This is a genomic window from uncultured Sphingomonas sp. (assembly GCF_913776855.1).
Taxonomy (GTDB): domain Bacteria; phylum Pseudomonadota; class Alphaproteobacteria; order Sphingomonadales; family Sphingomonadaceae; genus Sphingomonas.
Genome location: NZ_CAJYQD010000039.1, coordinates 56,845 through 169,175 on the forward strand (window position 1 = coordinate 56,845; position 112,331 = coordinate 169,175).

Sequence of the window (112,331 nt, forward strand, 5' to 3'; positions counted from 1 at the left end):
CGGCCGCCGAAGATCAGGCGATTATCGGCGGTCAGGCGGAAATAATTGCCGATATTGCGCATGGTCGTGACGTTGCGCCGCCCCGGCATGACCCGTTGGACCATATCGGCGTCCATCGGCGCCGTCGCGACGATGAAGCTGCCGATCGGCACGATCCGCCGCCGCAGCCAGCCGAACGGGCCGTCCATCGATGCGCCGGTCGCCAGCAACACCTCGTCCGCCTCGATCGTGCCAAGCGGGGTCGTCACCCGCTTCCCCCCCGCCCGGCCCGGTGCGATCGCCGTCACCCGTGCCCCTTCGACGATCCGCGCCCCATGGCGTGCCGCCGCTTCGGCCAGCCCGACGACGAAGCGCCCGACATGGAGCGAGGCACTGCGCGGAAAAATCAGCCCGCCATAGGCATCGGGCGAGCGGATCTCGGCGGCCAGCGCGTCGCCCGTCACATGGGCGATATCGGGTTCGACGGTCTTGGCGAGATAGTCGGCCAGCGGCGCCAGCTTGGCGGCATGTTCGGGCTTGTCCGCCAGCTTCAGCTTCCCGTTGCGCACGAAGTCGCAATCGAACCCCTCTTCGCCGACGATCGCCTCCACCCGATCGACCCCTTCGTCGAACACGCGGTAGAGCGCGACGGCCGCGTCATGCCCGATCCGTTCGGACAGGGCGCGCAGGTCGCCGGCAAGGCCGTTGTTACACTGGCCACCGTTGCGGCCCGATGCCTCGCCCCCGATCCGCCCGCTCTCCAGCACGACGACATCGGCACCTTCCATCGCCAGCTTTCGCGCAGCGGCAAGGCCGGTCAGGCCGCCGCCGATCACCACGACCGATGCGCGCGTCGGGAACGGCGCGTCGCTTGCCCCGGAAAAACGCGGGCTGGTTTCCAGCCAATAGGATGCGAGTTTCATAATCCTGCCTTCGCGACCGCTGATTCCGCCCTGCCTAGCATGGGCCGAACGGCAGGATGTGGCGGAACGTCGCGAACGCAACATCGCGAACGCAAACGACCGAGGATCGCGCGGCAGGATATGCTGTCATTCAGGAAGAGCGCTGGGGCGGCATCGAATGATGCGCCATGGCGCGAGTGACGGGGCTCGAACCCGCGACCTCCGGCGTGACAGGCCGGCGCTCTAACCAACTGAGCTACACCCGCTCTCTAGCGAGGAGGCGGCCTTTACGAAGCCGCGCCGGGGCTGTCAACGCCGCTATTCGCATTTCCTGCATTTCGTTGCGCTGGCGGCACGTCCTGGACCAGCGTACCGTGTTCGAACAGGAAGCCGGCGATGTCCGGCTTGCCCGCACCCTTCAGCACCGTCTGGATGATGATGAGCAGCGGCACGGCCAGCAATGCCCCCGGCGTACCCCAGACCCAGCCCCAGAAGCTGAGCGTAATCAGGATCATCAGCGGGTTGATGGTCAGGCGGTGGCCTACCACCAGCGGCGTGATGACGTTCGCTTCCACCAGATGCGCGCCGATCATGATCGCGGCGGGCAGCAATGCCCACCAGATGTCGGTAAAGGTCATCAGCCCGCCCAGCGCCAGCAGCAGCGCGGCAAAGATCGGCCCCAGATACGGGACATAGTTGAGCAGCGCGACGATCCCGCCCCACATCAGCGGCGTCGGCATCCCGATATACCACAGCGCGCCTGCGACGATGACGCCCAGCATCAGGTTGATGAGGGTGATGGTGCCGAGATAGGCCGAGGTATCGTCGACGACGTTCTGGATCACCCGCGCGGTCGCCATCGCCCCGCCGAAGCTGCTCCGACCGGTGATCGCCGCGCGGCGCAGATTGGTCCAGCCGGCCAGGAAGAAATAGATGACGAGGATCGCGAAGAACATCTCCAGCAGCGCCGACGGCGCGGAGGTCGTCACCAGATCGAGCAGCGACTGCGGCGGCGCGACGCTGCTGGCGGTCTGCTTGGCCGGCGCGGTCGCGACATTGGCGATCAGGCCGTTCACGAACTTTTCGAGGCTGGCATAGAAATCGATCAGCGGCGCGACATTGTGCTGCACGCGGTCGATGCGGTCGGGCAGGATCTGTGCCCAGCCCCATGCCGGCACCACGATCGACGCCAACGCCCCATTGGCGACCAGCAGGAACAGCAGGACACAGAAGAATGCGGCGAGCGGCGCCGGAACGCGGTTACGCTCCTGCCATTCCAGCAACGGGACCAGCGCGATGGCAATGACGATCGCGGCGGTCAGCGGCAGGAAGAAGCGCGCGCCCGCCTGCAACGCGAACGGCAGCGCCAGCACCAGCCCGACACCCGCGATCAGCGTCAGCGCCGCCAGCAACCGGTCGCGGCGCAGTTCCTCGGTCGGGGCATCGACCACCGCCTCGACCGGATCGGATGGCGGCGTGGCGGCCGTACCGGTCGCCCCCGCGCGATCGACCGGCGGGTGGGAAGCGATCGAGTCGGGTGCGGAATCTGCCATAAACCTTGTCTAATCCCCTGTGGCGGTCCGCGCCATCGGCGGCGTAACGCACGGGCGGCGGGATTTGCGCCATCGCGGGCCGCCGGATATGGGCGTCGCCCGGCATGGCGCCGGTGGACTGGAGCGATGACGGACGACCAACGGGCGCCTGCCCCCCTGCCCCCTGCTCCCCTGCCCCCTGCCCTGACACCGATCATCGAAGACCTCGACCGGCTGTCGGGCATCGATCGGCGGCGGCGGCTGATCCCGATTGCCGGGCGCGACTTTTCCTCGAACGACTATCTGGGGCTGGCCGGGTCGCCGGACCTGCGGCACGCGGTCGAGGATGCCGTGGCGCGCGGCGTGCCCGTGGGATCGGGCGGGTCGCGGCTGTTGCGGGGCAATCATGCGGAACATGCGGCGCTGGAGGCGGAGGCCGCCGTGTTCTTCGGCAGCGAAAGTGCCCTGTGGTTCGGCAGCGGTTTTTCCGCCAATGCCGCGCTGCTGGCGACCCTGCCCCAGCGCGGCGACCTGCTCGTCCACGACACGCTGATCCCTGCCCGCGCGCCTGCCGGGAAGCGGATGGCGCGCGCGCCATCGGTCGCGGCAGGGCATAACGATCCGGATGCGATCGAGGACGCGATCCGCGACTGGCGGCGGCAGGGCGGCACGGGCAGCCCGTGGATCGCGGTCGAGAGCCTGTACAGCATGGACGGCGACCAAGCCCCGCTGTCGGCACTGGCAGCGGTCGCCACGCGCCACGACGCGATGCTGCTGATCGACGAGGCCCATGCGACCGGCGTGTTCGGTCCCGATGGCCGCGGCCTTGCCGCCGCGTTGGAGGGCCAGTCGAATGTCGTCACCCTGCGCACCTGCGGCAAGGCGCTGGGCAGCGAGGGGGCGTTGGTTTGCGGGCCGGCAGTGGTCACCGATTTCTTGGTGAACCGCGCGCGCGGGTTCATATTCTCGACCGCCCCATCCCCTGTGATGGCGGCGGCGGTACGCGCCGGGCTGCGTATCCTGCGCGATGAGCCGGAGCGGCGGGCACGACTGGTTGAGTTGGTCAGGCTGGCGGCCGAGCGGCTGGGACCGCTGGGCGCAAGGGTCAGCGGGTCGCAGATCCTGCCACTGATCGTCGGAGAGGACGGCCGGGCCATGGCGCTGGCATCGGCGCTCCAGGCGCGCGGGTTCGACGTGCGCGGCATCCGCCCGCCGACCGTCCCCGCCGGGACCGCGCGGCTGCGTATCTCACTGACGCTCAATATCGACGCGGGCGACATCGCCGCGCTGGGCGATGCCATGGAGGAACTGGCATGACCGTGATCGTCGTCACCGGCACCGACACCGATGTCGGCAAGACCGTGTTCGCCGCGGCGCTGACCGGTGCGCTCGGCGCATCCTATTGGAAGCCGGTGCAGGCTGGGACCGACGACGGCACCGACCGACAGCGGGTCGCGCGGCTGGCGGGGATCGCACCCGACCGCATCCTGCCCGAAGCCTATTCCCTCGCCACCCCCTGTTCCCCGCACCGGGCGGCGGCGATCGACGGGGTGACGATCGATCTCGACCGGCTCGTGTTGCCGCAGGTCACCGGACCGATCGTGGTCGAGGGCGCCGGCGGCGTGCTGGTGCCGATCGTCGGGACCACGACCTTTGCCGACCTGTTCACCCGCTGGGGCCAGCCGGTAGTGCTGGTCGCGCGGACCGCGCTCGGCACGATCAACCACAGCCTGTTGTCGATCGAGGCACTGCGCGCGCGCGGGGTGCCGATCCGGGGGGTGGCGTTCATCGGCGACGCGGTGCCCGACAGCGAGGATACGATCGTCCGGCTGGGTGGAGTCCGGCGGCTGGGGCGCCTGCCCTTCGTTCGGCACCTGACGCCCGATACGCTCGCCCGTGCCTTTGCCGACGGATTCGACGTGGAGGATTTTCGATGAGCGCGGTGTGGCATCCCTTTACCCAGCATGGCCTGCGCGAACCCATCCCCCGGATCGTCCGCGGCGATGGCGCGGCGCTGTGGAGCGACGACGGGCGGCGGATCATCGATGCGATATCGTCCTGGTGGGTCACGACGCACGGCCACAACCATCCGCGGATCGCCGCCGCGATCGCCGAACAGGCGCGGACGCTCGACCAGATCATCTTTGCGGGGCACACCCATGCCCCGGCCGAGACGCTGGCGGCGGAACTGTGCGCGATGCTGCCCGACGCGCTGACCCGCGTGTTCTTTTCCGACTCCGGATCGACCAGCGTCGAGGTCGCGCTGAAGATGGCGCTCGGCTATTGGCGCAATCGGGGTGCGGCGCGGCACCGCATCCTCGTGCTGGAGCATGGCTATCACGGCGACACGATCGGCGCGATGTCGGTCGGCGCACGCGGCGTGTTCAACCAGGCATACGCCCCGCTGCTGTTCGATGTGGGATCGATCCCGTTCCCCGATCCCGGCTGCGAACAGGCGAGCTATGACGCGCTGGAAGCGGCGTGTCGCACGGGCGCGGCGGCGTTCATCGTCGAACCGCTGGTACTGGGCGCAGGCGGGATGCGCATGTACCCGCCCGCCGTGCTGGCCGAGATGCAACGCATCTGTCGCGCGCACGATGTCCTGTTCATCGCCGACGAGGTGATGACCGCCTGGGGCCGCACCGGCACGCTGACCGCCTGCGAGCAGGCCGGGGTGGTGCCGGACATCATGTGCCTGTCGAAAGGGCTGACCGGTGGCGCCATCCCGCTGGCGGTGACGATGGCGAGCGAGGCCGTGTATCAGGCGCATTACGGGCCGGACCGGGCCACGATGTTCTTTCATTCGTCGAGTTACACCGCCAACCCGATCGCGTGTGCCGCCGCCAACGCCAATCTCGCGATCTGGCGCGAGGAACCCGTGGCAGGGCGGATCGCGTCGCTCGGCGAACGGCAGGGGCGCCGGCTGGCGGCGCTGGCGCAGCATCCGCGCGTGTCGGGCGCGCGCCGGCTGGGAACGATCGCGGCGTTCGAACTGGACGGCGACGAAGGGTACCTGTCCGACCGCGCCCCGCGCTTGATGGCCCGGTTCCGCGAAGCCGGGGTCCTGCTGCGGCCGCTGGGGACGACACTGTACGTCATGCCGCCCTATTGCATCGACGACGACGATCTGGACGCGATCTATGCAGCGATTGGCGAGGCGTGCGACGCGCGATGATCAGGACGCGGCGTTCCGGCGCCGCGTTTCCCAACCCTTGCGCGCGGCTGCCGACCGATCGGCGGCGGGGCGCTGCGCCGCCGCCTTGCCGCCGCGACGGGCCGAGGCGTGGGTATCCGGCTTGCCGCGTCCCGAGCCCGACTTGTTGCCGCCGCCCGAATCCTTGTTGACCGTCGCCCACGCGCGGGCCTCCGCCTCCTGCTCGGGCACGCCGCGTTCCTCATAGCTCTCGGCGATGTGCGCGGCCTTGCGCTTCTGCTTGTCGGTATAGCTGCTCTTGTCACCACGCGGCATATCAGTCCTCCATCAGTCTAACAATCAAAGGGTTAGACCAGTTTCATACCGACAGGATCGAAGTGTAGAGCGCGTGATAGCGCTCCGCCATCGCCTCCACCGAAAAGCGTTCGGCGACGATCCGCCGGCAATCCGCCCGATCGATTTCGCCTACCCTGTCGATCGCGGCGATGGCTTCGTCGAGCGTGTTTACGAGAAAGCCGTTAACGCCATCCTCGATCAGTTCGGGCATCGATCCGCGATCATAGGCGATGACCGGCGTCCCGCACGCCATCGCCTCCACCACCGAAAGGCCGAACGGTTCGTCGAACCCGATCAGGTGGAGCAACGCCCGCGCCCCGCCCAGCAAATCCGTCCTGGCCTTGCCGCCGACCGCGCCGTGATAGACGATGCGGTCGCCGTCGATATGTGGTTCGACGTCCTCGCGCCAATAGCGGTCGTCCTGCACGATGCCGGCCATGTGCAGGCGGCGGCCACTGGCGTCCGCGGCGGCGATTGCCTCCGCCGCGCCCTTGTCCGGGTGCATCCGGCCAAAGAACAGCAGGTCGTCGCTGCCCTCGGCATCGAACGGGAAATCGTCCAGCGGGATGCCGTGATGGATCGTCGCGGCATAGCGCAGCGACGGGTGCCGGTCGGCATCGCTGATCGCGACATACTGCACCCGGTCCTGATAGGGCGCATACATCGGCAGGATGCGGTCGGACGAAAAGCCATGGATCGTCGTCACCATCGGCGTGTCGACCAGGCCCGAAAAAGCATGGGCCGGGAAATCCGCCTGGTTATGGATCAGGTCGAACTCGCCCGCGCGTTCGAACACATGGGCGAGATGGGCGAACTCCCACACCTTCGCATCGATCGACGGGTCCTCGCTATAAGGCGCCGGCACCACTCCGGCGAGGGTCGCGGCGGTGATGCTGTCCTGCGTCGCGAACAGCGTGACATCGACCCCGCGCGCGACCAGTGCCTCGGTCAACAGGCTGGTGACCAGCTCCCACGGACCATAGTGGCGCGGCGGCGTGCGCCACGCGATCGGGGCAATCATCGCGATACGCATCAGGATACTTTCAGGATCAGCCCCTCGGCGGGGCGCAGATGGTGGGGATCGCCGGCATCGGCATGGGTCGACAGGATGACCTGTCCGGCCTCGACCATGATTACGGCGGGTCGGTCGCCAAGGTTCAGGACGATGCGATAGGCACCGCGGCGATAGGTCAGGACGTCGCCTTCCGCCCGTACGTCATCGATCGGCCCGGTTGACAGCGCCGACGTCGCGCGTCGGAATGCCAGCAGCCGGCGATAGAAGCCGAGCATCGATGCCGGATCCCCCGCCTGCGCCGCGACGTTCAGCGACAGGTGCGCCGGGTCGATCGGCAGCCACGCATCGCCGGTGGTGAAGCCGCCCTGCGCCGTCCATGGCAGCGGCGTACGCACCGGGTCGCGGCCCAGCCCCAGGCCGGGTTCGCGCAACTCGCGCGGGTCCTGTACCTTCTCCGACGGCACCTGCGCATCGGTCAGACCCAGTTCGTCGCCCTGATACAGCGTCGGCGTACCGCGCAGCGTCAGCAGCAGCATCGCCGCCACCCTTGCCTGCGCGTGGCCGACGCGGGTGGCGATGCGCGGGCGGTCATGGTTGCCCAGCACCCAGTTGGGCCAGCCACCCTCCGGCAACGCCGCCTCATATTCCACGATCCGCGCGGCCAGTTCGGCGGCGTCCCACTTCGCCTCGATCAGCTGGAAATTGAACGGCAGGTGGACGCCGGGTGCCTCTGCCGTACCGTAATAGGTCATGAGCTTCGGGATGGGCAGATAGATCTCACCGACCAGCACCGCGCCGAACTCGTCCGCCTGTCGCCGCATCGCGGTGCCGATGGCGTGGACCTCGGGCTGGTCGGTCGAGTTGAGCTGCAACACGCGGTGCATGTCGCCCATGTCTTCGCGGAAATCCGGATTGGGCGGATTGTCGGGAAAGTCGGCGTGTTTGACCATGTGCCATTGCACGTCGATACGGAACCCGTCGACGCCGCGATCGAACCAGAAGCGCATCGCCGCCAGCATCGCCGCCTGCACGTCCGGATTGCGCCAGTTCAGGTCGGGCTGTTCGGGCAGGAAGGCACGCGAATAATATTGGCCGGTCGCGGGATCGAACGTCCAGGCCGGCCCGCCGAAATCGCTGATCCAGTTGTTTGGCGGCCCGCCGTCCGGGGCAGGATCGCGCCAGATATACCAGTCGCGCTTGGGATTATCGCGCGACGAGCGGCTTTCGACAAACCACGGATGGCGATCCGAACTATGGTTCGGCACGAAATCGAGCAGAACGCGGATGCCGGCGGCATGGGCCTTTGCCAGCAGCGCATCGAAATCGGCCAGCGTGCCAAAGCGCGGATCGATGCCCGTATAGTCCGCCACGTCATAACCGAAATCGGCCATGGGTGACGGATAGATCGGCGAAATCCAGATGGCGTCGATCCCCAGATCGACCAGATAGTCGATGCGGTCGGCAATGCCGTTCAGGTCACCGATCCCGTCTCCGTCGCTGTCGGCGAAGGAGCGCGGATAGATTTGATAGATGGTGGCGGCCTGCCACCATGGTTGCGCGGATGAAACGATCGTCACGCACCGACAAGCCGCCAGCGGGCAAAGGGTTCCGCCTATTCGAACTCCATGATGACCGCATCGACCGCGAGGCTGTCGCCGGCGGCATGGGCGATGCGAGCAACGGTGCCGGGGCGTTCGGCGCGCAGGATGTTCTCCATCTTCATCGCCTCGACCACCGCCAGCGGTTGCCCGGCCTCGACCTTCTGCCCCTCGGCCACCTCGACGCGGGTCAGCAGGCCGGGCATCGGGCACAGCAGGAAGCGCGACAGGTCGGGCGGGACCTTTTCGATCATATGCTGCGTCAGCGCGGCGACATGCGGCGGCAGGACACGGACGCTATGGGTCGCGCCGCGTGCGGTCAGTTTCCACCCGCCGACAGTGCGCGCGACGCGAACGGCAAGTTCGTGGCCATCGATCCGTGCGACCACCACCCGCTGCGACGGACGCCAGTGCATCACGACATCGAGCGGCGCGTCGCCATCGATATTGACCAGCAGCCCGCCTTCATGGCCATCCACGCAAATCTCGAAGCGATGGTCGCCGATGGTGACGATCCGTTCGGTGGAGGGTGCCGGGCGCGTACCCAGTTGCCCGTCGATCGCGCGGACACGCCGCGACTGTTCGAGGTCGATCAGCACCGCGACCGCCGCCAGTTGCCGCAGCAGCACCGTGTCGGCCGCCGCGCCGTGGAAGCCGTCGGGATATTCCTCGGCAATGAAGCCGGTGGTCAGCGCCCCTTCGCGGAAGCGGGGGTGCTGCATGATCGCCGACAGGAAATCGATATTGTTGCCGACGCCCGCCAGTTCGAACCGGTCGAGCGCGGCGACCTGCGCATCGATCGCCGCCTCCCGCGTCGGTGACCAGGTGATGAGCTTGGCGATCATCGGGTCGTAGAACATGCTGACCTCGCCGCCCTCGACCACGCCGTCGTCGACGCGGGTGCGTGCCTCGGCCGTCACCCCAGCGAAGGCTGGGGTATCTCCGTTGGAGAGCGCATCCAATCCACCGGAAGACCCCAGCCTGCGCTGGGGTGACGGATCGGGCTGCCGGGGAGGATTGTACCGGGTCAGGCGCCCGGTGCTGGGCAGGAAGCCGCGATAGGGGTCTTCGGCATAGACCCGGTTCTCGATCGCCCAGCCGGTCAGCTTCACCTCGTCCTGCGTAAAGGCGAGCGGCTCGCCCGCCGCCACGCGCAGCATCTGTTCGACCAGATCGAGGCCCGTAATCTCCTCCGTCACCGGGTGTTCGACCTGCAGCCGGGTATTCATTTCGAGGAAGTAGAAGCTTTCCCCCGTCACGTCCGCGCCGGAGACGATCAGTTCGACCGTGCCGGCGCTGTAATAGCCGACCGCTCGGGCAAGGGCGACCGCCTGTTCGCCCATCGCCTTGCGCATTGCGGGCGTGACGAACGGCGATGGCGCTTCCTCGACCACCTTCTGGTGGCGGCGCTGGATCGAGCATTCGCGCTCGCCCAGATAGACGATGTTGCCATGCTGGTCGCCCAGCACCTGGATTTCGATATGGCGCGGGCTTTCGATGAATTTTTCGATGAACACGCGATCGTCGCCAAAGCTGGCCAGCCCCTCGCGCTTGGTCGCCTCGAAGCCCTCGCGGACGTCCTGTTCGCTCCACGCGAGGCGCATCCCCTTGCCGCCGCCGCCGGCCGATGCCTTCATCATCACCGGATACCCGATATCGGTCGCGATCCGCACCGCCTGCTCGGTATCGGCGATCTCGCCCAGGAAGCCGGGCACGACGTTGACCCCGGCTCCTCGCGCCAGCTTCTTCGATTCGATCTTGTCGCCCATCGCGGCGATGGCGGCGGGCGGCGGACCGACAAAGGCGATGCCCGCATCGGCACAGGCCCGCGCGAAGCTCTCCCGCTCCGACAGGAAGCCGTAGCCGGGATGGATGCAGTCGGCCCCGGTCGCCTTCGCGGCGGCGAGGATCAGTTCGGGGACGAGATAGCTTTGCGCAGCGGGAGCCGGCCCCAGCCGGACGCTTTCGTCGGCCATCATCACATGCGGCGCACGCGCGTCGGCATCGGAATAGACCGCGACGGTAGCGATCCCCATCCGCTTGGCGGTGCGCATCACCCGGCAGGCAATCTCGCCGCGATTGGCGACCAGAATCTTCTTGAACACGTCACTCTCCCGTCCGCCCCGTGTGTTCGGAGTCAGCATCAATTCCGGTGCAGTTCGGCCAACAGCCGCGTCCGTTCGTTCGTCATCCGCTCCATGCAGGAAAAGCGGGCCAGTGGCTGCGCGCTGCCGCCGCCATAGACCCCGCCCTCCCAAACGCATTGCGTATCGCGCAGTTTCAGCCATGCCCGCTGGCTTGCCAGCGCGGCGGCGGCAAAGCCGAAACCGCCCCCGCGTGACGTGTCGTTGGCATCGCGTGCCTTCATCGCGGCATAGGTCGCGCGCCATTCGCGCGTCATCGCGGCGTCCGACACCTGCCAGCTACGTTCGGCGCAGGCATTGGCCAGCGCCTGTGTCGGCGCCTTGCCGCAATTGCCGCCGACGGCATCGGCAAGGACCAGCAGGCTCAGCAGCACCCGCCCTTCCGCATCGGTTCCTCGGCAACCATCGGCGTCATGCCCAGCTTCGCCAGCAGCGCGGCATCTGCATCGTCGCCGGCATTGCCGGTCGTCAGCAGCCGGTCGCCGGTGAAGATGGAATTGGCACCGGCCATGAAGCACATCGCCTGCGTCGCATCCGACATGCTTTCACGACCGGCCGACAGGCGGACCATGCTCAGCGGCATGGTGATGCGCGCGACGGCAACGGTCCGGACGAATTCGATATCGTCGATCTTGGCCAGCGGGGTATCGGCCAACATGTTGCCCAACACCGTGCCCTCGACCGGCACCAACGCATTGACCGGCACACTTTCGGGATGGCGCGGCAGGGTGGCGAGCGCGTGGACGAAGCCGACGCGATCGGCGCGCGTCTCCCCCAGCCCGACGATGCCACCGCTACACACGTTGATCCCGGCTGCGCGGACATGCGCCAGCGTATCGATCCGATCCTCGAACGAGCGGGTCGAGATGATGTTGGCGTAGTTTTCGGGCGAGGTGTCGATGTTATGGTTATAGTAATCCAGCCCTGCCGCCGCCAGACGCTGTGCCTGATCGGGCGTCAGCATCCCCAGCGTCATGCAGGTTTCCATGCCCATCGCACGAACGCCTTCGACCATGGCGATGACCGCGTCCATGTCGCGGTCCTTGGGGTTGCGCCATGCCGCGCCCATGCAGAAACGCTGCGACCCGGCCGCCTTCGCCTCGGCGGCGGAAGCCAGCACCGCCTGCACCTCCATCAGCTTTTCGGCCTTCAGCGGCGTATCGGCGCTGGCCGACTGCGAGCAATAGCCGCAATCCTCCGGGCAGCCGCCGGTCTTGATCGACAGCAAGGTGCAGAGCTGCACCTGCCCCACAGCATGATGCGCGCGGTGGACGGTCTGGGCACGGTACATAAGTTCGTCGAACGGCAGGTCGAACAGGTCGGCGATTTCCGCGCGGCTCCAATCGGTGCGCACCACCCCCGTTTCCAGCGCCGGGGCAGCTTCGACAGACGCAATCACATTCATTCCACAGTCTCTCCAACCGGCGGCAGGTTGTGGCCGAGCAGTTTCAGCACCTCTGCCGCCGCATGGACTAGGTTGGTGCCCGGTCCGAAAATAGCCGCCACCCCGGCATCGCGGAGCAGCGCATAATCCTGTGGCGGGATCACCCCGCCGGCAATGACGCGAATATCGCTACGACCGGCATCCGCCAAGCACCCGATGAGTTCGGGGATCAGCGTATTGTGCCCGGCGGCAAGGCTGGAGGCGCCGACGACATCGACACCCTCGGCAATCGCCAGCTGCGCGGTTTCCTGCGGCGTCTGGAACAGCGGGCCGGACACGATGTCGAACCCCAGATCGGCAAAGGCGCTGGCGACGACGTTCGCGCCGCGATCATGGCCGTCCTGCCCCATCTTGGCGACCAGCATCCGGGGCTTGCGCCCCATGCGGCGTTCGACCGCCGCGACGCCCTCGCCCGCGCGCAGCCAGCCGTCATCATCGGCATGGGCCGGGCCATAGATGCCCTTGACCGGGGTCACCGACACCGCGTGGCGGCCGAAGGCAACCTCCATCGCCGCCGACATTTCGCCCAGCGTTGCCCGCGCACGGGCGGCGGCGACGCATAGCGCCAGCAGGTTGCCATCGCCCCGCGCGCCGTCCTGCAACGCAGTCAGCGCAGCCTGGGTCGCGGCTTCGTCCCGTTCCGCCTTCACCTGGTCGATACGGCGGATCTGGTCGGCGCGGACCTTGGCATTGTCGATCGAGAGGATGTCGATCGGATCCTCTTCCGCCAGCCGGTATTTGTTGACGCCGACGATGACGTCCTCGGCCCGGTCGACGCGCGCCTGCCGGGCGGCGGCGGCACGTTCGATATGCTCCTTGGGCAAGCCCGAATTCACGGCGTCGATCATGCCGCCCGCCGCCTCGACCTCCTCGATCAGCGCCCATGCCTTGTCGGCCAGTTCCTTCGTCAGCGCCTCGACATAATAGCTGCCACCCAAAGGATCGACGACATGGGTCATGCCCGTTTCTTCCTGAAGGATCAGCTGCGTATTGCGCGCGATCCGGGCGGAGAAATCGGTCGGCAGCGCGACGGCTTCGTCGAGCGAGTTGGTGTGGAGCGACTGGGTGCCGCCGAAAGTCGCCGCCATCGCTTCGACCGTCGTGCGGATGACGTTGTTGTACGGGTCCTGTTCGGTCAGCGAGACGCCGCTGGTCTGGCAGTGCGTGCGGAGCGTCTGGCTGCGCGGTGAACCGCCGAAATCGGCAATGATCCGGCTCCACAGCGTGCGCGCGGCGCGCAGCTTCGCGATTTCCATGAAGAAGTTCATGCCGATGCCGAAGAAAAAGGACAGCCGCCCGGCAAAGGCATCGATGTCCAGCCCACGCGCCATCGCCGCACGGACATAGGCCATGCCGTCGGCTAGCGTGAACGCCAGTTCCTGCACCGCCGTCGCCCCGGCTTCATGCATGTGATAGCCGCTGATCGAGATGCTGTTGAAGCGCGGCATATGCTCGGCGGTATAGGCGATGATGTCCGATACGATCCGCATCGATGGCTCGGGCGGATAGATATAGGTGTTGCGGACCATGAACTCCTTGAGGATGTCGTTCTGGATCGTGCCCGACAGCTTGTCCGGGCCGACGCCCTGTTCCTCCGCCGCGACGATGTAGAAGGCGAGGCAGGGCAGCACCGCGCCATTCATCGTCATGCTGACCGACATGGTGTCGAGCGGGATGCCGTCGAACAGGATCTTCATGTCGTCGATCGTATCGATCGCCACCCCGGCCTTGCCTACATCCCCCGCGACCCGCGGATGGTCGCTGTCGTAACCGCGATGGGTGGCGAGATCGAAGGCGACCGACAGCCCCTTCTGCCCCGCCGCCAGGTTGCGCCGGTAGAAGGCGTTCGATTCCTCGGCGGTCGAGAAGCCGGCATATTGGCGGATGGTCCATGGCCGCCCGGCATACATCGACGCCTTCACCCCGCGTGTAAACGGCGCGAAGCCCGGCAGCCCCGGATCGGGCGCGTCGGCGGCGGTGTAGAGCGGCTTTACCACGATCCCTTCCGGCGTGGTCCAGTTCAGGTCGGCGTCCTTCACTTCGCGCGCGGCGAGGTTCTGCCAATCGTCGAGGGTCGGGCCGGTCATCGCAAGGTCCCTATCGCCGGACGGGGGCGCAAGTCGAGGCAGGTCATGTCAGGCTCCGGTAAAACGGGGAGTACGCTTGGTGAGGAAGGCGGTGCCACCTTCGACGGCATCGCTGGTCGCGCGGGCGGTGCGCTGGGCCTCCGCCTCGCGCGCCATCGCAGCGGGATAGTCATGGTCGAGGGCGTAGGCGAGATTGGCGCGCATCAGGCCCAGCGCTACGGTCGGCCCGGCCGCCAGCCGCCGGGCGAGCGCCAGCGCTTCGTCATCGAGGCGCTCACCATCGATCACGGCATGGACCATGCCCCAGTCGAGCGCGGTGGCGGCGGGCACTCGTTCGCCGAGCATCATCATCCGCGCGGCACGGGCACGACCGATCAGGCGGGGCAGCATCCAGCTGGCCCCGCCATCGGGGACGAGGCCAATATTGACGAACGCCTGCAGGAAATAGGCGTCCTCCGCCGCTACGCAGAAATCGGCGGCGAGCGCGAGGCTGCACCCGATTCCTGCCGCCGCGCCGCGCACCGCACTGACGACCGGTACGGGCAGGTCGGCGATCGCCTGTAGCGTCGGGTTATAGTGGTTGGTGAGCGCGGTATGGGTCATGGCCGGCGCGTCGTCGCCGCTCAGCGCCGCCATGACGTCGGCGCCCGAGCAGAAGGCGCGCCCTACCCCGGTCAGTAAAACTGCGCGCGCACCGTCGAGGTTCGCCAACGCATCGCGGATCGCATCGAACATCGCGGGCGGCGCAGCGTTCAGCCGGTCGGGCCGGTCGAGCGTGATGCGCAGCACGTCGCCGTCGCGCGTCACCTGAATATCGCCTGCCATCGAATCGCTCTCCCGTATCTTTTGATACGGTTTGCGGAAAGGACGCGGCGATTGCCAGCCCAAACGCCAGCCGACAAAACGCGCGGCGGAGTTGCCCCCGCCGCGCCCGCCTTTGCCGTAGCGACAGGCTTACCAGAAAATATCGTACTCGACGTCCACGACCTGGCCCGAACGGACGTCCACCAGCAGCGCGTCGTTGTAATAGCGGACCCAGCGATACGGCCCCCACACTTCGGGCAGGCGATAGGAATAGGGATCGTTGATCCAGTAGTTCGACCCGAACAGGAACGAATTGAGCCTCACGCCCACACCGAACCGGCGATAACCGTAGTTCCAGCCCGACGGCGCATAATAGCGCGGCAGACGGTACAGGCCGCGGTTCTGCTGGCGATAGCGGTTCCAGTCGTAACGGTCGTCGCGTCGCCAGCCGCGATCCCACTGGCCGCCGCGTTCCCACCGGTTGCCCCGATCCCAGTCGCGGTCGCCTCGGTTCCAGTCGTTCCGGTCCCATCCGCGATCGCGGGTATCGCGATCCCAGCCGCCATTCTGCTGTTCGCGGCGCCATTGTTCGCGACGCCACTGATCCCGGCGATCGCGCTCCAGCTGGCCACGGCCATCGGTGCGCGGCCAGTCGCGGCGCAGCGCCTCGCGGTCGATCTGCCCCTGCGCGTCGCGCGGCGGGGTGCGGAAATCGCGGTCGGGGCGTGGTGCCGGCGAAGGCTCCGGCCGCCAGCCGCGATCCCCGCCGCGATTGCCCTGCTGCCAGTCGCGGCGCAGCGCCTCGCGGTCGACCTGCCCATCGGCGTCACGCGGCGGGCGCGGCCGGTCGAAGCCACCGCGGTCGCCCCGATCGCCGCGATCCTGCCAGCGGGGGCCATCGCCGCCGCGCTGCGGTTCGTTGCGCTGCTGCTCGATGCGCGGGCGTTCGGGGCGTGGCTGCGGCGCCTCGACGCGGACGTCGTTGCGGAATTCGGCGCGGGCGCCCGGCGTCTCGCCACCGGGCGAGCGTTCGATCCGCTCGCGCCCGCCGCGCGGTCCGCGAAACTCCGGTTCGGCCTGGGCCATGGCCGCCGTCGGGACCAGCGCCGACACGCTCAAAAGGGCCAACAGGAAACGGCTCTTCATTGTCTGCCTCCACCGCCGGATGTCGCCGGCTACGATGGATGCGGTTTATTACGGTTGCGATCAACCGTCGCTGAATGGCGGTGACAGCGAATTGAAAGAATACGGATCACTTGTCCGGCGGGGTCAGTGCCGGCGTTTCGCGCGCGGCCTCCGCCCGGTCGATGCCGGGGCGCGGCGGCGGCGCCAACGTCGCATCGCCGCGCGCAGCGGCCGCCGCCTGTCGCACCGCGTCGATCAGTCGCGGATAAATGCCGCAGCGGCACAGATGGTTGAGCGCGGCGGCGATCTCCGCCTCGCCGGGGTTCCGATTCTGCCGCAGCAGCGCAACCGTCGCCATGACGAAGCCGGGGATGCAGAAGCCGCATTGGACGACCTGCGCCGCGAGGAACGCAGCCTGCACCGGATGGCTGCGATCGCGCGCCAGCCCCTCGATCGTGGTGACGAAGGTGCCCTCCAGGCTGCCGATCGTCACTTGGCACGACTTTACCGCGCGCCCGTCGATATCGACGGTACAGGCGCCGCAATGGCCGGTGCCGCAACCATATTTGGTGCCGGTCAGGTTGGACACATCGCGCAACGCCCACAGCAGCGGCGTTTCCGGGTCGAGCCGATATTCCTGCGGCAGGTTGTTGACGGTGAAGCGGCTCATGCGGGCGACCTTGTAGGGGCTTGGCCCCCGCGACGCCAAGTCGAAACGCGTCGTTTCCGTCGACGGCCTTGAGTCCGGCGGATCGGCGCGCGACCTTTGGCACATGACCCTACCCACCCTGTTCGTGCCGCATGGCGGCGGCCCCTGCTTCTTCCTGAACCCCGGCGCAGCGCCTGACCCGATGTGGCGGCCGATGCAGGCCTATCTGGCCGGGCTGATCGATGCGCTGCCCGAACGGCCGCGCGCGATCCTGATGATTTCCGGCCATTGGGAGGCGGATCGGCCGACTGTCCATGTCGGCGGGCGTCCGTCGCTATTGTTCGATTATTACGGCTTTCCCGAGCACACCTATCAGTTGCGCTGGGATGCCGCCGGCGCGCCGGATGTGGCGCGGCGGGCGGCAGCGTTGCTCGAAGGCGCAGGATTCGCGACGGCGGAGGAAGCCGAGCGCGGCTGGGACCACGGCGTGTTCATCCCGATGATGGTCGCGGTACCGGGCGCCGACATCCCGCTGGTCCAGCTGTCGCTCGACCGCTCGCTCGATCCCGTCGCGCATATCGCGATGGGCCGGGCGTTGGCACCGCTGCGCGACGAAGAGGTGCTGATCGTCGGGTCGGGCATGAGCTTCCATAATCTCCGCGCCCGCGGGCCGTCGGTGACGCCGATCGCGGACGATTGGGATGTCGCACTGACCGCCGCCGTCACCGATCCGGACCCAGCGAAGCGGGCCGAACGCGTAGCTGCATGGGAGCGGCTCCCGCACGCCCGCTTCGCGCATCCGGAGGCCGAGCATCTGCTGCCGCTGATGGTCGCCCTTGGCGCGGGAGGCGACGATATTGCCGTCCGCGACTATCGCGACGTGGTCATGGGTTGGGTCGTATCGGGCTATCGCTTCGGGTGACGCAAGAATATTGCGCTCCTCCCCTTCCTGCTGGCACAAGGGCGGAAACGCCCGACCAACGGGCCAAGGAGAGACGATGCTCGAAGCACTCGAAGCGCTGGAGAAGCGTCGCGCGGCGGCCCGCGCGGGCGGCGGCGAAAAGCGCGTCGCGGCACAACATGCCAAGGGCAAGCTGACCGCGCGTGAACGGTTGGACGTGTTCCTCGACGAAGGTTCGTTCGAGGAACTCGACATGTATGTCGAACATAACTGCGTCGATTTCGGGATGCCGGAGCAGGTCGTTCCGGGTGACGGCGTGGTGACGGGATCGGGCACCGTCAACGGGCGTCTGGTCTATGTGTTCAGCCAAGACTTTACCGTGTTCGGTGGTTCGCTGTCGGAACGCCATGCGCAGAAGATCTGCAAGATCATGGACATGGCGATGAAGGTCGGCGCGCCGGTCATCGGGCTGAACGATTCGGGCGGCGCGCGCATCCAGGAGGGCGTCGCGTCGCTCGGCGGCTATGCCGAGGTGTTCCAGCGGAACGTGCTGGCATCGGGCGTCGTGCCGCAGTTGTCGCTCATCATGGGGCCGTGCGCGGGTGGCGCGGTCTATTCGCCGGCCATGACCGACTTCATCTTCATGGTGAAGGATTCGAGCTACATGTTCGTGACCGGCCCCGACGTGGTGAAGACGGTGACCAACGAGGTCGTGACCCAGGAGGAACTGGGCGGCGCGATCACCCATACCACCAAGTCGTCGGTCGCCGATTGCGCGTTCGAGAACGACATCGAGGCGCTGCTGGCGGCGCGCGATTTCGTCGACTTCCTGCCCGCCAACAATCGGACGGGCGTGCCGGCGCGACCGAGCGACGATCCGTGGGACCGGATCGAACCCAGCCTCGACACGCTGATCCCGCCCAGCGCCAACCAGCCATACGACATGCACGAGCTGATCGTGCGAACACTGGACGATGGCGACTTCTTCGAACTGCAGCCGGCCCATGCGGGCAACATCATCATCGGCTTCGGCCGGATCGAGGGACGCACGGTCGGCGTCGTCGCCAACCAGCCAATGGTGCTGGCCGGGTGTCTCGACATCAATTCGTCGAAGAAAGCGGCGCGGTTCGTGCGCTTCTGCGATGCGTTCGAGATTCCGATCGTGACGTTCGTCGACGTGCCGGGCTTCCTGCCGGGCGTGGGGCAAGAGCATTCGGGCATCATCAAGCATGGCGCGAAACTGCTGTTCGCCTATGCCGAGGCGACCGTGCCCAAGATCACGGTCATCACGCGGAAAGCCTATGGCGGCGCCTATGACGTGATGGCGTCGAAGCATCTGCGCGGCGACCTCAACTACGCCTGGCCGACCGCCGAGATCGCGGTGATGGGTGCCAAGGGCGCCGTTGAGATCATCTTCCGGTCGAAGGACCCGGCCGAAGTCGCGGCGCGCACGGCCGAATATGAAGCGCGCTTCGCCAACCCGTTCGTGGCGGCGAGCAAGGGGTTCATCGACGAGGTGATCCTGCCCCATTCCACCCGGCGGCGGGTGGCGCTGGGCCTCAGGAAACTCAGGAACAAGAAGCTCGAGAACCCGTGGAAGAAGCACGACAATATTCCGTTGTGAGCATGAAGGCCTGATCAATGCGTAAGCTGCTGGTCGCACTCGCGTTCGTCGTGCTGGGCGTGGTTGCGGTGCTAGGCTGGATGCGACCGCGCGATGCGCCGGCCCCGCCTCCGGTCGCGGCAACGCCGACGCCCTCCCCCACCCCTGTCCTGTCGGCGCAGGCACGGCTGGCGGCGGCGGTGGCGGTTGCGTTCAAGGATGGGCGGGCGCGGACCGACGAGGGTAGGCAGCGCTATACGTTCGATGCCGACAAGCTGGTCGATACGCCGTTCGGACCGGTGCTGATCAGCGAAGGGTCGGTGGTCGACCCCGGCCATGTCAGCGCGGGGCGGATCGACATCGCCTATCTGCGCCCGGAGGGGACTGGCTTCGCCTTGGTCCGCAATTACCCGGCGGCGGCGATCGCCGGCAGTTTCGGGCGGTTGAGCAGCTGGCAGGTCGATGAGCGGTTCGCCGATATGCCGACGCTGCGCACCGAAGGCGGGTTTACCGGACAGGGCATCACCTGTTCGGCGGTCGTGCTGACAGAACTGCGCCCCACCGGCCCGGTCGAAATGGCGCAAGTGCCGATCGGCGTCGACAATACCGGTTCCGGCCTGCCCGGTGCCGATGATTCGGTCGAGGGCAGTTTCACCGACATTCGCCGCAACCAGGGCTTTGCCGTCCGCTATTCGGGCAGCAAGGCATTCACCGACCGCTGGGAGCGCAGGGGCGACCGCTATGTCCTGACCGGTCCCAGCCAAGTACCGGAGTGCTGATCGCATGACCCTTGGCCGATTGAACCATGTCGGCGTCGCGACGCCCTCCATCGAAACGTCGATCGCGATGTATCGTGACCTGCTGGGCGCGGAGGCGATCGGTGTGCCGTTCGACCTGCCCACGCAAGGGGTGAAGGTCTGCTTCATCGATGCGCCCAACACGCAGGTCGAGCTTATCGAGCCATATGACGATGCCTCGCCGATCGCCGGGTTCCTGGCGAAGAACCCGGCGGGAGGGCAGCATCATCTGTGCTTCGAGGTGGCGGACATCGATGCCGCCGTCGCCGAGCTGACGGCGAAAGGCGCGCGGGTGCTGGGGCAGCCACGGATCGGGGCCCATGGTACGCCGATCGTGTTCGTCCATCCCCATGACATGGGCGGGGTGCTGATCGAACTGATGGAGACGCCGGAGCATTGACCCGCCACCGTCCGGGCGCGGGCCGGAATGGCGTACCGGACGCTGCGTCCCCTCGACACCTCCGCCCCTATCTGATTGAACGCAGTCCATGAATGCACCTGTCCGTAAAGCACCCGGTGGCCCCTCCCCCGTCCGGGCCGAATGGGGTCGGTCGGTGGAAGCGACGCTTTCCGCCGTTCCCGGTATCCGCCGCGCCAAGACCGATGGGGCGGTGCTGTTCGCGCTGACCGATTTCCTGTCGGAGGACGAGTGCGACATGCTGATGGCGACGATAGATGCCGGTCGCCGCAAATCGACGCTGCTGACCGCGACCAACGATCCCAATTTCCGCACCAGCGACAGTTGCGACCTCGACCGGTGGCACCCGCTGTTGCAACCGATCGACGAGAAGATCGCCCACCTGCTGGGCATTCCGCCCGAACATGGCGAGACGATGCAGGGGCAGCGCTATGCACCGGGGCAACAATTCCGCGCGCATAACGACTATTTCAACGAGAACGAACCCTATTGGGCGTCGATGGCGGTACAGGGCGGGCAGCGGACCTGGACGGCGATGGTCTATCTGAACGAGGTCGAGCAGGGCGGCGCGACATGGTTTCCGCAGGCTGGCGTCCGGTTCAATCCGCGGCCGGGGATGCTGGTCGCGTGGAACAACATGCTGGCCGATGGCAGCCCCAACCAGGCGACCCTGCACGAGGGGATGGCCGTGGTCGAGGGGACCAAATACATCATCACCAAATGGTTTCGCGAACGGCCATGGACCCCGACGATCGAGCCGTGATGGCGGCCAAAGTTCACGAAGTTCACACTTGCCGCGGTTTCGCGACGGCGGCGGTTCGGCAGCGAACGGTGCCTCACTGTGCCAAGCATCACGACGTCACCCCTGCGGAGGCTGGGGTGACGTTTGTCCTCCGGCTATCGCGGTTCACCGTCAGTCGACGCGGATGCGCGTGCCCGTATCGAACCCGTCGGCCATCAGTTTCACGATCGCATCGGCGACGCGCTCGGGCGGCTTCACCGATTGCGGGTCTTCGCCGGGATAGGCCCGCTCGCGCATCTTCGTGCGGGTCGCCCCCGGATCGACGATCGCGGTGCGGACCGGCGAGATATTCGCCATCTCCAGCCCGTAGCTCGCGATGATATTGTCGAACGCCGCCTTCGACGCGCCGTACATGCCCCAATAGGCACGCGGCGCCGCCCCGACCGAGGAGGTGACGCCGACCACCCGGCCCGTCCGCGCGAGGCGCAGCATCGGCGAGAAGGCGGCGATCAGCGCGGCGTTGGCGGTGACGTTGAGCGCCATCACCTTCTCGAATTCCTTGAAATCGAACGCTGGCACCGGTCCCAGCGTGCCGAGCGCCCCGGCGTTGAGCACCAGCATGTCCAGCGCGCGCCAGCGCTCGGCAATCGCCGAGACCAGCTGCGGGATGGCGCTGCGGTCATACAGGTCGATCGGCGCGATGGTGGCCGAACCGCCCGCCGCGTAGATCGCATCCTCGACCTCCTCCAGACCGCCGGGCGTGCGTGCGGTCAGGATGATGTGCGCGCCCTCCGCCGCCAGCGCGACGGCGGTGGCGGCACCGATCCCCCGGCTGGCGCCCGTGACGAGCGCCAGCTGCCCCTTCAGCGCCGAGCTCATCCGACCCGTTCGGCCAGGACCGCGAACTGATCGACCGAGGTCGTCTCATCCTGATCGGTGAGCGGCGTCGGATAGTCGCCGGTGAAGCAGGCGTCGCAATATTTCGGGCGGACGGCGGTGCGGTTCGCTTCGCCGAGCGCGCGGTACAGCCCGTCGATCGAGATGAAGGCGAGGCTGTCGGCCTGGATATAATCCGTCATGCCGCCCAGGTCGTACTTGGCGGCCAGCAGCTTGGCGCGCTCAGGCGTGTCGACACCGTAGAAGCACGAGTGGCGCGTCGGGGGCGATGCGATACGCATATGCACCTCTGCCGCGCCGGCATCGCGCATCATCTGCACGATCTTCAGCGAGGTCGTACCGCGCACGATCGAATCGTCGACCAGCACGATGCGCTTCCCCTCGATCAGCTTGCGGTTGGCGTTGTGCTTCAGCTTCACGCCCAGATGGCGAACCTTGTCGCCCGGCTGGATGAAGGTGCGCCCGACATAGTGCGAGCGGATGATGCCCAGCTCGAACGGAATGCCCGATGCCTGGGCATAACCGATCGCCGCCGGCACGCCCGAATCGGGCACGGGGATGACCAGATCGGCCTCGACCGCATTTTCCTGCGCCAGTTCGGCGCCGATCGCCTTGCGCACCGAATAGACCGAACGGTCCTCGCTGATCGAGTCGGGGCGCGAGAAATAGACCCATTCGAAGATGCACGGGCGCGGGGAGAGCGGCGCGAACGGGCGGATCGAACGCAGCTCGCCATTCTTGACGATGACCAGCTCGCCGGGTTCGACCTCGCGGACGAACTCCGCACCCACCACGTCGAGCGCGACGGTTTCCGAGGCGAAGATATAGGCGCCGTCGCCAAGCTTGCCCATCACCAGCGGGCGGATGCCGAGCGGATCACGGCACGCGATCATGCCCTCGGGCGTCATGCAGATTAGCGAATAGGCGCCTTCGACCTGCTTCAGCGCATCAATAAACCGGTCGAGCAGCGTCCGATAGTTGGACGTCGCGACCAGATGGATGATGACTTCGGTGTCGCTGGTCGACTGGAAGATCGATCCGGTGCGGACCAGATCCTTGCGCAGTCGCATGGCGTTCGAAAGATTGCCGTTATGCGCCACCGCGAACCCGCCCGACGCCAGTTCGGCATAGAGCGGCTGGATGTTGCGGTTCGACGTCTCGCCGGTGGTCGAATAGCGGACATGGCCACAGGCGGTAGCGCCGGGGAGCGATTCGATCACCTCCGGCCGGTCGAAATTGCCCGCGACATGGCCCTGCGCCCGCTGGGTATGGAACATTGCCCCGTCCCAGCTGCAGATGCCGGCCGCTTCCTGGCCCCGATGCTGGAGCGCATGAAGGCCGAGCGCCACGAGCGCCGCAGCGCCGTCCGCGCCGGAAACACCGAAGATGCCGCATTCTTCACGCAGCTTGTCGTCGTCGAATGGATGGGTGGTGAACATAGGCCCTTCCGGGGATAAGCGTGTCACGCGGCTGCCATATAGGTAGCCTGAATCGATTTGTCGCCCTTTGATCGTCGATTGCGGCGGAACCATGATCGGCGATAGGGGTTGCGCATGACTTCGCGCGATACCGGCCTGACCCTGAATCCCAAATTCGACGCCGACGGGCTGCTGACCGCGGTGTGCGTCGATGCCGCTACGGCCGAACCGTTGATGGTCGCGCATATGAATGCCGATGCGTTCAAGCTGACGATCGAAACGGGCGAGGCGACCTTCTGGTCGCGCAGCCGGCAGGCGATCTGGAAGAAGGGCGAGACGTCGGGCAACGTGCTGCGCGTGGTCGAGGTGCGGATCGATTGCGATCAGGACGCGCTGTGGGTGCGCTGCGTGCCCGCTGGACCGGCGTGCCATACCGGGGCGCAGAGCTGTTTCTTTCGCCGGATCGAGGGCGATCGGCTGGTGCCGGTGGCATGAGGGGCTGGGCGGCGGCCCTGCTGTTGCTGGCAGGCTGTTCGCAAGGGACCGTGGCCCCCTCCGAGACTCGGGGCGCCGCGCTGGAACAGGCGGCGATCGCGCGGGGCGTGGTGCGCGATGCATCGACCGCAGAGCCGGTCGGGCTGTATGCGCGTGAGGGCGACAGGCTCTGCGTTGCGGGCCAGCGGATCGGGGCGTTCGTCGACTATGGTGAGGCGAACGGATGCAGCGCGCAGGGACGGTTCGTGCGCGAGGGCGAGCGGTTGCGAGTGGATTTCGGCAGGGGCTGTACGTTCGATGCGGGATTCGATGGCGATGCGGTACGCTTTCCGGGGGCGTTGCCGGCCGGGTGCGAGGCGGCATGTCGCGGGCGGGCGTCGCTGTCGGGGCTGCGGTTCGACCGGTTGAGCGAGAGCGCTTCGGAGGCCGCGGCGTTGCGTGACCCGGCCGGGCGGGGGTTGTGCGGTTAGGTATCGGCTCCCCTCCCCACGCACGTCATCCCAGCGAAGGCTGGGATCTTCTGCTTGGCTGGCGATCCATACTGCAACAGGGAGGCCCCAGCCTTCGCTGGGGCGACAGCTGGTCAAATCCCCCGTGCCGCCGCCAACGCGCGTTCGCGTGCCTCGCGGTGGTCGATGATCTTGGCCGGATAGCCCTTCGGCCGGCACCCCGCCGCCTCCGGGTCGTGGATCGCCGCGTCCGACAGCTTCGCCAGTTCGGGCACCCAGCGGCGGATATAGTCGGCGGCGTCGAACTTTTCCGACTGGGTGAGCGGCGCCATGATCCGCCCGAACATGTTCGAATCGACGCCGGTGCCGGCCACCCATTGCCAGTTGACCGCATTATTGCCGAAATCGGCATCGACCAGACAGTCCCAATACCAGCGCTCGCCCTCACGCCAGTCGATCAGCAGATGCTTGATGAGGAAGGACGCGGCGATCATCCGCACGCGGTTGTGCATCCAGCCGACCTGCCACAACTGGCGCATCCCGGCATCGACGATCGGATAGCCGGTGCGGCCCTGCTGCCATGCCTTCAGGTCTCGCTTCGCGCCTGCGTCGCTGCGCCATTTCAGCTTGTCGTAGCGCGGGCGGCCATTGGCGTCGGCATAATCGGGCATCGACAGGATGACCCCGCTGGCGAAGTCGCGCCACGCCAACTCCTTGCGATAGGTGGTCAGGCTGTCGCCCTGCCCGTCCAGCGCCGCCCAGATCTGGCGCGGGGAGATTTCGCCGTGGTGGATGTGTGGCGACAGGTTGGAGCTGCCGTCGATCGAGGGCAGGTTGCGGGCCGTGTCATAATCGGCAAGCCGGTCCGCGAAGGATTTCAGCGCCTTGTGTGCGCCGTCCTCGCCCGGCTGCCACGCTTTGCCGAACGCGGTCGACCAGTCGGGCTTGGTCGGGAGCAGGTCCCAGTCGGCGAGCTTATCGGATTTCGGCCATTGGGACGGCGACGGGATCGCGCGCGGCAGGGGCGCCGGGTCCTCGGGCGGCAGCATCTGGTTCAGCGCCTTCCAGAAAGACGAATAGATTTTGAACATGCCGCCTGAACCGGTGCGGACATGCTCCGGCGGACGCAGGTGGTTGCCGTCGTGGAGGGTGAGCGTGTCGCCCAACGCCTCCTGTGCCTTTACCCACCATGGTTCGTAATGGCGCATGGCGTGGATACAGGTCGCGCCGGTTTCCTTCATCAGCCTGCGCAGTTCGGCAACCGCCTCACCCCGGCGCAGGATCAGGCGCGAGTCCTTTGCCCGTAGCGATTCGTCGAACGAGGCGAGGCTATGGTGCAGCCACCAGCGTTGCGCGCCACCGATCGCCCAGTCGCCGGGCGAGGTGTCGTCGAGGATATAGACCGGGATCACCGCGCCCTCTTCGATCGCGGCACGGAGGGCGGGCTGGTCGCGCAGGCGGAGGTCCTGTCGGAGCCAGAGAAGGACGGGATTACTCATCGCGTGACGTTACGCTTGCGCGACGATCCCGGTTCCCTCCGCAACCGCGACGATCGAGGCGACATGGCGGCGCGACACTTCGAGCAGGTCGCCATAGCCGCCGCCCAGCGCGCTGGCGATCGGGAGGCCGCGTGTCCGGGCCAGTTGCCCGATCCAGCGGTCGCGTGCGTTCAGCCCCGCCTGCGTCAACGATAGCCGGCCGAGCCGGTCGTCGGCGAATGGATCGACCCCGGCCTGATACAGCAGCAACGTCGGCGCGAAGCTGTCGATCAGCGGCACCAGGGTCGCCTCCAGCGTCGACAGATATTCGTCGTCCGCCACACCGTCGCTTAAGGGAACGTCGAGCGTCGACACCGCCTTTCGCGCCGGAAAATTCTTGTCGGCATGGATCGAATAGGTCGCGAGGTTCGTGCGCCCGGCAAGCAGCGAGGCAGTGCCGTCGCCCTGATGCACGTCGACATCGACCACGAGGACTCGTTCGCACGTTCCTTCATCGACCAGGCGGTTGGCGGCGATGGCGAGGTCGTTAAACACGCAATAGCCCGCCCCGGTATCGGCCAGTGCGTGGTGGCTGCCCCCGGCGGTATTGGCGGCATAGCCCCGCTCCATCGCGACACGCGCGGCTGCATAGGTGCCGCCGGGTACCGCCTGCGCGCGCAATGCCATTGGCGGGGTGATGGGAAAGCCGATGCGGCGTTCCTTGTGCGGCGGCACGCGGGCCTCGATCACCTCGGCGACATAAGTGTCGTCATGCACCGCCTCGATCCAGGCACGCGGCATGGGATCGCAACCGTGCCAGTCGATCGCCGGCCCCATGTCACGCAGCAGGTCGCGGACAAGGCCGTTCTTGCCCCAACGATAGCGGCTGCCCGGCGGGCTTTCGGCGACATAATCGGGATGGTGGACGACGGGGATCACTCGATCTAGATAAGATGCCGATGCGCCTCGCAAAAGCCATAGGCGCACGATAGGAAGCGGCGATGGACAAGACCACCCTCCCCTATCGCCCCTGTGCCGGCGTCATGCTGCTGAACCGCGACGGAAAGGTGTTCGTCGGCCAACGGCTCGATTCGACGCTGGAGGCGTGGCAGATGCCACAGGGCGGGATCGACGATGGCGAAGCGCCGATCGACGCCGCGATCCGCGAACTGCGCGAAGAGACGGGGGTACAGGCGGACAAGGTGCGGCTGATCGCGGAAAACTCGGCGGAGCTGCTCTACGACCTGCCCGACGACATGATCGGCAAAATCTGGAAGGGGAAATGGCGCGGGCAGCGGCAGCGCTGGTTCCTGTTCGCGTTCGAGGGGACCGACGACGATATTGACATCCGGACGCCCGAGCCGGAGTTCCGCGCATGGCGCTGGGCCGACCCCGCCGACCTGCCGTCGATGATCGTGCCGTTCAAGAAGGTGCTGTACCAACAGGTGCTGGCCGGATTTGCCGCGCATCTGCATCGGTGAAGCGCCTTTTCCGTGCGATGAGGCGTTCAGCCTGTATGCATTCGATCGGCTATAGCGGACGGTGATGCCGAACCCTGCGATCCTCCTGCCGCTTGGCCTGTATTTCGCGGAGCCGCCGCCCGAGCCGGACCTGCCGATCGAAATCCGCACGATGCTGGAAGAGGCGATGGCGTCGGGCAACGACAACGACGTCGCGACGATCGTCCGCTATGCGCGCAAGGCCGCCCCGAAACATTCGCAGAAGATCGCCGAGCTGGCGTCGCACTACACGTTCGAACGCACCGAAAAGACCGAGAAGCGGCTGCGCACCGCGTCGTTCGGCGCGCTGCTGAAGGGCCGCGCCGAGGTCGGCGGATGGGTCAATGGCGGCAATTCCGACAGCCTGGGCGTGACCGCCATCCTCGACCTGTCGCGCGAGGGCTATCGCTGGCGCCACAAGCTGAAGCTGCAGGCCGATTATCAGGAAACCAACAACATCCCGACGCGCGAACATTATCTTGCCGCGTTCGAACCGAACTACAAGGTCGACGACCGGCTCTATATCTACGGCGCCGCGCAGTATGAATCGGACAAGTTCTTCGGCTATTACGACCGTTATTCGGCATCGACCGGGGCGGGCTATACCGTCGTTGCCAAGGGGCCGGTGACGCTCGACCTCGAACTGGGTCCGGCGTTCCGCTATACGTCGTTCACGACGGATAATGTGGAGCGGAACCTGGCGGCGCGCGGGTCGCTCGATTTCGGGTGGCGGATGACGCCGGCGCTGACGCTGCGGCAGAATACCTCGGCCTATCTACAGGACGCTAACAGCACTGTCACCAGCCTGACCGCGGTGGATGCCAAGGTGCTGGGGCCGCTCTCTGCGCGGCTGTCGTACAATATCCAGTATGAAAGCCGGCCGCCGGTCGGGCGGGTCAATGCCGATACCACCGGCCGCGCGTCGCTGGTGTACGCCTTCTAACCCTGTCCGATCGACCGCAAACGGTTCCGTTTGATACCGCATCGCTCTACAACGGTGCGATGGACAGGATGAATGAGGACGAGCGCCGCTCGATCGAGGCGATCGATCAGGCGGCAATGCTCGCGCAGGTCGAACGATGGGTCGCGGTGAACAGCGGTACGCGCAACGTTGCGGGGCTGAATGCGGTGGCCGGGATGCTGGCCGACAGCTTTGCCGCGCTGCCGGGGGAAGTATCGCTGGTCGATCCCGATCCGGTGGAGATGGTCGAACCCGACGGCACGGTCCGCGCGATCGAGCATGGTCGGCACCTGCTGGTGCAGGTTCGGCCGGAGGCGCCGGTGCGGATGCTGTTCACCGGGCATATGGACACGGTGTACGGCGAAACCCACGCGTTCCAGGCGATGCGCTATACCGATGCGAACACGCTGAACGGCCCCGGCGCGGCCGATATGAAGGGCGGGCTGTCGGTCATGCTGGCGGCGCTGAAGGCGCTCGAGGCCGGCGGGATCGGCGATCGCTTCGGTTATGACGTGATGATCAATTCGGACGAGGAAACCGGCAGCTTTTCCTCCGCCCGGCTGATCGACCGGGTGGCGCGGGGCAAGGTCGCGGCGTTCACCTATGAACCCGCGCTCCCCGACGGCACGCTGGCGGGCGCACGCGGCGGGACCGGCAATTTCTCGATCGTCGTCACCGGGCGCAGCGCCCATGCCGGCCGCAATCCGGAGGAAGGCCGCAACGCCATCGTTGCCGCCGCCGACATCGCGCTCAGACTGAACGCGGTGCGTGGCCCGCGGCTGGCGGTCAATCCGGCGCGGATCGATGGCGGCGGGCCGAACAATGTCGTGCCCGACCATGCCGTGTTGCGCGTCAATTTCCGCCCCCACGGCCTGGACGAGATCGAACGCGCCCGGTCGCAGATCGACGCGGCGGTCGCGATGGTCGCCGCCCAGCATAACGTGAAGATCGCGGTGCATGGCAGCTTCAACCGCCCGCCCAAGCCGATCGACGCCGGTGCCGCCAAACTGTTTACGCTGGTGCAAGCGGCCGGCGCCGACCTGTCGATCCCAATCGCGTGGCGCGATACCGGCGGGGTGTGCGACGGCAACAATATCGCGGCGTGCGGCGTGCCGGTGATCGACACGATGGGCGTGCGCGGCGGCGCGATCCATTCGAGCGACGAATATATGATCGTCGACAGCCTGAGCGAACGCGCCCGGCTGTCGGCGCTAAGCATTGCCCGGATTGTGGCACAGGGGGGATTGTGACGTTTCGAATCCGTGCGGCGCGCGAAAGCGACCTGAAATATCTGTACGAAATGGCGAAGCTGACCGGTGGCGGCTTCACCAACCTGCCGCCCGATCGCAACGCGCTGATGACCCGTCTGGAGCGCAGCGCCATGGCGTTCAGCCATGAGGAGGACGCCCCGCGCGACGAGGTGTTCGTGCTGGTGCTGGAGAATATCGACACCGGCGAGGTGCGCGGCACGTGCCAGGTGTTCACCAAGGTCGGGCAGCGCTGGCCCTTCTATTCCTATCGCGTCGCGACGCTGACCAAGCATAGCGAGGCGCTGGGCCGGACCTTCCGCGCCGACATCCTGAACCTCGTCAACGACCTGGAGGGGTCGAGCGAGGTCGGCGGGCTGTTCCTGCATCCGGGCGAGCGCGCCGGCGGGCTGGGGCTGTTGCTCGCGCGGTCGCGCTATCTTTTCATCGCGCGGCATCGCGGGCGCTTTGCCGATCGGGTGCTGGCGGAGTTACGCGGGATCATCGACGAAGCGGGCGGATCACCCTTCTGGGACGGTGTCGCCGGGCGCTTCTTCGGCATGACGTTTCAGGATGCCGACCAGTTCAATGCGATCCATGGCAACCAGTTTATCGCCGACCTGATGCCGCGCCACCCGGTCTATATCGCGATGCTGCCCGAGGCAGCCCGCGGGGTCATCGGCCTGCCCCACCCGACCGGGCGCGCGGCAATGCGGATGCTGGAGAATGAGGGATTTGCCTATGAGAATTACGTCGACATCTTCGACGGCGGGCCGACGATGACCGCGCGCACCGACCAGATCGCGACGATCCGCGACCGGCGCGAATTGCCGGTGTTGGCGATTGGCGAAGGCGGCACGCCGTCCTTGCTGGCGACCGGGCGGCTGGCCGATTTCCGCGCGTGCATGGGCGATGTGACGCTGCGCGACGACGGGATCGTGATCGATGCTGAGGCTGCGCGCGCGCTGGACGTCGCGGTCGGCGATATGGTGTCGCAGGTGGCCCGATGAGCGTGCGCGAGATCAATTTCGACGGGATCATCGGTCCCAGCCATAATTACGCCGGGCTGAGCCATGGTAATCTGGCGGCGACGCGCAACGCGGGTGAGACGTCACGCCCGCGTGCGGCGGCGTTGCAGGGGATCGCCAAAATGCGTGCGAACCTCGCGCTGGGGCTGACCCAGGGCATCCTGCTACCGCATCCGCGCCCGGACCATGGCTGGCTGGAAAGCCTCGCCACCGACTACGCCGGTGCCGCACCGCATCTGCGGGCGCAGGCACTGTCTGCGTCGGCGATGTGGGCGGCCAATGCCGCGACCGTTTCCCCTGCCGCCGACTGTGGCGATGGGCGTTGCCACCTGACCGTCGCGAACCTCGTGACGATGCCGCATCGCAGCCATGAGTGGCCAGCGACGCTGAAGCAGCTGCGCACCGCCTTTGCCAGCGATGCGTTCATGGTGCATGGCCCGGTGCCGGCGCCGTTCGGCGACGAGGGCGCCGCGAACCATATGCGACTGTGCGAGACGCACGACGCAGCGGGTGTCGAGGTCTTCGTGTATGGCGTAAGCGGTGGCCCCTTCCCCGCGCGCCAGCATGTCGAGGCATCATCGGCAATCGCGCGGGCGCATGGGCTGAACCCGGCGGCCACGCTGATGGTGCGGCAGTCCGATGCGGCAATTGCCGCAGGTGCGTTCCACAACGACGTGGTGGCGGTCGCCAACGAACGCGTACTGTTCGCGCATGAACAGGCATTCGAGGACCGCGACGGTTTCTTCGCCGATTTGCGGCGCGCGATCCCCTCGGTCGAAATCGTCGAGGTACCAGCCAACCGGGTGAGCCTGTCCGATGCGATCACCTCCTATCTGTTCAATGCGCAGCTGGTGACACTTCCCAGCGGTGGCGGCATGGCGCTGATCCTGCCGGGCGAAGCGCGCGAGAATGATCGCGTCTGGGGCTGGTTGCAGGAAATGGTAGCCGGCAACGGTCCGATCCGCCAGCTGGAAGTGGTCGATGTGCGCGAATCGATGGCCAATGGTGGCGGCCCGGCCTGTCTGCGGCTGCGCGTCGTGGCCGATCCGGCGACGATCGATCCGCGGTTCCTGGTCGACGATGCCAAACTCGACCGGATCGCGGCGGTGGTCGAAGCGCATTGGCCGGAGCGGATCGCCCCCGCCGATATCGGCGATCCGGTACTGATCGAGCGGATCGAGGGTGCGCGGCGGACACTGCTGGAAACGCTCGACCTTGTCGGATTAATTGACAATTAACCACGAGCCGGGCGGCTGGATCGGCGGAAAACCGCCAATGGTACGTAATTTGCGTGTTTTGCATCCATGCTGACCCGGCTCAAGAACCTGTTCACGATCAAGTCGAAGTTTGAGGCGTTCCTCGTCATCTATGGCCTGGGCGTCGGTGCGGTCGAACGCGGTTTCCATTACATGGCGCAATATCCGGGGATCGGCGGCAAGCTGTTGTTCGCGGTCTGCCCGATCGCGGTGTTCATGGCGGGTACCCGCATTCTCGACTCCATCGACGCGGAGCGCGTAGGGCGCTAGGCGGGCATCATGCCACGCGAAATTACCGCCTATTCGAACCCGATGGTGAAGTCCGCCCGCAACCTGCGGGAAAAGCGCCACCGCCGCGACCAGCGCCGCTTCCTGGCCGAAGGCTTGCGTATCCTGACCGAAGCGCGCGAGGCCGGGTGGCTGCCCGCCGAACTGTATTTCGCAAGTGGTGAACAGCATCCGCTGCTGGAAACGCTGATCGAGGAAACCGAGGCGGCGGGCGGTATCGCCATTTCGACCACGGTAGACATCCTGTCGAAGCTGTCGGGCAAGGATAATCCGGGGTCGGTCGTCGGCGTCTATGACGAGTTTTCGACCGAACTGGCGCAGATCGACCGGCGCAATGCGTCGCTGTGGCTGGTTGCCGAACGCCTGCGCGATCCGGGTAATCTGGGCACGATCCTGCGCACCGCCGATGCGACCGGCGCGGGCGGGCTGATCCTGATCGACGAATGCGTCGACCCGTTCTCCGTGGAAGCGGTGCGGGCGAGCATGGGGGCGATCTTTACCGTCGCGGTCGCGCGAGCCGACTGGGTGACGTTCCGGGACTGGTTGCGTCAGGGGCCGGGAACGCTGGTCGGCCTGAGCCTCGATACCGAGCATGATTACCGCGCGCCGACCTATCCCGACCCGACCTTCCTGCTGACCGGGAACGAGGCGCAGGGGATGCCCGACCACATGGCCGCCGAATGCGACCTGCTGGTGAAGATCCCGATGCTGGGCAAGGCCGACAGCCTGAACGCGGCAGTGGCCACGGCGGTGATGGCGTACACCGTGCTGGGGCAGCACCGGCCCTGAACCTTTGGCCGGCCGGGGGATTGAGCGGGGATGACCCGCCCGACCTTCGCCGCCCTGCCCGCCGCCGACATCGATACGATCGAGCGTGCCAGCATCGTCCTGTTCGGCGCCAGCGAAGCCACGCCCTATGACGATGGCGCGCCGAGCCATTCGGCCGACGCGCCGGCTGCGATCCGTGCCGCATCGCTGGGGTTCGCGCGGCAATTGTCGCAGATCGATTTCGACTTGGGCTTCACACCCTTCCCCGATCCGCAGAATGCGCGCGGCGTGGTGGATGTCGGCGACGTCGATACGCGGCCGGAGGATGCGGCGGGCAATCGCCAGCGGATCGAAGCAACGACGCGCGCCGCGCTGAAGGCTGGAGCCGTGCCGATCCTTCTGGGCGGTGACGATTCGGTGCCGATCCCCTTCGCGGCATCCTTTGCCGACCACGGGCCGCTGACCGTCGTGCAGATCGATGCGCATGTCGATTGGGGCGACGATATTCGCGGGGAGCCGCTCGGCTATGGATCGCCGATGCGGCGGCTGGCGGAGATGCCGCAGGTCACGGGGATGGTGCAGGTCGGGGTGCGTGGCCTCGGCAGCGGGGGTGCCTGCCAGATCGAGGACGCGCGGGCATGGGGCAGCCGGATCGTCACCGCCTATGACCTGATCCGGGGCGGGATCGATGCCGCCATCGCGCAGGTGCCGGCAGGCGGGCGCTATCTGGTGTCGATCGATTGCGACGGGATCGATCCGGCAGCGTTCCCGGCAGTGGCGATGCCGACGCCGGGCGGGATGCGCTATGAGGAAGTCGTGCTGCTGCTGACCGCACTGGCGGAAAAGGGCGAGATCGCGGGGTTGGTGCTGGCCGAATATGTGCCGGCGCGCGATGATCCGCATCGGTTGTGCGCAGGGATCGCGGCGCGGATCGTGGCGGTGACGATGGGGCTGGTGCTGGGCGATAATGGGCAGGTGCCGGGGCAACCGGCCTGAGGCATGTTATCACCACGCCGTACCCCGGCGGAGGCCGAGGTCCAGTTGCGGCGTAGATTGCAATTGCAACGCGAACGATTCCCAACTGGGCCCCGGTCTTCGTCGGGGTACGTCCAGCGCTCGGGATAAGGGTCGACAGCCGCTTCGTCGGTACGCCCCTACTCAGCCGCCGCGCCTTCCGCCTCCTGCCGGTCCTCTACGGCATCCTCCGCCTGCGCGATGGCAACCGCCAGCTTGGTCAGCGGGCGTGGCGACTGTTCCACGACCGGCAACGGATCGATGCTCTTGCCACCGGTATCGATGTTGAGCGTTTCGAACCGCTTGGCCGAGGTCATCACCTGCGATTCGAGGCTGCCGACGAACGCGTTATAGGCGGTGTTCGCCCCCTCCAGGTTCTTGCCGAGCTTTGCGACATGCTCGCCCATCTTGGCGAGGCGGGCGTGGAGTTCGCGGCCAAGCTGGCCGATCTGGCGCGCCTCGCCGGCGAGCTTTTCCTGCCGCCACACCGCCGCGACGGTGCGGGCGATGGCGATCAGGTTGGTCGGCGTCGCGATCAGCACGCGGCGGTCGAACGCATAGTCCCACAGCGCCGGATCATGCTCCAGCGCGGCGGCAAGGAAATGTTCGCCCGGCACGAACATCACGACGTAATCGGGCGTATCCTCGAACTGCGACTGATAGCTCTTGGCCCCCAGTGCGTTGACGTGGTTCTTCATCGACGCGACGTGCGCGGTCATGAAGCCGGCGCGCTCCACCTCGTCCACCGCGCCATGCGCATCCTGATAGGCGTTGAGCGACACCTTGGCATCGATCACCAGGCTCTTGCCGCCGGGCACCTTGACGATGGCGTCGGGGCGCAGGCGGCCGTCGCCATGGTCGACCGACACCTCCATCTGGAAATCGGTATGTTCGGCAAGGCCGCAGGTTTCCAGCACATTGCGCAGCTGCTGTTCGCCCCAGCGACCGCGCGCCTTGGGCGCGGAGCGCAGCGCGTTGACCAGCTTCGCCGCCTCGCTCTTCACCGATTCCTGGCCGATGCGCATCGCATCCATCAGGCCCTTGAGCGTGCCATAGGCTTCCTGGCGCTCGCCCTCGACCTTGGTCATGCTGGCTTCGTAGCGCTTCAGCGTCGCCTCGACCGGGGCCAGCAGCGCCTTCAGCTTCATCTCGTTGGTGTCGCCGGCCTGCGCAAAGCGTTCGTTGGCACGTTGCAGGAACGCTTTTTGCGCGCCGTCGAGCATGATCTGCGCGGTTTCGCGGAACTGCCCCGCCATCGCCTCACGCGCGTCCTTGAATTCGGTCAGCCGCTCCTCGAACGCCGCCGCATTGGCCTTCAGCGCAGCATGGTCGAGCAGCAGCGCATCGCGATCGCCGCGAATTTCCGCCAGTTCCTCGCGTAGCGCGGGCACTTCCTTCGCACGTTCGGTGGCGAGGGCGAGGTCGGCGATCGCCTGCTTGAAATCGCTTTCTCTTCTGGCGAGTTCATCACGCAAAGTGTTCACATATCTCGCGCCGCCGAACCAACCCAGCGCGCATCCTACAAAGAGCACGACGAACAGAACGAGAATCAAATAATAGTCCATAACCCATGTAGGCAAATGGCCGCGCCCTCAACAGGCACGACCATCGTTACGCCTTCCCTATCCGCAGATGCTGGCAGTTCCAACGAGCCCATGCAAATCCTCCACAATAGCACCAAGGCTATCATAGAGCTTCACAGACATCGCAACGACATTGCCGCTCGAATCATAGATTCGATAGACCCACCCGAATTCGGTACAGCGACTTATCGTCACCGACATAATCATTCCCTTTTGCCAGCGCGCTGCTGACGACCAGTTTCCTGGGAACGATGGTTATGGAGCGCTGAAACTGCCCAGTTATAATTAGGCTATAGGGTCAGATTCTTGCTCAAGAACTCCACGCCCCCCCGTCTGAAGCCGCCTTGACGAGGCAAACATTTCGACAGCGCTATCCTCCTCCTCAACACCACCCGAGATACACCGTTTGTTCTTGTCGGACAATGGGAATATTGCACCTTACGCCGCCTTGCGCGCCTTGCTCAGCTTCTTGATGACCATGTCGCGCTTCAGCCGCGACAGGTGGTCGATGAACAGGACGCCGTTGAGATGGTCCATCTCATGCTGCAGGCAGGTCGCCATCAGGCCGTCGAGCCATTGGTCATGCGCGTCACCCTTCTCGTCCAGCCACGTCACGCGGCACCGCGCGGGGCGGACGACATCGGCATATTGTTCGGGGATCGACAGGCAGCCTTCCTGATAGGTCGACAGCTCTTTCGAAACCTCCTCGATCACCGGATTGACGAAGGCGTGCGGGGCCTTGACCGGCTTGCCTTCTTCATCTTCCTCGTCCTGCAGGTCGATGACCAGCACGCGCTTGGGCACGGCGACCTGGATCGCGGCGAGGCCGATACCCGGTGCGTCGTACATCGTGTCGAACATGTCGGCGATGAGGGTCTTTACCTCATCGGTCACGCCCTCGACGGGTTCGGAAACGAGACGAAGGCGGGGATCGGGGATTTCGATGATCGGAAGAATAGCCATAGCGGTCGGGTAAGTAGCATAGTTTCGCCGGTCAAGCGACGGGGCGTCTCGCTCGCAGCGCCTGGGCCAGCGTGCCTTCGTCCAGATAGTCGAGTTCGCCACCGACCGGCAGGCCGTGGGCGAGCTGGGTCAGGCGGACGGGAAATTTCTCGATCCGCTCGGCGATGTAATGCGCGGTGGTCTGCCCCTCCAGCGTGGCATTCATCGCGAGCACAACCTCATCGATTCCGCCGGCCGCGACGCGACTGACCAGCGAATCGATGGCGAGGTCATCGGGCCGAACTCCCTCCAGCGCCGACAGCCGCCCGCCCAGCACATGGAAGCGGCCGGGGAACAACCGCGCCCGGTCGAGCGCCCACAGGTCGGCGACCTCCTCCACCACGCACAGCGACCGGTCGTCGCGGCGCGGGTCGGTGCAGATGCCGCAAGGGTCGGTCGTGTCGACATTGCCGCAGGTCGAACAGGTCGACAGGTTGCGCGCCACCCGGTCGAGCGCGATCAGCAACGGGTCGAGCGCCGTCTCCCGCTTCTTGACCAGATGCAACACCGCGCGCCGCGCCGAACGGGGGCCAAGACCGGGAAGGCGGGAGAGCGCCTGGGTCAGCGCGTCGATTTCGGGAGAGGCCATCGCACCCAAGATAGGGGGTTGCGCGGGCGGACGCCACGGTGTCGTAGGGGGCCATGCGGATCATCTTCATGGGCACGCCCGAATTTGCGGTGCCAATCCTTCAGGCGCTGGTCGATGCGGGGCATCAGGTCGTCGCGGCATATAGCCAGCCGCCGCGTCGCGCCGGGCGCGGCAAGGCGCTGACCCCCTCCCCGGTTCACAGGCTGGCCGAGTCGCTGGGGATCGAGGTGCGGGTGCCTGAGAGCCTGCGCGATGCGGCGGTGCAGGCGGACTTTGTGGCGCTGAATGCCGATGTGGCGGTGGTTGCCGCGTACGGTTTGCTGTTGCCGCGAGCGGTGCTGGACGCGCCACGGCTGGGGTGCCTGAACGTCCATGGATCCCTGCTGCCGCGCTGGCGCGGGGCGGCGCCGATCCAGCGTGCGATCCTGGCCGGGGACGAGGAAACCGGCGTCGACATCATGCAGATGGCGGCGGGGATGGATACCGGGCCGGTACGGCTGGAAGGACGCACCCCGGTCGCGCGCAAGACGGCCGGCGAACTGACGGTCGAGTTGAGCGCGATGGGCGCGCGGCTGATGCTGGAGGTGCTGGCCGATCCGGACGCCTATCCGCCGGTCGTGCAGGCGAGCGAGGGCGTGACCCATGCCGCCAAGATCGACAAGGCCGAGGCTCGGTTGCGCTTCGAGGGCAGCGCGGCGGACGCGGAACGGCAGGTTCGCGCGTTCAATCCCGCGCCGGGCGCGTTTTTCGAAGTAAATGGCGAGCGGATCAAGGTGCTTTCGGCCTATGTCGATCCCGATGGCAGCGGCGCCGAACCCGGCACGGTCGTGGGCGGCGCGCTGGAAATCGCCTGCACCGATGGCGTGCTGATCCCGACCCATGTCCAGCGCGCCGGACGCGGCGTTACCTCCGCTGAAGAAATGCTGCGCGGCTTCGCAATACCCGCCGGCACGCGCATCGCATGACCCGCTTTGCCCTGACGGTGGAATATGACGGCCGCCCGTTCGTTGGCTGGCAGCGCCAGTCGGAGGGAGCCAGCGTACAGGGTTCGATCGAACGCGCGCTGTTCGAGGTGACGGGAGAGCAGGCCGCCGTCCATGCCGCCGGGCGCACCGATGCCGGGGTTCATGCGACGGGAATGCGCGCGCATGTCGATGTGGCGAAGGCGATCGATCCCTTCCGGCTGATGGAGGCGCTGAACGCCCGGCTGCGGCCCGATCCGGTCGCGATCCTCGATTGCGACATCGTGCCGGACGATTGGCACGCGCGCTTTTCGTGTCTGGGCCGGGCCTATGTCTATCGCATCGTGTGTCGCCGTGCGCCGCTGACGCACGAACGGGGGCTGGCGTGGCGCGTGCCGCAGCCGCTGGATGCCGATGCGATGGCGGCGGCGGCGGCGCGGCTGGTCGGGCGGCATGACTTCACGACCTTCCGCTCGGCGCATTGCCAGGCGGACAGCCCGATGCGGACGCTCGACCGGCTGGCAGTGGAGCGCGACGGTGACCGGATCAGCATCCACGCCGCCGCGCGGTCGTTCCTGCATCATCAGGTACGCTCGATGGTCGGCTGCCTCGCGATCGTCGGACAGGGCAGGCGGACACCCGACGATCTGGCCGACATCCTCGCCGCGCGCGATCGGGCCGCACTATGGCTGAACGCGCCGCCCGATGGGCTGTATTTCGTTCGGGCCGACTATCCCTCATCATGACGCACCCCCGCGCAGGCGGGGGTCCAGAGCCACTGGCGGCATCGTTCGCGACCCCGAATTCCCGCCTTAGGCGGAGATACGATCAGGCATTGTCCCGCACCAGCCGCGCGACCAGTTCGACGTGAGTCGACCAGCGGAACTGGCCGACCGGCTGCACCCAGTCGACCCGGTATCCCGCTTGTACCAGCATCTTGGCATCGCGTGCGAAGCTGCTGGGATTGCACGAAACATAGGCGATGACCGGCGCGTTGCTCTCCGCCAGCGCCGCCGCCTGTTCGCGGGCGCCGGCGCGTGGCGGGTCGAGGATCACCGCGTCGAACCGGTCGAGTTCGGCCGCCGTCAGCGGGCGGCGGAACAGATCGCGATGGTCGGCGACGACCGGCCGCCCGGCGCGGGCGGCGGCGAGCTTCAGCGCCATGATCGCCTCGCGCCCTGCCTCCCCCGCATAGGTCCGTGTCGCGCCTCCGCGCGACAGGGTGAAGGTGCCGAGGCCCGCGAACAGGTCGGCGACGATCGCCGCCCCCGCAACCGCCTCGTCGACTGCCGCGATCAGTGCCGCCTCGCCATCGCCGGTCGCTTGCAGGAAGCTGCCCGGCGGGAAGGGCACAGGCACGCCGCCCAGCGTCACGTTAACCGGCTCCGGTTCCCATCGCGCCTCGGCCCCCATGCCGTCGTCGATCGACAGCCGGGCGAGCCGCTGGTCCTGTGCAAAGGTCGTCAGCGCTTCGGCAGCGGCCAGTCCATCGGCAATCTTGCCGATGATGAGGACGTCGACCCCCTGATCAACCTGCGCCAGATGTACGTCGGCGCGCGACCGGTCCTTCAGCGCGGTTGCCAGCAGCCAGCGGAGCGGCGCGATGGCGGCGAACAATTCCGGCAGCAGGACATGGCATTCGCGTACGTCGACGATGCGATGGGTGCCGCTTTCGGTGAAGCCCAACGTCACCTGCTTGCCGCGCCGGTCGGCGTGGAGAGTCGCGCGGCGGCGGGTGTGGGTCGCGGACAGGATTGCCGGGCGGACCACGGCGTCGAGCGACTGCGACGCCAGCGCGCCGCGCACTCGGTCGGCGACGAAATCGGCCTCGCTGGGCAGGTCGAGATGCTGGAGCTGGCACCCGCCACAGGTGGGAAAATGACGGCACGGCGGCGCTGCGTGATGCGGGCCATGTTCCAGCGAGCCATCGGGCAGCAGCCGATCGCCGGGGGCGGCAAAGGGCACGTGACAGCCGTCGCCGGTCACGCCTTCCCCCCGTGCGGCGACACGGGCGATCACGTCGTCATCGGTCAGCGACATTCGGCGATCGCCTGTCCGAGGTGATCGATCAGCGAGTCCGCGACAAGGGCAGGACCGGCCATTTGTGCGGCACGGCCATGCAGCCATACCGCCTCTCGCGCCGCCTGCCCCGCGCCGGGACGCAGCCGCGCGGCGAGAATGCCGGCCAGCACATCGCCGGTGCCGGCGGTCGACAGCCAGGACGGCGCAGCAGGGGAGACGGTGACGGTGCCGTCGGGAGAAGCGATCACGGTGTCGGGGCCTTTATGGACGATGGTCGCGCGGGCCTGTAGCGCAGCTTGGGCCGTCCGGTCGATCTTGTTGCCGCCGCCTTCCCCGAACATCCGGTCGAACTCGCCACTGTGCGGCGTGAGGAAGGTCGGCGCGCTGCGGGCGGCGACGCGCGCGACGCCCGCCGCTCCGAGCAGGGAAAGGGCGTCGCCGTCGATCACCAGCGGCGCAGCGCAGGCCATCGCGGCGTCGAGCAGGCGGGTGGCGGCTTCGTCGCGACCCAGCCCCGGCCCGACCAGCACCGCCGCCAGTCGGTGATCGGCCAGCAGCCCCGGCGGATCGTCCAGCGGCCGGCGGACGAGAGCATCGGGACCGCCGTGCCCGGCATCGTCGCCGGCCAGCACGACATAGCCCGCCCCCGCCGACAGTGCCGCATGGGCGGCGAGCCGCGCCGCGCCGGGCATCGCGCCGGCGAGGACCGTGACCAGGCCACGACGATATTTATGGGCGTCGCGCGCTGGCGCGGCGATCACCGGGCGCGCGATCGTGCGGGGCGCGTCGGGCAGCGCGATATCGAGATCGGCGAGCAGGACATGCCCCATGCGGGCGACGTCCGGACCCACGACATGCGCAGCCTTCAGCGTGCCCAGCGCGACGGTCACATCGGCCCGAGCAGCACCAGGGAAATGCCGTTCCGCATCGGCGTCGACCCCGCTCGGCATGTCGATGGCAATGACGAAGGCGTCGTCGGTCAGCCGGGCCAGCGCATCGGCAATCTTGCCCTCCAGCGGTCGCGAGAGGCCGGTGCCGAACAGGCCGTCGACGATCACCGGACGTGGGGAGATGTCGGCGAGTTCGAAAACCGGGCCGGACCAGCCGGCACGCATCCGGGCAGCGGCGCCCTCCGCACGTCCGGGCAGTGCGGCAATGGCGACATCGCAACCCCATTCCCGTAAAAGTCGAGCGCAGAAAAAGGCATCGCCGCCATTGTTGCCGGGACCTGCGAGAACCAGAATGGCGCGTCCCAGCGCGAGGCGACGGACTTCCCGCGCGACGGCCCGCCCGGCGCGCTCCATCAGCGCATCCTGCGCCACGCCGGAAGCGAACGCCTCGCCCTCCGCGGCTCGCATCGCGGCGGCGCGCAGGATCGGCGCGTCGGCCGGATAGATCGTCATCGCGCGACGGGGCCGACCGTAGCCGGCAAGCGATAGCGTGCGCCACCGATCGCGACCTCAATCCGATTGTCGCCGACGACGGTGACCTTTGCCGCTTCCGACCCATCGGCCGCGATTACGCCGCGCCCGTCACGGGCGATGCGCAACCGGTGAAAGCCGCCATCGGGCTGGCGCAGGGTCAGCAACGCGCCCTCCGCATCGGCGGTCCGCTCGATCGTGCAGTCGGCGGCCAGCGGCGCAGCCGCATCGGCGGCACATTCGATACGCCCGGCGTCATCGGCGGCCGCACGTTGTTCGGCTTCGATATTGGCCAGGACGGCGGCATTGGGCTTGCGGTCGCAGGCGACCAGCAGCAGGACGGTGGCAAGGGCGAGGCGTCGATTCAATCCGCTCATGGCGGATCGATACCACACCTCGCCCGGAACAGTATCCCCGCACAGGCAGGGATACATCGCCGTCCTGAATATGCGCCGTCAGATGTCGGCGTAGACGTGCCGTTCCGCCTTGGCACCCGGATGAGTTACCGCCCCCTGATAGGCGGGGCCGACCGTCGTCGAATAGCGCCACAGCGCGCCCGACTGGTAATCATTGACCCGCGGCTGCCACTTCGCCCGGCGATCGGCCAGCACATCGGCGGGAACATCGAGGTCGATCGTGCCGGCATCGGCGTCGATGGTGATGATATCGCCATCCTCGACCAGCGCGATCGGGCCGCCTTCGGCCGCTTCGGGGCCGACATGACCGATGCAGAAGCCGCGCGTTGCACCCGAGAAGCGACCGTCGGTGATAAGCGCGACGCTTTCCCCCATGCCAAGGCCATAGAGTGCGGCGGTGGTCGAGAGCATCTCGCGCATTCCCGGACCGCCTTTCGGCCCTTCATAGCGGATCACGACGACCGAGCCTTCGGTGATGTTGCGTGCCTCGACGGCGGCGAAGGCGTCTTCCTCGCAATCGAACACGCGGGCGGTGCCGGTGAACTGCAGGCGCTTCATGCCGGCGACCTTCACGATCGCGCCTTCGGGCGCCAGGGTCCCGCGCAGGCCGACGACGCCGCCGGTCGCCGTGATCGGCGTCTTGACGTCGTAAATGACCTTCTGGTCAGAATTCCACGTCACTTCGTCGATATTCTCGCCCAGCGTCTTGCCGGTGACCGTCAGGCAGCTGCCATCGAGCAGATCATTGGCCAACATCGTCTTCATCAGCATGTAGACGCCGCCGGCTTCATACATGTCCTTTGCGACATACTTTCCGCCCGGCTTGAGGTCCGCGACGTAAGGCGTTGATTTGAATGCTTCCGCTACGTCGAACAGGTCGAAATCGATCCCGGCCTCCGATGCCATCGCCGGCAGGTGCAGCGCGGCGTTGGTCGAGCCGCCGGTCGCCGCGACGACCCGCGCGGCGTTGATGAAGGCGGCGCGCGTCGCGATGTCGCGCGGGCGCAGGTTGAGGCGAACGAGTTCCATCACCTGCTTGCCGGCAGCGATCGCGATCTCCTCCCGGCTGCGATAGGGTGCCGGCACCATGTTCGAATTGGGCAGCGACAGGCCGATGGCTTCGCCGACACATGCCATGGTGTTGGCGGTGAACTGGCCCCCACAGGCGCCATGGCCCGGACAGGCGACCTTTTCCAGCGCGGTCAGGTCGTGCAGCGGGCAGGTGCCGGCGGCATAGCGGCCGACCGCCTCGAACACGTCGACCACGGTCACGTCGCGATCCTCGAACCGGCCGGGCAGGATCGATCCGCCATAGACGAAGATCGACGGCACGTTCAGCCGCAGCATCGCCATCATCATGCCCGGCAGCGACTTGTCGCACCCGGCAAAGCCGACCAGCGCGTCATAGCAGTGCCCGCGCACCGACAGTTCGACCGAATCGGCGATAACCTCGCGGCTGACCAGCGAGGATTTCATCCCCTGATGCCCCATGGCGATCCCATCGGTCACGGTGATGGTGTTGAACCGGCGCGGCATCCCGCCACCCGCCACTACGCCTTCGCGCGCGGCGTCGGCCTGGAAATCCAGCGTCGTGTTGCACGGCGCGCTGTCGTTGCCGGCGGAGGCGAGCGCCACGAACGGCTTGGCGATGTCTTCCTCGGCGATACCCATCGCGTAATAATAGCTGCGATGCGGGGCGCGCTCGGGGCCGACGGAAACATGGCGGCTGGGCAGCCGCGACTTGTCGAAATTCTGGGTCATGGCGACAGCCTATTGCGCAGAGCGAAGCTTCAGCGCAAGTCCATTGCGCACTGCGGCGATCATTGCGATCAGGATACCGCACCACCGCGCGACGCCGGCGGCATCGGCGATCAGGTCGTTGCGGACCTCTACCGACAGCGACGGGATGCCCTGTCCTTCCGCGTGGCGATCGAGCGTGGCATTCAGGATGCGACCAGAATAGGGTTGCTGATCACCCGTCGAAATGCCCTGCGCCCGCAGAAAGTCTATCGCGATGCGGGCGGCGCGGTCGTCGCGGCCGTAGAGGATGCCAGCCTCCCACGGGCGCGGCTCGCCACCGGTTTCGAGGGCCGGCGTGAAGCTGTGGATCGCAACGATCAGGCGCGGGCGGTCGCGGCGGACCTGATCGCGGACCGCGCGATGATAGGGTGCGTGGAAGCGGGCGATGCGATCGGCGCGATCGGCGCCGGCATTGGCGGGAATGGTGTGGCCGTCGGATTGCGCGGGGATCAGGCCGGGGTGATCGCTTTGCCGATGCAGGTCGATCACCAGCCGCGATATGGTGCCAAGGATCGCCGGCGCGTCGAGTTCGGCCGACAGCGCGCGGGTCAGCGGCCCCGCGCCGATGTCGACGCCGACATGCAGGGACAACAGGTGCCGTGGGATGAGGATGTCGTCCGGCACCCACGCAGAGGCGTGGTCGCACAGTAGCAGAAGATCGGTGTCGGTTCCCGGCAGATGATCGGCAGGGTGCATTCAGAACTCCGGCAGTCGGCGGTCGCGAAAGGCGGCAAGCCCCTCTGCCAGTTCGGCGCCGCCGAATGCTGCGTCGAACCGCGCCTCGCCGCCGGGAATGGCGTCGATGGCGAGCTTCAGGCCGCGCACCGCACCGGGGGCGTTGGCGGCGATTCGTGCGGCAAGGGCATGGGCGTCGCCGCCGCGCCTGTGGACGAGTCCGATCGTGAAGGCTTCGTCCGCGTCGATCGCGTCGCCGGTGTAGAGCAACCGCGCCGCCTGCCCCCGCCCCACTGCCGCGACCAGCCGCGCGACGTCAGCCGGGGGATAAAGGATGCCGAGCCGCGCGGGCGGGATGGCGAACCGGGCGCCATCGCCCGCGACGATCAGGTCGCACGCCAGCGCCAGCGCAACCGCTGCGCCGAAGCATCCGCCGTTCACGGCTGCGATGACCGGCATCGGCAGGCGGGCCACCCCCTCGATCGCAGCAGACAGGCTTTCGCGGAACAGGGTGCGGCGGGCGGGATCGTGTTGCAGTTCGGCGAACTCGGCAATGTCGGCCCCCGCCGAAAAGACGCCCGGTTCGCGCGAGGCGATCACGACAGCACGGACGTCGGATGCGCCGAGGTCGACGATGCGATCCGCCAATTCCCGCCAGCCCGCGATCGGCAGGGCGTTGCGCGCGCCACCCCGCGCCAGCCACAACGTCGCGACCGCGCCGTCGCGGGTGCAGTCGATCATGGAGGAAAAGTGGGCGGCGTCCGGAGAGACCGCCCACGGACGATCCGCTCCCGGCGTTTGATCCGCAACGGTGTCTTCGCAAGCATCGCGCCAACCGGTCGCCCCAGCGGCGGCGGCATCCCGTTGGATCGAAGCGGGACGGTCGACTGTCACGCGAGTGCCGTTTCGAGACACCACCAGTCGGGCCGGGCTGCCCGGATCGCGGTGGCTGCAGTCTGACAGTCCTCCGTCCGATCGAACAGCGCGAAACAGGTCGCACCCGACCCCGACATGCGCGCCAGTCGAACACCGTCTGCCTTTTCCAGCATTGCCAGCACCGTATCGATTGCCGGGGCCAGCGCGCGTGCCGGCGGTTCGAGGTCGTTGCGCCCGTCCAGCGCGATGGCCAGCGCATCGCCATCCGGCAACGGCCCGCGATCGGTACGGTCCCATGCGGCAAAGACGGCGGCGGTCGACACGCCCACTCCGGGATTGACCAGCAGCACCGGCAGCGGCGGCACCTCGATCGGGCTCAGCTGCTCGCCCCGCCCGCGCCCGATCATCGTCCGCCCGGCCAGACAGGCAGGCACATCCGACCCAAGGTCCGCCGCGATCGCCATCAGCGCCGGATCGGCGGGCGATAGCCCAGCCAGCTGCGCCATGCCACGCAGCGTCGCCGCGGCATCGGCCGATCCGCCACCGATGCCCGATGCGACCGGCAGATGCTTGTCGAGGACGATCGACAAAGGGTCGCCCATGCCGAACGCGCAGCGAAACGCGTCGCGGGCGCGGGTGACGAGGTTGTCGCCTTCCCCGGTCAGCCCGTTCGCGAACGGACCGATGATGGCGAAACCGTCCCGCTCCGCCGGTGTCAGGCGGACGGTATCGCCATCGCGGACGAACACGAACAGCGTTTCCAGTTCGTGATAGCCGTCGTCGCGCCGGGCACGGACGTGCAGCGCGAGGTTCAGCTTGGCGGGCGCGGGTTCGACGATCATCGGGGTCAGCGATGCGACGAAGGCGGCCCGTTCGCAAGCCTTGAGGCCAGCCGCGCCGCATCGGGACCGCTGGCGGACACCGCCGCCGCATTCCAGGCATAGCGTGCCTCGACCCGGCGGCCCGCCGCCCAATAGAGATCGCCGAGATGTTCGTTGATCTCCACATCGTCGGGCGCTTGCCGCACCGCGCCCTCGATCAACGGCAGCGCGGCGACCAGGTTGCCGGCACGAAACCGTGCCCAGCCGAGCGAATCGGCGATGGCCGGGTCCTTGGGCGCAAGGGCATGGGCGCGCTCCAGCATCCGCGTCGCCTCCGCGACATTCTCACCGCGATCGACCTGGGCATAGCCGAGATAATTGAGCGCGGCCGGCTCCTGCGGCGCGAGTTCGACCGCGCGGCGCAGCATCGGCAGCGCACCGGCCCAGTCGCCCATCCGGTCCAATGCCGCGCCGCGTTGCAGGTAGAGCGTCCAGTCCGCCGTCGGACCGGCCTTCTCCAGTGCGCGTGCATAGACCTGTGCCGCTTCGGCGGGCTGGTCCGATTCGAGCAGCAGATCGGCATAGCGGCGCAGGCTGGCGGTCGGCGCATCGCGGCGCGTGGCCTGTTCGCGCGCCAGTGCGAGCGCACCGGGGAGATCGCCCGAACGTTGCAGGATGACGATGCCCAGCGCATTCGCACTGCCGGCAAAGGGATCGCCCGACGGAATCTGCGCGAGCGTCGCCCGCGCCTCTGCCACCGCATCGTCGCGGGCCAGCGCATCGGCAAGCGCGATCCGGGCGCGGGAATAGCCGGGGTCGAGCAGCAGCGCCGATCGGCTGAGCATGATCGCCAGCGCCTCCGTCCCCTCCGCCGACAGGTCGCCCGCCATCCGCGCGAACAGCCGCGACACTCCGAACCGGGCGTCGCCCTTGCTCCCGCGTCCCAGCGTTTCGGCAGCACGCGCCAGCACCGGATCGTCGCCGCTGAGCAGGGCGCGAGCGGTGTCGCGTTCGCCACCACGCGCGAGGAACTGTGCGGCGTTCAGACGGAAATCGGCATCGCCGCCGGTCGCGGACAGGAGCGCGCGGGTGGCGGCGACACCCTCCGCCATCCTGCCGGTCGCGAGCAGGCGCAGCGCGGCATTTTCGGCGGCATAGCGGCGCGGGATCGCCCCGCCGTCGCCCGCAACCTCCGGCGCGGGCAGGTCGACCCAGCCGGCAAGTAGGGGACTGAGGAAGCCGAGCGGCGATCCGGCCAGCCGGTCGAGCGCGGCACGCTGCGCCACCGCGTCACGGGCGATTACCGCATCGCTGAACACAAGCAAGTCGAGATCGGGCGGCGCGACGTCGGCTGCGCGCAATACCGCACCGGCGCGGCGGGCAAGCGGCAGGTCGCCCGCCGCCAACGCCTGTCGCAACGCCCGCACTGCGATCACCGGATCGGCGGGTTGCGCGGCCAGCGCCAGCGCATAGTCGCGCGCGGCGGCGGTGACCTGCCCGTCCGCATCGGCAGCACGCGCCTGGACGTATGCAGTCAGGGGGGCGGCGGTCAGCGGAGCGGCAGGCACGGTGGTTGCCGCCGACGCCGGTGCCGCCACCAGCGCCGCCACGACGATCCCCAGGCTACATGTTCGGATAATTCGGTCCTCCGCCGCCTTCCGGCACGACCCAGTTGATGTTCTGCGTCGGGTCCTTGATGTCGCATGTCTTGCAGTGGACGCAGTTCTGCGCGTTGATGACGAACTTCGGCGCGTCGGTTTCTGCCCCCACGATCTCATATACGCCCGCCGGGCAGTATCGTTGCGCAGGTTCGTCATAGAGCGGCAGGTCGTATGCGACCGGGACGTCGGGGTCCTTCAACGTCAGGTGGACCGGCTGATCCTCCTCATGGTTGGTATTCGACAGGAACACCGAGGACAGCCGGTCGAAGCTCAATACGCCATCGGGCTTGGGATAGGCGATCGGCTTCACCTGATCCTTGCGCCACAGGCTTTCGTGATCGGGATGGTGGCCGAGCGTGAAGGGCATCCGGATGCCCCAATGTTCCGCCCACATCGTCGCATTGGCGATGCCCGACCCGACGAAATCGCCATATTTCTTGACCAGCGGCACGACGTTGCGGACCGTGCGCAGTTCCTCATAGACCCAGCTTGCTTCATACGCAGCGGTATAGGCGGTGAGTTCATCGCCCGAACGGCCGTCGCGCACGGCGGCAAAAGCGGCCTCGGCGGCCATCATGCCGGACTTCATCGCGGTATGGATGCCCTTGATCCGCGGCACGTTCAGGAAGCCCGCCGAACAGCCGACCAGCACGCCGCCGGGGAAGGTCAGCTTCGGCACCGACTGCCACCCGCCGTCGTTGATCGCGCGCGCACCGTACGACACGCGCTTGCCGCCCTTCAGGATCGCGGCGATCGCCGGGTGCGTCTTCCAACGCTGCATTTCCTGGAACGGCGACAGATAGGGGTTGGAATAGTTCAGCCAGGTGACGAAGCCCAGTGCCACCTGTCCGTTCGCCTGATGATACAGGAACCCGCCGCCATTGCTTCCGCGCGTTTCGCTGAGCGGCCAGCCCTGGGTATGGATCACGCGGCCAGGAACGTGGTTTTCCGCCGGGATGTCCCAGAGTTCCTTGATGCCGAGGCCATAGACCTGCGGCTGGCTGTCCTTCGCCAGGTCGAAGGTGCGGATGATCTGTTTCGACAGATGCCCGCGCACCCCTTCGGCAAAGAAGGTGTATTTGGCGTGGAGTTCGAGGCCCGGCTGCCAGTCGGGCTTGCGCGTGCCGTCGCGGGCAATGCCCATGTCGCCGGTCGCGACGCCCTTCACCGAACCGTCCTCATGATAGAGGACTTCCGCCGCCGCGAAGCCGGGGAAAATCTCGACTCCCAGCCCCTCGGCCTGTTCGGCCAGCCAGCGGCACATATTGCCGAGCGAGCCGGTATAGGTGCCCTTGTTCTGCATGAACGGCGGCAGGATGCGGTGCGATACCTCGCTGCTGCCGGTTTCCGACAACAGCCAGTGATGATTCTCGGTCACCGGCACTTCCGCCATCGGGCAGCCCAGGTCACGCCATTCGGGCAGCAGCTCGTCCATCGCGCGCGGATCGAACACCGCGCCCGACAGGATGTGGGCGCCGACCTCCGACCCCTTTTCCAGCACGCAGACCGCCAGTTCCTCGCCGCTGTCGGCCGCCATCTGCTTCAGCCGGATCGCCGCGGACAGGCCGGCCGGCCCCGCGCCGACGATCACGACGTCATAGGGCATCGATTCCCGTTCGCTCATCATTTCTTCCTCTGCGGGCCAGCCGCCCCATGTCGTCGCGTGACGGCCACGCCCTGTCCTTGCCAACGATTTGGGCAGATTGACGGGGAGGTCAACCCAGTGCCTTAAGGGCGACATGGGGGCGGACCAACATATTCAGTGGCATGAAGCGGCGGCCAGCGCGCTGGAATGGTGGAGCGACGCCGGCGTCGACACGCTGGTCGAGGACGAACTGCGTGACTGGTTCGCGGCCCCCGCGCCTGCCCCCCGCCCGCTTGCCGTAACGTCTGCGCCCGCCGCCGACCTGCCGCCCGACACGCTCGACGCCTTTGTCGCATGGCGGATGGGCGCTGCAGCGCCGGAGGCCGGATGGAACGCCACGCGCGTGCCGGTGTCCCCACAAAAAAATCCGTCGCTGATGATCCTGACCGACCTGCCCGAGGCGGACGATTCGGTGGAGAATGGCTGGATGACCGGCCCGGTCGGCGTTCTGCTCGACCGGATGCTGGCGGCGATCGGGGAAGTGCGCGAAAGCGTCGTCATCGCCGGCATCGCCCATGCCCGAACATCGACCGGCCGGATACCTGCGGAGGCGCAGGCGACGCTGGACGACCTTGCCCGCCGCCTCGTCACGCTGGTCGCGCCGCAGCGGCTGCTGCTGTTCGGCGCAGAGCCGTGCCGCGCCATGCTCGGCGTTGACGGCCAGCGCGGCGGTTTACGCACCCTTAACCATGACGGCATAGCCTGTCCCACGATCGCCACGTTCCACCCGCGCTTCCTGTTGGAGCGGCCCCTGGCCAAGGCGGAGACATGGCGGCACCTGCAGTTGCTTATCAGGGAACCGACCGCGTGAAGCTCAACCCACTCGTGTTCGCGGCGCTGCTATTGCCCGCCCTTCCCACCACCGCCCATGCCGATGATTCGCCGACCCACGGCACGGCCATCTCCGTCGCCGAAGCGCGCGTCCCCCCGCAATTATCGCCCGAGGATCGCGACGCCTATACCCAGGTCTTCGCCGCGATCCGTGGGCAGCGCTGGGCCGATGCCCAGCTCAGGCTCGACGCGATGAAGCCGGGACCCCTCCATGCCGTCGCCCGCGCCGAACTCTATACCGCCAAGGGATCGCCCAAGGTCGAGCTGCCGCAGCTGATGGCGGTACTGGGCGAAGCGCCCGACCTGCCCCAGGCGCCGGACCTTGCCCGCATCGCAAAGCTGCGCGGGGCGACCGCCCTGCCCGAGTTGCCGACGCCGCAGCGGCTGGTGTGGTTCGATGCCGCCCCGGTGCGTGTCCGGGCGAAGGCCGCGCGCAGCGATGCCGCCGCCGCACAGCTGCTCGACGCGATGAAGCCCTATGTGAAGGCCGATGACGGCGTTGCCGCCGAAGCGTTGATCGCGACCCGCGCCGCCGACCTGACGCCCGAGGCGCTGACCGAGATGCGCGGGCGGGTCGCATGGATCTATTTCGTGGCCGGCGACGATGCCAATGCCCGCCGCCTCGCCGCCGTCGCGCAGCAGGGCGAAGGCGACTGGACCGCGCAGGCCGACTGGACGCAGGGGCTTGCCGCGTGGCGGCAGCAGGACTGCGCGGCGGCACAGGCTGCTTTCGCCAGCGTCGCGCAGCGCGCCGGCGATACCGAACTGCGCTCGGCCGGCCTCTATTGGGCGACGCGTGCCGATATCGCCTGCGGCCGCCCCGACCTGGTACAGGCGCGGCTGCAGACCGCCGCGCAATATGGTGAAACCTATTACGGGCTGCTTGCCCGGCAGGCGCTGGGCCTGGTCGAGGGGGCCGATGCCGGCGCCCGCGCTCCGGTAACCGACGACTGGCGTGCGCTGGAGCGACGGTCGAACGTCAAGGTCGCCGCCGCCCTGACCGAGATCGGCGAAGGCGCGCTGGCCGACAAGCTGCTGCGCCACCAGGCGCGGATCGGCGGCGCGGGGGATTATGCCGCGCTGACCCGGCTGTGCGGCAATCTGAACCTGCCCGCGACACAGCTGTGGCTGTCGCACAATGGGCCGCAGGGCGCGCGTCCGCTGGTCGAGGCACGCTATCCCGCGCCCGACTGGACGCCGGACGGTGGCTGGCGCGTCGACAAGGCGCTGGTGTTCGCCCACACGCTGCAGGAATCGCGCTTCGACGCCGGTGTGGTCAGTCCGGCGGGTGCGACCGGCCTGATGCAGATCCGCCCCGGCGCGCTGACCGATTATGCGCGCGCGCATGGCCTGAACCTCGAAAAATCAGCGCTGTCCAAGCCGCAGGTGAACATGGCGGTCGGCCAGAGCTATCTGGAGCAGTTGCGCGACCGGCCGTTCACCGGCGGCCTGCTGCCCAAGGTCATCGCCGCCTATAACGCCGGACCGACCCCGGTCGAAGCGTGGAACGTCCAGCTGAAGGACGGCGGCGACCCGCTGCTCTACATCGAATCGATCCCCTATTGGGAAACGCGCGGCTACGTGATGACCGTGCTGCGCAACTATTGGATGTATGAGAAGCAGGCGGGCAAGGCGTCGGCGAGCCGCGCCGCGCTGGCGCAGGGGATGTGGCCGAAATTCCCCGGCCTGCCCGGTGCCGCCGCCGTGCGCGTGAAGGGTGCGGGGCAGACGCGGGTGGCCGATGCCAATTGACGACAGCCGGCCGTTCGTGGCCGTTCGGATCGCAGTGCTGACGGTATCGGACACGCGCGGGCTGGCGGAGGATCGTTCGGGCGACACGCTGGTCGCCCGACTGGAGGATGCCGGCCATATCCTGGCCGACCGGGCGATCGTACGCGACGACATCGATGTCATCGTCGCGCGGCTGCACGGCTGGATCGACGATGACAGGATCGATTGCGTCATCACCACCGGGGGCACCGGCGTCACCGGGCGCGACGTGACCCCCGAAGCGATCGAGCGGGTCGCGACCAAGCTGATCCCCGGATTCGGCGAACTGTTCCGCTGGCAAAGCTATGCCAAGATCGGCACCTCCACCATCCAGTCGCGCGCCACCGCCTGCGTCGCGCGGGGCACCTATATCTTTGCCCTGCCCGGATCGACCGGCGCGGTGAAGGACGGGTGGGACGGCATCCTGCGGGAACAGCTCGACATCCGCCACCGCCCCTGCAACTTCGTCGAGCTGATGCCGCGCCTGCTGGAGCGGTAACGGCGGGCTGAAGCGGACAGTTGCCGCGAATGGATCGCCTGCCCTGCCCTGAGCCTATTTCCTTGCCGGTTTCGCCTTTGCCGCCTCACGCTTCGCGTCGAGAAACTTGGCGAAATCGCTGTCCATCTCGGCATACCAATCGACCAGGTCGGCGAACTGCGCCTGCGTCATGCCGCCGACAGCCGTGGCATCGAGGAACTCGCGCAGGTCGCCATCCGAATCGACGCCGACTTTCAGGAACCGCTTCGTAGCGTTCCATTCATTGGTCAGTGCGGCGGTATAGAGCGGGTCCTTCTTGTACCACGACGCGAACTGGAAGGAACCACAGTCCTTCAGCCCTTCGCAGCCATAGAATTCGATCGTGAAAGACCCGCCATTGACGCCACTCAGGATATACGGCTCGCCCGCCTTGTTGATCTTCAACTCGGCCTTGTAGCCCGCCGCCTGCAAGGCGGTGACGACGTTGCCGGGCTGCCGCAGGTCCAGCACGGGGCCCTCGGGCGCGGCCAGTGCCACAGCTGCCCAGATCAATGCTCCGATCATCGATAGCCCCCCTGATTACCCCGCCAGGAACCTATCGCCGCTCCGGGGCAGCCGACAAGGTCATTCCGCGACCATCGCTGCCAGCACATGTCCGTCAGGATCGCGGAAATGGAACCGCCGGCCGCCGGGAAAGGCGAAGATTGGCTGGACGACGGTACCCCCCGCCGCCTCGACCGCAGCCTGTGTCGCCTCCAGATCGTCGACCTCGATCACCGGCAGCAGCGTCGTGAGCGCGGTGTCGGCGTCCAGCCCCAGATCGGTATCGCCCGTCGTCGTCGCGGCATAGTCCGGACCATAGTCGGTGAACGCCCACCCCATCACCGACGCATAGAATGACTTTGCCGGTTCCGTCGCCGTGACCGGCAGTTCCAGATAGTTCAGCCGCGCCATATCGCCTCCCTGATGTTCTTGCTTCGTTCTGAACGATTCGATAGCGTAGGGCAATGCGAAATCTTCCTGCCAGAGGAGCGACGACCAACGTCACGAGCAACCGCTTCGCGCTGCCTGCGCAGGAGGCGGATGGCGACTGGCTCGACTGGCGAGAGACGGTCGATGGCGCGGAACCGGTGCTGCGTACCAGCGTGGCGATCGAACGGCCGCGCACGATCCTGTCGCGCAATGCCTCACCCGACATCCCGTTCGACCGCAGCATCAATCCGTATCGCGGCTGCGAGCATGGCTGCATCTATTGTTTCGCGCGGCCGACCCATGCCTTTCACGACCTGTCGCCGGGGCTGGATTTCGAGACGAAGCTGTTCGCTAAGCGCGATGCGGCGGTGCTCTTGCGCGCGGAGCTGGCGAAACCCGGTTATATCGCGAAGCCGGTCGCGATGGGGACCAACACCGATCCCTATCAGCCGATCGAGCGCGACTGGCGGATCACGCGCGATTGTATCGGCGTACTCGCGGAAACGAACCACCCGCTGACGATCACCACCAAGTCCGACCGGGTCGTGCGCGACATCGACCTGCTGGTGCCGATGGCGGCGAAGGGGCTGGTCAGCGTCACCCTGTCGGTGACGTCGCTCGATCCGATGATCGCCCGCACGCTGGAGCCGCGCGCGCCGCATCCGGAAAAGCGGCTCGCTGCGGTGGCGGCGCTGGCGGCGGCGGGGGTGCCGGTGTTCGTGTCGATCTCTCCGGTGATTCCGGCGATCACCGACCATGAGGTCGAACGGCTGATCGAACGAGCGGCCGAGGCCGGGGCGCGGGGCGCCTATTTCCTGCCGGTGCGCCTGCCGTATGAAGTCGCCCCGCTGTTTCGCGCATGGCTGGAAGCCTATTTCCCCGAGCGGGCGGGCAAGGTCATGGCGATCGTCCAGTCGCTGCGCGGCGGGCGCGACAACGATCCGGCGTTTCATTCGCGGATGCGGGGGCAAGGCGTGTGGGGACAATTGCTTGCCACCCGCTTCGCAATCGCGTGCCGCCGGCACGGCCTGAACGCTGGTCATCCCCGGCTGCGCTGCGACCTGTTCCGCCCGCCCGCCGGGGCGCAGGGAGAGTTGTTCAGCTGAGCGACGGAACCGTTGTCGTATCGCAACGTATTCCGACCGAGGACAAACGGGGACGAGATGATGACGACACGCCTTTGGACCGCCGCGCTGCTGACTGCCGCGACGATTACCGCTCCGGTCGGCGCCCAGACCCGCGCCATTTCGCAGAGCGATCGCAATCAGGGCGCACAGGCCAATCCGCAGCTGCTCGCGCAATATGGCGGCAAATATTCCGGGCCACAGTCCGCCTATGTCGAGCGGGTCGGCAAGAAGGTGGCGGTCCAGTCCGGCCTGTCGAACGCCAGCGGCGACTTCACCGTCGCGCTGCTCAATTCGCCGGTCGAGAACGCCTTCGCCATCCCCGGCGGCTATGTCTATATCACGCGGCAGCTTCTGGCGCTGATGAACAGCGAGGCGGAGTTGGCGGCGGTCATGGGGCATGAGGTCGGCCACGTCGCCGCGCGGCACAGCAACTCGCGCAACACCCGATCGAGCATCGGATCGATCGGCGCGGCGCTGCTGGGCGCGGTGACCGGCAGCGATCTGGTCGGGCGGATCGCCGGCGCCGGGTCACAGCTCTACACCCTGTCGTACAGCCGCAATCAGGAATATCAGGCCGATCAGTTCGGCGTGCGCTACGCCACCGCCGCCGGCTATGCACCGTCCGGCATGGCCGATGCGCTGATTCAGCTGAACGAGGCGCAGGCATTGGCCGCGCAGACCAGCGGGCGTGGCGGCAATGCCGTCCCGACATGGATGAGTACCCATCCCAACGGTGCCGACCGGGTAAAGCGCGCCCGCGCGCTCGCGCAGCAGGCGGGTGGTGCCACGACTCAGCCGGCGCAGGACACGACCTATCTGCGGATGCTCGACGGGCTGCGCTATGACGACGATCCCGCGCAGGGGGTGATCGACGGGTCAACCTTCAAGCATCCCGGCCTGCGCGTCCGCTTCACCGCGCCCACCGGCTATGCTCTGCAGAACGGCACGGACGCGGTGACGATCGCGGGCCAGGGCGGACAGGCCGAGTTCCGCATGGGGCCGGCAGGCGATCCCGCCAGCGTCGTGCGGCAGCGGCTGGCGGCACTGGGCGCGCAGAACGCGCCGGAGCCGCAGACGACGCGAATCAACGGCACCGACGCGGCGATCGCGACGGTCCGCGCCAATGCCAACAACCAGGCGGTCGACTTGACCATCGTCGCCTACCGCTACCCCTCGGCCACCTATTATTTCCAGATCGTCACTCCGGCCGGGCGTGGTGTGGGACCGTTCGAACCGCTGCTCGACAGCTTCGGCACGCTGACCCAGGCCGAGGCGAACGCGATCACCGGCAAGCGCATCCGCATCGTGACGGTAAAGGCCGGCGACACGATCGATTCACTCGCCCGCCAGATGGCCTATTCCGATTTCCAGCGGGACCGGTTCCTGACGTTGAACGGGATGGAAGACGGCGCGCGGCTGGTGCCGGGGCAGCTGGTGAAGCTGGTGGTGCGCGGCTGACCCCTTTCCGCCGCCCCTCTGCCATGCGAAGGGCGGCGGATGGCCAGTCATGACGTCATCATCCTCGGCGCGGGCGGTGCAGGGTTGTTCTGCGCCGGGATCGCCGCCCGGCGCGGCAGGCGCGTGGTCGTGGTCGACCATGCGCCGGAGCCGGGGCGCAAGATCGTCATCTCCGGCGGCGGACGCTGCAACTTCACCAATGTCGGGGCGACCTGGGACCGCTATGTCTCGGCCAATCCGCAATTCGCGCGCTCGGCGCTGGGCCGCTACACCGCGCAGGATTTCATCGCACTGGTCGATGCACACGGCATCGCGTGGCACGAGAAGACGCTCGGCCAGCTGTTCTGTGATGGATCGGCGCGACAGATCGTGGCGATGCTGCTGGACGAGGCGGCAGGTGCCGAGATCGCGCTGGGCCAGCCGATCCGCGATGTCACCCATGCCGATGCGACCTTCACCGTCGTCCATGGCGACCGCACGCTCACCGCGCCATCGCTGGTGATCGCGACCGGCGGGCCATCGATCCCGAAGCTCGGCGCGACCGGCTTCGCCTATGACCTTGCCAAGCGGTTCGGGCTGAAACTGGTCGAGCCGCGCCCGGCGCTGGTGCCGCTGACCCTGCCGCCCGAGGACGCGCTGTTCCGCGAATTGTCGGGCGTCGCGACCGAGGTCGTGGCCGGTGCGGGCAAGGCGACGTTTCGCGAGGCGGCGCTGTTCACCCATCGCGGCCTGTCGGGTCCGGCAATCCTGCAGGCATCGTCCTATTGGCGCCACCGCGAGCCGGTGACGATCGATTTCGTCCCCGACCGCGCCCCCGACTGGCTGACCGAGTTGAAGCGCAGTCGCCCGCGGATCGGGCTCCGCTCTGCGCTGGGTTCGGCGCTGCCCGACCGGCTGGCCGAGGCGCTGGCGGTGAAGTTCGACTGCCCCGGCGAACTTGGCAATCAGCGCGACGCGACGCTGGCCACGATCGAGCAGCGATTGCGCGGCTGGCAATTCCATCCCAACGGCACCGAAGGCTTCGCCAAGGCCGAAGTCACCGTCGGCGGGGTCGCGACCGATGGCCTCAACCAGAAGACGATGGCGGCCAAGCACCTGCCCGGCCTACACGTCATCGGCGAGGCGGTCGATGTGACCGGCTGGCTCGGCGGCTATAATTTCCAATGGGCGTGGTCGAGCGGCTGGGCAGCGGGCCAGGCGGTGTGAGCCGCAAGGCGTCCTTCCCGCCAGTTGTCGACCTGTCGACACGGGCGTTGATCCTCGGCAGCCTGCCGGGCGATGCATCGCTGGCGGCGGGGCGCTATTATGCGCATCCGCAGAACCAGTTCTGGCGGCTGCTGTCACCGGTGGTCGAGGTCGATCTGCCCGCGCTCGATTATTGCGAAAAGCTGGCGGCGCTGAAGGCGGCAGGGATCGGCCTGTGGGACGTGGTGCAGAGCGCGACCCGGCCCGGCAGCAGCGACGCAGCAATCCGCGACGCCACCGCGAATGACGTGGCGGCGCTGATCGCAACCCTGCCGGAACTCAAATTGGTGGCGTTCAATGGCCGCACGGCGGCGAAGGCAGGGCAAACGCTGGTGCATGGGATCGAGACGCTGGCCCTGCCGTCGAGCAGCCCGCTGCATACGGTTGGCGTGGCGGCAAAGCAGCCGGCGTGGAATGCGATTATGAAATACCTCAGGTATGAATGATCGAGCGCCCCAGTTCTGGGCGGACAAGCCGCCACGCGCAGAACTATGCTACTATAACCCTTTGAGCGCCTCCGAACCGCGAATGAGCGTTTCAGCGAAATCTTTCCGCCCAAAGGTGTTGCCTTGTGGTTCGAAGGCAAACCCATCGAAGCATACAACCAGCGCCGAGATGACATAAGCAGTAGCCCGCATCTCATTCGGCGTGCTGATCCGAATGCTCAGGAACGCATCCTTACCGGTAATCCGTTCTGAGGCGGAGACCTTCGATAGAGAATCATTCACGATCTTGACATCCTCCGGCATCAGCGAAGCCGGGGCCAGTTCTCCCTGCAAATACGCGTCGTTGCCATCGATCGCCACCAACATCCCGTCGTGCACGACGCCCGCGCTATCCAGTGCAGGAAACCGTTTGATCGCTACCGGAAAGCCACGATCCGTCATGCACTGCTGTACCACAGCTGCGGTCGGCCAATTGGCGGCGGGCATTGCAACGTAGAAATCGACACTCACACGGCACCTCCACGACAGCTATACTGTCGGCGCGATTGCTATGCCAGAACGTTACAATCAGGCAGGAAGCACCGTCGAGCATGATTATTCCAGCAGCTGCCGCGCCCATGGGTCGATCGCGCTCTTAATCCACAACAACCGGCTTACCCCGGTTGCAATCGCCCCGCCCCCTGCCCCATAGCATCGCCCATGTCCGACGAACGCGATGTTTCCACCCTGTCCTTCGAAGACGCGCTGCGCGAGCTCGAAACCATCGTCAGCCGGCTGGAAACGGGTCAGGAAGACCTGCAGACCGCGATCGACCTCTATGCCCGTGGCGACCTGCTCCGCGCGCAATGCGCCGCACGGCTCGATGCGGCGCAGGCCCGGATCGAGGCGATCCGCGTCGATGCCGAAGGACGCGCCACCACCCAGCCGTTCGACGCGCAATAATGGCGACCGTCGCGCCGCCGGTGTCGCTGAACGCCGCCCTTCGCGAAATCTCGGCCGAGATGGATCGCCAGTTCGACGCGCTGCTCCCCGTACCCGGCGATCCACGCGCGAACCTCTACCGCGCCATGCGCCATGCTGCGATCGGCGGGGGCAAAAGGTTGCGGCCGCTGCTGGTATTCGCCACCGCCCGACTGTTCAATGTCGAGCGTATCCGGGCCGCCCGTGCGTCGCTCGCGATCGAATGCATCCATGTCTACAGCCTGATCCATGACGACCTGCCCGCGATGGATGATGACGACATGCGCCGCGGCAAGCCAACGGTGCATAAGGCGTATGACGAGGCAACCGCGATCCTTGCAGGCGATTGCCTCCACGCACTGGCATTCGAAATCCTGTCGCACGAGGCGACCCATCCCGATCCGCATGTCCGCATCGAACTGATCGCCGACCTCGCCCACGCCTCCGGCCCGTCGGGCATGGCGGGTGGACAGGCGATGGACCTGGAGGCGGAGGACACCAGCTTCGACCTGAACACCGTCACCCGGTTGCAGGCGATGAAGACCGGCGCGCTGATCGCCTGCTCGGTCGAGGCGGGCGCGATCCTCGGCCGCATTCCCGCCGACCAGCGCACCTCGCTGCGCGGCTATGCCCGCGACATCGGCCTCGCCTTCCAGATCGCCGACGACATCCTCGATGTCGAGGGTGACGAGGCGGCGGTCGGCAAGGCGCTGCGCAAGGATGGCGAAGCGGGCAAGGAAACCTTTCTCTCGCTGCTCGGCCTCGATCGTGCGCGCGAACAGGCACGGTTGCTGGTCGACCAGTCGATCGAGCATCTGCGCGACTTTGGCCATGAAGCCGACCTGCTTCGCGCGATCGCCCGCTATGTGCTGGAGCGCGACCGGTGAGGATCGGCGTTTACCCCGGCACCTTCGATCCGATCACGCGCGGGCATATGGACATCATTCGCCGCGGCGCGAAACTGGTCGACCGGCTGGTGATCGGCGTCACGACCAACCCGTCGAAATCGCCGATGTTCACGCTCGGCGAACGCCTTGCCATGGTCGAGCGCGAGGTGGCGGAGGTCGGCGGCGATATTCAGGTCGTGGCGTTCGATGCGCTGCTGATGACCTTTGCTGAGCGGCAGGGCGCGAGCGTTATCGTGCGGGGCCTGCGCGCGGTCGCCGATTTCGAATATGAATATCAGATGGCGGGTATGAACCAGCAGCTGAACGACCGGATCGAAACGGTCTTCCTGATGGCGGATGTCTCGCTGCAGCCGATCGCATCGCGGCTGGTCAAGGAGATCGCGATGTATGGCGGGTCGATCGCGAAGTTCGTGTCGCCAGCGGTGTGCGAAGAGGTGATCGCACGGGTCGAGAAACTCGGTCGCAAGGGAGAATAGTTCCGCGGCCCTCCCCGGCACGGGGCGCATCTAAGTCCGTTGCCGCCACCACCAGGCCAGCCCGCCCAGCAGCAGGATCGCGACCCCGCCGCCGGCCAGCACCTGCCAAGACGGCAGCCATCGGCCGATCAGCGCGCTTAGCCCATGCCCGAACCAATAGCCGATCGACACGAACGTCGCCGCCCACACGAGCGCCGCCGCACCGTTCAGCACGACAAAGCGCGACAGTGGCAGTCGCGTCGTGCCGATCGCCACCGGGCTGACGGTTCGCAGGCCGTAGAGAAAACGGAAGGCGAAGACGAACAGCGTGGGATGCCGCTCGAACGTCGACAGCGCACGGGCAAAGGCCGGCTTCCCGCTCCAGCGGCAGACACGGGGATGGTCGCGGAACCGCCGGCCGGCCGCGAAGAATAGCTGATCGGCGATGAACGACCCGATCGCGGCGGCCAGGATCGCCCCGACATAGGGCAGCACGCCGCGCTGCACCATAATCCCGCCGAGGACCACGACCGTCTCCCCCTCGATCCCGGCGCCGAGCAACAGCGCGCCGAGGCCATAGCGGGCAATCAGCGCCTCGATCGTCATGGGTGAATATTCCGCATGGCGTCACCGTACAGGCACGCAACCGGCGGTAAAGCCATATGCCCCCCTTTCTTGCCTGTCGCCGCCGCGCTAGACACCGGCGATGCTCGCCCCCCCCCTCCCCTCGCGTGCCCGTCCGGGCGCTGTCGCCCGCTGGCTCTGGTGGGTCGCCGCGCTGGTCGTCGCGATGGTGGTGGTCGGCGGCATCACCCGGCTGACCGAATCGGGCCTGTCGATCACCGAATGGAAGCCGCTGTCGGGCACGTTGCCGCCGCTCAACGCCGCGCAGTGGGAGGCGGAGTTCGCCAATTACCGGAAAATTCCGGAATATCAGCTGCTGAACCAAGGCATGACGCTGGCCCAGTTCAAGGGCATTTTCTTCTGGGAATATTTCCACCGGCTGCTGGCCCGGCTGGTCGGCGTCGCCTTTGCCGTGCCGCTGGCGTGGTTCTGGATCCGCGGTGCGATTCCCACCGGCTACAAGGGGCGCCTGGTGGCAGTGCTGGCGCTGGGCGGATTGCAGGGGGCGATCGGCTGGTGGATGGTAGCCTCCGGCCTGTCGGTGCGGACCGATGTGTCGCATATCCGCCTGTCGGTGCATCTGCTCAATGCGCTGGTGATCCTGGCCGGTACGGTATGGACCGCGCTCGACCTGCGCGAGTTGGCGGCGGACCGCTATGCCCGTCCGGCGCGGATGACGGCGATCGCGGCGATCACCTTGCTGGTGTTGTTCGTCCAGCTGCTGTTCGGCGCATGGGTCGCCGGACTGAACGCCGGGCTGGTCACCAACCAATGGCCGCTGATGAACGGGCATTTCTTTCCGGCCGACGAGTGGGCGTTGCGCGCTCCGCTGGATGCGATCGTCAACGATCCCTATATCGTTCACTTCATCCATCGCTGGTGGGCATGGGTCGCGGTTGCCGCGCTGATAATCCTCGCACGCGCTGCCAAGCGCACCGGCCATCCCGAGGTCGCGCGGGCGATCCATATCGCGTTCGGCGTGCAGATCCTGCTGGGTGTCAGCACGGTGATGACCGGGGTGCGGATCGAGGTCGCTGCGCTGCACCAGCTGGGCGGCGCGCTACTGGTCGTCGCCACCACCTGGGGGGCGCACGCCGTCGGCCGGCGATGATCGCCCTGCCCCCGCCCGCGATCGAAGCCACGGCGGCCACCGGTTTCGCGCCGGTGCTGGACAACGAGTATCGCTATCATATCGAACAGCAGCGCGATGACGCTGGTGCCGTCCGCCGCTACACCACCGACCGCAGCGTCCGGTTCCGGCGCACGGCCGACGGGCTGGTCGCCGACATGGTGATCGAGACGGTCGACGGCAGCCTGTCGGGCGGTCCCGGCGCGATGTTCGAACGCGCGTTCGCGACCCTGCGCGGACGGCCGATCCGTTATCGCCTGTCCGACCGGGGTGAAGTGACCGACGTAATCGATCGGGCCGCCATCTGGTCCGCGTTGGTCGATGCCATTGCGGCGCAGGGGGGCAGCGACCCGGCGAAGTCGGCAATGCTCGCCCGCCTGACTGCACCGCTGCGCGCAATGCCCGAGCGACAGCAGGTGGCGATGCTGGGATCGATGCTGACCAACCTCCTCGCCCCCGATGTCCTGCGTCTGGGCGTGCAGCCCGAACGGCCGGTCCGCCGCCCAGGCGCGCCACCGTTCGGCGCCGGGTCGGAAGTGACCGGCACCGAACGCATCCATGCCGAAGGACGCGAGCTGATCGCCGAGGAACGGCTGACCGGCGACATCGCTGCGACCGGCGGCCGGCCGGGCGGTCGACGGACCAGCAGCATGGTCCGCGCCGTCGACGCGGCGACCGGCATGATCGTGCGGCAAACCTCCACGGTACGCATCGAAAGCGGCAACGCGATATCGATCGCCACGACCCGGATCACGCTGCGCCGTCCGTATGGTATTTAGATACCCGTCAGCAAAGCCGCACTTTACTTGACTTATTGCGTCGGTGCGGGCAATTGCCCGGCGTTCGCACCGTCCCGGTTCGGGGTGGACGCGTCATATATCCGAAAGGTCCAACGCCCATGAAGGCGCTCATGAAGACCACCAAGTCGGTTAAGCCGCACGAGGTGGAGAAGAAGTGGCATATCGTCGATGCCGACGGCCTGGTGGTCGGTCGCGCTGCGTCGATCATCGCCAACGTACTGCGCGGCAAGCACAAGACGTCGTTCACCCCGCACGTCGATTGCGGTGACAACGTGGTCGTCATCAACGCCGACAAGATTCGCTTCACCTCGAACAAGGCGAAGACGAAGACCTATTACAAGCACACCGGCTATGCCGGCGGCATCAAGGCGGTCACCGCCGAGAAGGTCCTCGAAGGCCGTTTCCCCGAGCGTGTCCTGGAAAAGGCCGTCGAGCGGATGATTCCGCGTGGCCCGCTGGGTCGTGAGCAGATGCGCAACCTGCGCATCTTCAAGGGTGCCGAGCATCCGCATGAAGCGCAGAACCCGCAGGTTCTCGACATCGCGAGCATGAATCGCAAGAACAAGGTGGGCGCATAATGTCCGACAACCGCCAGTCCCTTTCCGACCTCGCGAACCTGACCGGTCAGCAGGCGCCGGCCGCCGCCGCACCGCAGGCGTCGGCTCCGCAGACCGACGGCGCGGAAGCTCCCGCCGCTCCGGTCGAAGCACCCCGTCCGACGATGCCGCTGCGTGCGCAGGAAATCGACCAGTACGGTCGCGCCTATGCGACCGGCCGTCGCAAGGATGCCGTTGCGCGCGTCTGGCTGAAGCCGGGTTCGGGCAAGATCACGATCAACGGTCGTGACCAAGAAGTGTATTTCGCACGTCCGACCCTGCGCCTCGTCATCAACCAGCCGTTCGGTGTTGCCGACCGCAATGGTCAGTATGACGTGATCTGCACCGTCAAGGGCGGCGGCCTGTCGGGCCAGGCCGGCGCGGTCAAGCATGGCATCAGCCAGGCTCTGACCCGGTACGAGCCGGTCCTGCGTGCGCCGGTCAAGGCCGCCGGGTTCCTGACCCGCGACAGCCGCGCCGTCGAGCGTAAGAAGTACGGCAAGGCGAAGGCCCGCCGCAGCTTCCAGTTCTCGAAGCGCTAAGTCGCAAAGGCACGCGCGGGAGCCGAAAAGGTTCCGGTTTGCGGCCAAATGCGTACCGATTGGGGCGGTCCGGTATCGGGCCGCCCTTTTCGTTTGGATCGTAACCGTATAGCGAGAGTGCGTCCGCACGCTGGCGGAACCATCCAAGAGACGCCATGACATCGCGTGCCAAGACCTCGCTGCTGCCGCTTGCCGATGCGGACCTGTGGCCCGACGAGTTGCGCCGCAGCCTGTCCGACAAGCTGTTCACCATCGCGTTCGGTGCGATCCAGTGGCCGTGGCTGCTGCGCAGCCTGTCGGGCGGCAAGAAGGCCGACAAGGTGCGGTTGATGGCCGAGCTGGGCCTTGCCCCCGACGCCCTGCCGAACCTCGGCAGCTGGAAGGCGGATACCGGGTATCTGTCGCTGATCGTCGACCAGATCGCCGCCGCCCGCCCGCAGACCGTCGTGGAACTGGGTACCGGCGCATCGAGCCTCGTCACCGGCGCGGCACTGGCCAAGCATGGCGGCGGGCAGCTCATCAGCTTCGACCAGCACGCCGGATTCGTCGATGCGACGCGCGACTGGCTGGCCGAACATGGCATTGCCGCCGACCTGCGCGCCGCACCGCTGGTTGCCGCGCCCGGTGACTGGCCGGGCGTCTGGTATGACATCGACGCGTTGCCCGATAAGGTCGACCTGCTGCTGATCGACGGGCCGCCCTGGACGATCCATCCCTATGTGCGCGGTGCCGCCGAGACGCTGTTCGACCGGTTGCCGGTCGGGGGTGTCGTGATGCTCGACGATGGTGCGCGGCCGGGCGAGCGCGTCGTCGCGCAGCGCTGGCGCAAGCGGTGGCCGAATTTCCGGTTCGAACTGGTCAATCGCGGGACCAAGGGCACGTTGATCGGGCAGCGGCTGTCCTAAGGTCCCGCATCCGGGGTTGGCGCGGCTAACGGCCCGATTGGATCGCCGCCGTACGGTCCGTCGGACCAGGCCGGATCGACATTCAGCGCCAATCGTGGATTTCCATCATTCCCGCGCAGGCGAGAATCCATACCGCTGCCGCTTCAGCTGGATTCGCGACCTTAGCGCAGATGGACTTCCGCCCACGCGAGAGTGACGATGGGGGACATAGCGGTCGTCCAATGCGCTGAAGGTCGATCGGTCCCAGCACATAGCGCACCCCCGCGCAGGCCGGGGCCAGGGCGCTGATTGATGGGCCTTGCGTCAACATCCTGCATCTCCGCCTTCGCGGGGATGCAACATGGCTGAGGAAGCGCTCGCCGACCTATACCCCCACGGTCACGGGCGTATCCTCCGCCCCCATCTTTCGCGCGATCGTCTCGAACCGCTTTCCCTCGATCCGGATTTCGTTGAACGACGGTGGATCGTCGCGGGTGCGGGTCGACAGGGTGCCGGCACCGACCATGCGCAACTCCCCCCCAGAAGCCGCGTAGGGAATGTCGAAGGGGTCGTGGACATGGCCCGACAGCACCGCATGGGCGCCCGCCGCCACGACCGCATCCAGTGCCGCCGCGCCGCCACGTGTCTCTCCGCTCGACTTCGTACCGACATCGATCAGGGGGTGATGAGCGGCGATAAGGATCAGGTCGTCCTTCGGTACCCGTCGGATCAGGCGGAGCGTCCGCGCCAGAGCGCCATCGCTGACATACCCCTTCGACCAATCCCACCGGAACTGGAAGCGCGCCGTGGTCTTCAGCGGCACGATCGCGACGCCATCGATCTCCAACGGACGCTCGATCATCCGCTCCAGCCGCTTGTACCGGCGATAGGGACGTACGAACCGGGCGAAGAGATTGTAGAGCGGCAGGTCGTGGTTGCCGACCTCTACCGTCACCGGACGGCCGAGGCTCTCCAGCCATTCCGCCGCCGCCTCGAACTCGGCGGTGCGCGCGCGCATCGTCAGGTCGCCGGTCATGATGATCGCATCGGGCTGTTCCAGGCGAACCGCTTCGCCGAACCACGCGATCGCCGCCTTGTCCTCCGCGCCGAAATGAACGTCGCTGACATGGAACAGACGGATCATCAGGCACTCCCGGCGATGGACTTGACCCTCAGCAACGCACGAAGCCGGTCAGCGCTCCGAACGGATCGCCAGTGCCGTCCCACCGCCGATCGCCGCGACCAGCGCCAGCACGACGAATACCGCGCCCAGCCCCGCTCCCGCCGGTACCAGTGCGGCGAGCAGCGGCGGAACACAGGCCGGCAGCGTGTTGGTCAGGTTCAAGACTGCCAGGTCGCGCCCGCGCGTGGCAGGCGACGGCAGCATCTGCATCGCAAGCGCCGAATGCAGCGCCAGGAACACCGACAGGCCGGTCTGCGCAATGCCATAGCCGATGACCGCCCCGACAAAGGCCGGCGCCACCGCCATGCCGATCAGCCCGGCGATCACTAGCAATGTCGCGCCGCCCAGAAACGGCTTGCGCCCGCCCACGCCGTCCGACCAGCGGCCGGCAAGGATCGTGGCGACGACGACGACGCCGGTGACGATGGCCATCGCCTGGGCAACCGGGCCGGCGGCATCACCCGCCCCCCGCCAGCGATCGGCGAAATGGAAAAAGGCATAGGCGGTAAGCCCGTTGCCCGCGACCTGCATCGCCAGCCGCGCCACCCATGCCCGCACCAGATCGCCGCGCACGACGTCAGCCGGTACGGTCTCGATCGGCCGCGCATCGCCCCCGCCGCCCCGCTCGCGTGCGAACAGGAGAAATGGTCCGATCATCAATGCTGCGAGGACGACGTTTGCGGTAAAACGCAGTCCCTCGGTCGGGAACAGGGGCGCGGTGACGGCAGCGGCCGACATCATGCCGATCGGATGCGAAATGCCGAGCAGCCCGGACACCCGCCCCTTGGCCGCGTCGGGGACTTCATCGGCCATCACCGCCACCATCGGTGCGAACATCAGGTTCAGCGCGACCTGCCACAGCGCGATCGCGACCAGCAGCGACGTTCGGTCGCCGGCGCGGTGGATGGCGGCGAATGCCAGCGCCAGCAGGATCAGGCCGACCGCGATCGGCAGCCGCCGGCTGCGGCTGCGGCGCCAGTGCAGGTCGCTGAGCCAACCCGCGGCGATGTTCGCCGCGCTGGCGACGACCGCACCGCCCAGCACCGCCCATCCCAGCAACGCGACCCGGTTCGCCGGATCGATCGCTGCGACCTTTACCTGCAACAGGATCGACACGAACGGCATGAACGCGACGAACAGCCCGCAATAGGCCAGCGTGTAGAGCGGCACGAAACCGCGCGCGGGCACGGCCGGGTGCGGTATCAACGCCCCGCGACCCGGCGCAGCGCGACGACCAACTGGCCGATGGTATAGGGCTTGTTCAGCAACTCGAACCCCATGGTACCGTGGCGGACGATCACGTCGCTATAGCCGCTGGTCAGCAGCACCGGCAGGCCGGGATGGCGATCGCGGACCCGCGCGGCCAGTTCGACGCCATCGATCCCCGGCATCATCACGTCGGAAAAGACGATATCGAACCCGTCGGACTGCCCGGCCAGCAGCGCCAGCGCCGCCTGTCCATCGACGACATGCACCGGCACGAACCCCTGCGCCTCCAGCGCCTGCGTCGTGGTCGTGCCGACCGCGACGTTATCCTCCACCACCAGCACGCGCAGCCCGTCGCCCGCCAGCGGTTCCGGCACCTCGCGGACCGGCGCGGTGGCTGGGTCGGGACCCGTCACCTGCGGCAGGTACAGGGCGAATTCGGTATTGCCCGGCTCGCTGCGCGCGCGGACCTCCCCGCCCGATTGCTTCGCGAAGCCGAACACCTGGCTGAGACCGAGACCGGTACCCTTGCCCAGTTCCTTAGTCGTGAAGAACGGTTCGAAGATGCGGGTCAGCGTTTCGTCGTCGATGCCGCTGCCGGTGTCGGCCACGGTGATGACGACGAACCGGCCCGGCTGTGCGGCGGCACCGGGCGCGGCGGGGATGCCGTCGACGCGATCAACCGACAGGACCAGCCCCCCCTCCCCCTGCATCGCGTCGCGGGCATTGGCGGCGAAATTGACAATGGCCGTATCGAACTGGTTGGGATCGGCATCGACGAACACCGGCGCGTCGCAGCGACGGATGGTCACCGCGATCCGCGATCCGGCGAGCGTCCGCACGATGTCGCCCAGTGCCGCGACCGCTTCGTTTACGTCGAACACCTGCGGCTGCAACGCGGACCGACGGGCGAACGCCAGCAGCTGCCCGGTCAGTTTCGCGGCGCGATCGACCGTATCGCTGATCGCAGAGAGATACCGCTCGCGCCGTTCGTCGCTCAACGTCGGTTGGCGCAACAGGTCGACCGACGATCGGACGATGGTCAGCAGGTTGTTGAAATCATGCGCGACGCCGCCGGTCAGCTGGCCGATCGCCTCCATCTTCTGGCTCTGGCGCAACGCGTCCTGTGCGGTCACCAGCGCCTTCGTACGGTCGACGACCTGTTCCTCCAGCGATTCGGCCAGTGCCGCCAGTTCGCGCTCGGCCCGACGGCGTTCGGTCGCGGCGCGGGTCCGTTCGGCGACCTCGCGGACGAACGCGATCTCGTCGTCGCGCCACACCCTGGGTTCGCTGTGATTGGTGTAGATCAGCGCGACGACCCCGCCCAGTTCGGTCAGCGGCATGTTGATGAACGCGCGGGCGTTGATCGCCTCCAGTTGCTGCGCGGTGCCGGCGGTGCGCGGATCGGCACGCGCATCCTCGACGATCGCCGTCTCGCCGCGCTTCAGGTCGTCGATATAGCTGCCATAGTCGCGGAAGTTCAGCACGCCAGCGATGCTGGTCACCCCCGGCGCATTCCAGTCGCGTTCGATCGTGATGGTCTCCGCCGCGCGATCGACCACGCCGTACCCCACCCGGTCGACACCCAGCGCCTCACCGATGATCCGCGCCGCCGCGACCCCCATGTCGACCGGATCGTCGAGCAGGCGCAGCGCATCGTTCAGCTCGGCCATCGCCGCGCGCATCCGCTCCAGCCGCTTGTAGATCGTGACGTCGATCGACACGCCGGTCAGGCGGACGACATCGCCATCATTGTCCAGCGTCGGTTGCCCCCGGCTGGCGATCCAGCGGATGTCGCCGTCCGCCTGGCGAATGCGCACCTCGATCTCCAGCGGCGCGCCGGCGAAGCTGGCCTCGATCGCCGCCAGAACCGCCGGCCGATCGTCGGGATGCACGATGGCCGAGATTTCGGCGGTCGATGGCGGGTAATCGGCATCGAAGCCGAAATTCGTCCGGCAGATCGCCGACATGGTCAGCTGGCGCGTGGCACGGTCGAACGACCAGGTGCCGAACCGTCCCGCCTCCAGCGCGAACAGCATCTCGCGTTCGCGCTCTTCCTGTTCACGAAACCGGCCGGCCAGTTCGGCCAGCAGCGCGGCATTGCTGGATTCCAGCCCCTCCAGCCGCGCGCGTTCCAGCGTGACGTCGACCTGGCTCGCAAAGAAATAGACGAGCTTGCCATCGGCGTCATGCACCGGAGCCAGCAGCAGCCGGTTCCAGAACGACGTACCGTCGGCATGGTAGTTCAGGACATCGATTTCGATCGACTGCACCGCCGCCACGGCATCGCGGATCCGCGCAACCGCCGCCGGATCGGTATCCGGCCCTTGCAGGAACCGGCAATTGCGACCGATGATCGCATCGCGGCGATAGCCGGTCATCCGGCAAAAGGCATCGTTGGCGAACACCACCGGATTGTCGGGCAGGCGCGGATTGGTGATGAGCATCGGCATCCGCGTCGCGCGGACGGCGGCGACGAACGGATCGGTACCGCCATCCACGCCGGCGATCTCCAGCGCGATGCGGCGGTCGTCGCTGGCCGCCCGTCCGCTCGTTTCGCCGCCCTGTTCCACGTCGCCTCGCATCCATGACGGAACGTGGCGCCCCCGCGGCCGTTCCCCCGCCCCGCTATGCTAGGATCAGCGGCGAACGTCCAGCCCGCCGGACAGGAATGCGTCGATATCCGATTGACGAAACAGGCTGAAATCGCCGGGCAGCGAATGTTTGAGCGCTGCCACGGCCAGCCCCCATTGGGCCGCCGTCGCTTCGTCCCGGCCGGACATCAGCGCGTGCAGCACACCACTGGCAAAGGCATCGCCCCCGCCGATCCGGTCGACGATGCCGGCGATCGCCACTTCGTCGGTCTGCACCGACCCGGCCGGCGTATCGATCCGCGCCGACAGGCGGTGGCGATCGGCATCGTCGACGTGACGCGCGGTGGAGGCAATGTGCCGCAGGTTTGGAAAGGCCGCGAACGCCGCTTCGGCCGCCTCGCGCCGGCGATCTTCACCATCGCCCGAAAACTGTCGGCCCAGCAGCAGCGAGACGTCGCGGTGGTTGCCGAACAACAGGTCGGCCATCCCGACCAGCCGGGTCAGCACGGCGCGCGGGTCGCTGTCCCACGCTTCCCACAGGCGGGCACGGTAATTGCCGTCGAACGAGATGGTCAGCCCGCGCGCACGTGCAGCCTCGGCCGCGGCGATCGCCGCCTTGGCGGTTTCGTCACCCAAGGCAGGCGTGATGCCCGACAGGTGCAGCCGGGTGACGCCCGCCAGCAGCGCATCCCAGTCCCAGCTATCGGCCGGCGCGGTCGCAAAGCTCGACCCCGCACGGTCGTACACGATGTCGGACGCGCGCAATCCGGCACCGGGGCTGAGGAAGTACAGCCCCATCCGCCCGTCGCGCACCGCCACGCGCGAACAGTGGACGCCCTGCGCGCGGATCGCGGCGACCGCGCCGCGCCCCAGCGGATTGTCGGGCACCGCGCTGACCATCGCGCTGGTATGGCCGAGATTGGCGAGGCCCACGGCGACATTCGCCTCCGCCCCGCCGACATGGACGTCGAACCGCCCGGTCTGCATCAGCAGCTCGCGACCCGGCGCGGTCAGGCGCAGCAGCAATTCGCCGAAGCACAGGATCATCGCGCCAGCCACCCGCCATCGACGGCGAGGATATGCCCCTGCACATAGGCGGCGGCATCGGAGGCGAGGAAGACGGCCGCACCGCCCAGATCGGCGGCATCGCCCCAGCGCCCGGCCGGAATGCGATCGACGATCGCGCTGTTGCGCACCGGATCGGCCTGCAATGCGGCGGTATTGTTGGTGGCGATATAGCCGGGCGCAATCGCGTTGACCGTCACGCCGTGCCTTGCCCATTCGTTCGCCAGCAGCTTCGTCAGCCCGCCGATGCCCGATTTCGACGCGGTGTAGCTCGGCACGCGCACCCCGCCCTGAAAGGTCAGCATCGAGGCGATGTTAATGATCCGTCCCTTGCCGGTCGTGATCATGTGCCGCCCGGCGGCCTGCGAGAGGAAGAAGACCGATTTGAGGTTGGTGTCGACCACCGCGTCCCAGTCTTCCTCGGTAAAGTCCACCGCATCGGCGCGGCGGATGATCCCGGCATTGTTGACCAGAATGTCGAGACGACCAAGCTTGTCGAGCGTCTCCGCCACGACCCGCGCGACGGGTTCGATGGTCGACAGGTCGGCGGACACGATTTCCGCCCGGCGGCCCAGCGCCCGCACCTGCTGCGCGGTATTGGTGGCCGGGGTCCGCCCGATCAGCGCGACATCCGCCCCGGCTGTCGCCAGCGCGACCGCGATCGCCTGACCGATGCCGGTATTGGGCCCGGTGACGGCCGCGACCCGGCCCGACAGATCGAAGGGGTTCACCATCGCGTTCACGCCAGCTGACAGATGTCGAGGACCTGCATGTCGGTATAGTCCTGATTCTCGCCCGCCATCGCCCAGATAAAGGCATAGGCGCGGGTGCCCGATCCCATATGGACCGACCAGGGCGGCGAGATCACCGCTTCCTCATTGCCCATGACGATGTGGCGCATCGCCTCACCCTCACCCATGTAGTGAAATACCTTGTCGTTGTCGGTCGGCAGTTCGAAGTAGAAATAGATTTCGCTGCGGCGCTCATGGATGTGCGGCGGCATGGTGTTCCACACGCTGCCGGGCTTCAGCACGGTCAGGCCCATGACCAGCTGCGCCGAATCGCACACGCCGGGAATGACCAGCTGATAGATCGTCCGCTCGTTCGATTCCTCCAGACTGCCACGCTCCAGCGCATTGGCGTCGGCAATGCCGAGCTTGCGGGTCTGAAAGCCCTTATGCGCCGGGCAGGACGCGATGTAGAAGCGCGCACCCGTACCGCCGAACACCACGTCGCTGGCGCCCATCGTGACGTATACGCAGTCCTTGTTACCGAGGGTGAACACTTCGCCATCGACGGTCACGGTGCCGTCGACCCCGCCCACGTTGACCACCGCCATCTCGCGCCGCTCGAGGAAGGGATGTCCTTCCGCCGACTTCGGCTCGGTCTGCGCAGGGAGCTTCACCGGGGCATCGCCCACCGCCACGCCGCCGATCACGAACCGGTCGGCATGGGTGTAGTTCAACACGCATTCGCCCTCGCGGAACAGCCCGTCGATCAGGTACCGATCGCGCAACTCCTCGTTCGACACGCATTCCATCATGTCCGGGTGCGTGGCATAATAGGTCCGTTCGAACATCGTTCTCTCCTGATGGTAACCGGTATCAGCGATATTGGGGCGCCGTACCGATGACTTCCGTCTTGCTGCCCTCTTGGTAAAGCGCTCGACTAGCGCAGTCGAGCCTGTTTTTGACACCGGTTTCTACCGTTGATGACGGTGAGGCTTTGCGGGGGTGCGTAATCCGGCCTAAGTCGCGTTTTATGCAACCGCTCGACCATCAGCAACAATCCGCCCGCACCTGGTTCGAATCGCTGCGCGACCGCATCTGTGCCGCGTTCGAGGCGATTGAGCGCGAGGCCGGATCGGACGCCGCCTTTGCCTATACCCCGTGGGACCGGACCGATCCGTCGGGCGCGCCCGGCGGCGGCGGGGTGCGCGGGGTGATGAAGGGGCGCGTGTTCGAAAAGGTCGGCGTCAACGTCTCTACGGTCGGCGGCACCTTCGAGGGCGAGTTCGCCAAGTCGATCCACGGTGCGGCCGAGGACCCGCGCTTTTTTGCGACGGGCATCAGCCTGGTCGCGCACATGGCCAATCCGCATGTGCCGGCAGTACATATGAATACCCGCTTCCTCGTGACGACGAAGCGCTGGTTCGGCGGCGGCGCCGACCTCAATCCGCCCATCCCCTATGCGCAGGATACCGCCGACTTCCACGATGCGATGCGCGCGGCGTGCGACGCACATGACCCGGCGCATTATCCGAAGTTCAAACAATGGGCCGATGATTATTTTTACATCCCGCACCGCGGCGTGCATCGCGGCGTCGGCGGCATCTTCTACGACCATCTCGGCACCGACTGGGACGTCGACTTCACCTTTACCCGCGCTGTCGGTGAAGCGTTCCTGTCGATCTATCCGCAGCTGGTGCGCCGGCGCATGGACATGCCGTTCGACGATGCCGATCGCGCGCGACAGCTGGAATGGCGCGGGCGCTATGCCGAATTCAACCTCGTCTATGATCGTGGCACGCTGTTCGGCCTGAAGACCGGCGGCAATATCGATGCGATCCTGATGAGCCTGCCGCCGCTCGCGACGTGGAGCTGACGCCATGGGGCTGATCCCGGTCAAGCCGGGCGAGGTCGCGACGATCGTCACCTCGCTGGAGATGCTGGAGCGGCCGCGTCCTGCGCCGCTACCCGCCTCGCCGCTCCGACTGGTGCGGTGGGAGCGGCCGGGGATTGAGCGTTATCGTGCGCTGTTCCGGCGCGTCGGCGGTCCGTGGCTGTGGTTCTCGCGCCTGGTCATGGACGACGATCGGCTGGCAGCGATCCTCCACGCCGAAGGCGTCCGCGTGTGGGCGGTGGTAGATCGGGCGGGAATCGAGGTCGGGATGCTCGAACTCGATTTCCGTGCAAGCGGCGAATGCGAGCTGTCCTATGTCGGACTGATCCCCGAACTCGCCGGCAAGGGCCATGGTCGCTGGCTGATGGCGCACGCCTTGTCGATGGCATGGGCAAAGGATGTACGGCGGGTGTGGGTGCATACCTGCACGCTCGACCACCCCGGCGCGCTGGGCTTCTATCGCCGGTCGGGCTTCGTGCCGTACCAGCGAACGATCGAAACCTTTGCCGATCCGCGCGTCGCCGGGGTCCTGCCCGACGACTGCGCACCGCATTATCCGTTGCTGGCAAGCCGGCGATAGATCGTCGCGCGGACCAGCGTATAGGCGATGGTGGTTGCCATCGATACCGCGGCGGTGGAAACCGCCAGCATCCCCATCGTGACGGGATTGCCGCCCCCCGACGACGCTACGCCGGCCAGGCCCTGCAACAGCCTCTGGACAAAATAGGCGCCGACGAAAATCAGCGCCTGCAGCGACAGGAGCTGGATCACCCGTCCCTGCGTCAGGTCCAGCGCCCGGCCCACCGCATCGCCGAAGCGTCGCTCCGGCTCGCCGAGCAGGACCGGCAGCACCAGCGCGGCGCGACCGATGACGTACAGGCCCGGCACGAGGAACAGCAACATGCCACCGGCGATCGCGATATTCAGCAGCACCGTCGCGGCGAGCAGCACCGGCAGCCGTCGCGCGACGATCCGCAGCGCTTCACCCACCGTCGGGCGGGCCGGGTCGAGCAGCAGCGCCAGCAGCACCGCGACCCCGACCAGTTCCGCGATCATCTGGAACCCCAGCAGCGGGGCGTTATCGACCAGATAGGACTGCATCGTCGCCAGCAGCGCCTGATCGTCCTGCGCGCCCGCACGGGCTGCGACGCTGTCCATACGCATGAACAGCGCCAGCGCCAGATTGGGCAGGAAGAAGAAAACACCTGCGACCGCGGCGATCACGTCGCGTTCGCGCTTCCACAGTTCCAGTGCTTCTTGGCAGGCGGCAGCGACGTTCAGCCTCATGCGAAGACGGCCGCGTCATCCTGCCGGCCGACGATATCGCGGTACAGCTTGCCGACGAAAGCGCTCTGGTACAGCGCCAGCGCCGCGCTGACCGCCGCGACGGCGATCGACGTGGCAATGATGGTCGGCGACAGGGCGCCGCTGCTGCTGGTCAACAGGCCGACGATGCCACCGACCACGAACTGCGCCGCCGATACCGCGACCCCGGCGACGATGGCGTAGAGGATCAGCACGCCGATCAGCTTCCACGTCATGCCGCGCGTCAGGTCGAACGCCCGTCGGATCGCGCCGACGCCGCGGCGCTCCAGTGCGACGACCGCGTTGATCGGCAGCAGCCGCGCTGACACCCACAGCACAACCAGCGCCAGCGCGAGGAAATACAGCAGCGCCATGCCCAGCCGGGCGATCTCCGCCGGCTGCGGCGGAACACCGTTCATGACCGAGGTAAAGTCGAACCCGCTGGCCACCGCCAGCACGACGCCCGGTATCGCCAGAACGGCGAGGATCGCCATCAGGACGATACTGACGCCGATCATCGGCAGGAACCGGCGCTTTGCCAGCGACAGCGCGACGCGGTGCTGTTCCTGCCCATCCGGCTGTGCGGCAAAGGCGATCAGGTAGAGCGCACCCCAGAGCGAGATCAGCGCGGCCACAACCGACACCAGCCCCAGCGCCGCCGCCGTGCCTCCGGTCGCTTCGGTGCGAAGGCCGTTCATGCTGCCGCTGATCGCCGGCACCGCGAACTGCGTCGCCAGCAGCACCGGCATCGCCTGTCCACCATGGTCGCGGACGAAATCCACTGCCCGGTCCCAGACCGTCCCGATCTTTGCCATCGTTGCACTTGCTCCCCTTTTATCCGATGGACGCTGTACCCATCCTGATCCTGAATGAAAATGGCTCCTGATCCCCTCGCCCCCTCCATCGCGACCGCCCAGCAGATCGAATGGCGCACCGAAAGCGGACAGATCGACTATCCGACGGCACTGGCGACGATGGAGGCGCGCGCGACCGCCATCGCCGATGGCCGCGCGGGCGAGATGATCTGGCTGTTGGAGCACCCGCCGCTCTACACGGCAGGAACCAGTGCTGACCCGGCCGAGCTGCTCGACCCGCGCTTTCCGGTCCATGCCGCCGGACGTGGCGGGCGCTATACCTATCATGGTCCCGGACAGCGGATCGGCTATCTGATGCTCGACCTGACCCGGCGGGGACGCGACGTCCGCCGGTTCGTCCACGCGGTCGAAGCGTGGGTCATCGGTGCGCTCGGTACCTTCGACATCCATGCCTATGCCGTGCCCGATCGGATCGGCATCTGGACGGCCGATTGCGGCAGCGAGGCGAAGATCGGCGCGATCGGTGTCCGGGTACGGCGCTGGGCGACGTTGCACGGATTTTCGGTCAATCTGGCCCCAGATTTGTCACATTTCGGGGGCATCGTGCCATGTGGGATCGCCGAATTTCCGGTGACCAGCGCCGCGGCGCTGGGGAAAACCATCGATCCCGCGATGTTCGATGCAGCGCTCGCCGCCGGTTTGCCGGCCTTTCTGGACGGGCTGTACCCCCCTGCGAAAGAGGCTTGAGGGCAGGCATCCCTTCGACTAATGTCCAGCGCGGATTGGGTATTAACGGCAAAGAAACGCCGCCTATCCATAGCTTAGGGAGCTTACCATGCGTGCATTCTCGAAGATCCTGACCGGTTCGATCATCGCCGGCGCGGCGCTGGCGCTGTCGGCTTGCGGTGGCAAGACCGAAACCACTGCCGACAACGCGACCATCACCGACCTGAACTCGACCGACATGATGGACGGCACGATGTCGGACAACATGACCGCCGTCGACGGCGCCATGGGCAACGACACCATGATGATGTCGAACGACAGCATGATGTCGAACGACACGATGATGTCGAACGAAGCCGGCATGACCAACGCCATGTAATCAGCCGTCTTCGGCTATTCTGGCGAAGGGCCGTCCGGGCAGCCGGGCGGCCCTTTTCGTTACGGCCCGCTGCCCGTGCGAATTGTTACGCCCCCATGCGGCGAAACGTGGACGACGGATGCAAGTTGGGGCTTGGGTCCCCGTCAAAAACGCCTTAACCATCGCTGCCTGCCCAGGCGCCCTGTCGCGCCGTGAAAGGAAGAGATGAGCGTAGTGCGTACCCTGGTCCTGGCCGCTGCCGCCGCCCTGACCGTCGCGGCATCCCCCGCGTCGGCCCAATTTTTCTTCAAGCCCTATGACATGGATGGCCCTCGCGTCACGGGTGAGGAACCCGGCATCACGTCGCAAGCGCTTCCGGGTGCGACCCCGGCGGAACTGCGCGCCGCCGTGCTGTGGAACCTGCGCTCGGCACTCAACGTCGCCGCGCTGCAGTGCCAGTTCGAACCGACCATGCTGACGCTCAGCAACTACAACGCCCTGCTGTTCAACCATGCCGATGAGTTGAAGGCCAGCTATGCCGCGCTCGACAAATATTTCGACCGGACTACGGGTTCGCTGAAGGCCGGCCAGACCGCGCTCGACCAGTTCGGCACGCGCGTCTATTCCGGCTTTTCGACCGTATCGGCGCAGCTCGGCTTCTGCCAGGCGGCGAACGAGATCGGGCAGGAGGCGCTGTTCGTGCCGCGCGGCTATCTGGGCGAATTTGCCGAATTGCGGATGCGCAAGCTGCGCAACTCACTGGTGGCATATGGCGAGCAGCAGTTCACCCGGCAGATTCCGTATATGCGCCCTATCCGGTTGTATCAGTTCGAAAACCCGAAATGCTGGCGCAAGGGCGTGTGGCAGACCAAGCGCTGCGGTGCATTTCCGAGCTGATCGTTTTTTCCAAGAAAAATGCGAGGAACGCCGGGAACCAAGGATAGCGATTGCCGTTATCACCCTCGGATAGCGATCTTTTGCCCCCCCGCTCTCGCTATCCGCTAAAAGGACCCGGTAGGCGTAGACCCTCCCCCCCCGGTAGCGCCACCGGGTCCATATACTGGTTTCACCTAAGCGACCCGTCAGCCGAACGCTGGCGGGTCGCTTTTTTGGTGGGCTATTCGTTGTGGTGCTGGAACGAATGGCATCTTCGGACATTCCCCTTCCCGAAGCGGGCGAGTCCCGCATCATGTCGGAGAAGAACATGCGTAAGATCCTGAGCCTCGCCGTCGTCGCCGGTGCCCTTGCCATCAGCGCCTGCAACACCGTCGAAGGTGTCGGCAAGGACGTGTCGTCGGCGGGCAGCGCAGTTGCCGGCGCGGCGCGCGACACCAAGTAAGCAGCGGACTACGGTTCACAACAAAAAGGGCGGCCTGGATCATCCGGACCGCCCTTTTTCTGTTGGAGGCCTGCCACCTTCGCGACGGTGCGGTCAGGCCGCTTCCTCCTCCGCTGCCTCCGGGTCGCGCTTGGCGCGGCGCTTCTCGGTAAACCAGATGGCGACCAGCGCCAGTTCGTAAAGCAGGATCAGCGGCACGGCGAGCAGGAACTGCGACCCGATATCAGGCGGCGTCGCCACCGCCGCAATCGCAAAGGCGCCGACGATCGCATAGCGCCGCGCGCCGACCAGCTGCTTTCGCGTGACGATGCCTGCCAGTTCCAGCAGCATCAGCAGCACCGGCAACAGGAAGGCCAGCCCGAACGCGAACAGGAACTGCATCACGAACGACAGATAGGCCTCGACCGACGGCAGCGCCTCCTGCTGTACCCCGCCCAGATTGCCCTGGTAGCCGAGCAGGAAATGCAGCGCGACCGGGATGGTGACGTAATAGGCCAACGCCGCACCGGCGATGAACAGCACCGGCGTTGCCAGCAGGAACGGGAACAGCGCTCGCTTTTCGTTGCGGTACAGCCCCGGTGCGACGAACTGCCACAACTGGTTGGCGATCACCGGAAAGGACAGCATCATCGCCGCGAAGAACGCGACCTTGATCTGAACGAAGAACGCTTCGAATATCTGGGTGAAGATCAGCTTCGTCTGTCCCGCGGCCAGCAATGGCTTGACCAGGAAGGTCAGGATCTGGTGCGAGAAATAGAAGCAAACCCCGAAGCAGACGGCTACCGCCAGCACGGAGTAGAGCAGGCGGCGGCGCAGTTCGATCAGGTGATCGAGCAGCGGAGCCTGGCTGTCGTCGATATCGTTCATGACGGGGCCTTGCCATCGGCGGCGGGCGGCTGATCGCCGGGTGCCTCACGCAGTTCCGGACGCTCGACCATCACCGGCGCAGGCGTATCGTCGTGCGGGGCGGGCACCGGCGGGTCCTGCACCGGCGGCGGCGGCGATGGCGCATCGACCGGATGCACCGCCGGAGAAGCTTCCGTTGGATGCTCGCGCATGATCCGCGCGTTCTCCTCGGCCCATTTCTTTTCCATTTCCGCCAGTTCGGCTTCACGCACCATCGTGTCGAAGCCGGAGCGGAACTGACGGGCCACGCCGCGCGCCTTGCCGACCCACAGGCCGACGATGCGCATGGCTTTGGGCAAATCCTTGGGACCGATGACGACCAGCGCGACCAGCGCGACGACCATCAATTCGGTGGGAGCGATATCGAACATCGGCGCTCGGAGTCAGGCGGGCATGACGCCCGCCGGGAATGAAAAGATCAGCGGTCGCCGTGCGGGCGGTCGTCGCGAACGGGATCGCGATGCACCGGATCGCGCGGCGGCAGATCATGGTCATAGGCGCTGTCGAGCGGACGCTGTTCCAGTCGTTCGCGCGGACGGGCCGGCGGCGGGGGAACCTCGTCATCCTCCGCCATGCCCTTCTTGAAGCTCTTCAGCCCCTTGGCCACGTCGCCCATCATGTCGGAAAAACGACCCTTGCCGAACAACAGCAAGATGGCGACGCCGACGATAAGCCAGTGCCAAATGCTAAGACCACCCATCGTCCACACTCCAAGCGAAACATATCGTTGCCGATCACTTAGTCGCTATCGCCGCCGCTTTCCAGCACGCTTGCAAAGGCATCGTCGATTGGTTCGAGCAGCCCTGCCGCACGCAAATCATCGATTCCGGGCAGATCGCGGCGGGTGTTGAGGCCGAAATGGTCCAGAAACGCCTGTGTCGTTGCGTACTGCAGCGGACGCCCCGGCACCTCGCGCCGTCCCGCCGGGCGGACCCATCCCGCCGCGAGCAGAACGTCGATCGTGCCCTTGGATATCTGCACCCCCCGGATCGATTCGATGTCCGCACGGGTCGCCGGCTCGTGATAGGCGATGATCGCCAGCGTCTCGATCGCGGCGCGCGACAGGCGGCGTGATTCGTCGCGGTCGCGGCGCAGGAAATGGGCGAGGTCGGGCGCAGTTTCGAAATGCCAATGCTCGCCCCGCCGGACGAGACCGAAGCCGCGCCCTTCATGGTCTGCCTCGATCGTCGCCAGCGCGGCGCGCACGTCGCCGTCGCCGACATAGGCGGCAATCATCGCGGCGGTCATCGGCGTCTCGCTGGCGAACAGCACCGCTTCGACCGCGCGGACGAACGGGTCGGTCACGCGATCCGCCGCACATCGATCGGCCCGAACGGCGCGTCCTGCCGGATCGCCACCCGCCCCTGTCGCGCGAGTTCGAGCGTCGCGAGAAAGGTCGAGGCGAGCGCGGAGCGGCGGTAGCGTTCGTCGTCCTGCTCCGGCAGGAACGCCGCGATCGATGTCCAGTCGATCCGCGTACCGAGCATCGCCTGCACGCGTTCGATCGCAACCTCCAGTGTCATCACCGGGCGCGTTGCGACGACATGCAGCACCGGCCGCGTGCGGGCGCTGATCCGGCCATACGCCTCGATCAGGTCGTACAGGCCCGCATCCCATCGCGCCTTGCGCACGACATTAAGCCCCTCCGGATCACCCCGCAGGAATACGTCGCGACCGATCCGGTCGCGCGCCATCAACCGCGCCCCGGCCTCGCGCATCGCATCGAGCCGTTCGAGCCGGAGTTGCAGGCGCAGCGCCAGTTCCTCCGGGTCGGGGTCCATTTCCGGTTCGCGGGGCAGTAACAGCGCCGATTTGAGATAGGCGAGCCAAGCCGCCATGACGAGCCAGTCGGCCGCCAGTTCGAGCCGCGGCGCACTCGCCCGGTCGATCCAGCGCAGATACTGCTCGACCAGCGCCAGGATCGAGATGCGGCGCAGATCGACCTTCTGCGTACGGGCCAGCGCCAGCAGCAGGTCGAGCGGCCCTTCCCACCCGTTCAGTTCGATCGTCAATACGGGCGCATCGGCATCCATGGCGGCGACCCTACCGGGCGGCATGGCGATCCGTCACCGATATTCGTGCGTCACATCCTGATGCACCCCGCGCAGCCGCACCGCGCGGCCGCGCTCGACCTCCGGCACGGCGACGATCCGGATCCAGCGCAGCGGCTGGCCGGGGGCGTCGACCTCGGTATCGATCGTGAAGCCGCGCCGATGGCGGATGGCATGGGCACGCAACCGCTCCAGCGCCGAGCGCGAATCGGGGCGGTACATCGGCAGGACGACGTCGCGTACCGGGGTGCTGCCGGTCGGCAGTCCGAATAGCGCGAACGTCGAATCGGACCATGCCAGCGTGTTCGCGGCCAGGTCGCAGCAGAATGGCCCGTCATCCAGCAGGCCAGGATGATAACCGACATCCAGAACGCCGTGCGACAGCCGGACGCCGCGTTCGACGATCGGCCAGCTATGATGCAGTTGCAGCGGCTCCGTGGGCAGCATCATCCGGTCCTTGGATAGGCCACCGACAGATAGTCCCGGCGCGTTAAGGATCGATTACTTCGCTCAGGCGAGCGCCAGCAACCGGTCGCGCGTCGCGATAAGATCGGCCAGCGGCACCGGGTCGACCGTCCCTACCCCCGCCATCGCCCGGTCGAGCCGGGCGCGCGACAGCGGGGAAATCTGCTCCAGACGATCCGCGATCGTCGTCATCTCGTCCAGCCGCGCCCAGCAGTCCAGCACCACGTCACAGCCCGCCGCGATCGCCGCCGCCGCCTTGTCCGCCGGGGCGCCACTCAACGCCTTCATATCGATATCGTCCGTCATCAACAGCCCGTCGAAGCCGATCCGGCCGCGGATCACATCGCGGATGACGGTCGGCGACAGCGTGGCCGGGCGCTCCGCATCCCACGCCTCGAACACGACATGCGCGGTCATCGCCATCGGCGCGGAGGCCAGCGTCGCGAACGGCGCCACATCCTGCTCCAGCGCAGCCGCGGGGGCCGATACGCGCGGCAGTTCAAGGTGGCTGTCGACCGTCGCCCGGCCATGGCCTGGCATATGCTTGACGATGCCGACCACGCCGGCCGCCGCCAGTCCCTCCAGCGTCGCGCGGCCGAGGGCGGCGACCTGCATCGGGTCCGCGCCGAAGCTGCGGTCGCCGATCGCGCCGGTCATGTCGGGCTGCGCCACATCCAGCAGCGGCGTCGCATCGACGTTTACCCCGACCTCCGCCAGCATCACGCCCAGCGCCTGCCCGTTGGCCTTGGCAGCGGCGATGGCGGAGGACGGCGCGCGGTCGTACAGCGCGGCGAAGGCAGAAGGCGCGGGGAAAGCGGGCCAGACCGGCGGTTTCATCCGCGCGACGCGCCCGCCCTCCTGATCGATCAGGATCGGCAGGTCGCCCCGGCCCGACAGGTCGCGCAAGCTGTCGGTCAGCGCGCGCATCTGATCGCGATCGACGCAGTTGCGCCCCATCAGGATATAGCCGAGCGGATCGGCGGCGCGGAACAGGGCGATTTCCTGCGCGGTCAGGGTCGGGCCGGACAGGCCGAAGATCACGGGCTTCATGGGGCGAGAGCTACCCCAGCAGCGGGCGGGCGACAACCGTCGCCCCGCCCGTGCGGATCATCGTGCGACGAAGCAATTCTCACCGGCGAGCTTCAGCTTGCCGCACAGGTCCGATGCCTGGTTCGCGCTGCCCGCATTCACCCGCAGGCGATAGACGGTCTTGCCCTTCACTTCCGCCGCCTGCACCGATTTGCCGAGCGGCGCGAGATACGCGAAGCGGCGCGACAGCTGGTTCCACGCCGTGTTCGCCACGCCCTCGCTGGGGAAGGAGCCGAGCTGCACCACCGAACCGCCCGCGCCCGCCGCGGTTTCGACCGGCGCGGCCGCGGCCGGGGCGCGGGCCTCCAGCTTGGCGGTGGTGGTCGGCACGGCCGTCGCGACCCGTCCGGTGCCGCTGCTGGTCGGGCCGGCAGTCGGCGCGGCGGCACGGCTCTGGATCGGCGCTTCGGGAACGGCGTTCAGGTTGACCGAAGCATTGCCGCCGGTCGCCCCTTCGCTCGTCGCGATCGCGGTGTCGCTGTCGCCGGTGACGCGCATCCCGTCCGCTTCTTGCGGGCGGGTCTTGTACGGACCCTCCGGCGCGGCGATCAGGTCGCCCGTTCCGCTGGCGGTCGGCGCGCCGCGCTGGCGCAGCAGGGCGAAGGCGATCGTGGCGACCATCAGCAGCCCGATCAGCACGATCAGCACCGTGCGCCAGACCGGACGCGCGGGTTCCGGCTCCGGCTCTGCGCTTTCCAGCCAGGGCAGGCGTTCGTGGTCGGGATCGCCGGCTGCGATCATGTCCGCCATTACTTCATCTCCTCGACCGCCTCGACGCCCATGATCGCCAGGCCGTTGCGGATAATCTGCCCGATCGCGCGGGCGAGGAAAAGCCGTGCCTGCGTCAGCCGGGCGTCATCGACCTGAAGGTACCGGCGGGACGGATCGTCGTTGCCGAGGTTCCACGCCGCATGGAACTCCGCCGCCAAGTCATAGAGATAGAAGGCGATCCGGTGCGGTTCGCGCGCCGCCGCCGCGCTTTCGACGACGCGCGGGAACTGCGCCGCACGCTTGACCAGCGCCAGCTCGACCGTATCGAGACGGGACAGGTCTGCATTTGCATCCTCGGCAATCCCCGCCTCCGCCGCGCGGCGGACCAGCGAATGGACGCGGGCATGGGCGTATTGCACGTAGAACACCGGGTTGTCCTTCGACGCCTCGACCACCTTGGCAAAGTCGAAGTCCATCTGCGCATCGGCCTTGCGCGTCAGCATGGTGAAGCGGACGACGTCCTTGCCGACTTCGTTGACGACATCGGCCAGCGTCACGAAATTGCCGGCGCGCTTCGACATCTTGACCGGTTCGCCACCGCGCAGCAGGCGCACCATCTGCACCAGCTTCACGTCGAAGCGGGTCCGCCCTTCCGTCAGCGCCTGTACCGCCGCGACGATCCGCTTGACGGTACCGGCATGGTCAGCGCCCCAGATGTCGATCAGCTGGTCGGCCCCTTGCGCCTTCTGGAAATGATAGGCGAGATCGGCGCCGAAGTAAGTCCAGCTGCCGTCCGACTTCCGAATCGGGCGATCCTGATCGTCGCCGAACTTCGTCGAGCGGAACAGCGGCAGTTCGACCGGTTCCCAATCGTCGGGCAATTCGCCCTTCGGTGCTTCGAGCACGCCGTCATAGATCAGGTCGCGGGCGCGCAGCCAGGCTTCGGCCGCTTCGGGCTTGCCTGCCGCCTGCAGTTCGGCTTCGGACGAGAAGACGTCGTGATGGATACCGAGCAGTTTTAGGTCGGCGCGGATCATCTCCAGCATCGCCGCGACCGTCTTGGTCCGGAATAGCGTCAGCCATTCCTCCTCGGGCGCATTCACATAGCGATCGCCATATTCGGCAGCCAGCGCCTGCCCGACGGGGGCCAGATAGTCGCCGGGATACAGGCCTTCCGGAATCGTGATCGTCTCGCCCAGCGCCTCGCGGTAGCGCAGATGCGCCGAGCGAGCGAGGACCGCGACCTGTCCGCCGGCATCGTTGACATAATATTCGCGGATGACGCGCGCGCCGTTCCACTCCAGCAGGCTGGCCAGCGCATCGCCGACCACCGCGCCGCGGCAATGGCCCATATGCATCGGCCCGGTCGGGTTGGCGGAGACATATTCAATGTTCACCACCTGCCCCGCGCCGGCTTCCGATCGGCCATAGGCGTCGGCCGCCTCGGCGATCGCGGTCAGCTCCCCGCGCCACGTATCGTCAGTCAGCGTCAGGTTGATGAACCCAGGGCCGGCAACCGATGCGCTCGCCACCTCGGGCAGGCCGGCCAGTTCGGCGACCAGCAGTTCAGCGAGCGCGCGCGGGTTGGTCTTGGCCGGCTTGGCCAGCACCATCGCGGCATTGGTCGACAGGTCGCCATGCGTCGTGTCGCGCGGCGGTTCGACCGTGATCGCGCGTCGCTCCAGCCCCGCCGGCAGGTCGCCACGGGCGACGAGCGTGTCGAGCGCGCGGTCGAGATGGGCGAAGAAACGGGGGTACAGCGTCATGGCGGTTCCGGTCGATTGATCCAAACCGGCCGCTTAGCCGATACCGCCGCCCCTGCAAAGGATCACGCCCGGATCAGTCCCGCAACCGGACGCCGGCCCACACTGCCGGGGAACAAGGTCGCCATGGTCCGCGCCGGATCGATCCCGAAATGCCCGGCGACCGCGCCGGCGATCAGCGCGTCGAGATCGGTCGTTGGGGTCAGGTCGCGGTCCTCATAGAGCTTCGTCAGCCCCGGCCAGTCGGCGACGACCCGTTTGCCCAGCACCGTGCCGCCCAGCAGCATCGTCGCGGTGGCGGTGCCGTGGTCGGTGCCGCCGGTGCCATTGATCCGCGCCGTGCGGCCGAATTCGGTCGCGACCAGCACCAAAGTCTGATCCCATGCCGGGCCGAGGCCGGTCTTCAGCGCAGCGACCATCGCGTCGAGCGCCTTCAGCTGCGTATTCAGCCGCCCGCGCTGGCCGGCATGGGTGTCCCAGCCGCCGGTTTCGATCATCGCGATCCGCGCGCCGTCGGCCGGCGCCAGTAGCCGCGCCGCCAAGGCACCGGTCGCGGCTGCATCGCGCCCGGCATCGCTGCCCGCCTCCTGCGCCAGTTGCCTCGTCTGCATCGCCTGCGCCCAGAGCGCATGGAGCTGCGGGTCGTCGGCATAGAGCTGCGTCACCCGGCCCATCAGGTCGCCCGAGGCATCCGGCAGCGCCGAGGGGGCGTAGGATGCGACCTCCCGCGTGCCGCGAAGCGCCAGCGGAACCGTCGCGGCAACGGCGATGGCGCGGGCCTCCTCGCGGGGGAGCAGGGTCAACAGGCGGTTGAGCCAGCCGTCGCGCACGGCGTAGGCCGCCGCGCCGCCGGTTTCGAGGACATTCTGCCCATCGAAATGCGACCGGTCGCGATAGGGCGAGGCGACGGCGTGGGCGAATAGCGCCTGGCCCGAATCATACAGCCCCGCCATGCCGCCGAGCGCGGGATGCAGCGCAAACATCGCATCGAGCTTGCGCGCCGCTGCCGCATCCTCCGCCCATGCCCCGCGCAAGGCGGCTAAGCCCGGATCGCCGGTCGGCATCAGCATGGCGAGACCGTCCGCCGCGCCGCGCTGAATGATGAACACGAAGCGCCGGTCGGTCGCGGCACGGGCATAGGCGAGGCGCGGGGCGAAGGCGGCGGACAACACCGCCGCCCCGCCGATCAGGAAATTCCGCCGGTCGGTCATGGCTTATCTCCGCAGAAACTGGGGCGCGACGAACAGCAGCGCGAGGCCCTGCGCCGGGCTTTCGGCGCGGGCGATGGCGGTCGCGGTGGTGGGAGCAAGGCTGTCGGGAAACAGCCGCGCCGCCAGCGCACGCGGATCGGGCGGCTCGCGCAATCGCCCGGCAAGCCGCTCGGCAGCCTCGATCCGCCGCATCAGCGCATCGGGCCCGGCCCAGCTGGCGGCAATGTCGTCGAAGCCGATCGGCTGGCCCGGCCGCCAGATCGGCTGCCCCAGCTGTCCGAACAGGTTGACCAGCCCCCGCCCCTCCGCCGGAGGGGCATCGATCGCGCGCAGGGCAGCAACGGTCCAGTCCCATGGCGTACGGAACTTGATCGTGCCGGGTGCCCAGGCCTCCGGCGCGGCGACCAGCGCGCGGTACACGGTCGGCAGGTCACCGCGCGACGACAGGAACGCCCGCTCCACGCGCGCCACGGCGGCGGGGGGCGAATCGTCGGCAACGAAGTGGCGGACCAGTTTGGTCGCAACATGCTTCGCGGTAGCGGGGTGGATGGCCAGATCGGCCAGTACTGCCGCCGATTGCCCCGCCCCGCCCTCCGCATAGTCCTTGCCGAGGATGCGGCGACCGCCTGGCTGGTGCAGTGCGGGGGCGAACACCGCCTCGCCCGGCTGGCCCGGCACGACGCGCGCCCCGCCCCTGCCGAGTCCGGCCACCGTCCAGCCGGTCAGCGCACGGGCCAGTTCGGTAACGTCGCCCTGCGCATAGCCGGTGCGGACGCCCAGCGTGTGCAGCTCCAGTATCTCGCGGGCGAGATTTTCGTTCAGTCCGGCGCGTGCTGCCATCCGCCGCTGGCCGAACGGGCTGTCGGGGCCGACCGACTGCGCCTGATCGAGGTAGAGCAGCATCGCCGGATGATGTTCGACCGCGACCAGCAGGTCGTGGAACCGCCCCAGCACATGTGGACGGATCGCATCGAATTCGAACGCAGCGGCGAGGCCCGTCACCTCCAGCTTGTCCGCAGACACCGCGAAATGGTTCGACCAGAAATGGGTGAGGCGTTCGACGAACGGCGTGTCGCTGGCCACCGCCGCGGCGGTGCGGGCCGCGACGCCGTCGAGGTAGAATTGCCGGACGCCGCGCCGGATCTGCGCCGCGCGGTTGTCGGGCGGGTCCGCTGCCATCGGCATCGCATCGGGCTTGGCCGTTGCCTGGGTCGCGCGGCGTTCCTGGCGGACCATGCGCAGCTCGGCCTGCGCCTGCGCCACCGCCTGTCCCGCGACGGCGGTGGTCGCGACGCCAGCCAGTGCAGGCGGGCGCGGGGTCCAGCGATCGAACTGATCGATCAGCCAGCGCTTCGGGTCCGCCGGCGGCCGCGCGTCACCCCGCGCGCCCAGCCCGAACCGGTTCCATGCAATCTCCGCCAGCGCCATCGCCCACGACTCCACTGCTGCTCGTCGCAGGCGAATAGACGCCCCGATTGTCGCAGGAGTTTGCCAGCGGCGTCAGAATCCGTCAGGCAGGTCGATTGGGCCGACGACTTGTCCGTAGCAGCGGACCGCGAACCGGTCGGTCATGCCGGCGATATAGTCGGCGATGTGGCGGCTGCGATCCGGCTCCGCCTCGGGCAGCGTCTCGCGCCAGCCGTCGTGCATCGCGGCCGGATCGGCATGATAGGCCGCGAACAGGCCGGCGACGACCGTTTCCGCCATCGCCGCCGCCGCCAGCTGGCGTGGGTGGTGGTAGAGATTGGCGTACATGAAGCGCTTCAGCGTCCGCTCCGCCTCCGCCATTTCGGCCGAGAAATGGGCGAGGCACTGGCCGGCTGCGCGCACGTCGGCGACGGTTTCAACCCCGGCCGCCGCCACGCGCCGGCGGGTTTCGGCGATCAGGTCGTTGACCATCGATCCGATCTGCGACCGGGTAAGCTCGCCGACCAGCCGGTCGGCCGAAACGTCGGGGAAACGCGCGCGCACCGCGTCCCATCCGGCGGCAACGAACGGCACTTCGAGCAACTGGTCGAGCGTCAGCAACCCGGCGCGCAAGCCATCGTCGATGTCGTGATTGTCATAGGCGATGTCGTCGGCGATCGCCGCGATCTGCGCCTCCAGCGACGGCCATTCGTTCAGCCGCAGGCCGTGCGCGGCGTCCGCCTCCGCCAGCGCCCAGCCGGGCGTCGGGATCGGGCCGTTATGCTTGGCCAGCCCCTCCAGCGTGTCCCAGGTCAGGTTCAACCCGCGCCAGCGCGGATAGGGGCTGTCGAGCCAGGTCAGCGTGCGCAGCGTCTGACCATTATGATCGAATCCGCCCTGCCCCGCCATCGCCACCTCCAGCGCGTCCTCGCCGGCATGGCCGAACGGTGGATGGCCGATGTCGTGGGCAAGGCACAGCGCCTCGGTCAGGTCTTCGTTCAGGCCGAGCGTGCGCGCGACGGCGCGCCCGATCTGCGCGACCTCCAGGCTGTGAGTGAGCCGGACGCGAAAATGGTCACCATCGGGCGCCATGAATACCTGCGTCTTGTGCCGCAGGCGTCGGAAGCTGATCGAATGGATGATCCGGTCGCGGTCGCGCTGGAACGCGTCGCGCGGGCCGCGCGTCGCGTCGCCCGGTTCGGCGTGGAGCCGGCCGCCATGTGCCTGCGGGTCGGCGGCATAGGATGCCCTCACTTGACCGGAACCCGCGCGACCTTTTGTCCCGCCTCGCTGGTGAAGGCGAAGGCCTGCACCCCGGACTTGCGCAGCGTGTTCACAAAGTCCTGCGCCTCGGCATCGCTCTTGAACGGGCCGGTCAGCAGGCGGTTGGTCGCGCGCAGCGGCGTGGTCCATGCCTGCTTACCCTTCAGCGCCGGCGCCTTGCCCGCCATGATGGCCCACGCGGCGGGCAGGCCAGCGACATTTGCCCCGCCCGCGACCTGGACCCAATGGCGTTCGGGATCGGCGCGCCTGGCCTGCGCCTCGCGCGCGGCTTCGGCAGCTTCGGCCTTCTTCTCGTCGGCGATGCGCTTCGCGTCGGCCGCCTTCTTCGCGGTGGCGGCACGCGTTGCGGCAAGCTTCTTTGCCTCGGCGGCTTCGGCGGCGCGGGCAGCGGCAAGCTTCTTCGCCTCCGCAGCGCGCTCAGTCGCTTCGCGCGTTTCGGCGGCGCGGCGGGCCGCTTCGGCTTCGGCGGCGAACGTCGCGGTACTGGTAGCGGCGGCGACGGGTGCCGGTGGCGGGCCGACGCCCAGTTCCGATGCCGGGATGTCGAGGTTGCGGATGATGCGGGCCAGCACGTCGTCGTTGGACGGGGTGCGGGCGGCGACGGTCGCGGCAGCGCTGGAGGCGGCGGGCGTGACCGGTGGCGAGCTGGCCGGCGCGGCACTGGCGATCTGCACCGGCGCAGCGGGTTGCGGGGTCGGCGCGGGCGCCGGCTCTGCCGGGCGATCGACGATCGTCACCGGCACGGGGGCGGCGGCCACCTGCACCGGTGCGCGCGCGGCCTGTTCGGCACGGTCGCGGGCAGCGAGCGCTTCGGCGGCGACGCGGCGTTCCTCGGCCTGCCGCGCGGCGACCCGCTGGGCCTCGACCCGCGTCGCCTCGGCGATGCGCGCCTGTTCGGCCTGTTGCGCGGCGAGCTGTCGCTGGGCCAGCGCGGCGCGCCGGGCGGCTTCGTCGGCGCGCGCCTGCGCCAGTTGCTGCGCCTGCGCGTCCGCCACGCGACGCGCGGCTTCGGCCTGGGCGAGCTGCGCGGCCTGCGCCTGACGCTGGCGTTCGGCCCGGCGCTCGGCATAGGTCGGCGCGCGCGTGACCGTGCGCGCCGTGGCGGCGGGCGCGACCGGCGCGGCGGAGGCCAGCGCGACCGGCGGCGCGGTGCGCACCGGCGCAGGCAGCGGCGGGGCGAGGCGCGCGTCGGCCAGCCGTTCGGGGCTGGGCGCGAGGCGGCCGTAATGCACGGCAAAGGCGCGGTCGGCCCCAGCCAGTTGCGGCAGGCGGCGGAAGAAGGGCGAGAGGCTGGCCGAGAAGCCGGGCAACATGCTGGCGGTGATCTTGTCCGCACCCGCCGCGTCGCCCGACATGGCGAGGACGAAGGCACGCACCCGCCACGCCGCGCGGTCGCCCTTTTGCAGCAACGGGTTCAGCACCGTCGTCGATTCGGCCACATTGCCGTCGATCCCGAGCGACAGGGCGAGGCGGCGGGTCACCTCGTCATCCTCGCCCATGCGCAGTGCCTGCCGATAGTCCGCCTGGGCCAGCGACCCGCGGCCGAGGAGGTCGTAGGCGAGGCCACGTTCGGGCAGATACGGCGTCATCGCCACCCCGGCACGTTCGGCCGAGGCGAACAGCGCCAGCGCCTCGCCCGGCCGTTCCATCGCGACCAGCGCGACACCGCGCGCGGCCCGGATGCGCGGGTCGCTCGGCGATGCCTTTTCGGCGCGGGCAAGGAACTGCATCGCGGCATCGGTATCGCCGAGCTTGCCCGACAGCCGCCCGGCCTCCACCAGCGCCGACACGTCGTTCGGGCTGCGGCCGAGGATGCGCATCTGTTCCGACAGGCGATCAGCATTGGGGGTCAGCGGCTGCACGATCGCGCCGGGCTGGGCCAGCGCGGGCAAGGGCGAGGCGGTGGCGAGCAGCAGGGCGATGGCGCGGAGCGTTGGGAGCTGGGTCATGAGCCTGCCCGCTTAACCATGGGACGGCTGAACGGGGAATGTTCGGGCAAGCGATCCGGCGGTGAAGCGAGCGGTGGTGACGATGAAGCGAGCGCCGGGACGCCAAAGTTCACAAAGTTCACACTCGTGCGCGTTTTGCGCATCGTCGACTTCGCCGCAATCGGGAGCGCCATGTTTTCGAGGCGAGAGTTTCACGAGCAGCGGGGTCAAAGAGCGCCGACCGACAGTATGGCAGGGCCTGACGCTGTAGGAAATGGCTGGACCGAGGCTGTTCCTTCAATCCGTAACGGCACTCGGCGCTTTCGCAGGCCATAGAAACCCGACCGCCCCGAGGACAAATCCGAGGAACGCTACCTGCCAGAGCAACGCCGCCGCGAAGTCGTCGGAACCGGCCAGGCGCGTGGCGGTGATGTTGATGGCCACATCGCTGACCATGATCGCAACGGCGAGCAGCAAGCCTAAGCGTATGTGTCCGACAATCAGCAAGCCGACAACGGCCAGATCGAGGAACAGCAACGCCGACCAGTAAAGCTCGAACACCGGCAGGGGTGCCCAACGATAGGGGTGCCAGCCACGGGTCCAGAAATCGCGAGCATGATTGAACGCGCCCGCTGAAAAACCGACGATCAGAACGGCCATCGCGCGACGTGCCGCCCCGTAGCGTGAAGCACGAGACGGCATCGCGAAGGCGCCTTACTGGTTGTTCTGGCGGTGCAGGAAGCGCGGGATGTCCAGCGGTTCCTTGGCATCGTCGGTGCCGCGTGCCGGGGCGCGGCCGGCATTGGCCATGCGTTCGAACAGCGTGCCGCCGGGCTTGCGCGCCGGGGCTGCTTCCTCGCGCGGAGCCTCGGCCGGGGCGTCGGGGGTCAGCCAGCGGCGGCGGCCGTCGTTCGACGATGCGCCGAAGTCGCTGGCCGGGGTCGGCGCGGGCATCGGGGCCGCGGCCTGTTCGGCGCCCAGCACCAGTTCGTCCTCGTCCTGCGGCGCCGGAGCCGGTGCGTCATAGGTCGAATGCGGCACGATGCGTTCCGACGCCGACGGCTGGCTCGCCCCCTGCGGAAAGCGGTCCATTGGCGCGGGCGCCGGCGCTTCCTCCAGATGCTCGGCGGCGGCACCGCTGGGCGCGATCGGCGCGGCGGCGGGAGCGGCCGGACGGCGCGGTGCGTTGAACGAGAAGGCGCGGGTCGGTTCGGCCTGTGCCGGCTGCGGCGCGGCCTGCGACGGGGCTTCGTCCTCGATCCCGGTCGCGACGACCGAAACGCGGATCTTGCCTTCCAGTTCGGAATTGAACGCCGAACCCCAGATGATGTTGGCGTCGTCGTCGACCAGTTCGCGGATGTGGTTCGCGGCTTCGTCGACTTCGAGCAGGCGCATGTCGTCGCCGCCGGTGATCGACACGATCACGCCCTTGGCGCCGTTCAGCGACACGCCGTCGAGCAGCGGGTTGGCGATCGCCTGCTGCGCGGCTTCGATCGCGCGGTTGTCGCCCTCCGCCTCGCCAGTGCCCATCATCGCCTTGCCCATTTCCTGCATCACCGAGCGCACGTCGGCGAAGTCGAGGTTGATGAGACCGGGCATGACCATCAGGTCGGTGATGCCGCGCACGCCCTGCTGCAACACTTCGTCCGCCATTTCAAAGGCTTGCTTGAAGGTCGTGTTTGCGTTCGCGATCAGGAACAGGTTCTGGTTCGGAATGACGATCAGCGTGTCGACATATTTCTGCAGCTCTTCGATGCCGGCCTCGGCCGACTTCGCACGGCGCTTGCCCTCGAACGCGAACGGACGGGTCACGACGCCAACGGTCAGGATGCCCATCTCGCGCGCCGCCTTGGCGATCACGGGAGCCGCGCCGGTGCCGGTGCCGCCGCCCATGCCGGCGGCGATGAAGCACATATGCGCGCCCTCGAGCGACTTCTGCACCTGCTCGATCGTTTCCTCGGCCGCCGCGCGTCCGATTTCGGGACGGCTGCCGGCGCCCAGCCCTTGCGTGATCTTTGCGCCCAGCTGAATACGCTGCGGCGCTTCCGACTGCTTCAGCGCCTGTGCGTCGGTGTTCGCGACGAGGAACTCGACCCCCTGCACCTCGGCACGGATCATGTTCGCGATCGCGTTGCCGCCGGCCCCGCCGACGCCGATCACGGTGATGCGCGGGGTCAGTTCGTCGACGTCGGGTGCCAGAAATTCGATGCTCATACTCGGTCTCCCTGTCCCGGCCGGCACCGGGTACAAAATTCGATAGGCGGTTGTGCATCAAGCCGAAGGACGATCCTAGCCCCTCCACCCGGCCCGATGGTAATAAATCGTCAATAGTTGGCGCGGAATGCGGTCAACAGACGCTGGAACAGCGCCCCCGTGCTGGGCCGCGATACCATTTGCTGGGTCGGTTGCAGCGCGCGCAGGTCGACCGGGTTCGACGCGGCGAACATGGCAAGGCCGGCGAGCGTCGCGAATCCCGGTCCCGAATGCGCATCGGGCAGCGCCGCCAGACCCCGCGCACGCCCGACGCGGACCGGACGGCCCAGCGCCTGCTGCGCATAGTCTGCGATCCCCTTCAGCTCGGCACCGCCGCCGGTCAGCACGACCTGTCGCCCGACCGGATCGTCGAAGTTCAGGCGGCGGAGTTCCTTGGAAATTTCGGCGACCAGCCGGTCGAGCCGCTGTCGGATGACCGAGATCAGCTGCGCACGGGTGATCCGCGTGCCCTCCGCATCCTCGTCCGCCCGCACCGGGGCGACGTCGATCATGTCGTGATTGTCGCGCGGGGACATGTTGGCCGAACCGTAGAAGCATTTCAGCCGTTCGGCCTGCGCACGGTTGGTGCCGAAGGCGGAGGCGACGTCATCGGTGATGTCGCTGGCCCCCATCGCGATCGAGGCGAGGCCGGTCAGCACGCCGTTGGCGAAGACCGAGACGTTGGTGATCCCCGCGCCGATTTCGACCAGCGCAACGCCCAGCTCGCGCTCTTCCTCCGACAGGCAGGCAAGCCCGGTCGCGACGGGTGCGGCCACGATCGATTTGGTTTCGAGATGCGCCGAGCGGACGCAGAGGTCGAGATTGCGCACCGGCGAGCCTTCGGTCGCGACCACGTGGATTTCCACGCCCAAGCGATCGGCGTGCAGCCCCTTCGGCTCCTTCACCCCGCCAAGGCCATCGAGCGTGTAGCGCATCGGTTGCGCGTGCAGCACCATCCGCTGACCCGGATCGATCGCGTTGCGGCCGGCCTTCAACAGCGCATCGATGTCCGATTGTTCGACCCGGTGGCCGCCCAGATCGACCTCCAGCTTGACGATATCGGACACCAGACCGCCGGCCGAGAAGCTAACCCAGACATCCTCGATATTGAAGCCGGCGATGCGTTCGGCCTGCTCCACGGCTTCGCGAACCGCCGTCTCGGTCGCCTTCATGTCGGCGATGTAGCCGCGCTTGACGCCCCGGCTCTCGCGCTGGCCGGTGCCGAGCACGGTCAGTTCGCCACCCTCGCCCGGCTTCGCGATCAGCGCGGACACCTTCGACGTGCCGATATCGAGCGCGGTGATGATCCCTTCCGGTGCCAATTTCGCCATGGTCCTGCCCCCTGTCAGTCGCCGTCGACCGGTTTCGCGGTCGCGGCGCTGTTGCCCTGTTCGCTGCCGTCGTCATCGTTATCCGGTGTCGCATGTTTCATCCGCACGACCAGCTTGGTCGGATCGCGCAGGTCGAACCGGTCATAGCCCTTGCCAAGCAGGCCGAGCGTACCGTCGAGTTGCGCGAATTTCACCAGCGCGCGGGCCGATTCCTTGTCACCTTCGGGCAGGACCAGCCGCTCGCCGGTCTGGAACAGGATGTCCCAGCGGCGATTGCCGACCCACACCGCCGCCTTTACCACCGGTTTCAGCGCGGGCGCGGCGGCCATCAGCTTGCGATAGGCCGGTTCCTGCGCATTGGCGCCGTCGCCGATCACGAGCGGCAGGCGCGGCATCTTGTTGGGCTGCACGCCGTCGAGCAGCACACCGCCCTCGTCGATCAGCATCAGCTGCCCCTTGTTCTGCCAGACCGCAGCGGGGTCGCGTTCGACCACATCGACGACCAGCGTGTCGGGCAGCCGGCGCGATACGCGGGCGTCGGCGATCCAGCCATAGTCGAGCAGCTTCTGCCGCGTGGCGTCGAGATCGACCAGCGGCATCGCTCGCGACCGCTGGTCGAGGGCGACGGCATAGACCGAGGTCGCGTCCATCCGCTTGAGGCCGGTCACCTCAATCTGTTCGACGCGGAAGCCGGCGGCACCGACCGCTTCGGCGGCGGCGACACCGACCATGCCGAACAGGCCGAACCAGTTGGCAAGCGCCAGCGCGATCGCCCCTGCCCCGGCGGTCAGGCTCCACCCGACGATGCGGCGCGCGGTGGCGGCCCCGCCGGGCAGCGCGGCGACGGCCTGGTCGAGGACCGAGGCACGGACCGGGCGCTTGGTCTGGACCCGGCGCTTGGGCTTCACGGTGCGGGTCTGGACGACGCGCTTGCCGGTCTGGGTCATCGCATCGCCTCTTCCACGATCCAGCCGACGAGTTGCTCGTAGCTCATGCCGACATGGCGCGCCTGTTCGGGGACGAGGCTTAGCGGGGTCATGCCGGGCTGGGTATTGGTTTCGAGGACGAAGAGGCCATCGATGCCCTGGCTGTCGTCCCAGCGGAAATCGGTGCGCGATGCGCCCTTGCACCCTAGCACGCGGTGGGCGGTGACGGCATAGGCCATGCACGCCTGCGCGATGTCGTCGGGAATGTCGGCCGGGCAGACATGTTCGGTCATGCCGTCGGTATATTTGCTGTCGTAGTCGTAGAAGCCGCTCTTGGGCTTCAATTCGGTCACGCCCAGCGCCCGGTCGCCAAGGACGGCGGTGGTCAGTTCGCGCCCGCGGATGAAGGGTTCGGCGAGGAGTTCGTCGAACTCGACCCACGGCCCCTTGGCGTCGGCGGCGATCGGGTTGCCGTAATTGCTGTCGTCGGTGACGATCGCGACGCCGACCGACGAGCCTTCGCTCACGGGTTTGAGGACATAGGGGCGCGGCAGCGGATCGCGTTCGAACAGTTCGGCGGTCTTGACGATGCGGCCGCCGGGCATGGGAACGCCGGCGGGAACAAGGGCGTGCTTGGTCAGCACCTTGTCGATCGCGATGACCGAGGTGGCGAGGCCGCTATGGGTGTAGCGGAGGCCCATCAGGTCCATCATGCCCTGCACGCTGCCGTCTTCGCCCGGCGAGCCGTGGAGCGCGTTGAACACGAGGTCGGGCTTCGCTTCGGTCAGGCGCGCGGCGATGTTGCGGTCCATGTCGATGCGGGTAACGCGGTGGCCGAGCGATTCGAGGGCAGTCGCGACGCCGGCGCCGGACATCAGCGAGACTTCGCGTTCCGACGACCAGCCGCCCATGAGGACGACGATATGCAGGGGGTCGGTCACGCGGTCGGTTCCTTAGTTATTTTGCAAGTTCCGTTCGCTTCGAGCGCAGGGTCGAACGAAGTCGAAACGCGTAGTCGAGAAGAGCTTGCCCCAAACGGCCAAGTTCTCGACGGGCGCTTCTCGACAGGCTCGAAGCTGCTCGAACCGAACGGGTTGGATGGGGCTAGGTTCGTCACCTCCGCCCCACCCGCTGGATTTCCCACTCCAACGTCACGCCCGAAGCGGCAAGCACCTTCGCGCGGACGTCCTCGCCCAAGGCTTCGATATCCGCGCTGGTGGCACTGCCGGTGTTCAGCAGGAAATTGCAATGCTTTTCCGACACCTGCGCGTCGCCGCGCGTCAGGCCGCGACAGCCGGCGGCGTCGACCAGTGCCCAAGCCTTGTGCCCCTCCGGGTTCTTGAAGGTCGAACCACCAGTCTTGCTGCGCAGCGGTTGCGAGGCTTCGCGCGCGGCGGCGATGCGGTCCATTTCGGCCTGGATGGCGGTCGGCTCGCCAGCTTCGCCGCGGAAGGTGGCGGCGACGACGATCGCGCCGTCGGGCAGGTCGCTGTGGCGGTAGCGGTAGTGGAGGTCGGCCGCCGAAAGCGTTGTAAGCGTCCCGTCGCGGGTCACGACCTGCGCATTCACCAGCACGTCCGCCACCTCGCGGCCATAGGCGCCGCCGTTCATCCGCACGAAGCCGCCGACCGTGCCGGGAATCGAGCGCAGGAATTCGACGCCGGCAATGCCGGCATCGCGCGCGGTCGAAGAGACGAGGATGCCGCTCGCTCCGCCGCCGCAGCTAAGCGTCAGGCCGTCTACCACAACCTTGGCGAAGGGCTTGCCGAGACGCACGACCACGCCCGGTACGCCGCCGTCGCGAACGATCAGGTTGGAACCTAGCCCCAGCCCCATGACCGGCACCGCGGGGTCGAACGCGCGGAGGAAATCGCACAAATCGTCCGTGTCGGCCGGTTCGAACAGCCACTCGGCCGCACCACCCGCCTTGAACCAGACGAGCGGCGCCAACGCGGCGTTCGGAGTGAGCCTGCCACGAACCAGCGGCAGGGTCATTTGCCGCTGCCCCAGAAGCGCGCCCAGGCGGTCCATGCCTCTGCCTGCGCATCGGCGATCTGCTTGCCGACCTCCGTCATGTCGCGCGTCTCGGCGGTGTCGAGCAGCTTCTTGGCTGCGTCGAGCTGCGCCTGTTGCGCGCGCAGGATCTCGCGCTGCATCTCGATCGCGGTGGAGAACCAGTCGCTCATGCCAGCCGCTCCCCAATGGCGGCAGGCAGGCCGGCCGCGATCTTCGTAATGTCGCCCGCGCCGAGGCAGACGATCAGGTCGCCGTCCTGGCCCTCCGCAGCGAGCGCGGTCGCCAGCGCGTCCTTGTCGACCGCGACCTGTGCCGAGCGGTGGCCGCGCAGGCGGATGCCGTCGACCAAAGCCTCGGCACTGACCCCTTCGACCGGCGCTTCGCCAGCGGCATAGACCGGCAGGACATGGACCGCATCGGCGTCGTTGAACGCCTGTGCAAACTCATCCATCAGCGCGCCCAGCCGCGAATAGCGGTGCGGCTGGACGACGGCGATCACGCGGCCGCCGGTCGCTTCGCGAGCAGCGGAGAGGACCGCCCGGATTTCGACCGGGTGATGGCCGTAATCGTCGATCACGGTCATGCCGGCGACCTCGCCGACGCGGGTGAAGCGGCGCTTCACGCCGCCGAACTTGGCGAACCCCTGCGCGATGGTCGCGTCGTCCAACCCCAGTTCGACCGCGACGGCGATCGCCGCCAGCGCGTTCTGGACATTATGGCGGCCGGCCATCGGCAGGTGGATGCCCTCGATCGTGCGGGTATTGCCGTCACGGTCGCGCACCACACAGTCGAAGCGATTGCCGTCGCGGCCCGCCGTCACTTCCACGCCGCGCACGTCTGCTTGCGCTGCGAAGCCATAGGTGACGATGCGGCGGTCGCGGATGCGCGGGATCAGCGCCTGCACTTCCGGATGGTCGAGGCATAGAACCGCCGCGCCGTAGAAGGGCACGTTCTCGATGAACTCGACATAGGCGTCCTTCGCCCGGTCGAAGCTGCCATAATGGTCGAGATGTTCGGGATCGATATTGGTCACGACCGCGATCGTGCCGTCAAGGCGCAGGAAGCTGCCGTCGCTCTCGTCCGCCTCAACCACCATCCAGTCCGAGGCGCCCAACCGCGCGTTCGAGCCGTAGGAGTTGATGATCCCTCCATTGATGACCGTCGGGTCGACGCCACCGGCATCGAGCAGCGCGGCGATCAGCGAGGTCGTGGTCGTCTTGCCATGGGTGCCCGCAACCGCGACGGTCGATTTCAGCCGCATCAGTTCGGCGAGCATCTCCGCGCGGCGCACGACCGGGATTCGCTTGGCGAGCGCATGGTCGCGCTCCGGATTGCCGGGCTTGATCGCGGTGGAGGTGACGACGACCGCCACACCCTCCACATTCTCCGCGCGGTGGCCGATATGCACGTCGATGCCACGCGCGCGCAGCCCGTCGACGACATAGCCCTCGGCCACGTCCGACCCCTGCACCTTATAGCCGAGATTATGCATCACCTCGGCAATGCCCGACATGCCGATGCCGCCGATGCCGACGAAATGGATCGTGCCGATGTCGGTAGCGACGCCCTTCACGCAAATGCTTCCTTCTGTCGTTGGGCGGGGGCTCGCCTGCCCACTTTCGCCCTGGGTGCGTCGATGCTCTCGACCAGATCGGCGAGGTCGCGGACGGCGAACGGCCGCCCACAACTCCGCGCTCGCGCCGCTGCATTGGCGAGCGCAGCGGGATCGAGGCCGAGCTTCTGGATCTGCTTGGCCAGTTCCGGCGCGGTGAACTGCGTCTGCTGGATCGATCGCGCGCCGCCGGCGGCGACGATTTCCCGGCAGTTCGCCGTCTGATGATCGTCGGTCGCGCCGGGCAGCGGCACGAGGATCGCGGGGCGGCCGGCGGCGGTCAGCTCGGCGATGGTCGAGGCACCGGCGCGGGCGATCACGACATGGCTCCATGCCAGCCGATCGGGCAGGTCGGGGAGATAGGTCGCGATTTCCGCCGGAATGCCGTGTTCGGCGTACTTGGCGCGGACCGCATCGATATCCTCGATCCGCGCCTGATGCGTCACCTGCATCCGCCGGCGGAACGCGACGGGGAGCAGCGCGAGGCCGTCGGGCACGACCTGGCTCAGGATGCTTGCCCCCTGGCTGCCACCGGTGACCAGCACGCGGAAGATGCCTTCGTCGTCCAGCGCCGGATAGGGCCGCTCACGCAAGGCCAGCACGGCTTCGCGGACCGGATTGCCGACCAGATGCGTCTTGGGAACGTGACTGTCCTTCAGCCGCTCGACCCGTTCGTAGCTGGTGGCGATGCCATTCACGCTGCCCGCGACCAGCCGGTTGACGCGGCCCAGCACGGCATTCTGTTCGTGGACGATCGTCGGCACCTTCTGCGCGAAGGCGGCGAGCAGCGCGGGGAGCGCCGGATAGCCGCCGAAACCGATCACGGCGGAGGGGCGGAAGGTCTTGTACAGTTCGATCGCCATCGACCGCCCGGCTAGCATCTGCCGCGCGGCCTTCGCCCAGCCGATCGGGCCGCCGCTCAGGCGTCCGGCGGGCAGGACATGGGTCTGAATGCCGTCGAACAGGTCGGGAAAGCGCACGCCGCGTTCGTCGCTGACCAGCGCGACCCGGTGGCCGCGCCGGGTCAGTTCGGTCGCCAGCGCCGCGGCGGGGACCATATGCCCCCCGGTGCCCCCGGCGGCGAGGACATAATGCTTGCTCATTTCGCTGCGCTCCAGCGCTGTGGGCCGTAAGGTGAGCGGCTCAGATACGGGTTGCGGCGCGTGAAAGCGAGCAGCAGTCCCATGCCGATCGACAGCGCGATCATCGACGACCCGCCATAGGAGATGAAGGGCAGCGTCATCCCCTTCGACGGGGCGATGCCGACATTGACCGCCATGTTGATGAGCGCCTGCGCCCCGAATTGCACCGCGAGGCCGGCGGCGGCGAGCAGCTTGAACGCATCCTCTTCGTCCAGCAGCCGGACGAAGACGCGGACGACGATGGCGAGGAAGATGACGGCGATGATGGCGCAGGCGATCAGGCCGAATTCCTCGCCCACCACCGCAAAGATATAGTCGGTGTGCGCCTCGGGCAGCTTGAACTTGACCCGACCGCCGCCCGGACCGGTGCCGATCGCGCCACCGGCGGTCAGCACGGCGTGGGCCATGTCGACCTGATAGCTGTCCGTCGCCGCGCTTGCCGGATCGGGGAACAGGAAGCCGTCGATGCGGACGCGTGCCGTGCCGTAGAAGGTATAGGCCGCGACGACCAACCCGACTCCCGCCGCGCCGAGCAGCGCCATGGTGCGCACCGCAATGCCCGAAATGATGAGCAGCGCGAGCCACACGCCGCAGAAGATCACCGTCTGCCCGAAATCGGGCTGGAGCATCAGGCTGCCCGCGATCACGGCGGTCAGTGCGCCGGTGACCCACAGCATCGGCAGCTGCGGGTCCTTGGCGCGCAGCGACAACAGCCATGCCGTCGTGACGATGAACATCGGTTTCAGGAACTCGGACGGCTGGAACTGCCCAATGCCGAGGTTGATCCAGCGCCGCGCGCCGTTCGCTTCGACCCCGACGAAGGGCGTGACCATGAGTGCGAGGACCAGCACCCCCGCGCCCAGCAGGCACAGCCGCCGCGCGACCGTAACCGGCAGCATCGACACGACGATCATCACCGGAAAGGACACCGCGATCCACCCGGCCTGTCGCCAGAAATACATCATCGGCGGCACGGTGACGTCGCCGCCCGAATAGCGGACGGCGGATGCGGGCGACGCGGCGGCTACCGCGACCAGCCCGATGGCGATCAGCACCATCGCGATCAGCAGCAGCACCCGGTCGACTTCGCGAAACCACGCGCCGATCGGCGAGCGCGCGCTGCGACCCTGCAACGTCTCCACCCGCTGGCGCAGCGCCCGGACATCGCGCCCGCGACCCATATCAGTCATTGCAATGCCCCCACTGCCGTCGCGAAGGCGCGGCCCCGCGCTTCGAAATCACTGAACTGGTCGAACGACGCACACGCCGGCGACAACAGCACGGTATCGCCCGGCCGCGCCGCTGTCGCGGCCAATTTTACCGCCTCGTCCAATGTGTTGGCAATGGTTACGGCCAAGTCGGGCGCGAGCAGCTCGGCAAAGCGTTCGGCGGCGGTGCCGATGGTGTAGGCGTGGACGACATTGCCGAAACCAGGGCGGCAGGCGTCGAGGTCGTCGGACTTGGCGAGGCCGCCGACGATCCAGTAGATGCGCTTGAACGCGTTCAGTGCGGGCGCGGTGGAATCGGGGTTCGTCGCCTTGCTGTCGTCGACATAGGCGACGCCGTTGACGTCGGCGATGTGCGCCATGCGGTGCGGGAGCGCGCGGTAGGTTCGCAGACCGGCGCGGATGGTGTCGGCGTCGAGGCCGAGCGCCTCGCATACGGCGATGGCCGCAGCTGCGTTCTGCGCATTGTGCGGGCCGGCGAGCGCGGGGCCATGGGCGGGGGCGTCGTCGGGCACGGCGATGCGCGTCGCGTGCGGCACGGTGTCGGCGATGGCGGTCGAGGCGGCGTCGCCGATGCCGACGATCGCCGCGTGCCCCGCCGACTGCATCGCGAACAGGCGAGCCTTCGATGCGGCATAGGCGTCGAACCCGGCATAGCGGTCGAGATGGTCGGGCGTGATGTTGAGCAGCACCGCGACGTCGCAGTCGAGGGTGCGCGTCAGGTCTATCTGGTAGCTCGACAGTTCGAGGACGTAGACGCCACCGGCCGGCAGCGGGTCCTGTGCCAGGATCGGGAGGCCGATATTGCCGCCCATCCGTGCGGGGATTCCGGCCTGATCGAGGATGTGGTGGATCAGCGCGGTGGTGGTCGACTTGCCGTTGGTGCCGGTGATGCCGACGACCTTGTGCGGTGGCAGGTCGCCGCGGGCCTGGGCGAAGAGTTCGATGTCGCCGATGATCGGCGTGTCGCCGGCGTGCTGTGCGATCGGATGCCGGTTGAGCGGGACGCCCGGCGACACGACGACGCCATCGAAACCGGTGAGGTCGATCGTCAGCGGGTCGGCCAGCGTCAGTTCCTCGCCGCGTGCGGGGAGGAACTGGTTGCGCTTCGCCTCGTCGCCGTCCCACGCCACGACTTCCGCACCCCCGGCCAGCAACGCGCGCACCGTCGCCGCGCCGGAACGGGCGAGGCCCAGCACCGCGAACTTTTTCCCCGCCCAGGTGGCAGCGGTAATCACCGCAGTTTAAGCGTCGAGAGGCCAGCCAGCGCCAGCACGAAGGCGATGATCCAGAAGCGGATCACGACTGTCGCCTCGGCCCAGCCGAGCTGTTCGAAATGATGGTGGATCGGCGCCATGCGGAAGATGCGCTTGCCGGTGCGCTTGTACCAGAACACCTGAATAATGACGCTCAGCGCCTCGACCACGAACAGCCCGCCGATGATCGCCAGTACGATCTCGTGATGCGACGACACCGCGATCGCACCGAGCGCACCGCCCAGCGCGAGGCTGCCGGTATCGCCCATGAACACCGCCGCGGGCGGTGCGTTGTACCACAGGAACGCCAGCCCCGCGCCGACGATCGCGCCGCAGAACAGCGCAAGGTCGCCCGCGCCCAGCACGTGCGGGATGCCGAGATAGGCCGCGAATTTCGCGTTGCCGACCATGTACACAATCAGCATCAGCGCGACCGAGGCGATGATGACCGGCATCGTCGCGAGGCCGTCCAGCCCGTCGGTCAGGTTCACCGCATTGCCGAACGCGACGATCGTAAAGGCGGCGAACAGGATGTAGAACGGCCCCAGATCGATCGCGACGTTCGAGAAGAACGGCACGTAGAGCATCGTGCCGGTCTGGCGGATGATGATCCAGCTGGCGATGCCGGCGATCAGGAATTCGAGCAGCAGGCGCGTCCGGCCCGACACCCCCGCCGTGCTGGCCTTTCGCACCTTGTCATAATCGTCGAGGAAGCCGATCGCGGCAAACCCCAAGGTCACGAACAGGCACGCCCAGACGAACGGGTTGGCAAGGTCCATCCACAGCAGCACCGAGGTGGCGAGCGCGGTCAGGATCATCAGCCCGCCCATGGTCGGCGTGCCGCGCTTGGCGAGATGGCTTTGCGGCCCGTCGAGGCGGATCGGCTGCCCCTTGCCCTGCCGGACGCGCAGCCAGCCGATGAAGCGCGGACCGATGACGAGGCCGATCAGCAGCGCCGTCGCGGTTGCCGCACCGGTGCGGAACGACAGATAGCGAAAGAGGTTCAGAACCCCCGGAAAGCCGAGATATTCGGCGATTTCGTACAACATCAGTCCTGGCCCCACAGGTCGGCGACGACCCGCGCCAGCCCCACCCCGTTCGATCCCTTTACGAGTACCGCGTCGCCCGGCGCGATCAGGTCGGACAGGACCAGCGCAGCGGTGGCGGCGTCGGGCACATGGACGGTTTCGATGCGGCCCTCAAGCGCCTTGGCCAGCGGAAGCATCCCCTGCCCCACCAGCACGGCGCGCGAAACGCCCGCTTCGTCGATAGGGACCGCCAGCGCGGCGTGATAGGCGTCGGACGAGTCACCCAGTTCGCGCATTTCGCCCAGCACCGCGATGCGACGATCGGCGCGTTCGGCGGCCAGCACCTTCAGCGTCGCCCGCATCGATGCCGGGTTGGCATTGTAGCTTTCATCGATCAGCAATGCCTCGCCACCCGCCAGGGTCACGCGGCGACGCGCACCACGACCGGCAAGACCCGCAAGATCGGCCAGCGCGAGGCCGGCAACGCCGAGGTCCCCGCCGATCGCATCGACCGCCGCCATCACCGCCAGCGAATTGGCGACCCAATGCTCGCCCGGCGGCGCAAGGGTGTAGCTGACTTCGCGCGAACCCAGCCGCGCGGTAACGAAGCTGTCGCCGCCCGACATGCGGACATGCTCGATCGCGCGGACATCGGCGCCGTCGCGCAGGCCGAAGGTCACGATCCTGCCGGCGTGCGGGCGCGCGGCGGCGATCAGCGTGTCGCGATGCGGGCTGTCGAAGGGGATGATGGCGGTGCCGCCTTCGACCAGTCCTTCGAAAATTTCCCCCTTGGCGCGGGCGATCGCGTCCTCGCCGGTGAAGAACTCGGTATGGGCCGGCGCGATGGTCGTGACGATGGCGACTTCGGGCCGGACCAGTCGGGTCAGTTGCGACAGCTCGCCCGCATGGTTCATGCCCATTTCGAACACCGCAGCCTGCGTGGCGGCCGGCATCCGGGCGAGGCTCAAGGGCACGCCGGTATGGTTGTTGTAGCTTTTGACCGAACGATGCGCGTTGCCGTGGGTGATCCGGTCGATCGCGGCGTAGAGCGCTTCCTTGGTCCCGGTCTTGCCGACCGATCCGGTGACGCCGATGATCCGCGAGCCGGTGCGTGCGCGCGATGCGGTGGCGAGCTGGTTCAGCGCGACGGTGGTGTCATCGACCAGGACGTGCGGGCCATCGACCGGGCGCGACACGATCGCCCCGCCCGCACCCTGCGCAAAAGCCTGCGCGACGAAGCGGTGGCCGTCGGTCGCTTCGCCCGACAGCGCGACGAACAGGTCGCCCTGCCCCACTTCACGGCTGTCGAAGGCGACGCCGTTCACGGCAAAATCGGTGGAGGCAGTGCCCCCGGTCGCGGCGGCGATGGCGGCGGCGGTCCAGAGCGGCAGGTCAGCCGGCACAGTCACGTGCCACCTGTACGTCGTCGAACGGCAGGATCATGTCGCCGACGATCTGGCCCTGTTCATGGCCCTTGCCCGCGATCAGCACGATGTCGCCGGGTTGCGCCATCCTGCACGCAGCGGCAACGGCAGCGCGGCGGTCGCCGATTTCGGTAGCGTTCGGGGCACCGGCCAGCACCTGCGCACGGATCTGCGCCGCATCCTCGGTCCGGGGATTGTCGTCGGTGACGATCGCGACGTCGGCCTGTGAGGCCACGACCTCTCCCATCGGCGCACGCTTGCCGTTGTCGCGGTCGCCGCCCGCACCGAACACGACGATCAGCCGCCCTTCGGCATGGGGACGCAGCGCGGCGATGGCGGCCTCCAGCGCGTCGGGGGTATGGGCGTAATCCACATAGACCGGGGCGCCATTGGGGAGGATCACCGCCCGTTCCAGGCGTCCGCGCACCGGCTGCAACCGGGCGAGGCCGGCGAGCGTCGCGGCAAGCGATCCGCCGGTCGCCAGTACGAGGCCGGCGGCGGTCAGCGCATTCGCGGCCTGATAGGCGCCGATCAGCGGCAGCTGCACCTTGTGGGTCGCGCCCTCCGCCTCGATGGTCAGCGCCTGTCCCAGCAGGCTCGGTTCCCGGCCGGTCAGGCGCAGCGTCTCGCCATGTTCACCAACGGTGATCAGGCGGTTGCCGCGCACCCGCGCCAGATCCATGATCCGGTCGGCATGGGGGTCGTCGATCCACACCACCGCCGTCCCGTCGTCGGCGAGGACTTCGGAGAACAGGCGCAGCTTGGCCGTCAGGTAGCTTGCCATGTCGCCATGATAGTCGAGATGGTCGCGGCTGAGATTGGTGAAGGCGGCGGCGCAGACCGGCAGCCCTTCGGTGCGATATTGCGACAGGCCGTGGCTCGACGCCTCGAACGCGACATGGGTCACGCCCTCGCGCGCGAGGCCGGCGACGTTCGACAGGAAGGTTACGATGTCCGGCGTGGTGAGGCCGGTGACCACGCGTTCGTCGGCGGTCGTCACGCCCAGCGTACCGATCGACGCCGCATGATGCCCCTGCATCCGCCACAGCTGTCGCACCATTTCGACGGTGCTGGTCTTGCCGTTGGTACCGGTCACCGCGATGCAGGTCGGCGGGAACGGCGCGAAGAAGGTCGCGGCAGCGCGCGCGAACGCCTCGCGCGGATCGCGGGCGGCGATATGCACCGCGCCCTCTACCACCGCTTCGGGCCGGGCGACGATGGCGATCGCACCGGCGGCGATCGCGGCGGGGATAAAGTCCTCACCATTTACCCGCGCTCCTTCGAACGCGCCGAAGATGGTGCCGGGTGCGACCTTGCGATGATCGATCGCGAAGCCGGTCACCGTTTGCGGTTCGTCGCCGCCCGTGATCGTTCCTAATTTCATTCGACGTTCGCCAGCTTCTTCGCATCCCCCGGCGCCCGCCACAGCAGCGAGCGCAGTCCGGCGAGGTCAATATCGGCATTGCCATCGGGAATCACCCCCAACAGCGGGCCGGTACGCGAAATCACCCGGCTGACCACCGGCGCGGCGGTCCACGCGGCGCTGGTGAAGCCGAAGGTTTCCTTCGTCCCCTTCGGGCTGTCGAGCATCGCGATCACGACATAGCGCGGACGGTCCATCGGAAAGACCGCGGCAAAGGTCGAAACGTTGACCTTCTTGGAATAGCCGCCGCCCGCGCCGACCGTTTCCGCCGTGCCGGTCTTGCCACCGACACGGAAGCCCGGTGCCTCCGCCTTGCGGCCGGTGCCGTCGGTCACGACGAGACGGAGGAGGCCACGCATCTTCGCGCTGGTCGCTTCGGTGAAGACGCGGCGGCCGGCGGGGGCCTGACCCGGCTTCAGCTTCAGCATGGTCGCCGGGCGCCAGATGCCGCCGTTCACGAGCGCGGCATAGGCGCTGGCGAGATGCAGCGGCGTCACCGCAATGCCGTGGCCATAGGCGGTGGTCATCGTGGTCGTGCGGCCCCAGTAATGCGGCCAGATCGGGCGCGACTTTTCGAGTTCGATGTCGGGCGACGCATCGAAATGGAGCGAGCGGAACAGGTTTTCCATCCGCGCCTGCCCCATTTCGTCGGCAATCCGCGCGGTCGCGATGTTCGACGAATGGACCAGCGTTTCCGGCACGTTCAGCCACCGCTTCTGCGCATGGTCGTCGCGGATGCGGAAGCCACCGACGGCGAGCGGCTGGGTCGCATCGTACCGCTTCGACAGCGACGGCACGACGCCGCTGTCGAGGGCTGCGGCCATGGTCAGCGGCTTGAACGCCGAACCCAGTTCGTACACGCCCTGCGTCACGGTGTTCATCTGGCCGGTATTGGCGGTCACGGCATTGGGGTTGAACGTCGGCAGCGAGGTCATGGCGATCACTTCGCCGGTATCGCTGTCCAGCACGATCCCGCCGGCGCCGCGCGCCTGGAACACCGCCATCGCATTGGCCAGCTCGCTTTCCAGCGCGGCCTGCACGCGCAGGTCGAGGCTCAATGCGACCGGGCGACCGCGCTCGGCCGGGTCGACCAGCCGGGCGTTCAGGAACTTCTCCATGCCGCGCACGCCGCGCCCGTCCATGTCGAGATAGCCCAGCGCATGGGCCGCCATCGCGCTTTGCGGATACAGGCGTTCGGGTTCGCGACCCAGCACGATCCCCGGATCGCCCAGCGCATTCACCGCCTGCACCAGTTCGGGCAGTGCGCGGCGGCGCAGATAGACGAAGTTGCGGTCGAGATTGAGCTGCGCGTAATAATAGCGAGCGTCATGTTCGGGCATCAGCTGGGCAAGCTGCTGCGCCAGCTGTTTCTTGTCGCCGATCACCTTGTCCGGGCGGACCGCGATCGACCAGGCATCGATGGTGCGGGCGAGCGGCGCGCCGTTGCGATCGACCAGATCACCGCGCAGCGGGACCAGTGCCGCCTCCGCCGCGATCGCCGAGCGCGGCTCGGCGGCGACCGCCAGCAGCATCAGCCGCGCGAGAATGACCGTGACGCCCGCCGCGAACAACAGCATCAGCACCATCAACCGGTAATGGGCGATGTTGACCAACGTATGCCGCGCACCGTCGGCCCGTTGCTGGTTGAGGGGGGGCGCCACGACGACGATCACGGCCGGGCCGCTTCCTTGCGCGCCGACCGGGCAAGGTCGGCCATCGTGGCGTCGCTGAGCAGCGTGCGGTCGAGCATCGCCACGGCGCGTGCCTTGGCCGGGATGACCGCCGCCGTCCGCACCGCGCCGACCGGCTTCACGACGGGCTTGCCCTTTGCACCCTTTGCCGGGGTCGCGACGGGGGCGGTGGCGAGAGCCGGTTCGGGCGTCGCCGCCGCCATTTCCATCGGCGCACTGGGCACGACATAGGCGAGCGCGACGTTACCGCCCTCGGTACGCCCCGGCAGCGAGGCCAGCTGATGCTCGCCCCCGACATATTGTTCGGCACGCGGCGCCGCGAGCGCCAGCACGTCGCCGTTCCAGCGCTCGAGCTGCGCCATGTTCGCACGGGTGTCGAATTCGGTTTCCAGCGCGCGGATGTCCTTGCGCGCCTGCACGATCGAGCGTTCGACCGCCTCGACCCGGCCGCGTTCCGCCGCCCCCTGCGAAATGACGAGGTAGAAGGCCGGCGCCATCACGCCGACCGCCACCAATTTGCCAAGGGTCCCGAACCCGAACGTACCCATCACATCGCACTCCCGTTCGAACTCCACGGCGCGGACGCCGTGCGAAGGCCCGCGCGCAGCGTAGCCGACCGTGCGCGCGGGTTAACCGAAATTTCTTCGTCGCTGGGCCGCACCGCCTTGGCGATGTCGCCAAAGCTGGGCGCCGGCCCCTGCGCCACGACCGGCCGGTGGCGCGACCCGGCGGGCATCGTCCCGCCGCGTTCGCGCAGGAACCGCTTCACGATGCGGTCCTCGAGGCTGTGGAAGCTGACCACCGACAGCCGCCCGCCGGGCCGGAGCACCCGCTCCGCCGCGTCGAGCCCGGCGGTCAGTTCGCCCAGTTCGTCGTTCAGGTGGATGCGGATCGCCTGGAACGCGCGGGTCGCCGGGTCCTTCTTTTCATGCGGGCGATGGCCCAGCGCCCGACGCACGACGGCGGCCAGTTCGCCGGTCCGCGCCAGCGGCCGCGCGCCGACGATGAAGTTCGCGACACGGCGATGGCGCGGTTCCTCGCCATAGCGGTCGAGTACGTCAGAAATCTCGGCCTCGGCGGCGGTGTTCAGCCATTCGGCGGCAGTGATGCCCTCACGGCTCATCCGCATGTCGAGCGGACCGTCATACTGAAAGGAAAAGCCGCGATCCGCCTGATCGAGCTGCATCGACGACACGCCGATGTCCATCACGACGCCATCGACCGCATCGATCCCGCGCGCAGCCAGTTCGCTCGCCATCGCCGAAAACGGCGCCTGGATCAGCGTCAGGCGCTCGCCCGCCTCGGCCAGCAGCGGCGCGGCGGCGGCGTGCGCGGTCGGATCGCGATCGAACGCCACGACCCGTGCGCCGGCCGCCAGCATCGCGCGGGTATAGCCGCCCGCGCCGAAGGTCGCGTCGACATGGACCTCGCCCGGCTGGATCGACAGTGCGGCGACCGCCTCGGCCATCAGGACGGGGATGTGCGGCGCGTCGGTCACAACAGGCCCTTTTCTTCCATCAGGAACTCGCACAGCTCGCGCGTGTCGGCGTCGATCTCCAGATCAGCGATCAGTGTGTGCGGGTCCCAGACGTTGAACGTGTCGCCACGGCCGTGGAAGAACGCCCATTTGTCGATCTTTGCCCGGCGACGATAGAAGGTCGGCAGGACGAAGCGCCCGGCACTGTCGAACGGCGCGGTTTCGAGGTTGCCGAACGCCTTGCCCGCGACATTATAGTCGGTGTCGGCATCCTCGTCGCTGCCCTGGGGTTTGCGCGAATACAGGATTTTCGGCCAGGCAGCATCGAAGGCGCTGAGGCAGACATGCTTGGCATGACGCTTGAGCAGCAGTTCGCGGGAATCGGCGTTCTTCTCCAGCACCGAGCGCAGCTTGGCAGGCACTGCGACGCGACCCTTCGCATCGACCGCCTGTAGCCCGTAGCTCAGGTAGAGTTCCCTCTCCAACACAGCCCCTGTTCGGTCACGCAGGAGAAGCGTCGCCCGCCGGCAAATACGCGCCGGGCGGTGTGTAGCGACGATCCCAGGACCTGCCCCCTGTGACGTTTCGAGACGTACCAAATGCTATCATGGGTCACAATGGGAGAAGTTGGGTGAGAATGGGAAAAAGCACCACTGGCGGGGCGATTTTGGGATGTACGTTGTTTGTTCTGCCAATATTTTTGGGCGAGCGTGGGCGGGACGCTGGGACGGCGCCCCACCGGGCAGGAAACGGTACGGAAAGACGCGGGGGTTCGAACGCTGGGACGCCTGCGCCCCGTAAGCAACGGCCGACCCTGCGGCCTATCGTCGTCTGCTGGTCCCGGCTTGTGCCAGCATGACCTTCGCGATGTCGATCAGAGCGACAGGTTCAGCGAATCTCTGGAGTCGCGATGTTCCCGCTGGGCGCGGCGCCGGGGGAAATGCCCAGTTCGGCCAGCGGCTCGTCCGGGTTGCCGGTCGGCGTCAGGTTGGCGACCGCGACATTGGCCTGTTCATCGACCGTCGCGACATCCTCACCGATCGGGGCTTCGTCGATCGCCGAGCGGAACAGCGCGCTGGCAAGGATAATGAGCAGCACGACCAGCACCAGTCCGGTCGCGCCGACACGCAGGCGTTGCAATAATTGGGACTGGTCCGATCGCGGCGTCATCTGCACGGCTGTTACGCCGAAGTCGCTCCGCTGTCGACCGCCAACCCTTTTGCCGCCAGCCATTCGGGATTGTACAGGGTGGACAGATAGCGAAAGCCGGTGTCACACAGGATCGTCGCGACCCGGCTGCCCGGCCCCAATTGCCGCGCCAGCAGCACCGCGCCCGCCACGTTGATCCCCGACGACAGGCCAAGGCACAGCCCCTCCTCCGCCAACAGCCGGCGGACCCAGACCATGCCCTCTTCATCCGACACGCGGAACTGGGTGTCGATCGGCGCGCCGTCGAGGTTCGCGGTGATCCGCCCCTGCCCGATGCCCTCGGCGACCGACGATCCTTCGGAACGCAACTCGCCATGGGCGTAGTAGTCATAAAGCGCCGCGCCATGCGGATCGGTCAACGCGATGGTGACCGATTCGTCCTTTTCCTTCAGGCCCAATCCGACACCGGCGAGCGTGCCGCCGGTGCCCGCCGCACAGGTAAAGCCATCGATCCGCCCGTCCATCTGTTTCCAGATTTCGGCGGCCGTGCCGGTGATATGCGCGCGGCGATTGGCGATATTGTCGAACTGGTTCGCCCAGATCGCGTTCGGGGTCTCTTCTGCGATACGCCGGCTGGTGTGGACGAAATGACCGGGGTTCGAATAGGGCGCGGCCGGGACCAGGACCAGCTCGGCACCCAGTGCGCGCAGCGTATCCATCTTCTCGCGGCTCTGCGTCTCGGGCATCACGATGATCGTGCGATAGCCCTTGGCATTGGCGACCAGCGCCAAGCCGATGCCGGTATTGCCGGCCGTCCCCTCGACGATCGTCCCGCCCGGCTGGATGAGGCTCCGCGCCTCCGCATCCTCGACGATCGACAGCGCGGCGCGATCCTTCACGCTGGCACCGGGATTGGCGAATTCGCACTTGGCGAAAATCTCCGCCCCGGCGGCTTCGCTGGGACCTTTCAGCCGGACGAGCGGGGTGTTGCCGATCAGGGCGAGCGTATCGAGGGCGGTATGCATGGGGGTGAGATGGCGCGGGACGCCCGCCGGGGCAAGCGCGCGGGCGGGTAGAATGGATTGAGGCCGGGCAAAGGTGGCTTGTGCGCTACCCCGCCAATGCGTCGACCAGCGCCTTCACCTTCGACTGCCGCCATTGCGGCAGCGGCGCGACAAGCCAGTAGCCCATGCGCCCCGACGCCGGTTCCCCGACCACCGCGATCCGTCCGGCGGCGATGTCGTCGCGGGCGAGCAGTTCGGGCACGGTCGCCCGCCCCAGCCCCGCCGCCGCCGCATCGATCGCAAGGCCCGCATCGGCGACCCGGACCAGCGCGGTCGCATCCTCCGGATTGCAGCCGGGCCAGCCGATCCGCGTATCGGCACCGCCACCGGCGCGTTCGACGGTGACCATGCCGTCCGATTCGAGCGCCTCGCCCTCATGCGCGCCCGGCCCTTCGCCCCAGCGGATGGCAAGGTCGAGATTGGCTTCGGTGAAGTCGAGCGCATCGTCGGCCGCGACCAGCGCGAAGCGCAGGTCGGGATCGGCGGCGGCGATGCGCGACAGGCGGGGGAGCAGCCATTTTTGCGTCAGGTCGCGCGGCGCGGCAATGGTCAGCGACTT

115 protein-coding genes and 1 tRNA gene (2 of these 116 only partly in view) are annotated in these 112,331 nt (G+C 67.5%); 41 read left to right on the forward strand and 75 right to left on the reverse strand.

The genetic code is table 11. The annotated features are described in order from the left end of the window. The 3 genes from QZ755_RS12050 to QZ755_RS12060 form a co-directional block, all read right to left on the reverse strand. Window positions 1-902 carry the 5' portion of an FAD-binding oxidoreductase gene (locus QZ755_RS12050; protein WP_294323139.1) on the reverse strand. Its footprint begins 376 nt before the window's first position, so only the first 902 of its 1,278 coding nucleotides appear in the window; it begins with the start codon at window positions 900-902; the stop codon falls past the left edge of the window. A gap of 168 nt (window positions 903-1,070) precedes the next feature. Continuing rightward, window positions 1,071-1,147 (reverse strand) — tRNA-Asp (locus QZ755_RS12055). 21 nt (window positions 1,148-1,168) lie between these two features. After that, the gene (locus QZ755_RS12060; RefSeq protein ID WP_294323141.1) at window positions 1,169-2,434 is read right to left on the reverse strand and encodes an AI-2E family transporter; all 1,266 of its coding nucleotides are present in this window, start codon (window positions 2,432-2,434) and stop codon (window positions 1,169-1,171) included. A gap of 126 nt (window positions 2,435-2,560) precedes the next feature. Between QZ755_RS12060 and QZ755_RS12065 the strand changes: the two genes are divergently transcribed. The 3 genes from QZ755_RS12065 to QZ755_RS12075 are packed head-to-tail and all read left to right on the forward strand — an operon-like array spanning window position 2,561 to window position 5,588. Continuing rightward, complete coding sequence (locus QZ755_RS12065; RefSeq protein ID WP_294323144.1) at window positions 2,561-3,730, forward strand: 8-amino-7-oxononanoate synthase; 1,170 nt, start codon at window positions 2,561-2,563, stop codon at window positions 3,728-3,730. Continuing rightward, window positions 3,727-4,350: a dethiobiotin synthase gene (gene bioD / locus QZ755_RS12070; protein ID WP_294323146.1), complete on the forward strand. Its 624-nt coding sequence runs from the start codon at window positions 3,727-3,729 to the stop codon at window positions 4,348-4,350. The genes QZ755_RS12065 and bioD overlap by 4 nt, the downstream gene beginning before the upstream one ends. Next, entirely contained in the window at window positions 4,347-5,588 is a 1,242-nt protein-coding gene (locus QZ755_RS12075; protein ID WP_294323148.1) for an adenosylmethionine--8-amino-7-oxononanoate transaminase, read from the forward strand. The genes bioD and QZ755_RS12075 overlap by 4 nt, the downstream gene beginning before the upstream one ends. Here the strand turns inward: QZ755_RS12075 and QZ755_RS12080 are convergent, their stop codons facing one another. The 10 genes from QZ755_RS12080 to QZ755_RS12125 all read right to left on the reverse strand — a co-directional run bounded on the left by QZ755_RS12080 (window position 5,589) and on the right by QZ755_RS12125 (window position 16,790). Next, a complete protein-coding gene (locus tag QZ755_RS12080) occupies window positions 5,589-5,882 on the reverse strand; it encodes a plasmid stabilization protein (RefSeq protein WP_294323150.1) in 294 nt (97 codons plus the stop codon). Window positions 5,883-5,925: 43 nt separating this feature from the next. After that, entirely contained in the window at window positions 5,926-6,936 is a 1,011-nt protein-coding gene (locus tag QZ755_RS12085; protein WP_294323152.1) for a glycosyltransferase family 4 protein, read from the reverse strand. Beyond that, the gene (locus QZ755_RS12090; RefSeq protein WP_294323153.1) at window positions 6,936-8,495 is read right to left on the reverse strand and encodes an alpha-amylase family glycosyl hydrolase; all 1,560 of its coding nucleotides are present in this window, start codon (window positions 8,493-8,495) and stop codon (window positions 6,936-6,938) included. Before QZ755_RS12090 ends, QZ755_RS12085 begins: the two co-directional genes overlap by 1 nt. A gap of 35 nt (window positions 8,496-8,530) precedes the next feature. Beyond that, complete coding sequence (locus QZ755_RS12095) at window positions 8,531-10,621, reverse strand: acetyl/propionyl/methylcrotonyl-CoA carboxylase subunit alpha (protein WP_294323338.1); 2,091 nt, start codon at window positions 10,619-10,621, stop codon at window positions 8,531-8,533. Between the two features lie 38 nt (window positions 10,622-10,659). Further along, the gene (locus QZ755_RS12100; RefSeq protein WP_294323156.1) at window positions 10,660-11,034 is read right to left on the reverse strand and encodes a lysozyme inhibitor LprI family protein; all 375 of its coding nucleotides are present in this window, start codon (window positions 11,032-11,034) and stop codon (window positions 10,660-10,662) included. After that, window positions 11,025-12,056, reverse strand: coding sequence for a biotin synthase BioB (gene bioB, locus QZ755_RS12105; RefSeq protein WP_294323343.1), 1,032 nt, complete (start codon window positions 12,054-12,056; stop codon window positions 11,025-11,027). The genes QZ755_RS12100 and bioB overlap by 10 nt, the downstream gene beginning before the upstream one ends. Before the next feature lie 5 nt (window positions 12,057-12,061). Continuing rightward, window positions 12,062-14,191 carry a methylmalonyl-CoA mutase gene (gene scpA, locus QZ755_RS12110; RefSeq protein WP_294323157.1) on the reverse strand — a complete coding sequence of 710 codons (2,130 nt, stop codon included), beginning with the start codon at window positions 14,189-14,191 and terminating at the stop codon, window positions 12,062-12,064. Between the two features lie 48 nt (window positions 14,192-14,239). Next, window positions 14,240-15,016, reverse strand: a complete 777-nt coding sequence (locus QZ755_RS12115) for an enoyl-CoA hydratase-related protein (RefSeq protein WP_294323159.1) — start codon at window positions 15,014-15,016, stop codon at window positions 14,240-14,242. A 129-nt stretch (window positions 15,017-15,145) separates the two neighbouring features. After that, complete coding sequence (locus tag QZ755_RS12120) at window positions 15,146-16,141, reverse strand: RcnB family protein (RefSeq protein WP_294323161.1); 996 nt, start codon at window positions 16,139-16,141, stop codon at window positions 15,146-15,148. Window positions 16,142-16,247: 106 nt separating this feature from the next. Further along, window positions 16,248-16,790, reverse strand: coding sequence for a (2Fe-2S)-binding protein (locus tag QZ755_RS12125; protein WP_294323163.1), 543 nt, complete (start codon window positions 16,788-16,790; stop codon window positions 16,248-16,250). Between the two features lie 103 nt (window positions 16,791-16,893). Here QZ755_RS12125 and QZ755_RS12130 point away from each other — a divergent pair, with 103 nt between their 5' ends. The 5 genes from QZ755_RS12130 to QZ755_RS12150 all read left to right on the forward strand — a co-directional run bounded on the left by QZ755_RS12130 (window position 16,894) and on the right by QZ755_RS12150 (window position 21,251). Next, window positions 16,894-17,691, forward strand: a complete 798-nt coding sequence (locus QZ755_RS12130; protein WP_294323165.1) for a class III extradiol ring-cleavage dioxygenase — start codon at window positions 16,894-16,896, stop codon at window positions 17,689-17,691. A gap of 76 nt (window positions 17,692-17,767) precedes the next feature. Next, the gene (locus QZ755_RS12135) at window positions 17,768-19,294 is read left to right on the forward strand and encodes an acyl-CoA carboxylase subunit beta (protein ID WP_294323166.1); all 1,527 of its coding nucleotides are present in this window, start codon (window positions 17,768-17,770) and stop codon (window positions 19,292-19,294) included. A 17-nt stretch (window positions 19,295-19,311) separates the two neighbouring features. Continuing rightward, window positions 19,312-20,052 (forward strand): hypothetical protein, encoded by a 741-nt coding sequence (locus QZ755_RS12140; RefSeq protein WP_294323168.1) that lies wholly within the window; start codon window positions 19,312-19,314, stop codon window positions 20,050-20,052. Between the two features lie 4 nt (window positions 20,053-20,056). After that, window positions 20,057-20,470 carry a methylmalonyl-CoA epimerase gene (mce, locus tag QZ755_RS12145; protein WP_294323170.1) on the forward strand — a complete coding sequence of 138 codons (414 nt, stop codon included), beginning with the start codon at window positions 20,057-20,059 and terminating at the stop codon, window positions 20,468-20,470. Between the two features lie 88 nt (window positions 20,471-20,558). Next, entirely contained in the window at window positions 20,559-21,251 is a 693-nt protein-coding gene (locus tag QZ755_RS12150; protein ID WP_294323172.1) for a 2OG-Fe(II) oxygenase, read from the forward strand. A gap of 150 nt (window positions 21,252-21,401) precedes the next feature. Here the strand turns inward: QZ755_RS12150 and QZ755_RS12155 are convergent, their stop codons facing one another. Together QZ755_RS12155 and purF are read right to left on the reverse strand one after the other, a co-directional pair. Further along, complete coding sequence (locus QZ755_RS12155; protein ID WP_294323173.1) at window positions 21,402-22,109, reverse strand: SDR family NAD(P)-dependent oxidoreductase; 708 nt, start codon at window positions 22,107-22,109, stop codon at window positions 21,402-21,404. Beyond that, on the reverse strand, window positions 22,106-23,566 hold the full coding sequence (gene purF, locus QZ755_RS12160) for an amidophosphoribosyltransferase (protein WP_294323175.1): 1,461 nt from the start codon (window positions 23,564-23,566) through the stop codon (window positions 22,106-22,108). The genes QZ755_RS12155 and purF overlap by 4 nt, the downstream gene beginning before the upstream one ends. A gap of 114 nt (window positions 23,567-23,680) precedes the next feature. Between purF and hisI the strand changes: the two genes are divergently transcribed. Then, on the forward strand, window positions 23,681-24,040 hold the full coding sequence (gene hisI / locus QZ755_RS12165; RefSeq protein ID WP_294323177.1) for a phosphoribosyl-AMP cyclohydrolase: 360 nt from the start codon (window positions 23,681-23,683) through the stop codon (window positions 24,038-24,040). After that, a complete protein-coding gene (locus QZ755_RS12170; RefSeq protein ID WP_294323178.1) occupies window positions 24,037-24,510 on the forward strand; it encodes a hypothetical protein in 474 nt (157 codons plus the stop codon). The genes hisI and QZ755_RS12170 overlap by 4 nt, the downstream gene beginning before the upstream one ends. Window positions 24,511-24,623: 113 nt before the next feature. Here the strand turns inward: QZ755_RS12170 and QZ755_RS12175 are convergent, their stop codons facing one another. Both QZ755_RS12175 and QZ755_RS12180 read right to left on the reverse strand, forming a co-directional pair. Beyond that, complete coding sequence (locus QZ755_RS12175; protein WP_294323180.1) at window positions 24,624-25,988, reverse strand: deoxyribodipyrimidine photo-lyase; 1,365 nt, start codon at window positions 25,986-25,988, stop codon at window positions 24,624-24,626. 9 nt (window positions 25,989-25,997) lie between these two features. After that, a complete protein-coding gene (locus tag QZ755_RS12180; RefSeq protein ID WP_294323182.1) occupies window positions 25,998-26,906 on the reverse strand; it encodes a histone deacetylase in 909 nt (302 codons plus the stop codon). 62 nt (window positions 26,907-26,968) lie between these two features. Between QZ755_RS12180 and QZ755_RS12185 the strand changes: the two genes are divergently transcribed. The 8 genes from QZ755_RS12185 (at window position 26,969) to QZ755_RS12220 (ending at window position 34,010) form a co-directional block, all read left to right on the forward strand. Then, on the forward strand, window positions 26,969-27,448 hold the full coding sequence (locus tag QZ755_RS12185; protein WP_294323183.1) for an RNA pyrophosphohydrolase: 480 nt from the start codon (window positions 26,969-26,971) through the stop codon (window positions 27,446-27,448). Window positions 27,449-27,512: 64 nt separating this feature from the next. After that, entirely contained in the window at window positions 27,513-28,409 is an 897-nt protein-coding gene (locus QZ755_RS12190; RefSeq protein ID WP_294323185.1) for a DUF481 domain-containing protein, read from the forward strand. A 59-nt stretch (window positions 28,410-28,468) separates the two neighbouring features. Next, window positions 28,469-29,677 (forward strand): hydrolase, encoded by a 1,209-nt coding sequence (locus QZ755_RS12195; protein ID WP_294323187.1) that lies wholly within the window; start codon window positions 28,469-28,471, stop codon window positions 29,675-29,677. Further along, on the forward strand, window positions 29,674-30,684 hold the full coding sequence (locus QZ755_RS12200; RefSeq protein WP_294323189.1) for an arginine N-succinyltransferase: 1,011 nt from the start codon (window positions 29,674-29,676) through the stop codon (window positions 30,682-30,684). The genes QZ755_RS12195 and QZ755_RS12200 overlap by 4 nt, the downstream gene beginning before the upstream one ends. Further along, on the forward strand, window positions 30,681-31,940 hold the full coding sequence (locus QZ755_RS12205; protein WP_294323191.1) for an N-succinylarginine dihydrolase: 1,260 nt from the start codon (window positions 30,681-30,683) through the stop codon (window positions 31,938-31,940). The genes QZ755_RS12200 and QZ755_RS12205 overlap by 4 nt, the downstream gene beginning before the upstream one ends. A 66-nt stretch (window positions 31,941-32,006) precedes the next feature. Next, window positions 32,007-32,228, forward strand: coding sequence for a hypothetical protein (locus QZ755_RS12210; protein WP_294323192.1), 222 nt, complete (start codon window positions 32,007-32,009; stop codon window positions 32,226-32,228). A 9-nt stretch (window positions 32,229-32,237) separates the two neighbouring features. Further along, entirely contained in the window at window positions 32,238-33,035 is a 798-nt protein-coding gene (locus tag QZ755_RS12215; RefSeq protein ID WP_294323194.1) for an RNA methyltransferase, read from the forward strand. Between the two features lie 30 nt (window positions 33,036-33,065). Next, complete coding sequence (locus QZ755_RS12220) at window positions 33,066-34,010, forward strand: arginase family protein (RefSeq protein WP_294323196.1); 945 nt, start codon at window positions 33,066-33,068, stop codon at window positions 34,008-34,010. A 158-nt stretch (window positions 34,011-34,168) separates the two neighbouring features. Here QZ755_RS12220 and QZ755_RS12225 read toward each other — a convergent pair whose 3' ends face one another. The 3 genes from QZ755_RS12225 to recR form a co-directional block, all read right to left on the reverse strand. Next, window positions 34,169-35,593, reverse strand: a complete 1,425-nt coding sequence (locus tag QZ755_RS12225; protein WP_294323197.1) for a DNA recombination protein RmuC — start codon at window positions 35,591-35,593, stop codon at window positions 34,169-34,171. 456 nt (window positions 35,594-36,049) lie between these two features. Then, window positions 36,050-36,574 (reverse strand): peptide deformylase, encoded by a 525-nt coding sequence (gene def, locus QZ755_RS12230; protein ID WP_294323200.1) that lies wholly within the window; start codon window positions 36,572-36,574, stop codon window positions 36,050-36,052. A 31-nt stretch (window positions 36,575-36,605) separates the two neighbouring features. Further along, window positions 36,606-37,202 carry a recombination mediator RecR gene (recR, locus tag QZ755_RS12235; RefSeq protein ID WP_055755758.1) on the reverse strand — a complete coding sequence of 199 codons (597 nt, stop codon included), beginning with the start codon at window positions 37,200-37,202 and terminating at the stop codon, window positions 36,606-36,608. 53 nt (window positions 37,203-37,255) lie between these two features. Here recR and fmt point away from each other — a divergent pair, with 53 nt between their 5' ends. Together fmt and truA are read left to right on the forward strand one after the other, a co-directional pair. After that, window positions 37,256-38,167, forward strand: a complete 912-nt coding sequence (gene fmt, locus QZ755_RS12240) for a methionyl-tRNA formyltransferase (RefSeq protein ID WP_294323203.1) — start codon at window positions 37,256-37,258, stop codon at window positions 38,165-38,167. Further along, complete coding sequence (gene truA / locus QZ755_RS12245; RefSeq protein WP_294323205.1) at window positions 38,164-38,910, forward strand: tRNA pseudouridine(38-40) synthase TruA; 747 nt, start codon at window positions 38,164-38,166, stop codon at window positions 38,908-38,910. Before fmt ends, truA begins: the two co-directional genes overlap by 4 nt. An 82-nt stretch (window positions 38,911-38,992) precedes the next feature. On the opposite strand, the gene QZ755_RS12250 is transcribed toward truA, so the two are convergent. The 9 genes from QZ755_RS12250 to QZ755_RS12290 form a co-directional block, all read right to left on the reverse strand. Next, on the reverse strand, window positions 38,993-40,204 hold the full coding sequence (locus tag QZ755_RS12250; protein ID WP_294323206.1) for a class I SAM-dependent RNA methyltransferase: 1,212 nt from the start codon (window positions 40,202-40,204) through the stop codon (window positions 38,993-38,995). Beyond that, window positions 40,195-41,589: an NAD(P)H-hydrate dehydratase gene (locus QZ755_RS12255; protein WP_294323207.1), complete on the reverse strand. Its 1,395-nt coding sequence runs from the start codon at window positions 41,587-41,589 to the stop codon at window positions 40,195-40,197. Before QZ755_RS12255 ends, QZ755_RS12250 begins: the two co-directional genes overlap by 10 nt. Next, complete coding sequence (locus tag QZ755_RS12260) at window positions 41,586-41,984, reverse strand: hypothetical protein (protein WP_294323209.1); 399 nt, start codon at window positions 41,982-41,984, stop codon at window positions 41,586-41,588. Before QZ755_RS12260 ends, QZ755_RS12255 begins: the two co-directional genes overlap by 4 nt. Window positions 41,985-42,062: 78 nt before the next feature. Then, window positions 42,063-43,784: a dihydroxy-acid dehydratase gene (gene ilvD, locus QZ755_RS12265; RefSeq protein WP_294323211.1), complete on the reverse strand. Its 1,722-nt coding sequence runs from the start codon at window positions 43,782-43,784 to the stop codon at window positions 42,063-42,065. A gap of 9 nt (window positions 43,785-43,793) precedes the next feature. Further along, entirely contained in the window at window positions 43,794-44,519 is a 726-nt protein-coding gene (locus QZ755_RS12270) for an N-formylglutamate amidohydrolase (RefSeq protein WP_294323213.1), read from the reverse strand. Continuing rightward, on the reverse strand, window positions 44,520-45,239 hold the full coding sequence (locus QZ755_RS12275) for an enoyl-CoA hydratase/isomerase family protein (protein WP_294323214.1): 720 nt from the start codon (window positions 45,237-45,239) through the stop codon (window positions 44,520-44,522). A gap of 149 nt (window positions 45,240-45,388) precedes the next feature. Beyond that, the gene (locus QZ755_RS12280) at window positions 45,389-46,216 is read right to left on the reverse strand and encodes a 4-(cytidine 5'-diphospho)-2-C-methyl-D-erythritol kinase (protein ID WP_294323217.1); all 828 of its coding nucleotides are present in this window, start codon (window positions 46,214-46,216) and stop codon (window positions 45,389-45,391) included. A gap of 5 nt (window positions 46,217-46,221) precedes the next feature. Then, window positions 46,222-47,805, reverse strand: coding sequence for a tetratricopeptide repeat protein (locus QZ755_RS12285; RefSeq protein WP_294323218.1), 1,584 nt, complete (start codon window positions 47,803-47,805; stop codon window positions 46,222-46,224). A gap of 13 nt (window positions 47,806-47,818) precedes the next feature. Then, window positions 47,819-49,480: an electron transfer flavoprotein-ubiquinone oxidoreductase gene (locus QZ755_RS12290; protein ID WP_294323219.1), complete on the reverse strand. Its 1,662-nt coding sequence runs from the start codon at window positions 49,478-49,480 to the stop codon at window positions 47,819-47,821. 115 nt (window positions 49,481-49,595) lie between these two features. Between QZ755_RS12290 and QZ755_RS12295 the strand changes: the two genes are divergently transcribed. From QZ755_RS12295 to moaB, 3 genes are read left to right on the forward strand one after another with little or no spacing between them, the layout of a single operon-like run. After that, window positions 49,596-50,312 carry a uracil-DNA glycosylase family protein gene (locus QZ755_RS12295; RefSeq protein WP_294323220.1) on the forward strand — a complete coding sequence of 239 codons (717 nt, stop codon included), beginning with the start codon at window positions 49,596-49,598 and terminating at the stop codon, window positions 50,310-50,312. Then, window positions 50,309-52,084 carry a lytic transglycosylase domain-containing protein gene (locus QZ755_RS12300; RefSeq protein WP_294323221.1) on the forward strand — a complete coding sequence of 592 codons (1,776 nt, stop codon included), beginning with the start codon at window positions 50,309-50,311 and terminating at the stop codon, window positions 52,082-52,084. Before QZ755_RS12295 ends, QZ755_RS12300 begins: the two co-directional genes overlap by 4 nt. Then, window positions 52,074-52,601 (forward strand): molybdenum cofactor biosynthesis protein B, encoded by a 528-nt coding sequence (gene moaB, locus QZ755_RS12305; RefSeq protein WP_294323222.1) that lies wholly within the window; start codon window positions 52,074-52,076, stop codon window positions 52,599-52,601. The genes QZ755_RS12300 and moaB overlap by 11 nt, the downstream gene beginning before the upstream one ends. A 54-nt stretch (window positions 52,602-52,655) precedes the next feature. On the opposite strand, the gene QZ755_RS12310 is transcribed toward moaB, so the two are convergent. Beyond that, the gene (locus QZ755_RS12310; RefSeq protein WP_294323223.1) at window positions 52,656-53,144 is read right to left on the reverse strand and encodes a YbjN domain-containing protein; all 489 of its coding nucleotides are present in this window, start codon (window positions 53,142-53,144) and stop codon (window positions 52,656-52,658) included. Window positions 53,145-53,204: 60 nt separating this feature from the next. Further along, entirely contained in the window at window positions 53,205-53,534 is a 330-nt protein-coding gene (locus QZ755_RS12315; protein WP_294323224.1) for a VOC family protein, read from the reverse strand. A 53-nt stretch (window positions 53,535-53,587) separates the two neighbouring features. Here QZ755_RS12315 and QZ755_RS12320 point away from each other — a divergent pair, with 53 nt between their 5' ends. From QZ755_RS12320 to QZ755_RS12335, 4 genes are read left to right on the forward strand one after another with little or no spacing between them, the layout of a single operon-like run. Next, on the forward strand, window positions 53,588-54,658 hold the full coding sequence (locus QZ755_RS12320) for a PA0069 family radical SAM protein (protein WP_294323225.1): 1,071 nt from the start codon (window positions 53,588-53,590) through the stop codon (window positions 54,656-54,658). 60 nt (window positions 54,659-54,718) lie between these two features. Continuing rightward, window positions 54,719-56,137 carry a M48 family metalloprotease gene (locus tag QZ755_RS12325; RefSeq protein WP_294323226.1) on the forward strand — a complete coding sequence of 473 codons (1,419 nt, stop codon included), beginning with the start codon at window positions 54,719-54,721 and terminating at the stop codon, window positions 56,135-56,137. 39 nt (window positions 56,138-56,176) lie between these two features. Then, the gene (locus QZ755_RS12330) at window positions 56,177-57,343 is read left to right on the forward strand and encodes an NAD(P)/FAD-dependent oxidoreductase (RefSeq protein WP_294323227.1); all 1,167 of its coding nucleotides are present in this window, start codon (window positions 56,177-56,179) and stop codon (window positions 57,341-57,343) included. After that, window positions 57,307-57,828, forward strand: a complete 522-nt coding sequence (locus QZ755_RS12335; RefSeq protein ID WP_294323228.1) for a DNA-deoxyinosine glycosylase — start codon at window positions 57,307-57,309, stop codon at window positions 57,826-57,828. The genes QZ755_RS12330 and QZ755_RS12335 overlap by 37 nt, the downstream gene beginning before the upstream one ends. A 51-nt stretch (window positions 57,829-57,879) precedes the next feature. Here the strand turns inward: QZ755_RS12335 and QZ755_RS12340 are convergent, their stop codons facing one another. Continuing rightward, window positions 57,880-58,338 (reverse strand): hypothetical protein, encoded by a 459-nt coding sequence (locus tag QZ755_RS12340; RefSeq protein WP_294323229.1) that lies wholly within the window; start codon window positions 58,336-58,338, stop codon window positions 57,880-57,882. A 189-nt stretch (window positions 58,339-58,527) separates the two neighbouring features. Between QZ755_RS12340 and QZ755_RS12345 the strand changes: the two genes are divergently transcribed. The 3 genes from QZ755_RS12345 to coaD are packed head-to-tail and all read left to right on the forward strand — an operon-like array spanning window position 58,528 to window position 60,172. Then, the gene (locus QZ755_RS12345) at window positions 58,528-58,770 is read left to right on the forward strand and encodes an exodeoxyribonuclease VII small subunit (protein WP_055755721.1); all 243 of its coding nucleotides are present in this window, start codon (window positions 58,528-58,530) and stop codon (window positions 58,768-58,770) included. Then, window positions 58,770-59,675, forward strand: a complete 906-nt coding sequence (locus tag QZ755_RS12350) for a farnesyl diphosphate synthase (RefSeq protein ID WP_294323233.1) — start codon at window positions 58,770-58,772, stop codon at window positions 59,673-59,675. Before QZ755_RS12345 ends, QZ755_RS12350 begins: the two co-directional genes overlap by 1 nt. Then, on the forward strand, window positions 59,672-60,172 hold the full coding sequence (gene coaD / locus QZ755_RS12355; RefSeq protein ID WP_294323235.1) for a pantetheine-phosphate adenylyltransferase: 501 nt from the start codon (window positions 59,672-59,674) through the stop codon (window positions 60,170-60,172). Before QZ755_RS12350 ends, coaD begins: the two co-directional genes overlap by 4 nt. A gap of 30 nt (window positions 60,173-60,202) precedes the next feature. On the opposite strand, the gene QZ755_RS12360 is transcribed toward coaD, so the two are convergent. Then, the gene (locus tag QZ755_RS12360) at window positions 60,203-60,757 is read right to left on the reverse strand and encodes a DedA family protein (RefSeq protein WP_294323237.1); all 555 of its coding nucleotides are present in this window, start codon (window positions 60,755-60,757) and stop codon (window positions 60,203-60,205) included. Between the two features lie 100 nt (window positions 60,758-60,857). Here QZ755_RS12360 and QZ755_RS12365 point away from each other — a divergent pair, with 100 nt between their 5' ends. The 5 genes from QZ755_RS12365 (at window position 60,858) to QZ755_RS12385 (ending at window position 64,747) form a co-directional block, all read left to right on the forward strand. Continuing rightward, on the forward strand, window positions 60,858-61,886 hold the full coding sequence (locus QZ755_RS12365) for a COX15/CtaA family protein (protein WP_294323238.1): 1,029 nt from the start codon (window positions 60,858-60,860) through the stop codon (window positions 61,884-61,886). Continuing rightward, window positions 61,883-62,683, forward strand: a complete 801-nt coding sequence (locus QZ755_RS12370; protein ID WP_294323241.1) for a hypothetical protein — start codon at window positions 61,883-61,885, stop codon at window positions 62,681-62,683. The genes QZ755_RS12365 and QZ755_RS12370 overlap by 4 nt, the downstream gene beginning before the upstream one ends. A gap of 119 nt (window positions 62,684-62,802) precedes the next feature. Further along, window positions 62,803-63,282 carry a 50S ribosomal protein L13 gene (gene rplM / locus QZ755_RS12375; RefSeq protein ID WP_082456865.1) on the forward strand — a complete coding sequence of 160 codons (480 nt, stop codon included), beginning with the start codon at window positions 62,803-62,805 and terminating at the stop codon, window positions 63,280-63,282. Then, window positions 63,282-63,842, forward strand: a complete 561-nt coding sequence (gene rpsI, locus QZ755_RS12380) for a 30S ribosomal protein S9 (RefSeq protein ID WP_294323248.1) — start codon at window positions 63,282-63,284, stop codon at window positions 63,840-63,842. The genes rplM and rpsI overlap by 1 nt, the downstream gene beginning before the upstream one ends. Window positions 63,843-63,997: 155 nt before the next feature. Beyond that, a complete protein-coding gene (locus tag QZ755_RS12385; protein WP_294323250.1) occupies window positions 63,998-64,747 on the forward strand; it encodes a class I SAM-dependent methyltransferase in 750 nt (249 codons plus the stop codon). Between the two features lie 364 nt (window positions 64,748-65,111). Here the strand turns inward: QZ755_RS12385 and QZ755_RS12390 are convergent, their stop codons facing one another. Genes QZ755_RS12390 through kduI form a run of 6 tightly spaced genes read right to left on the reverse strand, consistent with a single transcriptional unit; the run spans window position 65,112 to window position 72,353 of the window. Then, window positions 65,112-65,870, reverse strand: a complete 759-nt coding sequence (locus tag QZ755_RS12390) for a metallophosphoesterase (RefSeq protein ID WP_294323251.1) — start codon at window positions 65,868-65,870, stop codon at window positions 65,112-65,114. A gap of 48 nt (window positions 65,871-65,918) precedes the next feature. After that, window positions 65,919-67,097, reverse strand: coding sequence for an MFS transporter (locus QZ755_RS12395; RefSeq protein ID WP_294323254.1), 1,179 nt, complete (start codon window positions 67,095-67,097; stop codon window positions 65,919-65,921). A gap of 14 nt (window positions 67,098-67,111) precedes the next feature. Beyond that, window positions 67,112-69,700, reverse strand: a complete 2,589-nt coding sequence (locus tag QZ755_RS12400; RefSeq protein WP_294323256.1) for a PAS domain-containing protein — start codon at window positions 69,698-69,700, stop codon at window positions 67,112-67,114. 54 nt (window positions 69,701-69,754) lie between these two features. Then, window positions 69,755-70,756, reverse strand: coding sequence for a sugar kinase (locus QZ755_RS12405; RefSeq protein ID WP_294323258.1), 1,002 nt, complete (start codon window positions 70,754-70,756; stop codon window positions 69,755-69,757). Then, complete coding sequence (kduD, locus tag QZ755_RS12410; protein WP_294323345.1) at window positions 70,753-71,508, reverse strand: 2-dehydro-3-deoxy-D-gluconate 5-dehydrogenase KduD; 756 nt, start codon at window positions 71,506-71,508, stop codon at window positions 70,753-70,755. Before kduD ends, QZ755_RS12405 begins: the two co-directional genes overlap by 4 nt. A gap of 5 nt (window positions 71,509-71,513) precedes the next feature. Continuing rightward, complete coding sequence (kduI, locus tag QZ755_RS12415; protein WP_294323260.1) at window positions 71,514-72,353, reverse strand: 5-dehydro-4-deoxy-D-glucuronate isomerase; 840 nt, start codon at window positions 72,351-72,353, stop codon at window positions 71,514-71,516. A gap of 182 nt (window positions 72,354-72,535) precedes the next feature. Between kduI and hemF the strand changes: the two genes are divergently transcribed. Further along, window positions 72,536-73,378, forward strand: a complete 843-nt coding sequence (gene hemF, locus QZ755_RS12420) for an oxygen-dependent coproporphyrinogen oxidase (RefSeq protein WP_294323262.1) — start codon at window positions 72,536-72,538, stop codon at window positions 73,376-73,378. 4 nt (window positions 73,379-73,382) lie between these two features. Beyond that, window positions 73,383-73,976 (forward strand): GNAT family N-acetyltransferase, encoded by a 594-nt coding sequence (locus QZ755_RS12425; RefSeq protein ID WP_294323264.1) that lies wholly within the window; start codon window positions 73,383-73,385, stop codon window positions 73,974-73,976. On the opposite strand, the gene QZ755_RS12430 is transcribed toward QZ755_RS12425, so the two are convergent. After that, window positions 73,949-74,683: a hypothetical protein gene (locus tag QZ755_RS12430; protein ID WP_294323266.1), complete on the reverse strand. Its 735-nt coding sequence runs from the start codon at window positions 74,681-74,683 to the stop codon at window positions 73,949-73,951. The two genes, QZ755_RS12425 and QZ755_RS12430, sit on opposite strands and share 28 nt — an antisense overlap. Further along, complete coding sequence (locus QZ755_RS12435; protein ID WP_294323268.1) at window positions 74,680-75,516, reverse strand: hypothetical protein; 837 nt, start codon at window positions 75,514-75,516, stop codon at window positions 74,680-74,682. The genes QZ755_RS12430 and QZ755_RS12435 overlap by 4 nt, the downstream gene beginning before the upstream one ends. 60 nt (window positions 75,517-75,576) lie before the next feature. Between QZ755_RS12435 and lipB the strand changes: the two genes are divergently transcribed. From lipB to QZ755_RS12455, 4 genes are all read left to right on the forward strand, one after another. After that, window positions 75,577-76,263, forward strand: a complete 687-nt coding sequence (gene lipB, locus QZ755_RS12440; RefSeq protein WP_294323270.1) for a lipoyl(octanoyl) transferase LipB — start codon at window positions 75,577-75,579, stop codon at window positions 76,261-76,263. 88 nt (window positions 76,264-76,351) lie between these two features. Beyond that, window positions 76,352-76,621, forward strand: a complete 270-nt coding sequence (locus tag QZ755_RS12445) for a hypothetical protein (protein WP_055783835.1) — start codon at window positions 76,352-76,354, stop codon at window positions 76,619-76,621. A 204-nt stretch (window positions 76,622-76,825) separates the two neighbouring features. Beyond that, window positions 76,826-77,497, forward strand: coding sequence for a hypothetical protein (locus QZ755_RS12450; RefSeq protein WP_294323276.1), 672 nt, complete (start codon window positions 76,826-76,828; stop codon window positions 77,495-77,497). Between the two features lie 307 nt (window positions 77,498-77,804). Next, complete coding sequence (locus QZ755_RS12455; protein WP_242416301.1) at window positions 77,805-77,939, forward strand: entericidin A/B family lipoprotein; 135 nt, start codon at window positions 77,805-77,807, stop codon at window positions 77,937-77,939. A gap of 93 nt (window positions 77,940-78,032) precedes the next feature. Here QZ755_RS12455 and tatC read toward each other — a convergent pair whose 3' ends face one another. The 34 genes from tatC to QZ755_RS12625 all read right to left on the reverse strand — a co-directional run. Next, window positions 78,033-78,806, reverse strand: a complete 774-nt coding sequence (gene tatC, locus QZ755_RS12460) for a twin-arginine translocase subunit TatC (protein WP_294323281.1) — start codon at window positions 78,804-78,806, stop codon at window positions 78,033-78,035. Then, window positions 78,803-79,216 carry a Sec-independent protein translocase protein TatB gene (gene tatB / locus QZ755_RS12465; RefSeq protein WP_294323283.1) on the reverse strand — a complete coding sequence of 138 codons (414 nt, stop codon included), beginning with the start codon at window positions 79,214-79,216 and terminating at the stop codon, window positions 78,803-78,805. Before tatB ends, tatC begins: the two co-directional genes overlap by 4 nt. Before the next feature lie 47 nt (window positions 79,217-79,263). After that, window positions 79,264-79,545: a twin-arginine translocase TatA/TatE family subunit gene (locus tag QZ755_RS12470; protein ID WP_294323284.1), complete on the reverse strand. Its 282-nt coding sequence runs from the start codon at window positions 79,543-79,545 to the stop codon at window positions 79,264-79,266. A gap of 38 nt (window positions 79,546-79,583) precedes the next feature. Further along, complete coding sequence (gene scpB, locus QZ755_RS12475; RefSeq protein WP_294323285.1) at window positions 79,584-80,150, reverse strand: SMC-Scp complex subunit ScpB; 567 nt, start codon at window positions 80,148-80,150, stop codon at window positions 79,584-79,586. Beyond that, the gene (locus QZ755_RS12480) at window positions 80,147-80,902 is read right to left on the reverse strand and encodes a ScpA family protein (RefSeq protein ID WP_294323286.1); all 756 of its coding nucleotides are present in this window, start codon (window positions 80,900-80,902) and stop codon (window positions 80,147-80,149) included. The genes scpB and QZ755_RS12480 overlap by 4 nt, the downstream gene beginning before the upstream one ends. Window positions 80,903-80,911: 9 nt before the next feature. Beyond that, window positions 80,912-81,346, reverse strand: coding sequence for a hypothetical protein (locus tag QZ755_RS12485; protein ID WP_294323288.1), 435 nt, complete (start codon window positions 81,344-81,346; stop codon window positions 80,912-80,914). Between the two features lie 60 nt (window positions 81,347-81,406). After that, window positions 81,407-82,411 carry a beta-N-acetylhexosaminidase gene (nagZ, locus tag QZ755_RS12490; protein ID WP_294323289.1) on the reverse strand — a complete coding sequence of 335 codons (1,005 nt, stop codon included), beginning with the start codon at window positions 82,409-82,411 and terminating at the stop codon, window positions 81,407-81,409. 57 nt (window positions 82,412-82,468) lie between these two features. After that, window positions 82,469-83,200, reverse strand: a complete 732-nt coding sequence (locus tag QZ755_RS12495; RefSeq protein WP_294323290.1) for an SPOR domain-containing protein — start codon at window positions 83,198-83,200, stop codon at window positions 82,469-82,471. Further along, window positions 83,200-84,927 carry an arginine--tRNA ligase gene (gene argS / locus QZ755_RS12500; RefSeq protein ID WP_294323292.1) on the reverse strand — a complete coding sequence of 576 codons (1,728 nt, stop codon included), beginning with the start codon at window positions 84,925-84,927 and terminating at the stop codon, window positions 83,200-83,202. Before argS ends, QZ755_RS12495 begins: the two co-directional genes overlap by 1 nt. Window positions 84,928-84,989: 62 nt before the next feature. Further along, complete coding sequence (locus QZ755_RS12505) at window positions 84,990-86,135, reverse strand: DUF1501 domain-containing protein (RefSeq protein ID WP_294323294.1); 1,146 nt, start codon at window positions 86,133-86,135, stop codon at window positions 84,990-84,992. Between the two features lie 3 nt (window positions 86,136-86,138). After that, on the reverse strand, window positions 86,139-87,578 hold the full coding sequence (locus QZ755_RS12510) for a DUF1800 domain-containing protein (protein WP_366509176.1): 1,440 nt from the start codon (window positions 87,576-87,578) through the stop codon (window positions 86,139-86,141). A 57-nt stretch (window positions 87,579-87,635) separates the two neighbouring features. Then, window positions 87,636-88,796: a deoxyguanosinetriphosphate triphosphohydrolase gene (locus tag QZ755_RS12515; RefSeq protein ID WP_294323295.1), complete on the reverse strand. Its 1,161-nt coding sequence runs from the start codon at window positions 88,794-88,796 to the stop codon at window positions 87,636-87,638. Further along, complete coding sequence (locus QZ755_RS12520) at window positions 88,793-90,775, reverse strand: SPOR domain-containing protein (RefSeq protein ID WP_294323296.1); 1,983 nt, start codon at window positions 90,773-90,775, stop codon at window positions 88,793-88,795. Before QZ755_RS12520 ends, QZ755_RS12515 begins: the two co-directional genes overlap by 4 nt. A 276-nt stretch (window positions 90,776-91,051) precedes the next feature. Continuing rightward, window positions 91,052-91,414 (reverse strand): hypothetical protein, encoded by a 363-nt coding sequence (locus QZ755_RS12525; RefSeq protein WP_294323297.1) that lies wholly within the window; start codon window positions 91,412-91,414, stop codon window positions 91,052-91,054. A 54-nt stretch (window positions 91,415-91,468) separates the two neighbouring features. Next, complete coding sequence (ftsZ, locus tag QZ755_RS12530) at window positions 91,469-92,968, reverse strand: cell division protein FtsZ (RefSeq protein WP_294323298.1); 1,500 nt, start codon at window positions 92,966-92,968, stop codon at window positions 91,469-91,471. Between the two features lie 110 nt (window positions 92,969-93,078). Then, the gene (gene ftsA / locus QZ755_RS12535; protein WP_294323299.1) at window positions 93,079-94,338 is read right to left on the reverse strand and encodes a cell division protein FtsA; all 1,260 of its coding nucleotides are present in this window, start codon (window positions 94,336-94,338) and stop codon (window positions 93,079-93,081) included. Window positions 94,339-94,352: 14 nt separating this feature from the next. Continuing rightward, entirely contained in the window at window positions 94,353-95,285 is a 933-nt protein-coding gene (locus QZ755_RS12540; protein ID WP_294323300.1) for a cell division protein FtsQ/DivIB, read from the reverse strand. Then, window positions 95,282-96,205 (reverse strand): D-alanine--D-alanine ligase, encoded by a 924-nt coding sequence (locus QZ755_RS12545; protein ID WP_294323304.1) that lies wholly within the window; start codon window positions 96,203-96,205, stop codon window positions 95,282-95,284. The genes QZ755_RS12540 and QZ755_RS12545 overlap by 4 nt, the downstream gene beginning before the upstream one ends. A 172-nt stretch (window positions 96,206-96,377) precedes the next feature. Further along, entirely contained in the window at window positions 96,378-97,259 is an 882-nt protein-coding gene (murB, locus tag QZ755_RS12550) for a UDP-N-acetylmuramate dehydrogenase (RefSeq protein ID WP_294323306.1), read from the reverse strand. Then, the gene (locus QZ755_RS12555) at window positions 97,256-97,450 is read right to left on the reverse strand and encodes a hypothetical protein (RefSeq protein WP_242416285.1); all 195 of its coding nucleotides are present in this window, start codon (window positions 97,448-97,450) and stop codon (window positions 97,256-97,258) included. The genes murB and QZ755_RS12555 overlap by 4 nt, the downstream gene beginning before the upstream one ends. Next, on the reverse strand, window positions 97,447-98,853 hold the full coding sequence (gene murC / locus QZ755_RS12560) for a UDP-N-acetylmuramate--L-alanine ligase (RefSeq protein WP_294323309.1): 1,407 nt from the start codon (window positions 98,851-98,853) through the stop codon (window positions 97,447-97,449). Before murC ends, QZ755_RS12555 begins: the two co-directional genes overlap by 4 nt. Continuing rightward, complete coding sequence (murG, locus tag QZ755_RS12565; protein ID WP_294323310.1) at window positions 98,850-99,995, reverse strand: undecaprenyldiphospho-muramoylpentapeptide beta-N-acetylglucosaminyltransferase; 1,146 nt, start codon at window positions 99,993-99,995, stop codon at window positions 98,850-98,852. The genes murC and murG overlap by 4 nt, the downstream gene beginning before the upstream one ends. Beyond that, window positions 99,992-101,215, reverse strand: coding sequence for a putative peptidoglycan glycosyltransferase FtsW (locus QZ755_RS12570; RefSeq protein ID WP_294323348.1), 1,224 nt, complete (start codon window positions 101,213-101,215; stop codon window positions 99,992-99,994). Before QZ755_RS12570 ends, murG begins: the two co-directional genes overlap by 4 nt. A 5-nt stretch (window positions 101,216-101,220) precedes the next feature. Next, window positions 101,221-102,498 (reverse strand): UDP-N-acetylmuramoyl-L-alanine--D-glutamate ligase, encoded by a 1,278-nt coding sequence (gene murD / locus QZ755_RS12575; protein WP_294323312.1) that lies wholly within the window; start codon window positions 102,496-102,498, stop codon window positions 101,221-101,223. Further along, window positions 102,495-103,565 (reverse strand): phospho-N-acetylmuramoyl-pentapeptide-transferase, encoded by a 1,071-nt coding sequence (gene mraY, locus QZ755_RS12580; protein ID WP_055820980.1) that lies wholly within the window; start codon window positions 103,563-103,565, stop codon window positions 102,495-102,497. The genes murD and mraY overlap by 4 nt, the downstream gene beginning before the upstream one ends. Then, window positions 103,565-104,935, reverse strand: a complete 1,371-nt coding sequence (murF, locus tag QZ755_RS12585; RefSeq protein ID WP_294323350.1) for a UDP-N-acetylmuramoyl-tripeptide--D-alanyl-D-alanine ligase — start codon at window positions 104,933-104,935, stop codon at window positions 103,565-103,567. Before murF ends, mraY begins: the two co-directional genes overlap by 1 nt. A gap of 1 nt (window position 104,936) precedes the next feature. Beyond that, on the reverse strand, window positions 104,937-106,352 hold the full coding sequence (locus tag QZ755_RS12590) for a UDP-N-acetylmuramoyl-L-alanyl-D-glutamate--2,6-diaminopimelate ligase (RefSeq protein ID WP_294323314.1): 1,416 nt from the start codon (window positions 106,350-106,352) through the stop codon (window positions 104,937-104,939). Next, window positions 106,349-108,064: a penicillin-binding protein 2 gene (locus QZ755_RS12595; protein ID WP_294323315.1), complete on the reverse strand. Its 1,716-nt coding sequence runs from the start codon at window positions 108,062-108,064 to the stop codon at window positions 106,349-106,351. The genes QZ755_RS12590 and QZ755_RS12595 overlap by 4 nt, the downstream gene beginning before the upstream one ends. Further along, window positions 108,061-108,633 (reverse strand): hypothetical protein, encoded by a 573-nt coding sequence (locus tag QZ755_RS12600; RefSeq protein WP_294323316.1) that lies wholly within the window; start codon window positions 108,631-108,633, stop codon window positions 108,061-108,063. The genes QZ755_RS12595 and QZ755_RS12600 overlap by 4 nt, the downstream gene beginning before the upstream one ends. After that, window positions 108,630-109,580 (reverse strand): 16S rRNA (cytosine(1402)-N(4))-methyltransferase RsmH, encoded by a 951-nt coding sequence (gene rsmH / locus QZ755_RS12605; protein ID WP_294323317.1) that lies wholly within the window; start codon window positions 109,578-109,580, stop codon window positions 108,630-108,632. The genes QZ755_RS12600 and rsmH overlap by 4 nt, the downstream gene beginning before the upstream one ends. Then, the gene (locus QZ755_RS12610; RefSeq protein ID WP_294323320.1) at window positions 109,577-110,047 is read right to left on the reverse strand and encodes a division/cell wall cluster transcriptional repressor MraZ; all 471 of its coding nucleotides are present in this window, start codon (window positions 110,045-110,047) and stop codon (window positions 109,577-109,579) included. The genes rsmH and QZ755_RS12610 overlap by 4 nt, the downstream gene beginning before the upstream one ends. A 400-nt stretch (window positions 110,048-110,447) precedes the next feature. Further along, entirely contained in the window at window positions 110,448-110,729 is a 282-nt protein-coding gene (locus QZ755_RS12615; RefSeq protein WP_294323322.1) for a hypothetical protein, read from the reverse strand. Between the two features lie 11 nt (window positions 110,730-110,740). Continuing rightward, a complete protein-coding gene (locus QZ755_RS12620; RefSeq protein ID WP_294323324.1) occupies window positions 110,741-111,733 on the reverse strand; it encodes a cysteine synthase A in 993 nt (330 codons plus the stop codon). Window positions 111,734-111,818: 85 nt separating this feature from the next. After that, window positions 111,819-112,331: the 3' portion of a LysR family transcriptional regulator gene (locus QZ755_RS12625; RefSeq protein WP_294323326.1), read on the reverse strand. The gene runs 279 nt beyond the window's last position; the window shows 513 of its 792 coding nt (coding positions 280-792); its start codon lies off the right edge, out of view; the stop codon is at window positions 111,819-111,821.

Coding starts and splice junctions, on each gene's coding strand:
- QZ755_RS12405 (WP_294323258.1), bottom strand. CDS start 70,756: ATGATCCTGTGCTTCGGCGAATTGCTGCTGCGCCTGACCGCGCCGGGT.
- ilvD (WP_294323211.1), bottom strand. CDS start 43,784: ATGACCCAGAATTTCGACAAGTCGCGGCTGCCCAGCCGCCATGTTTCC.
- QZ755_RS12225 (WP_294323197.1), bottom strand. CDS start 35,593: ATGGACTATTATTTGATTCTCGTTCTGTTCGTCGTGCTCTTTGTAGGA.
- QZ755_RS12290 (WP_294323219.1), bottom strand. CDS start 49,480: ATGAGCGAACGGGAATCGATGCCCTATGACGTCGTGATCGTCGGCGCG.
- QZ755_RS12425 (WP_294323264.1), top strand. CDS start 73,383: ATGGGGCTGATCCCGGTCAAGCCGGGCGAGGTCGCGACGATCGTCACC.
- QZ755_RS12330 (WP_294323227.1), top strand. CDS start 56,177: ATGGCCAGTCATGACGTCATCATCCTCGGCGCGGGCGGTGCAGGGTTG.
- murG (WP_294323310.1), bottom strand. CDS start 99,995: ATGAGCAAGCATTATGTCCTCGCCGCCGGGGGCACCGGGGGGCATATG.
- QZ755_RS12400 (WP_294323256.1), bottom strand. CDS start 69,700: ATGCGAGGCGACGTGGAACAGGGCGGCGAAACGAGCGGACGGGCGGCC.
- QZ755_RS12270 (WP_294323213.1), bottom strand. CDS start 44,519: ATGCACCCTGCCGATCATCTGCCGGGAACCGACACCGATCTTCTGCTA.
- rplM (WP_082456865.1), top strand. CDS start 62,803: ATGAAGGCGCTCATGAAGACCACCAAGTCGGTTAAGCCGCACGAGGTG.
- nagZ (WP_294323289.1), bottom strand. CDS start 82,411: ATGAAGCCCGTGATCTTCGGCCTGTCCGGCCCGACCCTGACCGCGCAG.
- QZ755_RS12190 (WP_294323185.1), top strand. CDS start 27,513: ATGCCGAACCCTGCGATCCTCCTGCCGCTTGGCCTGTATTTCGCGGAG.
- QZ755_RS12315 (WP_294323224.1), bottom strand. CDS start 53,534: ATGGCGCGGCTGAACTATCTGGAACTGCCGGTCACGGCGACGGAACCG.
- QZ755_RS12470 (WP_294323284.1), bottom strand. CDS start 79,545: ATGGGTGGTCTTAGCATTTGGCACTGGCTTATCGTCGGCGTCGCCATC.
- kduD (WP_294323345.1), bottom strand. CDS start 71,508: ATGGTGAACCCCTTCGATCTGTCGGGCCGGGTCGCGGCCGTCACCGGG.
- QZ755_RS12130 (WP_294323165.1), top strand. CDS start 16,894: ATGACCCTACCCACCCTGTTCGTGCCGCATGGCGGCGGCCCCTGCTTC.
- QZ755_RS12185 (WP_294323183.1), top strand. CDS start 26,969: ATGGACAAGACCACCCTCCCCTATCGCCCCTGTGCCGGCGTCATGCTG.
- QZ755_RS12505 (WP_294323294.1), bottom strand. CDS start 86,135: ATGACCGACCGGCGGAATTTCCTGATCGGCGGGGCGGCGGTGTTGTCC.
- QZ755_RS12370 (WP_294323241.1), top strand. CDS start 61,883: ATGATCGCCCTGCCCCCGCCCGCGATCGAAGCCACGGCGGCCACCGGT.
- scpA (WP_294323157.1), bottom strand. CDS start 14,191: ATGACCGGCCCGACCCTCGACGATTGGCAGAACCTCGCCGCGCGCGAA.
- rpsI (WP_294323248.1), top strand. CDS start 63,282: ATGTCCGACAACCGCCAGTCCCTTTCCGACCTCGCGAACCTGACCGGT.
- QZ755_RS12445 (WP_055783835.1), top strand. CDS start 76,352: ATGCGTGCATTCTCGAAGATCCTGACCGGTTCGATCATCGCCGGCGCG.
- ftsZ (WP_294323298.1), bottom strand. CDS start 92,968: ATGAGCATCGAATTTCTGGCACCCGACGTCGACGAACTGACCCCGCGC.
- QZ755_RS12275 (WP_294323214.1), bottom strand. CDS start 45,239: ATGATCGACTGCACCCGCGACGGCGCGGTCGCGACGTTGTGGCTGGCG.
- QZ755_RS12590 (WP_294323314.1), bottom strand. CDS start 106,352: ATGAAATTAGGAACGATCACGGGCGGCGACGAACCGCAAACGGTGACC.
- QZ755_RS12350 (WP_294323233.1), top strand. CDS start 58,770: ATGGCGACCGTCGCGCCGCCGGTGTCGCTGAACGCCGCCCTTCGCGAA.
- QZ755_RS12450 (WP_294323276.1), top strand. CDS start 76,826: ATGAGCGTAGTGCGTACCCTGGTCCTGGCCGCTGCCGCCGCCCTGACC.
- truA (WP_294323205.1), top strand. CDS start 38,164: ATGACCCGCTTTGCCCTGACGGTGGAATATGACGGCCGCCCGTTCGTT.
- QZ755_RS12540 (WP_294323300.1), bottom strand. CDS start 95,285: ATGACCCAGACCGGCAAGCGCGTCGTCCAGACCCGCACCGTGAAGCCC.
- QZ755_RS12485 (WP_294323288.1), bottom strand. CDS start 81,346: ATGATGCTGCCCACGGAGCCGCTGCAACTGCATCATAGCTGGCCGATC.
- mraY (WP_055820980.1), bottom strand. CDS start 103,565: ATGTTGTACGAAATCGCCGAATATCTCGGCTTTCCGGGGGTTCTGAAC.
- QZ755_RS12195 (WP_294323187.1), top strand. CDS start 28,469: ATGGACAGGATGAATGAGGACGAGCGCCGCTCGATCGAGGCGATCGAT.
- QZ755_RS12080 (WP_294323150.1), bottom strand. CDS start 5,882: ATGCCGCGTGGTGACAAGAGCAGCTATACCGACAAGCAGAAGCGCAAG.
- QZ755_RS12455 (WP_242416301.1), top strand. CDS start 77,805: ATGCGTAAGATCCTGAGCCTCGCCGTCGTCGCCGGTGCCCTTGCCATC.
- QZ755_RS12480 (WP_294323286.1), bottom strand. CDS start 80,902: ATGCCGCCCGGTAGGGTCGCCGCCATGGATGCCGATGCGCCCGTATTG.
- QZ755_RS12125 (WP_294323163.1), bottom strand. CDS start 16,790: ATGAGCCGCTTCACCGTCAACAACCTGCCGCAGGAATATCGGCTCGAC.
- QZ755_RS12365 (WP_294323238.1), top strand. CDS start 60,858: ATGCTCGCCCCCCCCCTCCCCTCGCGTGCCCGTCCGGGCGCTGTCGCC.
- QZ755_RS12150 (WP_294323172.1), top strand. CDS start 20,559: ATGAATGCACCTGTCCGTAAAGCACCCGGTGGCCCCTCCCCCGTCCGG.
- fmt (WP_294323203.1), top strand. CDS start 37,256: ATGCGGATCATCTTCATGGGCACGCCCGAATTTGCGGTGCCAATCCTT.
- QZ755_RS12555 (WP_242416285.1), bottom strand. CDS start 97,450: ATGAGCGACTGGTTCTCCACCGCGATCGAGATGCAGCGCGAGATCCTG.
- QZ755_RS12175 (WP_294323180.1), bottom strand. CDS start 25,988: ATGAGTAATCCCGTCCTTCTCTGGCTCCGACAGGACCTCCGCCTGCGC.
- QZ755_RS12310 (WP_294323223.1), bottom strand. CDS start 53,144: ATGATCGGAGCATTGATCTGGGCAGCTGTGGCACTGGCCGCGCCCGAG.
- QZ755_RS12135 (WP_294323166.1), top strand. CDS start 17,768: ATGCTCGAAGCACTCGAAGCGCTGGAGAAGCGTCGCGCGGCGGCCCGC.
- QZ755_RS12170 (WP_294323178.1), top strand. CDS start 24,037: ATGAGGGGCTGGGCGGCGGCCCTGCTGTTGCTGGCAGGCTGTTCGCAA.
- QZ755_RS12390 (WP_294323251.1), bottom strand. CDS start 65,870: ATGATCCGTCTGTTCCATGTCAGCGACGTTCATTTCGGCGCGGAGGAC.
- tatC (WP_294323281.1), bottom strand. CDS start 78,806: ATGAACGATATCGACGACAGCCAGGCTCCGCTGCTCGATCACCTGATC.
- QZ755_RS12075 (WP_294323148.1), top strand. CDS start 4,347: ATGAGCGCGGTGTGGCATCCCTTTACCCAGCATGGCCTGCGCGAACCC.
- ftsA (WP_294323299.1), bottom strand. CDS start 94,338: ATGGCGAAATTGGCACCGGAAGGGATCATCACCGCGCTCGATATCGGC.
- QZ755_RS12085 (WP_294323152.1), bottom strand. CDS start 6,936: ATGCGTATCGCGATGATTGCCCCGATCGCGTGGCGCACGCCGCCGCGC.
- QZ755_RS12385 (WP_294323250.1), top strand. CDS start 63,998: ATGACATCGCGTGCCAAGACCTCGCTGCTGCCGCTTGCCGATGCGGAC.
- QZ755_RS12295 (WP_294323220.1), top strand. CDS start 49,596: ATGGGGGCGGACCAACATATTCAGTGGCATGAAGCGGCGGCCAGCGCG.
- QZ755_RS12570 (WP_294323348.1), bottom strand. CDS start 101,215: ATGGGTCGCGGGCGCGATGTCCGGGCGCTGCGCCAGCGGGTGGAGACG.
- QZ755_RS12065 (WP_294323144.1), top strand. CDS start 2,561: ATGACGGACGACCAACGGGCGCCTGCCCCCCTGCCCCCTGCTCCCCTG.
- QZ755_RS12140 (WP_294323168.1), top strand. CDS start 19,312: ATGCGTAAGCTGCTGGTCGCACTCGCGTTCGTCGTGCTGGGCGTGGTT.
- tatB (WP_294323283.1), bottom strand. CDS start 79,216: ATGTTCGATATCGCTCCCACCGAATTGATGGTCGTCGCGCTGGTCGCG.
- mce (WP_294323170.1), top strand. CDS start 20,057: ATGACCCTTGGCCGATTGAACCATGTCGGCGTCGCGACGCCCTCCATC.
- lipB (WP_294323270.1), top strand. CDS start 75,577: ATGGCTCCTGATCCCCTCGCCCCCTCCATCGCGACCGCCCAGCAGATC.
- purF (WP_294323175.1), bottom strand. CDS start 23,566: ATGTTCACCACCCATCCATTCGACGACGACAAGCTGCGTGAAGAATGC.
- QZ755_RS12430 (WP_294323266.1), bottom strand. CDS start 74,683: ATGAGGCTGAACGTCGCTGCCGCCTGCCAAGAAGCACTGGAACTGTGG.
- QZ755_RS12255 (WP_294323207.1), bottom strand. CDS start 41,589: ATGACGATCTATCCGGCCGACGCGCCGATCCTGCGCGCCGCCGCGATG.
- QZ755_RS12250 (WP_294323206.1), bottom strand. CDS start 40,204: ATGTCGCTGACCGATGACGACGTGATCGCCCGTGTCGCCGCACGGGGG.
- QZ755_RS12205 (WP_294323191.1), top strand. CDS start 30,681: ATGAGCGTGCGCGAGATCAATTTCGACGGGATCATCGGTCCCAGCCAT.
- QZ755_RS12260 (WP_294323209.1), bottom strand. CDS start 41,984: ATGAGCGGATTGAATCGACGCCTCGCCCTTGCCACCGTCCTGCTGCTG.
- QZ755_RS12060 (WP_294323141.1), bottom strand. CDS start 2,434: ATGGCAGATTCCGCACCCGACTCGATCGCTTCCCACCCGCCGGTCGAT.
- hisI (WP_294323177.1), top strand. CDS start 23,681: ATGACTTCGCGCGATACCGGCCTGACCCTGAATCCCAAATTCGACGCC.
- QZ755_RS12520 (WP_294323296.1), bottom strand. CDS start 90,775: ATGACCCAGCTCCCAACGCTCCGCGCCATCGCCCTGCTGCTCGCCACC.
- QZ755_RS12435 (WP_294323268.1), bottom strand. CDS start 75,516: ATGGCAAAGATCGGGACGGTCTGGGACCGGGCAGTGGATTTCGTCCGC.
- bioD (WP_294323146.1), top strand. CDS start 3,727: ATGACCGTGATCGTCGTCACCGGCACCGACACCGATGTCGGCAAGACC.
- QZ755_RS12120 (WP_294323161.1), bottom strand. CDS start 16,141: ATGAAGAGCCGTTTCCTGTTGGCCCTTTTGAGCGTGTCGGCGCTGGTC.
- argS (WP_294323292.1), bottom strand. CDS start 84,927: ATGACGCTGTACCCCCGTTTCTTCGCCCATCTCGACCGCGCGCTCGAC.
- QZ755_RS12620 (WP_294323324.1), bottom strand. CDS start 111,733: ATGCATACCGCCCTCGATACGCTCGCCCTGATCGGCAACACCCCGCTC.
- QZ755_RS12210 (WP_294323192.1), top strand. CDS start 32,007: ATGCTGACCCGGCTCAAGAACCTGTTCACGATCAAGTCGAAGTTTGAG.
- QZ755_RS12155 (WP_294323173.1), bottom strand. CDS start 22,109: ATGAGCTCGGCGCTGAAGGGGCAGCTGGCGCTCGTCACGGGCGCCAGC.
- def (WP_294323200.1), bottom strand. CDS start 36,574: ATGGCTATTCTTCCGATCATCGAAATCCCCGATCCCCGCCTTCGTCTC.
- QZ755_RS12215 (WP_294323194.1), top strand. CDS start 32,238: ATGCCACGCGAAATTACCGCCTATTCGAACCCGATGGTGAAGTCCGCC.
- QZ755_RS12220 (WP_294323196.1), top strand. CDS start 33,066: ATGACCCGCCCGACCTTCGCCGCCCTGCCCGCCGCCGACATCGATACG.
- recR (WP_055755758.1), bottom strand. CDS start 37,202: ATGGCCTCTCCCGAAATCGACGCGCTGACCCAGGCGCTCTCCCGCCTT.
- QZ755_RS12325 (WP_294323226.1), top strand. CDS start 54,719: ATGACGACACGCCTTTGGACCGCCGCGCTGCTGACTGCCGCGACGATT.
- QZ755_RS12345 (WP_055755721.1), top strand. CDS start 58,528: ATGTCCGACGAACGCGATGTTTCCACCCTGTCCTTCGAAGACGCGCTG.
- QZ755_RS12360 (WP_294323237.1), bottom strand. CDS start 60,757: ATGACGATCGAGGCGCTGATTGCCCGCTATGGCCTCGGCGCGCTGTTG.
- QZ755_RS12495 (WP_294323290.1), bottom strand. CDS start 83,200: ATGGCGGACATGATCGCAGCCGGCGATCCCGACCACGAACGCCTGCCC.
- QZ755_RS12320 (WP_294323225.1), top strand. CDS start 53,588: ATGCGAAATCTTCCTGCCAGAGGAGCGACGACCAACGTCACGAGCAAC.
- murB (WP_294323306.1), bottom strand. CDS start 97,259: ATGACCCTGCCGCTGGTTCGTGGCAGGCTCACTCCGAACGCCGCGTTG.
- QZ755_RS12615 (WP_294323322.1), bottom strand. CDS start 110,729: ATGACGCCGCGATCGGACCAGTCCCAATTATTGCAACGCCTGCGTGTC.
- moaB (WP_294323222.1), top strand. CDS start 52,074: ATGCCAATTGACGACAGCCGGCCGTTCGTGGCCGTTCGGATCGCAGTG.
- QZ755_RS12115 (WP_294323159.1), bottom strand. CDS start 15,016: ATGGCAGGCGATATTCAGGTGACGCGCGACGGCGACGTGCTGCGCATC.
- kduI (WP_294323260.1), bottom strand. CDS start 72,353: ATGTTCGAACGGACCTATTATGCCACGCACCCGGACATGATGGAATGC.
- QZ755_RS12280 (WP_294323217.1), bottom strand. CDS start 46,216: ATGATCGTCGAACCCGCGCCCGCCAAGCTGAACCTCGCGCTGCACGTC.
- QZ755_RS12525 (WP_294323297.1), bottom strand. CDS start 91,414: ATGGCCGTTCTGATCGTCGGTTTTTCAGCGGGCGCGTTCAATCATGCT.
- hemF (WP_294323262.1), top strand. CDS start 72,536: ATGCAACCGCTCGACCATCAGCAACAATCCGCCCGCACCTGGTTCGAA.